The 114,029-nt window shown below is 71.3% G+C and carries 95 protein-coding genes, 2 pseudogenes and 1 riboswitch (2 of these 98 cut by a window edge); of the genes and pseudogenes, 28 read left to right on the top strand and 69 right to left on the bottom strand.

Going from position 1 to position 114,029, the window contains the following annotated elements:
* The 4 genes from ACIGYR_RS17745 to dxr all read right to left on the bottom strand — a co-directional run.
* On the bottom strand, nt 1-466 hold the 5' portion of the coding sequence (locus tag ACIGYR_RS17745) for a GNAT family N-acetyltransferase (protein ID WP_399598479.1). 383 nt of this gene lie to the left of the window's left edge; 466 of the gene's 849 nt are visible here — the first part of the coding sequence; its start codon is at nt 464-466; its stop codon lies beyond the left edge, outside the window.
* Between the two features lie 174 nt (nt 467-640).
* The gene (ispG, locus tag ACIGYR_RS17750; RefSeq protein WP_391847356.1) at nt 641-1,798 is read right to left on the bottom strand and encodes a flavodoxin-dependent (E)-4-hydroxy-3-methylbut-2-enyl-diphosphate synthase; all 1,158 of its coding nucleotides are present in this window, start codon (nt 1,796-1,798) and stop codon (nt 641-643) included.
* Between the two features lie 170 nt (nt 1,799-1,968).
* A complete protein-coding gene (locus ACIGYR_RS17755; protein ID WP_399598476.1) occupies nt 1,969-3,270 on the bottom strand; it encodes a M50 family metallopeptidase in 1,302 nt (433 codons plus the stop codon).
* Nucleotides 3,267-4,538: a 1-deoxy-D-xylulose-5-phosphate reductoisomerase gene (gene dxr, locus ACIGYR_RS17760; RefSeq protein WP_399598473.1), complete on the bottom strand. Its 1,272-nt coding sequence runs from the start codon at nt 4,536-4,538 to the stop codon at nt 3,267-3,269. Before dxr ends, ACIGYR_RS17755 begins: the two co-directional genes overlap by 4 nt.
* A 187-nt stretch (nt 4,539-4,725) precedes the next feature.
* Between dxr and ACIGYR_RS17765 the strand changes: the two genes are divergently transcribed.
* Nucleotides 4,726-5,184, top strand: a complete 459-nt coding sequence (locus tag ACIGYR_RS17765) for a lamin tail domain-containing protein (protein ID WP_399598470.1) — start codon at nt 4,726-4,728, stop codon at nt 5,182-5,184.
* Here the strand turns inward: ACIGYR_RS17765 and ACIGYR_RS17770 are convergent.
* On the bottom strand, nt 5,181-7,118 hold the full coding sequence (locus ACIGYR_RS17770; protein ID WP_399598467.1) for an acyl-CoA dehydrogenase family protein: 1,938 nt from the start codon (nt 7,116-7,118) through the stop codon (nt 5,181-5,183). The two genes, ACIGYR_RS17765 and ACIGYR_RS17770, sit on opposite strands and share 4 nt — an antisense overlap.
* 408 nt (nt 7,119-7,526) lie before the next feature.
* Here ACIGYR_RS17770 and ACIGYR_RS17775 point away from each other — a divergent pair, with 408 nt between their 5' ends.
* Nucleotides 7,527-8,540 carry a LacI family DNA-binding transcriptional regulator gene (locus ACIGYR_RS17775; RefSeq protein ID WP_399598465.1) on the top strand — a complete coding sequence of 338 codons (1,014 nt, stop codon included), beginning with the start codon at nt 7,527-7,529 and terminating at the stop codon, nt 8,538-8,540.
* Between the two features lie 27 nt (nt 8,541-8,567).
* On the opposite strand, the gene ACIGYR_RS17780 is transcribed toward ACIGYR_RS17775, so the two are convergent.
* The 4 genes from ACIGYR_RS17780 to ACIGYR_RS17795 all read right to left on the bottom strand — a co-directional run bounded on the left by ACIGYR_RS17780 (nt 8,568) and on the right by ACIGYR_RS17795 (nt 17,330).
* The gene (locus ACIGYR_RS17780; protein ID WP_399598463.1) at nt 8,568-11,327 is read right to left on the bottom strand and encodes a restriction endonuclease; all 2,760 of its coding nucleotides are present in this window, start codon (nt 11,325-11,327) and stop codon (nt 8,568-8,570) included.
* 190 nt (nt 11,328-11,517) lie between these two features.
* On the bottom strand, nt 11,518-12,963 hold the full coding sequence (locus tag ACIGYR_RS17785) for an aldehyde dehydrogenase family protein (RefSeq protein ID WP_399598461.1): 1,446 nt from the start codon (nt 12,961-12,963) through the stop codon (nt 11,518-11,520).
* A gap of 534 nt (nt 12,964-13,497) precedes the next feature.
* Nucleotides 13,498-15,075: a PucR family transcriptional regulator gene (locus ACIGYR_RS17790; RefSeq protein ID WP_399598458.1), complete on the bottom strand. Its 1,578-nt coding sequence runs from the start codon at nt 15,073-15,075 to the stop codon at nt 13,498-13,500.
* Between the two features lie 107 nt (nt 15,076-15,182).
* Nucleotides 15,183-17,330 carry an ATP-binding protein gene (locus ACIGYR_RS17795; RefSeq protein WP_399598456.1) on the bottom strand — a complete coding sequence of 716 codons (2,148 nt, stop codon included), beginning with the start codon at nt 17,328-17,330 and terminating at the stop codon, nt 15,183-15,185.
* 303 nt (nt 17,331-17,633) lie between these two features.
* Between ACIGYR_RS17795 and gabT the strand changes: the two genes are divergently transcribed.
* On the top strand, nt 17,634-18,968 hold the full coding sequence (gabT, locus tag ACIGYR_RS17800; protein WP_391847346.1) for a 4-aminobutyrate--2-oxoglutarate transaminase: 1,335 nt from the start codon (nt 17,634-17,636) through the stop codon (nt 18,966-18,968).
* 661 nt (nt 18,969-19,629) lie between these two features.
* Nucleotides 19,630-19,884 (top strand): annotated as a pseudogene (locus ACIGYR_RS17805) (phosphatase PAP2 family protein); the annotation flags it as partial.
* 67 nt (nt 19,885-19,951) lie between these two features.
* On the opposite strand, the gene ACIGYR_RS17810 reads toward ACIGYR_RS17805, so the two are convergent.
* The 8 genes from ACIGYR_RS17810 to ACIGYR_RS17845 form a co-directional block, all read right to left on the bottom strand.
* Nucleotides 19,952-21,757 (bottom strand): chitinase, encoded by a 1,806-nt coding sequence (locus tag ACIGYR_RS17810; protein WP_399598453.1) that lies wholly within the window; start codon nt 21,755-21,757, stop codon nt 19,952-19,954.
* An 84-nt stretch (nt 21,758-21,841) separates the two neighbouring features.
* Nucleotides 21,842-22,300 (bottom strand): hypothetical protein, encoded by a 459-nt coding sequence (locus ACIGYR_RS17815; RefSeq protein WP_391847344.1) that lies wholly within the window; start codon nt 22,298-22,300, stop codon nt 21,842-21,844.
* Between the two features lie 182 nt (nt 22,301-22,482).
* Nucleotides 22,483-23,913 carry an NAD(P)/FAD-dependent oxidoreductase gene (locus ACIGYR_RS17820; protein WP_399598450.1) on the bottom strand — a complete coding sequence of 477 codons (1,431 nt, stop codon included), beginning with the start codon at nt 23,911-23,913 and terminating at the stop codon, nt 22,483-22,485.
* A 36-nt stretch (nt 23,914-23,949) separates the two neighbouring features.
* Complete coding sequence (locus ACIGYR_RS17825) at nt 23,950-24,750, bottom strand: ABC transporter permease (protein ID WP_399598446.1); 801 nt, start codon at nt 24,748-24,750, stop codon at nt 23,950-23,952.
* Nucleotides 24,751-25,680 carry an ABC transporter permease gene (locus ACIGYR_RS17830; protein WP_399598444.1) on the bottom strand — a complete coding sequence of 310 codons (930 nt, stop codon included), beginning with the start codon at nt 25,678-25,680 and terminating at the stop codon, nt 24,751-24,753.
* Complete coding sequence (locus ACIGYR_RS17835) at nt 25,680-26,843, bottom strand: ABC transporter ATP-binding protein (protein WP_399598441.1); 1,164 nt, start codon at nt 26,841-26,843, stop codon at nt 25,680-25,682. Before ACIGYR_RS17835 ends, ACIGYR_RS17830 begins: the two co-directional genes overlap by 1 nt.
* The gene (locus tag ACIGYR_RS17840) at nt 26,840-28,087 is read right to left on the bottom strand and encodes a spermidine/putrescine ABC transporter substrate-binding protein (RefSeq protein WP_399598439.1); all 1,248 of its coding nucleotides are present in this window, start codon (nt 28,085-28,087) and stop codon (nt 26,840-26,842) included. The genes ACIGYR_RS17835 and ACIGYR_RS17840 overlap by 4 nt, the downstream gene beginning before the upstream one ends.
* A 53-nt stretch (nt 28,088-28,140) precedes the next feature.
* Nucleotides 28,141-29,676 (bottom strand): gamma-aminobutyraldehyde dehydrogenase, encoded by a 1,536-nt coding sequence (locus ACIGYR_RS17845; RefSeq protein WP_391847338.1) that lies wholly within the window; start codon nt 29,674-29,676, stop codon nt 28,141-28,143.
* A gap of 208 nt (nt 29,677-29,884) precedes the next feature.
* Here ACIGYR_RS17845 and ACIGYR_RS17850 point away from each other — a divergent pair, with 208 nt between their 5' ends.
* The gene (locus ACIGYR_RS17850) at nt 29,885-30,448 is read left to right on the top strand and encodes an NADAR family protein (RefSeq protein WP_391847337.1); all 564 of its coding nucleotides are present in this window, start codon (nt 29,885-29,887) and stop codon (nt 30,446-30,448) included.
* Nucleotides 30,449-30,852: 404 nt separating this feature from the next.
* On the opposite strand, the gene ACIGYR_RS17855 is transcribed toward ACIGYR_RS17850, so the two are convergent.
* On the bottom strand, nt 30,853-31,827 hold the full coding sequence (locus ACIGYR_RS17855) for a DUF4190 domain-containing protein (RefSeq protein ID WP_399598434.1): 975 nt from the start codon (nt 31,825-31,827) through the stop codon (nt 30,853-30,855).
* A 15-nt stretch (nt 31,828-31,842) separates the two neighbouring features.
* On the opposite strand from ACIGYR_RS17855, the pseudogene ACIGYR_RS17860 reads away from it, so the two are divergent.
* Together ACIGYR_RS17860 and ACIGYR_RS17865 are read left to right on the top strand one after the other, a co-directional pair.
* A pseudogene (locus ACIGYR_RS17860) lies at nt 31,843-33,050 on the top strand (adenosine deaminase).
* Nucleotides 33,051-33,187: 137 nt separating this feature from the next.
* The gene (locus tag ACIGYR_RS17865; RefSeq protein ID WP_399598431.1) at nt 33,188-33,874 is read left to right on the top strand and encodes a glycerophosphodiester phosphodiesterase; all 687 of its coding nucleotides are present in this window, start codon (nt 33,188-33,190) and stop codon (nt 33,872-33,874) included.
* 200 nt (nt 33,875-34,074) lie between these two features.
* On the opposite strand, the gene ACIGYR_RS17870 is transcribed toward ACIGYR_RS17865, so the two are convergent.
* A complete protein-coding gene (locus ACIGYR_RS17870) occupies nt 34,075-34,671 on the bottom strand; it encodes an NADPH-dependent F420 reductase (protein WP_399598428.1) in 597 nt (198 codons plus the stop codon).
* Nucleotides 34,672-34,742: 71 nt separating this feature from the next.
* Between ACIGYR_RS17870 and ACIGYR_RS17875 the strand changes: the two genes are divergently transcribed.
* The gene (locus ACIGYR_RS17875; RefSeq protein WP_391847333.1) at nt 34,743-35,102 is read left to right on the top strand and encodes a winged helix-turn-helix transcriptional regulator; all 360 of its coding nucleotides are present in this window, start codon (nt 34,743-34,745) and stop codon (nt 35,100-35,102) included.
* 176 nt (nt 35,103-35,278) lie between these two features.
* Entirely contained in the window at nt 35,279-36,439 is a 1,161-nt protein-coding gene (locus ACIGYR_RS17880) for a serine hydrolase domain-containing protein (RefSeq protein WP_399598424.1), read from the top strand.
* Here the strand turns inward: ACIGYR_RS17880 and ACIGYR_RS17885 are convergent.
* Nucleotides 36,429-36,941, bottom strand: coding sequence for a hypothetical protein (locus tag ACIGYR_RS17885; RefSeq protein WP_391847331.1), 513 nt, complete (start codon nt 36,939-36,941; stop codon nt 36,429-36,431). The genes ACIGYR_RS17880 and ACIGYR_RS17885 overlap by 11 nt on opposite strands.
* Before the next feature lie 295 nt (nt 36,942-37,236).
* Between ACIGYR_RS17885 and ACIGYR_RS17890 the strand changes: the two genes are divergently transcribed.
* From ACIGYR_RS17890 to ACIGYR_RS17910, 5 genes are all read left to right on the top strand, one after another.
* Nucleotides 37,237-38,040 (top strand): helix-turn-helix transcriptional regulator, encoded by an 804-nt coding sequence (locus ACIGYR_RS17890; protein ID WP_399598420.1) that lies wholly within the window; start codon nt 37,237-37,239, stop codon nt 38,038-38,040.
* A 311-nt stretch (nt 38,041-38,351) separates the two neighbouring features.
* A complete protein-coding gene (locus tag ACIGYR_RS17895; RefSeq protein WP_399598417.1) occupies nt 38,352-39,551 on the top strand; it encodes an aminotransferase class I/II-fold pyridoxal phosphate-dependent enzyme in 1,200 nt (399 codons plus the stop codon).
* Nucleotides 39,544-40,794, top strand: a complete 1,251-nt coding sequence (locus ACIGYR_RS17900) for an MFS transporter (protein ID WP_399598415.1) — start codon at nt 39,544-39,546, stop codon at nt 40,792-40,794. The genes ACIGYR_RS17895 and ACIGYR_RS17900 overlap by 8 nt, the downstream gene beginning before the upstream one ends.
* A gap of 1 nt (nt 40,795) precedes the next feature.
* Nucleotides 40,796-42,400, top strand: a complete 1,605-nt coding sequence (locus ACIGYR_RS17905) for a carboxyl transferase domain-containing protein (RefSeq protein ID WP_399598412.1) — start codon at nt 40,796-40,798, stop codon at nt 42,398-42,400.
* 9 nt (nt 42,401-42,409) lie between these two features.
* Nucleotides 42,410-44,395, top strand: coding sequence for a biotin carboxylase N-terminal domain-containing protein (locus ACIGYR_RS17910; RefSeq protein ID WP_399598410.1), 1,986 nt, complete (start codon nt 42,410-42,412; stop codon nt 44,393-44,395).
* 19 nt (nt 44,396-44,414) lie between these two features.
* On the opposite strand, the gene ACIGYR_RS17915 is transcribed toward ACIGYR_RS17910, so the two are convergent.
* Nucleotides 44,415-45,581 carry a PotD/PotF family extracellular solute-binding protein gene (locus ACIGYR_RS17915; RefSeq protein ID WP_399598407.1) on the bottom strand — a complete coding sequence of 389 codons (1,167 nt, stop codon included), beginning with the start codon at nt 45,579-45,581 and terminating at the stop codon, nt 44,415-44,417.
* Between the two features lie 396 nt (nt 45,582-45,977).
* On the bottom strand, nt 45,978-47,417 hold the full coding sequence (locus tag ACIGYR_RS17920) for a gamma-aminobutyraldehyde dehydrogenase (RefSeq protein WP_391847324.1): 1,440 nt from the start codon (nt 47,415-47,417) through the stop codon (nt 45,978-45,980).
* 205 nt (nt 47,418-47,622) lie between these two features.
* On the opposite strand from ACIGYR_RS17920, the gene ACIGYR_RS17925 reads away from it, so the two are divergent.
* From ACIGYR_RS17925 to ACIGYR_RS17955, 7 genes are all read left to right on the top strand, one after another.
* The gene (locus ACIGYR_RS17925) at nt 47,623-48,144 is read left to right on the top strand and encodes an Lrp/AsnC family transcriptional regulator (RefSeq protein ID WP_391847322.1); all 522 of its coding nucleotides are present in this window, start codon (nt 47,623-47,625) and stop codon (nt 48,142-48,144) included.
* 2 nt (nt 48,145-48,146) lie between these two features.
* Complete coding sequence (locus tag ACIGYR_RS17930) at nt 48,147-49,511, top strand: aspartate aminotransferase family protein (protein ID WP_391847320.1); 1,365 nt, start codon at nt 48,147-48,149, stop codon at nt 49,509-49,511.
* A 211-nt stretch (nt 49,512-49,722) separates the two neighbouring features.
* A complete protein-coding gene (locus ACIGYR_RS17935; protein WP_399598404.1) occupies nt 49,723-50,463 on the top strand; it encodes an ABC transporter ATP-binding protein in 741 nt (246 codons plus the stop codon).
* Entirely contained in the window at nt 50,445-52,076 is a 1,632-nt protein-coding gene (locus ACIGYR_RS17940; RefSeq protein WP_399598402.1) for a hypothetical protein, read from the top strand. Before ACIGYR_RS17935 ends, ACIGYR_RS17940 begins: the two co-directional genes overlap by 19 nt.
* A 137-nt stretch (nt 52,077-52,213) precedes the next feature.
* Nucleotides 52,214-52,621: a VOC family protein gene (locus ACIGYR_RS17945; protein ID WP_399598399.1), complete on the top strand. Its 408-nt coding sequence runs from the start codon at nt 52,214-52,216 to the stop codon at nt 52,619-52,621.
* 36 nt (nt 52,622-52,657) lie between these two features.
* Nucleotides 52,658-53,782 (top strand): LOG family protein, encoded by a 1,125-nt coding sequence (locus tag ACIGYR_RS17950; RefSeq protein ID WP_399598396.1) that lies wholly within the window; start codon nt 52,658-52,660, stop codon nt 53,780-53,782.
* Between the two features lie 166 nt (nt 53,783-53,948).
* Nucleotides 53,949-54,647, top strand: coding sequence for an LAETG motif-containing sortase-dependent surface protein (locus ACIGYR_RS17955; RefSeq protein WP_399598394.1), 699 nt, complete (start codon nt 53,949-53,951; stop codon nt 54,645-54,647).
* Between the two features lie 312 nt (nt 54,648-54,959).
* On the opposite strand, the gene ACIGYR_RS17960 is transcribed toward ACIGYR_RS17955, so the two are convergent.
* The 10 genes from ACIGYR_RS17960 to rpsB form a co-directional block, all read right to left on the bottom strand.
* Nucleotides 54,960-55,979: an ABC transporter ATP-binding protein gene (locus ACIGYR_RS17960; RefSeq protein ID WP_399598392.1), complete on the bottom strand. Its 1,020-nt coding sequence runs from the start codon at nt 55,977-55,979 to the stop codon at nt 54,960-54,962.
* Complete coding sequence (locus ACIGYR_RS17965; RefSeq protein ID WP_399598669.1) at nt 55,979-57,580, bottom strand: ABC transporter permease; 1,602 nt, start codon at nt 57,578-57,580, stop codon at nt 55,979-55,981. The genes ACIGYR_RS17960 and ACIGYR_RS17965 overlap by 1 nt, the downstream gene beginning before the upstream one ends.
* 47 nt (nt 57,581-57,627) lie before the next feature.
* A complete protein-coding gene (locus tag ACIGYR_RS17970; protein ID WP_399598390.1) occupies nt 57,628-58,710 on the bottom strand; it encodes a thiamine ABC transporter substrate binding subunit in 1,083 nt (360 codons plus the stop codon).
* 80 nt (nt 58,711-58,790) lie between these two features.
* A riboswitch (TPP riboswitch) is annotated at nt 58,791-58,898 on the bottom strand.
* A 23-nt stretch (nt 58,899-58,921) separates the two neighbouring features.
* Nucleotides 58,922-60,028 (bottom strand): 23S rRNA (adenine(2503)-C(2))-methyltransferase RlmN, encoded by a 1,107-nt coding sequence (gene rlmN, locus ACIGYR_RS17975; protein ID WP_391847305.1) that lies wholly within the window; start codon nt 60,026-60,028, stop codon nt 58,922-58,924.
* 96 nt (nt 60,029-60,124) lie between these two features.
* Nucleotides 60,125-61,393 (bottom strand): cytochrome P450, encoded by a 1,269-nt coding sequence (locus ACIGYR_RS17980; RefSeq protein ID WP_399598386.1) that lies wholly within the window; start codon nt 61,391-61,393, stop codon nt 60,125-60,127.
* A 451-nt stretch (nt 61,394-61,844) separates the two neighbouring features.
* Nucleotides 61,845-62,993, bottom strand: a complete 1,149-nt coding sequence (locus ACIGYR_RS17985; protein WP_399598383.1) for a phosphatidate cytidylyltransferase — start codon at nt 62,991-62,993, stop codon at nt 61,845-61,847.
* The gene (frr, locus tag ACIGYR_RS17990) at nt 62,993-63,550 is read right to left on the bottom strand and encodes a ribosome recycling factor (protein WP_391847290.1); all 558 of its coding nucleotides are present in this window, start codon (nt 63,548-63,550) and stop codon (nt 62,993-62,995) included. Before frr ends, ACIGYR_RS17985 begins: the two co-directional genes overlap by 1 nt.
* A gap of 185 nt (nt 63,551-63,735) precedes the next feature.
* Nucleotides 63,736-64,494, bottom strand: coding sequence for a UMP kinase (gene pyrH / locus ACIGYR_RS17995; RefSeq protein ID WP_391847289.1), 759 nt, complete (start codon nt 64,492-64,494; stop codon nt 63,736-63,738).
* A 215-nt stretch (nt 64,495-64,709) separates the two neighbouring features.
* On the bottom strand, nt 64,710-65,546 hold the full coding sequence (tsf, locus tag ACIGYR_RS18000) for a translation elongation factor Ts (RefSeq protein ID WP_391847287.1): 837 nt from the start codon (nt 65,544-65,546) through the stop codon (nt 64,710-64,712).
* Nucleotides 65,547-65,720: 174 nt separating this feature from the next.
* The gene (gene rpsB / locus ACIGYR_RS18005) at nt 65,721-66,638 is read right to left on the bottom strand and encodes a 30S ribosomal protein S2 (RefSeq protein WP_399598378.1); all 918 of its coding nucleotides are present in this window, start codon (nt 66,636-66,638) and stop codon (nt 65,721-65,723) included.
* 343 nt (nt 66,639-66,981) lie between these two features.
* Here rpsB and ACIGYR_RS18010 point away from each other — a divergent pair, with 343 nt between their 5' ends.
* Nucleotides 66,982-67,515, top strand: coding sequence for a murein hydrolase activator EnvC family protein (locus tag ACIGYR_RS18010; RefSeq protein WP_399598667.1), 534 nt, complete (start codon nt 66,982-66,984; stop codon nt 67,513-67,515).
* A 224-nt stretch (nt 67,516-67,739) separates the two neighbouring features.
* Here ACIGYR_RS18010 and ACIGYR_RS18015 read toward each other — a convergent pair whose 3' ends face one another.
* The 17 genes from ACIGYR_RS18015 to ACIGYR_RS18095 form a co-directional block, all read right to left on the bottom strand.
* Nucleotides 67,740-68,297 (bottom strand): TetR/AcrR family transcriptional regulator, encoded by a 558-nt coding sequence (locus ACIGYR_RS18015; RefSeq protein ID WP_399598664.1) that lies wholly within the window; start codon nt 68,295-68,297, stop codon nt 67,740-67,742.
* Between the two features lie 64 nt (nt 68,298-68,361).
* Complete coding sequence (whiG, locus tag ACIGYR_RS18020) at nt 68,362-69,204, bottom strand: RNA polymerase sigma factor WhiG (protein ID WP_399598376.1); 843 nt, start codon at nt 69,202-69,204, stop codon at nt 68,362-68,364.
* Nucleotides 69,205-69,526: 322 nt separating this feature from the next.
* Entirely contained in the window at nt 69,527-70,756 is a 1,230-nt protein-coding gene (dprA, locus tag ACIGYR_RS18025; RefSeq protein ID WP_399598374.1) for a DNA-processing protein DprA, read from the bottom strand.
* Between the two features lie 232 nt (nt 70,757-70,988).
* Nucleotides 70,989-72,599: a YifB family Mg chelatase-like AAA ATPase gene (locus tag ACIGYR_RS18030; protein ID WP_399598371.1), complete on the bottom strand. Its 1,611-nt coding sequence runs from the start codon at nt 72,597-72,599 to the stop codon at nt 70,989-70,991.
* Nucleotides 72,600-72,992 carry a YraN family protein gene (locus ACIGYR_RS18035; protein ID WP_391847277.1) on the bottom strand — a complete coding sequence of 131 codons (393 nt, stop codon included), beginning with the start codon at nt 72,990-72,992 and terminating at the stop codon, nt 72,600-72,602.
* 96 nt (nt 72,993-73,088) lie between these two features.
* Nucleotides 73,089-73,397 (bottom strand): DUF2469 domain-containing protein, encoded by a 309-nt coding sequence (locus tag ACIGYR_RS18040; RefSeq protein WP_014675276.1) that lies wholly within the window; start codon nt 73,395-73,397, stop codon nt 73,089-73,091.
* 56 nt (nt 73,398-73,453) lie between these two features.
* Complete coding sequence (locus ACIGYR_RS18045; RefSeq protein WP_391847275.1) at nt 73,454-73,984, bottom strand: NUDIX hydrolase; 531 nt, start codon at nt 73,982-73,984, stop codon at nt 73,454-73,456.
* Complete coding sequence (gene lepB, locus ACIGYR_RS18050; protein ID WP_399598367.1) at nt 73,974-74,759, bottom strand: signal peptidase I; 786 nt, start codon at nt 74,757-74,759, stop codon at nt 73,974-73,976. Before lepB (ACIGYR_RS18050) ends, ACIGYR_RS18045 begins: the two co-directional genes overlap by 11 nt.
* A gap of 81 nt (nt 74,760-74,840) precedes the next feature.
* Nucleotides 74,841-75,806, bottom strand: a complete 966-nt coding sequence (lepB, locus tag ACIGYR_RS18055; RefSeq protein WP_399598364.1) for a signal peptidase I — start codon at nt 75,804-75,806, stop codon at nt 74,841-74,843.
* Nucleotides 75,694-76,785: a signal peptidase I gene (gene lepB, locus ACIGYR_RS18060; RefSeq protein WP_399598361.1), complete on the bottom strand. Its 1,092-nt coding sequence runs from the start codon at nt 76,783-76,785 to the stop codon at nt 75,694-75,696. Before lepB (ACIGYR_RS18060) ends, lepB (ACIGYR_RS18055) begins: the two co-directional genes overlap by 113 nt.
* A complete protein-coding gene (gene lepB / locus ACIGYR_RS18065; RefSeq protein WP_399598359.1) occupies nt 76,778-77,479 on the bottom strand; it encodes a signal peptidase I in 702 nt (233 codons plus the stop codon). Before lepB (ACIGYR_RS18065) ends, lepB (ACIGYR_RS18060) begins: the two co-directional genes overlap by 8 nt.
* A 46-nt stretch (nt 77,480-77,525) precedes the next feature.
* Nucleotides 77,526-77,876 carry a 50S ribosomal protein L19 gene (gene rplS, locus ACIGYR_RS18070; protein ID WP_391847265.1) on the bottom strand — a complete coding sequence of 117 codons (351 nt, stop codon included), beginning with the start codon at nt 77,874-77,876 and terminating at the stop codon, nt 77,526-77,528.
* A 134-nt stretch (nt 77,877-78,010) separates the two neighbouring features.
* Nucleotides 78,011-78,844, bottom strand: coding sequence for a tRNA (guanosine(37)-N1)-methyltransferase TrmD (gene trmD / locus ACIGYR_RS18075; protein WP_399598356.1), 834 nt, complete (start codon nt 78,842-78,844; stop codon nt 78,011-78,013).
* Entirely contained in the window at nt 78,844-79,404 is a 561-nt protein-coding gene (rimM, locus tag ACIGYR_RS18080; RefSeq protein WP_399598354.1) for a ribosome maturation factor RimM, read from the bottom strand. Before rimM ends, trmD begins: the two co-directional genes overlap by 1 nt.
* 128 nt (nt 79,405-79,532) lie before the next feature.
* Entirely contained in the window at nt 79,533-79,772 is a 240-nt protein-coding gene (locus ACIGYR_RS18085; RefSeq protein ID WP_005479813.1) for an RNA-binding protein, read from the bottom strand.
* A gap of 5 nt (nt 79,773-79,777) precedes the next feature.
* Entirely contained in the window at nt 79,778-80,197 is a 420-nt protein-coding gene (gene rpsP / locus ACIGYR_RS18090) for a 30S ribosomal protein S16 (RefSeq protein ID WP_391847259.1), read from the bottom strand.
* 332 nt (nt 80,198-80,529) lie between these two features.
* A complete protein-coding gene (locus ACIGYR_RS18095) occupies nt 80,530-81,126 on the bottom strand; it encodes a hypothetical protein (RefSeq protein WP_391847257.1) in 597 nt (198 codons plus the stop codon).
* A 519-nt stretch (nt 81,127-81,645) separates the two neighbouring features.
* Here ACIGYR_RS18095 and ACIGYR_RS18100 point away from each other — a divergent pair.
* Complete coding sequence (locus tag ACIGYR_RS18100) at nt 81,646-82,530, top strand: SAM-dependent methyltransferase (RefSeq protein ID WP_399598350.1); 885 nt, start codon at nt 81,646-81,648, stop codon at nt 82,528-82,530.
* 51 nt (nt 82,531-82,581) lie between these two features.
* Here the strand turns inward: ACIGYR_RS18100 and ftsH are convergent, their stop codons facing one another.
* From ftsH to ACIGYR_RS18130, 6 genes are all read right to left on the bottom strand, one after another.
* A complete protein-coding gene (gene ftsH / locus ACIGYR_RS18105; RefSeq protein WP_399598347.1) occupies nt 82,582-84,525 on the bottom strand; it encodes an ATP-dependent zinc metalloprotease FtsH in 1,944 nt (647 codons plus the stop codon).
* Nucleotides 84,526-84,612: 87 nt separating this feature from the next.
* Nucleotides 84,613-86,163 (bottom strand): signal recognition particle protein, encoded by a 1,551-nt coding sequence (ffh, locus tag ACIGYR_RS18110; RefSeq protein WP_399598346.1) that lies wholly within the window; start codon nt 86,161-86,163, stop codon nt 84,613-84,615.
* An 84-nt stretch (nt 86,164-86,247) separates the two neighbouring features.
* Nucleotides 86,248-88,737: a [protein-PII] uridylyltransferase gene (locus ACIGYR_RS18115; RefSeq protein ID WP_399598345.1), complete on the bottom strand. Its 2,490-nt coding sequence runs from the start codon at nt 88,735-88,737 to the stop codon at nt 86,248-86,250.
* 29 nt (nt 88,738-88,766) lie between these two features.
* A complete protein-coding gene (locus ACIGYR_RS18120; protein WP_039656487.1) occupies nt 88,767-89,105 on the bottom strand; it encodes a P-II family nitrogen regulator in 339 nt (112 codons plus the stop codon).
* Nucleotides 89,102-90,448 carry an ammonium transporter gene (gene amt / locus ACIGYR_RS18125; protein ID WP_391847246.1) on the bottom strand — a complete coding sequence of 449 codons (1,347 nt, stop codon included), beginning with the start codon at nt 90,446-90,448 and terminating at the stop codon, nt 89,102-89,104. The genes ACIGYR_RS18120 and amt overlap by 4 nt, the downstream gene beginning before the upstream one ends.
* Before the next feature lie 456 nt (nt 90,449-90,904).
* Nucleotides 90,905-92,383 (bottom strand): hypothetical protein, encoded by a 1,479-nt coding sequence (locus ACIGYR_RS18130; protein ID WP_399598340.1) that lies wholly within the window; start codon nt 92,381-92,383, stop codon nt 90,905-90,907.
* A 457-nt stretch (nt 92,384-92,840) separates the two neighbouring features.
* Between ACIGYR_RS18130 and ACIGYR_RS18135 the strand changes: the two genes are divergently transcribed.
* Nucleotides 92,841-93,497 carry a bifunctional DNA primase/polymerase gene (locus ACIGYR_RS18135; RefSeq protein WP_399598338.1) on the top strand — a complete coding sequence of 219 codons (657 nt, stop codon included), beginning with the start codon at nt 92,841-92,843 and terminating at the stop codon, nt 93,495-93,497.
* Between the two features lie 117 nt (nt 93,498-93,614).
* Here the strand turns inward: ACIGYR_RS18135 and ftsY are convergent, their stop codons facing one another.
* On the bottom strand, nt 93,615-94,826 hold the full coding sequence (gene ftsY / locus ACIGYR_RS18140; RefSeq protein ID WP_391847240.1) for a signal recognition particle-docking protein FtsY: 1,212 nt from the start codon (nt 94,824-94,826) through the stop codon (nt 93,615-93,617).
* A 170-nt stretch (nt 94,827-94,996) separates the two neighbouring features.
* On the opposite strand from ftsY, the gene ACIGYR_RS18145 reads away from it, so the two are divergent.
* Together ACIGYR_RS18145 and ACIGYR_RS18150 are read left to right on the top strand one after the other, a co-directional pair.
* Complete coding sequence (locus tag ACIGYR_RS18145) at nt 94,997-96,451, top strand: cytosine permease (RefSeq protein WP_399598334.1); 1,455 nt, start codon at nt 94,997-94,999, stop codon at nt 96,449-96,451.
* 120 nt (nt 96,452-96,571) lie between these two features.
* Complete coding sequence (locus tag ACIGYR_RS18150; RefSeq protein WP_399598331.1) at nt 96,572-97,543, top strand: LLM class flavin-dependent oxidoreductase; 972 nt, start codon at nt 96,572-96,574, stop codon at nt 97,541-97,543.
* Nucleotides 97,544-97,767: 224 nt separating this feature from the next.
* On the opposite strand, the gene ACIGYR_RS18155 is transcribed toward ACIGYR_RS18150, so the two are convergent.
* The 4 genes from ACIGYR_RS18155 to ACIGYR_RS18170 all read right to left on the bottom strand — a co-directional run bounded on the left by ACIGYR_RS18155 (nt 97,768) and on the right by ACIGYR_RS18170 (nt 104,402).
* Nucleotides 97,768-99,186: a sugar porter family MFS transporter gene (locus ACIGYR_RS18155; protein ID WP_399598328.1), complete on the bottom strand. Its 1,419-nt coding sequence runs from the start codon at nt 99,184-99,186 to the stop codon at nt 97,768-97,770.
* 227 nt (nt 99,187-99,413) lie between these two features.
* On the bottom strand, nt 99,414-103,292 hold the full coding sequence (locus ACIGYR_RS18160; protein WP_399598325.1) for an AAA family ATPase: 3,879 nt from the start codon (nt 103,290-103,292) through the stop codon (nt 99,414-99,416).
* A 244-nt stretch (nt 103,293-103,536) separates the two neighbouring features.
* The gene (locus ACIGYR_RS18165) at nt 103,537-103,740 is read right to left on the bottom strand and encodes a hypothetical protein (protein WP_391847230.1); all 204 of its coding nucleotides are present in this window, start codon (nt 103,738-103,740) and stop codon (nt 103,537-103,539) included.
* Nucleotides 103,741-104,120: 380 nt separating this feature from the next.
* On the bottom strand, nt 104,121-104,402 hold the full coding sequence (locus ACIGYR_RS18170) for an acylphosphatase (RefSeq protein ID WP_391847228.1): 282 nt from the start codon (nt 104,400-104,402) through the stop codon (nt 104,121-104,123).
* 199 nt (nt 104,403-104,601) lie between these two features.
* Here ACIGYR_RS18170 and ACIGYR_RS18175 point away from each other — a divergent pair, with 199 nt between their 5' ends.
* Nucleotides 104,602-106,002, top strand: a complete 1,401-nt coding sequence (locus ACIGYR_RS18175) for a CAP domain-containing protein (RefSeq protein ID WP_399598321.1) — start codon at nt 104,602-104,604, stop codon at nt 106,000-106,002.
* A 274-nt stretch (nt 106,003-106,276) separates the two neighbouring features.
* Here the strand turns inward: ACIGYR_RS18175 and ACIGYR_RS18180 are convergent, their stop codons facing one another.
* On the bottom strand, nt 106,277-106,861 hold the full coding sequence (locus tag ACIGYR_RS18180; protein ID WP_391847220.1) for a flavodoxin family protein: 585 nt from the start codon (nt 106,859-106,861) through the stop codon (nt 106,277-106,279).
* Between the two features lie 137 nt (nt 106,862-106,998).
* Here ACIGYR_RS18180 and ACIGYR_RS18185 point away from each other — a divergent pair, with 137 nt between their 5' ends.
* Nucleotides 106,999-107,394: a winged helix-turn-helix transcriptional regulator gene (locus ACIGYR_RS18185; RefSeq protein ID WP_399598317.1), complete on the top strand. Its 396-nt coding sequence runs from the start codon at nt 106,999-107,001 to the stop codon at nt 107,392-107,394.
* Here the strand turns inward: ACIGYR_RS18185 and mutM are convergent.
* The 8 genes from mutM to recG all read right to left on the bottom strand — a co-directional run.
* Nucleotides 107,367-108,227: a bifunctional DNA-formamidopyrimidine glycosylase/DNA-(apurinic or apyrimidinic site) lyase gene (gene mutM / locus ACIGYR_RS18190; RefSeq protein ID WP_399598315.1), complete on the bottom strand. Its 861-nt coding sequence runs from the start codon at nt 108,225-108,227 to the stop codon at nt 107,367-107,369. The genes ACIGYR_RS18185 and mutM overlap by 28 nt on opposite strands.
* A gap of 93 nt (nt 108,228-108,320) precedes the next feature.
* Nucleotides 108,321-109,133, bottom strand: a complete 813-nt coding sequence (rnc, locus tag ACIGYR_RS18195) for a ribonuclease III (RefSeq protein ID WP_391847214.1) — start codon at nt 109,131-109,133, stop codon at nt 108,321-108,323.
* Between the two features lie 19 nt (nt 109,134-109,152).
* A complete protein-coding gene (gene rpmF / locus ACIGYR_RS18200; RefSeq protein WP_003951102.1) occupies nt 109,153-109,326 on the bottom strand; it encodes a 50S ribosomal protein L32 in 174 nt (57 codons plus the stop codon).
* Nucleotides 109,327-109,328: 2 nt separating this feature from the next.
* Nucleotides 109,329-109,973, bottom strand: coding sequence for a YceD family protein (locus ACIGYR_RS18205; RefSeq protein WP_399598312.1), 645 nt, complete (start codon nt 109,971-109,973; stop codon nt 109,329-109,331).
* 133 nt (nt 109,974-110,106) lie between these two features.
* A complete protein-coding gene (locus ACIGYR_RS18210) occupies nt 110,107-111,237 on the bottom strand; it encodes an ATP synthase F0 subunit B (RefSeq protein ID WP_399598311.1) in 1,131 nt (376 codons plus the stop codon).
* A gap of 57 nt (nt 111,238-111,294) precedes the next feature.
* Complete coding sequence (coaD, locus tag ACIGYR_RS18215) at nt 111,295-111,774, bottom strand: pantetheine-phosphate adenylyltransferase (RefSeq protein ID WP_345942796.1); 480 nt, start codon at nt 111,772-111,774, stop codon at nt 111,295-111,297.
* Between the two features lie 26 nt (nt 111,775-111,800).
* The gene (rsmD, locus tag ACIGYR_RS18220) at nt 111,801-112,388 is read right to left on the bottom strand and encodes a 16S rRNA (guanine(966)-N(2))-methyltransferase RsmD (protein ID WP_399598308.1); all 588 of its coding nucleotides are present in this window, start codon (nt 112,386-112,388) and stop codon (nt 111,801-111,803) included.
* Nucleotides 112,389-112,469: 81 nt separating this feature from the next.
* Nucleotides 112,470-114,029 carry the 3' portion of an ATP-dependent DNA helicase RecG gene (recG, locus tag ACIGYR_RS18225; protein WP_391847206.1) on the bottom strand. 660 nt of this gene lie beyond the right edge of the window, so the window shows 1,560 of its 2,220 coding nt (coding positions 661-2,220); the start codon falls outside the window, past its right edge — the gene reads right to left on this strand; it ends in the stop codon at nt 112,470-112,472.

Consider the following 114,029-nt stretch of genomic DNA (forward strand, 5'->3'; position numbering starts at 1 on the left):
CCGGCATGATCGTCTCCATCTCGTCCTTGCGGACGCGGCGGACGTACGGGTCGGGGGCGATGTCGGCCGGCATGCGGTCGGTGACCATCAGCGGCTGGTGGGCGCGGACCTCTCGGGCCGGGCCCCAGTGCGGCTCCAGCAGCCGCCACAGCTGGGTGGTGGCTTCGGCGGAGCCGACGATGGAGGAGCAGCGGCGGCCGGCCCGGCGGGCGCGGTCGGCGAAGGCGCGTACGGCGCGCGGGGTGGCGCAGATGGGGACGAGGTTGGCGCCCGCGTAGCACAGGGACGTGAGCATGCCGTCCTCGTACCAGCCCCACATCTCGCCGCCGAGGCGCCACGGGTCGAGGCCCGCGACCTGGACCCGGGAGGACACGAAGGCGTTCGCCACCGGCTCGCGGTCGAGGACGGCGAGCGCGGCGTCAAGGTCGCTCGGTTCGAGCACCCGGGAGGTGGTCTGGGTCAACACGTGCGGGGCCTCACCCTGGGGTTCTGCTGGTCCCGGCACTATAACTGCGCTGCCTCGGCCGTGCGCCTCGGAGTCCGTGGGCTCCGGTCTTCCGGCGGGTGCGGGTCGCGCGTGGCCGGCCGCGCCGTCCCCCGCGCCCCTTGCGGGGCGCTGACCCGCCCGGAGCCGGATCGTTCAGCCCGCCACCGACACCGACGGTTCGCCCGAGGTCACGCCGTCGGCCTCCATCTGTTCGGCCAGCTTCATGGCCTCCTCGATGAGCGTTTCCACGATCTTGGACTCGGGGACGGTCTTGATGACCTCGCCCTTGACGAAGATCTGGCCCTTGCCGTTGCCGGAGGCGACACCGAGATCGGCTTCGCGGGCCTCGCCGGGGCCGTTGACGACGCAGCCCATGACGGCGACGCGGAGCGGGACCTCCATGCCGGTGAGGCCCGCGGTGACCTCTTCGGCGAGCTTGTAGACGTCGACCTGGGCGCGCCCGCAGGACGGGCAGGAGACGATCTCCAGGCCGCGCTGCTTGAGGTTCAGCGACTCCAGGATCTGGATGCCGACCTTGACCTCCTCCGCCGGCGGGGCCGACAGGGAGACGCGGATGGTGTCGCCGATGCCCTGGGAGAGCAGCGCGCCGAAGGCGACCGCCGACTTGATCGTGCCCTGGAAGGCCGGGCCGGCCTCCGTCACGCCGAGGTGGAGGGGGTACTCGCACTGCGCGGCGAGCTGGCGGTACGCCTCGATCATGACGACCGGGTCGTTGTGCTTGACGGAGATCTTGATGTCGCGGAAGTCGTGCTCCTCGAAGAGGGACGCCTCCCACAGGGCGGACTCGACCAGGGCCTCAGGGGTGGCCTTGCCGTACTTCTGGAGCAGGCGCCGGTCCAGGGAGCCGGCGTTGACACCGATGCGGATCGGGGTGCCGTGGTCCTTGGCGGCCCTGGCGATCTCCTTGACCTTGTCGTCGAACTGCTTGATGTTGCCGGGATTGACGCGGACCGCGGCGCAGCCGGCCTCGATGGCGGCGAAGACGTACTTGGGCTGGAAGTGGATGTCCGCGATGACCGGGATCTGGGACTTCTTCGCGATGGTGGCGAGGGCGTCGGCGTCGTCCTGGGTGGGGCAGGCCACGCGGACGATCTGGCAGCCGGAGGCGGTCAGCTCGGCGATCTGCTGGAGGGTGGCGCCGATGTCGGACGTACGGGTCGTGGTCATGGACTGGACCGAGACAGGCGCGTCTCCGCCGACCGCCACGCTTCCGACCTGGATCTGCCGGCTCTTCCGGCGCTCGGCGAGCTTGGTCGGAACGGACGGCATGCCGAGAGAAATCGCAGTCATCTGCTGTGCAACCCCATGTCGTGGATCAAGATCCGGTCCCGTGAACGGCGGGCTCCAGACTCCGAGATTACGGCACAGGGACGGACGCCAGCACATCCCTCCCGTAAAACCCACTCGATGGAAGGCGGCCCGGAACCACGGGGTTCCGGGCCGCCTGGAACGTCGGACGGCTAGGAGATTTTGACCGGGTTCACCACGTCGGCGATCAGCACCAGGATGGTGAAGCAGACGAAGATCCCGGCCACCACGTACGCCACCGGCATCAGCTTGGCGACGTCGAACGGACCGGGGTCGGGCCGGCGCAGCACGCGGGCCACGTTCCGCCGCAGCGCCTCCCACAGCGCGCCCGCGATGTGGCCGCCGTCGAGCGGGAGCAGCGGCAGCATGTTGAACAGGAACAGGGACAGGTTGAACCCGGCGAGCAGCATCACGAACATCGCCACCTGCTGGGAGGCGGGGATGTCGAGCGTGGCGATGTCACCGGTGATGCGGGCCGCGCCGACGATGCCCACCGGCGAGTCCGGCTCACGCGGGCCGTCGCCGAAGGCGGCGTCCCACAGGGCGGGGATCTTGGCGGGCAGGGCGGCGAGGGAGTCGACGGCGTCGCCGACCCGGTCGGTCATCCAGGACACGGACCCGCCGAAGTCCTCCCTGACCACCCCGGTGGCGGCGCTGAAGCCGAGGAAGCCGGCCTCGACGTAGCCGTCGGTGTACTGGCCGCTGGAGTCCTTCCTGGCGACCTTGTTCGTCGTGATCGTCGTGTGCAGGGTCATCTCCTGGCCCTTGCGGTCGACGACGATCGCGACGTTCTTGCCCGCGCTGTCCCGGATGAGGTCCGAGAGCGTGTTCCAGTTCCCGGTCGGCACGCCGTCGAAGGAGACGATCTTGTCGCCCGCCTTCAGGCCGCCCTTGGCGGCCGGGGAGACCGGGTCGGACTTCTTGCAGGTGTCGCGGTGTTCGCTCTGCTCGATGGAGCAGGGTGAGACGGAGGCGACGGTGGTGGTCTGCTGCTGGATGCCGAAGCCCATGAGCACGGTGAAGAAGAGGCCGATCGCGAGCACCAGGTTCATGAACGGGCCCGCGAACATGACGATGACCCGCTTCCACGGCTTGCGGGTGTAGAACATGCGCGTCTCGTCACCCGGCTTGAGCTCCTCGAAGGCCGCCGAGCGGGCGTCCTCGATCATGCCGCGCCACGGGGAGGTGGAGCGGGCGGAGACCCGGCCCTGGTCGTCGGGCGGGAACATGCCGATCATGCGGATGTAGCCGCCCAGCGGGATGGCCTTGATGCCGTACTCGGTCTCGCCCTTGTTGCGCGACCAGACGGTCGGGCCGAAGCCGACCATGTACTGCGGGACGCGGATGCCGAAGAGCTTGGCCGTGGACAGGTGCCCCAGCTCGTGCCACGCGATCGAGACGAGCAGGCCCACCGCGAAGACCACTATGCCGAGGATGAACATCAAGGTCGTCATGCACGCGCCTCCGCGGTCGCCGTCTTGGCTGTGAGTTCCCGGGCCCGGGCTCTCGCCCAGGTCTCCGCTTCGAGGACGTCCGACACGGTGAGTGAGGTTCCCGTGACCGGGGTGCCGTGTTCCTCGACCACCCGGGTGACGGTCTCCATGATCCCGTTGAAGGGCAGTGCGCCGCCCAGGAAGGCCTCGACGCACTCCTCGTTGGCCGCATTGAACACCGCCGGAGCCGTCCCCGCGAGCTGCCCCACGTGCCGGGCGAGGTCCACCGACGGGAACGCCTCGGTGTCCAGTGGGAAGAACTCCCAGGTGGATGCCTTGCTCCAGTCGAAGGCGGGCGCCGCGTCGGGAATGCGTTCGGGCCAGCCCAGACCGACGGCGATGGGCCCGCGCATGTCGGGGGGCGTCGCCTGGGCGATCGTGGATCCATCGGTGAACTCGACCATCGAGTGGACATACGACTGGGGATGCACGACCACCTCAATGCGGTCGAAGGGAATGTCGTAGAGGAGGTGGGCCTCGATGACTTCCAGTCCCTTGTTGACCAGCGTCGCGGAGTTGACGGTGATCACCGGGCCCATCGCCCAGGTGGGGTGGGCGAGGGCGTCCTGGACGGTGACGTGCGCCAGCTCGGCCCTGGTCCGGCCGCGGAAGGGGCCGCCGGAGGCGGTGACGACGAGCTTGCGGACGTCGGCACGGGTGCCGGCGGCGAGCGCCTGGAAGAGGGCCGCGTGCTCGGAGTCCACCGGGATGATCTGACCGGGCTTGGCGAGCGCGGTGACCAGCGGGCCGCCGACGATCAGCGACTCCTTGTTGGCGAGCGCGAGGGTGCGGCCCGCCTCCAGGGCGGCCAGGGTCGGCGCGAGGCCGATGGAGCCGGTGATGCCGTTGAGCACGGTGTGGCACCGGGAGGCGGCGACCTGGGTGGCCGCGTCGGGCCCGGCGAGGATCTCGGGCAGCGGCTCCCCGCTGCCGTACTCGGCGGAGAGCGCCTCGCGCAGCGCGGGTACGACGTCCTCGCGGGCGACCGCCACGGTCCGCACCCGCAGCCGGTGCGCCTGCTCGGCGAGGAGGGCCACCCGGCCGCCGTTGGCGGACAGGGCGGTGACCCGGAAGCGGTCGGGGTTGCGCAGCACGAGGTCGATGGCCTGGGTGCCGATGGATCCGGTGGAGCCGAGGATCACCACGTCCTTGGGTCCGTCACCGGGGACGGGGTCGTAGACGAGGTGCGGGTCGGCGAGGGGCGCCGGACTGGCGGGACTGTCGGTCATCCCCCCATTGTTGCCGCAAGCGGTGACGGCCTGGACAGTGCGTCCCTCGGGCGGGTGCATCGGTGGCCTTCCTCGCCGGACCGAGCGGTTCTCCGCTACTTCCTCCGATGTGAAGTCAACGTGAAGATCATGTGATAACACTTCCTTCCACATGCTTTCGCGGACGACATCCTGGGGGGATCTCTCCATGCGTACTGTGCGGCTGCGCGCAGCCCTGCCCGCCCTCGCCGGCGCGGCCCTGCTCACCGGCACCCTGCTCAGCACTCCGGCCGAGGCCGCCGGGGGCGTGAAGATCCACCATGTGTGGTTCGACAGCCCCGGCTCGGACAACCGTTCCAACAAGAGCCTGAACGGCGAGTGGGTGCAGCTGAAGAACACCGGCGGTTCGGCGGTCTCGCTCAAGGGCTGGGTACTGAAGGACGCCTCCAACCACAGGTACGTCTTCCCGAACGTCAAGATCGGCGCCGGGAAGTACCTCAAGATCCACACCGGCAGTGGCTCGGACACCGCGTCGGACAAGTACCAGGACCGGCGTGCCTACGTCTGGAACAACGACAAGGACACGGCCACGCTGACCAAGGCGAGCGGCACCAAGGCCGCGTCCTGCTCCTGGACGACGCGGGACCCGAGCGACAAGTACTGCTAGCCGCCGAAGGGACGGCGGGCGTTGTCGTGAGCCGAGGGTCCGGGGGTCGCGTCGGCGATCCACGGGCCCTCCCCCGAGGGGTCGAGGATGCCCTCCTCCAGCCAGGTGTAGGCCCCGCCGAGGACGCCCTTGACCACCTTGCGGTCCAGGTCGTCGGTGTTGGTCCACAGGCGCGCGAAGAGTTCGTCCACCCGGATGCGGGCCTGCCGGCAGAAGGCGTCGGCCAGCTGGTACGCCTCGCGGCCGTGCTCGCCCTCGCCGCGCAGCCGCTCGGCGCGGACACAGGCCGCGCTCATCGCGAACAGCTCGGCGCCGATGTCCACGATCCGGCCGAGGAAGCCCTGCTTGGTCTCCATCCGGCCCTGCCAGCGGGACATGGCGTAGAAGGTGGACCGGGCCAGCTTGCGGGCGGTGCGCTCGACGTAGCGCAGATGGCCGGAGAGGTCGACCACCTGCCTGAACTGACCGTACGACGTGGGCAGTTGACCGGGGCCGGCGATCAGCTTCGGCAGCCACTTGGCGTAGAAGACACCCGCGCCCGCGCCCGCCTTCGCCTTGTCCGACAGGGACTTGTCGGGGTCGATCAGATCACCGGCGACCGAGAGATGGGCGTCCACGGCCTCCCGCGCGATCAGCAGGTGCATGATCTCCGTGGAGCCCTCGAAGATGCGGTTGATGCGCAGGTCGCGCAGGATCTGCTCGGCCGGAACCGGGCGTTCGCCGCGCGCCTTGAGGGACTCGGCCGTCTCGTAGCCGCGTCCGCCGCGGATCTGGACCAGTTCGTCGGCCATCTTCCAGGCCATCTCGGAGCCGTAGAGCTTGGCGAGGGCGGCCTCGATGCGGATGTCGTTGCGGTCCTCGTCGGCCATCTGGGAGGACAGGTCGAGCACGGCCTCCAGCGCGAACGTGGTGGCCGCGATGAAACTGATCTTGGAGCCGACGGCCTCGTGCAGCGCGACCGGCTTGCCCCACTGCTCGCGCTCCGCCGCCCACTCACGGGCGATCTTCAGGCACCACTTGCCGGCGCCCGCGCACATGGCGGGCAGCGACAGCCGGCCCGTGTTCAGGGTGGTGAGCGCGACCTTCAGGCCCGCGCCCTCGGGTCCGATCCGGTTGGCGGCCGGTACCCGGACCTGGTGGAAGCGGGTGACGCCGTTCTCGATGCCGCGCAGACCCATGAAGGCGTTGCGGTTCTCGACGGTGATGCCCTCCGCGGCCGCCTCCACCACGAACGCGGTGATGCCGCCCTTGTGTCCGTCGGACTTCGGCACCCGGGCCATGACGACGAGCAGGTCGGCGACCACCCCGTTGGTGGTCCACAGTTTCACCCCGTCGAGGACGTAGTCGTCGCCGTCGGGCACGGCCGTGGTGGCGAGACGGGCCGGGTCGGAGCCCACGTCCGGCTCGGTGAGCAGGAAGGCGGAGATGTCGGTGCGGGCGCAGCGCGGCAGGAAGGCGTCCTTCTGCTCCTGGGTGCCGAACATCTTCAGCGGCTGCGGTACGCCGATCGACTGATGGGCGGAGAGCAGCGCGCCGACGGCCGGGCTGACGGAACCGACCAGGGCGAGGGCCTTGTTGTAGTAGAGCTGGGTGAGGCCGAGGCCGCCGTACTTCGGCTCGATCTTCATGCCGAGGGCGCCGAGCTCCTTCAGGCCCACCACGACCTCGTCGGGGATGCGGGCCTCCCGCTCGATGCGGGCGGGGTCGATCGTCGTCTCGCAGAACGCGCGCAGCTTCGCCAGGAACTCCTCGCCCCGCCGTACGGATTCGGCGTCGGGGAGCGGATGGGGGTGGATGAGGTCGAGCCGGAAGCGCCCGAGGAAGAGTTCCTTGGCGAAGCTGGGTTTGTGCCAGTCCTGCTGCCGGGCGGCCTCCGCCACCTGACGGGCCTCGCGTTCGGAGACGGTGGAGCGTTGGGTGGTGGGGGCGGACATGAGGCTCACCTCGCCGCGAAGAGGGATGATTACGGACCGTTCGTTACCGACCAGTGCTACTGGATCGTTGGTACCCGAAACGGGCCGACCCCACCACCCCTCGCGCGTCCGATCGGCCGAAAGCCCGACCGAGAACCGGGGCCGCCGGCGTCTCCTGCTCTTCTCCGCCACACCGGCCGGGGCCGGGTATGGCTTCCGCCGTACCGACCGGGGCCGGGGATCGCTTCCGCCGTAGCGACCGGGGCCGGGAATCGCTTCCGCCGTAGCGACCGGGGCCGGGAATCGCTGTCGAAGCGCTTCGATGACCTATGGACACTCTGGGTGCCCGGAGTTAGTGTCGAGCTCACCCTCATTCATTCTACTTGCAGCGCCTGGTGTCGAAGCGCTTCACAAAGCTTGGAGAGCTGGATGGTCACCCTCGCCGAGGTCGCCCAGCACGCCGGAGTCTCGGCGAGCACGGTGAGCTATGTCCTCAGCGGCAAGCGGTCCATCTCCCTCACCACCCGGCAGCGGGTCGAGCAGAGCATCCGGGAGCTCGGCTACCACCCGAACGCGGGCGCCCGCGCCCTGGCCGGCAGACGGTCGAACATCATCGCGCTGATGATCCCGCTGCGCACCGACCTGTATGTGCCGGTGATGATGGAGATCGCCATCGCGGTGGCCACCACGGCCCGGACCCACGGCTACGACGTCCTGCTGCTCACCGGCGAGGAGGGCCCCGACGCGGTGCGCCGGGTCACCGGCAGCGGTCTGGCCGACGCGATGATCCTGATGGACGTCGAGCTGCAGGACGAGCGGCTGCCGCTGCTGCGGGCGACCGACCAGCCCTCCGTGCTGATCGGCCTGCCCGCCGAGACCGCCGGCCTGACCTGCGTGGACCTGGACTGGAACGCGACCGGCGCGCTGTGCGTGGAACACCTGGCGAAACTCGGCCACCGCGACATCGCTGTCATCGGCGAGGCCCCGGCGGTCTACGAGCGGCACACCGGTTTCGCCGAGCGCACCCTCGACGGACTGCGCTCCCGGGCTCGCGAGTCGGGCCTGAGGGTGCTGCACCGGCCGTGCGAGGGCGGGTACGACGCGATGGCCCGCACCCTGGCCCGGATCTTCGACGAGCGGCCGGCGACGACCGGCTTCGTGGTGCAGAACGAGTCGGCGGTGGAGCCGCTGCTCGCACTGCTGCGCCAGCAGGGCCGGGCCGTGCCCGAGGACGTCTCCGTGGTCGCGATCTGCCCGGACGAGGTCGCCGTCCAGGCGTCGGTGCGACTGACCTCGGTCGCCGTCCCCGCCCAGGAGATGGGCCGGCACGCCGTGGAAAACCTGGTGGCCAAGCTCGACGGCCGGGGCGGCGACGAGGTCGTACTGCTCGCCCCCGAGCTGACGGTCCGGACGAGTTCGGGACCGGCGCCGGCCGCGTCGTGACACACCCGCGTGCCGTGCGTCCGGCTGTCAGACCGGCTTGTCTCCCTGCAGCTTCGCCAGCTGTTCCGCGGCCGAGGACACACCGGCGTCCAGCGCCTCGCGCAGGGCGCGTTCCGCTCCCGTCAGGTCCCCCCGGCGCTGCCGGAGTCGGGCGACGGTCACCAGCAGTTCCACCTCACCGCGGATGATGAGCCCGGTCAGCAGGTCTTCCGCCGCCTCCGGCTCACCCCGATCCGCGCGCGCCCGTGCGAGTGCTCGCAGAAGGTCCGGGGAGCCACCGGCCAGTTCCTCGGCTTGCCGGGTCCGCCCGCTGGTCTCCAGGATGCGCACCAGGTGATGCGCCGCGTAATCCTGTCCTTCCCGGAGAGCACGCCGGTAGAGACGTTCCGCTTGCCTGTGGTTGTCTTCCTTCTCCCTCAGAGCGGCCAACTCCAGCAAGGCGTCGTCGAGACCGAGGTTGTACGCCCTCCAGAACAACGCGGCGGCCGAACGGTGGTCGCCCTTGCTGCGACGGATCATTCCCAGCCCGCGCAGGGCGTTCGTCTCGCCGAGAGAGACGGCGACCTCGCAGAAGTGATCAGCTCGGACGGAGTCGCCCTCCTCCTCGTGGATCCAGGCCAGTTCGCGAGGAGCATGGGTGTCACCCGCTGCCATCGCGTACAGGAGCACGTCGACCGCCCGCTGCGTGTCCTCGTACCGATACCTCCAAGCCAGCCCGGTGAAGGCTTCCGTGTTGCCGGCTTCGAACGACCACCTGGTGAGGAGCAGAGCGAGCTCATGCCGGCCGCGGCCGGCCAGCCAACGAGCCTGGTACTCGACAGCCCGGGCGCCGAAGAAGCCACGCTTGAGCACGCTCGCGTAGAGTTCGGCCGCGGCCTTGCCCTGTCCCCGTTCGCTCAGGACGGAGGCGATTCCCACGACCGCGTCGAATCCTTCGCCGGCCTGTGCGGCCTTGCGGTACCACGCCTCCGCGTCGTCGAGTCGCCCCGCCCCCTCGTGGCGCCAGGCAAGGAAGATCTGAGCGTGGGCATCGCCGGCTTCGGCCGCCAGCTCGTGGTAGGGCAGCGCATCCTCACCCTTGCCATGCTTCGCGAGCCATTCGGCAAACGCGAAGAGGGCCGCACCGTCCCCTTCCGCTGCCGCCGCCATGGCCAAGGACTCGGCTTCCGTGGTCCGGCCACGGGCCAGAGCCGCGCGTGACAAAGCGGCCTTGTCCTTCGCGCCGACGGAGTGCTGTTCGCCCGCGGCCCAGAACTCCCCGGCCGGGCACACCGTCCGTCGGTGGCGCCACGCATACATTTCGATGAAATCCGACAGTCGGAAATGACTCGGATTCTGTGCGTCCGTCGCCGAGAAGCCGGGAACCGGTGCCAAGGGGCCACGGACGCCACGACACGGGGCCGACAGATACTCCACTGCCTGTCGGAACCAGTGGCGAGGCGCCACGTCGCGCTGCAACGGCGTGAGGTACGCCGCTGCAGCGGCCTCGAGAAAGGCAGCGGGCAGATCGAGGCCGTGGCCGAACCGGCGGGCGTCCATCGCCGCCTGCAGCACCGCGCGGGCTGTCGGAGACCCCATCTCGTAACGCTCGAGCTGGGCGGGGCCACCGGCCAGATACTGGATCACATGTCCGCTCTCGGCCAAGCGTGCGGCCTGCAGCATTCTGTCGTCGGTCCGGCCAGGCTCCGCCGCGAGGGTGCGGAGTTCGTCCTCGCTGAAGGTCTCCGGCACCCGGATGCAGTCCCTGGCCAGCAGGGACCTTGCACGGATGCGTTCATTTCGTGGCGCCATGGTCATCGCGGCCCAGTGCTCGTACCAGGCCGTGCCGAGAATGAGTACCGGCGCCCGCTCAGAATCGTGCAACAGCTGGGCGAGCCTCCCGGCGACCTGCTCGTCCCGCACGGGGCTGTCGGAGAGGAGGTACCGGTTGATCTCGTTGAGCCACAGGACCGTGCGAGGCGCCACCGAGTCGAGCGAGCGCAGCAGGTCGTCCTGGCCGGCCGGATGCCACAGCCGCCAGTCCTCCGGCAGACGCTTGACGGCCTCATAGGCCGCACGGGACTTTCCCGTGGACGAGTCACCGACAAGTACCTTGATCACGCTGCGCCCACCACGTGCCCGGTCCACGGCGGTGTCGAGCAGGTCGTCGAACGACCGGTGGAAGTACCTGGGGAGCGGGCTGTCCTGTGTGTCGTCGTCGCCGACGGAGATCGCCTCATGGATCTCCAACCCGAACGGGTCCGCAGCGACGAGCGGAATCCCCGGCTCGGCGGGGCCCGCCGTGGCGAAGAACGCTGACAGCGCGTCGCTGTCACAGAACCGGCGGACCACCCCGTCTCCGAAGTAACGGGCGACGATGCGCGGCTGACCCCGCAGAAGGTGACCCAGATGTTCGGCGTCCCAGATCTCGCCCAAGGTCAGGTCCGGGTACCGGTCCTGGTAATGGTGAGCTACGTCGCGTACCTGGGTTCGCGTCCCCCGGCAGGAGGTCACGACAACCAGACGCGTGGCACCGTGGGGGCGCAGCCCTCGAACAAACGCGTCCAGGGCCTTTCTCGCACTCGCCTCGGTGAACTGTGCCACCTGCTTCACCTGGAAGGCGGACCAACTCCCGTCCGGTGCGCGTCCGGCGATGTCGATGCCGCCCTGTGCCTGCCCCGGCGTTCCGTAACGATGGCATGGGGACAGGTGCTCCACCGCCTGGACGAGTTCCCACACCAGCTTCTCGAAGTCGTCCCAGGGCATGTCGTGGAACGGAAGTGAGCTGATCTTCCCGTCGATGACCACGGGCTGCCGTGCGGGTCGGGCCACGCTGCCTCCGTGGTGGGTCGGACTGCCGCACAAAGACTAGACAGGCCGACTGACAACGGGGAAAGAGTCCGTCCCCCGTGGAGGACCGTGGCGAGATCAAGAAGAACGGCCGCAGCCCCCGCACAGTGGGCTGCGGCCGTTCTGTTGCTGACCTGTCCGTGGCAGGTCAGAGCGCGAGACCGGTGAGGACCAGCACGCGCTCGTAGGTGTAGTCCTCCATCGCGAACCGGACGCCTTCGCGGCCGACGCCGGACTGCTTGGCGCCGCCGTACGGCATCTGGTCGGCGCGGTAGGACGGGACGTCGCCGATCACCACACCGCCGACCTCGAGGGCGCGGTGGGCACGGAAGGCGACCTGGAGGTCGTGGGTGAACACGCCCGCCTGGAGACCGTACTTGGAGTCGTTGACCGCGGCGAACGCCTCGGCCTCGCCGTCCACCTTCGTCACGGTGAGGACGGGACCGAAGACCTCCTCGCAGGCGATCGTCGCGGTCGCCGGTACGTCGGTGAGGACGGTCGGCGCGTAGGAGGCGCCGTCGCGGTCGCCACCGGTGAGGAGCGTGGCACCGGCCTCGACGGCCTCCTTCACCCACGACTCGACGCGCTTGGCGGCGTCCTCGCTGACCAGCGGGCCGACATCGGTCTTGTCGTCGGTGGGGTCACCGGTGACCTGGGCCTCGACGGCGGCGACGATCCGCGGCAGCAGCCGGTCGTACACGGACGCGTCGGCGATCACCCGCTGCACCGAGATGCAGGACTGGCCACCCTGGTAGTTGGAGAAGGTCGCGATGCGGGTCGCGGCCCAGTCCAGGTCGGCGTCGGAGGCGTAGTCGCCGAGGACGACCGCGGCTCCGTTGCCGCCCAGCTCCAGCGTGCAGTGCTTGCGCGGCACCGAGTCCATGATCGCGTAGCCGACCTTCTCGGAGCCCGTGAAGGAGATGACCGGCAGGCGCTCGTCCTGGACGAGGGCGGGCATCTTGTCGTTGGCGACCGGGAGGATGCTCCAGGAGCCGGCCGGCAGCTCGGTCTCGGCGAGCAGGTCACCGAGGATCAGGCCGGAGAGCGGGGTGGCCGGGGCCGGCTTCAGGATGATCGGGGCGCCGGCGGCGATCGCCGGGGCGACCTTGTGGGCGCACAGGTTCAGCGGGAAGTTGAACGGCGCGATGCCGAGCACGACCCCCTTCGGGAAACGCCGGGTGAGGCCCAGGCGGCCCTGACCGCCGGCGTCGGTGTCGAGGCGCTGGGCCTCGCCGCCGTTGAACCGGCGGGCCTCCTCGGCGGCGAACCGGAACACGGAGACGGCACGGCCGACCTCACCCCGGGCCCACTTGATCGGCTTGCCGTTCTCGGCGGAGATCAGCTGGGCGATCTCCTCCGTGCGCTCGGCCAGACGCTTGCTGACGTGGTCGAGAGCGGCGGCACGCGCATGCGCCGGGGTGGCGGCGAACTCGTCCCGCACGGCGTACGCGGCGGCCACGGCCTCCTCGACCTGGGCGTCGGTCGGCACGCTGACCTTGCCGACGAGCCGGCCGTCCCACGGGGAGGTGACGTCGAAGGTGTCCTCGCCGGTGACCTGGCGGCCGGCGAGCCAGAAGGCATGGGTGGAAGTCATGTACGAGTCCCGGCCCTTCCGCGTTGGGGGGTGTGCTTGGTTTGCGTGCTCCACGGTAGGGCGGGGGCGGCCGGGGGTCGTTTGTCCGAGTCGTAGCAGTCGCGGTGGGGTCCACGCCGCTTTGGCGCGATGGGCCGGCTTCCGGCCGCCCGCGAGAGCGCGTGGGGACGGCCCGGCCGGCCGTCCCTCTCCCCCGGCCGGAGAAGTCGACGGGGCGGGCCGGAGCCGGGCGGTGTCACCCGCACCTCACGCCCCCACTGAACAGGCCACCCACCGACACCACACAGGCCCCTCCGAACCCGCCGACCTCGGCAGGAGCACTCAACCGAAGGGGCCTGCTCGGCTGGGGGGCACCCAGAGCCGGAGGGCACCCACGACCCGGGGCACCCTCAGCCCGAGGCGACCCCGGAGGCACGCCCAGCCGGAGGCCGCCCCGACCGGAGACCCGCTCAGCCAGGACCACGCTCACGCACCCGGCGCCCGCCTCACGCGCCCGGCGCTCACGCTCACGCGCCCGGCGCCCGGCGCTCACGCTCACTCGCCTGACGTCGCTTTCAACGCGAGCCAGAGCTCCATCCGGACGTCGGGATCGTCCAGGCTCCGACCGAGGATCTCCTCGACCCTGCGCATCCGGTACCGCAGCGTGTGCCGGTGGACCCCCAGGTCGGCCGCTGCCGCGTCCCACTGCCCGTGCCGCGACAGCCACGCCCGCAGCGAGGCGACCAGATCCCCCCGCCCGGTCGCGTCGTGCTCGTGCAGCGCCCGCAGCAGCCCGTCGGCGAACGCCTTCACCGCGTCGTCGGCCAGCAGCGGCAGCACCGACCCCGCGGCCAGTTGCTCGTGCTCCACGAACACCCGTCCCCGCCGTCGCGCCACCGACAGCGCCTGCTGGGCCTGCTTGTACGCCGCTGCCGCCGCGATCGGCCCGGCGGGCGCCGAGAGACCGACGACGAGTTCGTCCTCGTCCGCACGCCCCTGCTCGGGCACCGCCCGCTCGGCCTCCCGCGCCGCCGCGTACGCGGCACACGCCGCCACCGCCGTGCCCTCGTCGGCGGCCAGCACCACCAGCCGCTCCCCCTCCGGCACGACCAGCACGGCCTCCCCGGACCGTGCCGCGGCGGACTCCACGGCCTCCGCGAGTTCGCTGAGCGGTTCGCCCGCCGTACCGGACCCGGACTCGGCGACGATCATCCGGAACGGGGCGTCCAGCAGGCCGCCGTACAGGTCCCCGGCGACGGCGCGCGCGTGGTCGGGTTCGCCGGCGAGGAGCATGCGCAGCACCGCCGTACCGACACGCTGCTCGGCCGCGTGCAGGGAGCGGGAGCGTTCGGTGGTGAGGGTGAGCAGGGCGATGGCGGAGTGGACGGCGTACCGCTCGGCGGTGCCGAGCGTGGCGGCCGTACCCACGGCGAGGGCCGCCCGCGGCCGTCGGCCGGTTCCGAGGGAGTGGAGCTCGACCCGGTCCTCGTGCTCGGGGCCGCCGACCACGGCGGACGCCGGGGCGGGCCGCTCCCGCAGCCGTTCGACCTCAGCGGTGAGGCGGGCGGCGCGGCGGCCGGCCCACTCCGGCGCGGCGGCGACGACGGCGCCCGAGGCGTCGTACAGCGCCGCCCAGCCGTCGACCTGCGCGGCGAGCGCGGTGAGGACTCCCTCGGGGCCGGTGGTGAGCGCCTGTCGCGTCAGCTCGCGCTGGGCGGCGAAGCCGGCCGTGACCGCGCGGTACTGATCGGCGGCGATCGCCGCGGAGACGGCCTTGCTGATGGCGAGGAAGGGGGTGCGGCGGGGCACCTCCAGCAGGGGCAGCCCCTCCTGCGCGCAGGCGTCGACGAGGGGCTTGGGGGTCTCCTCGTAATTGACGCCGACGGCGAAGCCGAGCCCGACGACTCCCGCGCCGACCAGTCGGCGTACGTACCGCCGCATCGCCTCGGGATCCTCCGCGTCCAGCTTCAGCGCGGTGATCAGCAGCAGCTCGCCGCCCTCCATGTAGGGCACGGGGTCGGCCAGCTCGCTGACATGCGCCCAGCGGACGGGCACGTCCAGGCGGTCCTCGCCCGCGCGCACGGTCAGCTTGAGCGCGGAGTGGTGGACGAGCGAGGCGAGAGTCGGGGGCATGGGGCCTTCACGGTGAGGGAGATCCGGCGATCGCGGTGATCTTTTGGCCGCCGCGTATGAACGGCCTACGCCGATTCTGCCTCACCGTACGACGGGCCGTCGGCGGCTCACCCCCGCAGATCCACCAGCAATGGCGGCGCGTGCTCGCCCTGCACGGTGGTCAGCGACAACACCGCATGCCCGGGCGGCACCCCATGAGCCAACTCGGAAGCCGACCACCGCTCCCGCTCGACCTGCCGAACGGTGACGGCGCGGGCGGTGGGCGCCTGGCCGGTGATGACCCGGCGCAGCATGTGCACGGCCTTGCCGGCCTGGGTCTCGGCGATGATCTGCCGGTCGGTGACGTCCCGGGTCTCGGTCCACTCCTTGCCCCACACCTCGGCGAAGTCCTGTCCGTCCCAGGGGGTGAGCCCGGACAGCGCCACCCTGCAGCCCGTCGCACCGAGCAGCGGGCCGCGCAGCGGTCGGGGCGCGTCGTCCAGGGTGCGCAACGTGAGCACCACTCCGGCGTTGGCGCTGCGCAGTCGCTGGATGCCGCGCACGGATTCCGGCGTGACGACTCCGCTGGCATCGTCCAGCAGCAGGCAGGCGAAGAGCGACCGGTCCTCCCGCACCGTCACGGAGGCCGTGAACTGGGCGAGCACCAGCCGGGCCAGGATCCGGGAGGCGTCGGCGTGGCCGCGTTGGGGCAGGTCGATGCGGACCCGGACGGGGTGGTCGAGCGCCCTGAGCGAGAACGGCCGGCCCTGACCGGAGGTGTCGAAGAAGGCGGCGAAGGCGGGCCGGTCGAGCAGGGCGATCCGGTCGGCGAGGACGGTGCCGACATCGCCCGGGTGGGCCATCTGACGCTCTCGGGCATCGAGTTCCCTGAGCAGTGACGCGTGTCCGGTGTCGGTCAGTCCCTTGCGCAGCGCGGCCAGCGGGCCGGGGGCGCCGTCGAGCAGCTGACGCAGCTCCGGCACCGAGGGGAAGCGGTCGTGGACGGCGCGGAAGGGTCCGAGCAGCTGGGCGAGGACGGTGGTGGAGCGGCGGCTGTCGCTGCCCGGGTGCGGGTCGGCGAGGTCACCGACGAGGGCCTCGGCGAGTATGGCGGCGGCCTCGTCGGGGTCGGTGGTGCCGCCGTAGAGGTCGAGGTCGTACACGGAGTCGGGCTGGCCGACGCGTACGACGACGTCGTAGTACTCGGCCGGGCCGAGCCCGGCGCCCGCCGCGCCGACCACCACGACGGTGGCCCTGCCGGCCAGGGCGTGCAGGCACAGGGACTCCGCGAGCGGTCGCACCAGGGCACCGGTCTTCCCGGAGCCGGCCGGGCCGACGGCGAGCAGGGAGGTGCCGAGCAGGTCGGGCCCGAGGGCGAGTCCGGCGCCGCGGTAGTGGTAGGGATTGCGGGGATCGTCGGCGGTGGTGCCGAGCCGGACCTGGCCGGTGAGCAGGTCGTGCCGGGCGTAGCGGGCGGGCAGGTCGCGTTCGCCGGAGGGGTGCAGGCAGGCGGCGGCGCCGTCCTTCAGTACGGCGCCGGTGAAGGTGGCGAGGCTGTGCCGGCCGGACCGTACGCCCTGCCAGGCCCGGCTGATCCGCGCGTGGTCCACATCCCGCATGAGCCCGGCCCGCGTCTCGGCGGCAAGCCGCTCGGCAGCCTCGTAGGCCCCGGCCTGCCGCAGCTGGGGCCACCCGGCGGGGTCGTCCTCGGGGGAGGGCGGGTGCTCGGTCGTGGGCGCGGCGCGGCGCCAGGCGCCTGGTCCGTAACGGCGCCAGACCTCGCCCCAGCGGCCGAGGCGGCCGACGACCAGCAGGATGGCGATGGCGATGACGGTGTAGTACGAGTACCAGAGGATCGCGTTGCCGACGCGGTCGTTGCCCTGGCGCCAGGAGTCGGGGGTGAACAGGTCCAGCGGCAGCACCCACCAGGTGCCGAGGTAGCCGTTCCACAACAGGGACCACACCAGCCAGCCCACCAGGAAGGCGATCACCGCGCCGCTGAGAAGCTGCCGGGAGGGAATCCGCTCGGGCTCCTGCTCGGGCCGCGGCCGGTGGCCGAAGCGCCAGACGCCCGGTGCTGCCTCCGGGCGGGGGGTCCGCAGCCAGGTGAGGAAGGGAGAGCCGTCCGGTTTCGGCGGCGCGCCGGGTGGCATGGAGGGCGCCGGTGGCATGCCCGGCGGCATGGGCGGCACCCCCGCCCCCTCGGGTGGCGCCGTCGGGCGCGGTACAGGGTGTGGGTGCGTGCCGCGGGTGTCCCGCGTTCCGTCGCTTTCCATCGACCTTGCCCCCTGACCAGCCGTTCCGTCCGCCGTTGCGTCCGCCGTTGCGTCCGCCGTCAGCGAGTCAATCTAACGCCCCGGCAAGGGGAGTTCACCGCTTACGTGGCCGAGAGGGGCCGGGCCCGCCCGGGCGGCCTATGTCCACCGCGGACAACGGCAGGCACCGACAACGCCCACATGGAGCATGCCCACCCTCCGGAACCGGTCTTAGCCTGCGAGAAAAGAAGGTATGCGTCCGTAAACGCACCGCCCGGAACCGCCCGGGACCGCCCGGTACGCAAGATCATCAGGGAGCCCCCCATGACCGCACTTCCGCAGGAGCGCCGCGTCGTCACCGCCATCCCCGGCCCGAAGTCGCAGGAGCTTCAGGCCCGCCGTACCGCCGTGGTCGCGCAGGGCGTGGGCTCCGTACTGCCCGTGTTCACCGCGCGCGCGGGCGGCGGCATCATCGAGGACGTCGACGGCAACCGCCTGATCGACTTCGGCTCGGGCATCGCCGTGACCTCCGTCGGCGCGTCCGCCGAGGCCGTGGTGCGGCGCGCGAGCGCCCAGCTCGCCGACTTCACCCACACCTGTTTCATGGTCACCCCGTACGAGGGATACGTGGAGGTCGCGGAGGCGCTGGCCGAGCTGACCCCGGGTGACCACGCCAAGAAGTCCGCGCTGTTCAACTCCGGCGCCGAGGCCGTCGAGAACGCCGTGAAGATCGCGCGTGCGTACACCAAGCGCCAGGCCGTCGTGGTGTTCGACCACGGGTACCACGGGCGGACCAACCTGACCATGGCGCTGACGGCGAAGAACATGCCGTACAAGCACGGGTTCGGGCCGTTCGCGCCCGAGGTGTACCGCGTGCCGGTCGCCTACGGCTACCGCTGGCCGACCGGGCCGGAGAACGCCGGCCCCGAGGCCGCCAAGCAGGCCATCGACCAGATCACCAAGCAGGTCGGCCCGGACAACGTCGCCGCGATCATCATCGAGCCGGTCCTCGGCGAGGGTGGCTTCATCGAGCCGGCCAAGGGCTTCCTGCCGGAGATCGTGAAGTTCGCCAACGACAACGGCATCGTCTTCGTCGCCGACGAGATCCAGTCCGGCTTCTGCCGCACCGGCCAGTGGTTCGCCTGTGAGGACGAGGGCATCGTGCCCGACCTGATCACCACCGCCAAGGGCATCGCCGGCGGTCTGCCGCTCGCGGCCGTCACCGGGCGCGCGGAGATCATGGACGCCGCGCACGCCGGTGGCCTCGGTGGTACGTACGGCGGCAACCCCGTCGCCTGCGCCGGTGCGCTCGGCGCCATCGAGACCATGAAGGAGCTGGACCTCAACGGCAAGGCCAAGCGCATCGAGGAGATCATGAAGGGTCGCCTCACCGCCATGGCCGAGAAGTTCGACATCATCGGTGACGTGCGTGGCCGCGGTGCCATGATCGCCATCGAGCTGGTCAAGGACCGCGGCACCAAGGAGCCCAACCCGGAGGCCACCGCGGCTCTGGCCAAGGCATGCCACGCCGAGGGCCTGCTGGTCCTGACCTGTGGCACCTACGGCAACGTGCTGCGCTTCCTGCCGCCGCTGGTCATCGGCGAGGACCTGCTGAACGAGGGCCTGGACATCATCGAGCAGGGCTTCGCGCGCATCTGAGCGATAGGTCTGCACCTCTGAAGGGCGCCTGCGGCAGGTGTGTGAAGAAGGTGTGCGGGGTGGATGACGGGAGCGGATTGCGTCTGCCCAAGCGGCCCGGCCTGCCGTAGGTTCATCCCAGATGAGAGATACACCCCGCCCACAGGGGACTGTGGGCGACTCCAGGCCGGGGCCTCCCCAGCTTCGACCTGGTCGTGCCCTCGCGCACACAACCGGCGCCTGACGCCGGGATCTCCTCACCGATCGGACGGTCGCCGCCCCAAACCCCCCGGGGCGAGCGACGTTCCGGTCCGGTCGGCCGCCCCGGAACCACCCCCCCTGTTCCGGGGCGGCCGACCTCCTCCCCGCACGCGGGGGTTCGTCTGCGAAGCTGGGCGCCGTGTCGACCGTAGTCCGCCGCGTCCTGCTCCTGGTCCTTCCGGCCGTCCTGCTCGCCCTGATCACCTGGCAGGTCGTGGCCGACGGTCCGCTGCTCGGCCCGGACGCGCGTCTCAGCCGGGCCCTCGTCCATCCGGACCGGTTCTCCGAGCTGCTGTCCGACCTCGGCGGCATCCAGGTCGCCGTCCCGGTGCTGGCGCTCGCCCTGGCCCTCGCCCTGTGGCGGGGCCGGGCGGCCGGCACGGACCGGTGGTGGCTGCCGCCGCTCGCCGCGGCCGTCCTGATGGCGCTGGTCCCGGTGATCGTCGTACCGCTGAAGGACTGGACCGCGCGGCCGGGGACCCCCGTGGTGCCCCCGGCGGTCGGCTACTTCCCCTCCGGGCACACGGCCACGGCGGCCGTCGCCTACGGCTCCGCGACCCTGCTCCTGCTCCCCTGGCTGCGCTCGCCGGCCGCCCGCCGCTCGCTGGTGGCCTGCTGTGCGGTGCTGGTGCTCGGGGTGTCGTACGGCCTGGTCCGCCGGGGCTGGCACTGGCCGCTGGACGTGGTGGCCAGCTGGTGTCTGGGCACCGTGCTGCTGACCACCCTGTCCCTCGTCTTCGGCCTCAGCCGAAGTAGGCGTCGAAGTTCTTCTGGAACTCCCAGTTCGCGTACCGGTCCCAGTTCACCGACCAGGTCATCAGACCGCGCAGGGCGGGCCAGGTCCCATGGATCTGGTACGAGCCGCAGTTCGTCTTCTTCGTCAGGCAGTCCAGGGCCTTGGTGACCTCGGACGGGGAGACGTAGCCGTTGCCCGCGTTCGTCGACGCCGGCATGCCGATGGCGACCTGGTCGGGGCGCAGCGGCGGGAAGACGTTGTTCTGGTCGCCGGCGACCGGGAAGCCGGTCAGGAGCATGTCGGTCATGGCGATGTGGAAGTCGGCGCCGCCCATGGAGTGGTACTGGTTGTCCAGGCCCATGATCGGGCCCGAGTTGTAGTCCTGGACGTGCAGCAGGGTGAGGTCGTCGCGCAGGGCGTGGATGACCGGGAGGTAGGCGCCGCAGCGCGGGTCCTGGCCGCCCCACTTGCCGGTGCCGTAGTACTGGTAGCCGTTCTGCACGAAGAAGGTCTCGGGGGCCATGGTCAGCACGAACGAGGAGCCGTACTTGGCCTTCAGGGTCTTCAGGGCCGAGATGAGGTTCACGATCACGGGGGTGGTCGGGTTCTTGAAGTCCGTGTCGTTCGCGTTCAGCGACAACGAGTGGCCCTCGAAGTCGATGTCGAGGCCGTCGAGACCGTAGGTGTCGATGATCTTCGAGACGGAGGAGACGAAGGTGTCGCGGGCCGCGGCCGTGGTCAGCTGGACCTGCCCGTTCTGACCGCCGATCGAGATCAGCACCTTCTTGCCGGCCGCCTGCTTGGCCTTGACGGCCGCCTTGAAGTCGGCGTCGCTCTCCACGTTCGGGCACTCGGTGACCGGGCAGCGGTTGAAGCGGATGTCGCCGGAGGTGACCGAGGTGGGCTCGCCGAAGGCCAGGTCGATGACGTCCCAGCTGTCGGGGACGTCGGCGAGGCGGGTGTAGCCGGCGCCGTTGGCGAAGCTCGCGTGCAGGTAGCCGACGAGCGCGTGGGCGGGCAGGCCGCCCGATCCGCCGCCGCCGGCGCTGGTCGTCGCGGTCACGGCCGTGGACTTCGCGGACTCGCCGGCGTCGTTGGCCGCGGTGACCTGGAAGCTGTACGCGGTCGAGGCCGTGAGCCCGGACACGGTCGCCGAAGTCCCGGAAACCGTCTGCGCCTTGACCCCGTCGCGGTAGACCGCGTAGCTCGTCGCACCGGTCGCCGCCGACCAGGACAGGCCGACGGAGGACGAGGTCACGGAGGTGGCCCTGAGGCCGGCCGGCGCGGCGGGCGGCTGTCCGGTGCCGCTGCCGCCGGGGCCGATCAGGGTGATGTCGTCGGCCTGGTAGACGCCGGTGCCGTACCAGCCGTGGGTGTAGATCGTGACCTTGGTGGTGGCGGCGCCGGTGCGGAAGGTGGTGCTCAGCTTCTGCCAGTCGGGTGCGGACTGGGTCCAGGTGGAGACATCGGTGGTGCCGGTGCCGCTCGCGCCGAGGTAGACGTAGGAGCCGCGGACGTAACCGGACAGGGTGTACTGCGCGTTCGGCTGGACGGTCACCGTCTGGGCGCACTGGGCGTCGTCGCTGCCCGCGGGCGTCGCCTGAAGGGCCGAACTCCCGCTGTGGACGGGCGTGTTCACCGTCGTACCGGCGGTGCAGGTCCAGCCGGTCAGGCCGGACTCGAAGCCGCCGTTGGTCGCGACGTCCGCGTCGGCCGCACGGGCGGCCGACGAGAGCGCGGTGATGCCGGGCACGGCCAGCAGTGCGGCCGTGAGCACGGCGAGGACGGATCTGGGACGTCTGGCGCGGTCCACAAGGGCCTCCGTGGTCGGGGAGTTGGGGGAGCGGAGCGCACACAACTTGGTCCAGACCAATCCTCTTGTCAAGGTGTCCGGACGCTACCCGCCCTCGCCCCTCTCCCGGGCCGGCCCCGCCGCCGCCTCGTGCATCGCCAGTTCCAGCAGCGCCGGGTCGGTCAGCATGCCCGAGCCGTCCGGCGGCACCAGCCAGCGCACACCGCGGGTCGCCCGGCCGGGATACGGCACGACGATCCAGGTCCCCGCTCCGGCGGTACGGATGCCGGTGCCCAGCCAGCGGGCCGCGGTGCCCGGGGGCACGAAGAACCCGACCCGGTTGTCGCCGAAGTCGACGAGCACCGGGCCGGGTCGGTCCAGGATCCGGGTGAGTACGTCCAGGGTCGGATAGCCGAGGTCACCCGGCAGGATCAGGACGTCCCACGCCTTGCCGGCGGGCAGCAGGGCGACCCCGAGGGGGTTGCGTTCCCACTTCCAGCGGCAGGTCTCGGGGTCCGGTGCGACGGATGCCAGCCATTCGACCGCCGTCTTCGCCCCAGTCATCAGAAAGCCTCCCTCTCTCGCGCGCTTGCACGTGCGACGCGGTCGCGCCAGGAGAAGAGAGGGAGGCCGCCGGGGGGCATTACGCGGGTTCGGTCAACTTGTTGTGGTGAACCGGCTCGCGCCCCGCCGCGCGTGGGGCGGCTCGCGCCCGCCGCGCGTGGGCCGGCTCGCGCCCGGCCGCGTCAGCTGTCGAAGCCCAGCCCCAGCCGGTCCATCGTGCGCAGCCATAGGTTCCGCCGGCCGCCGTGCGCGTCCGCGCGGGCCAGGGACCACTTGGTGAGGGCGATCCCGGTCCAGGCGAAGGGCTCCGGCGGGAACGGCAGCGGCTTCTTGCGGACCATCTCCAGCCCGGTCCGCTCGGTGCGCTCCCCGTCCAGCAGGTCCAGCATCACGTCCGCGCCGAACCGGGTCGCGCCGACACCGAGGCCCGTGTAGCCCGCGGCGTACGCCACGCGGCCGTCGTGGGCGGTGCCGAAGAACGCCGAGAAGCGGGAGCAGGTGTCGATGGCGCCGCCCCAGGCGTGGGTGAACCGGACGCCCTCCAACTGCGGGAAGCAGGTGAAGAAGTGACCCGCGAGCTTGGCGTACGTCTCGGGCCGGTCGTCGTACTCGGCGCGCACCCGGCCGCCGTACGGGTAGATCGCGTCGTAGCCGCCCCACAGGATGCGGTTGTCCGCGGACAGCCGGAAGTAGTGGAACTGGTTGGCGCTGTCCCCCAGCCCCTGCCGGTTCTTCCAGCCGATCTCCGCCAGCTGGCCGGGCTTGAGCGGCTCGGTCATCAGCGCGTAGTCGTAGACCGGGACGGTGTACGACCGCACGCGCCGCAGCAGGCTCGGGAAGATGTTCGTGCCGAGCGCGACCCTGCGCGCGCGGACGGCGCCGTACGGCGTGCGTACGGCCATCCCGGCGCCGTAGCTCTTCAGGGTCAGGGCGGGCGTGTGCTCGTACACCCGCACCCCGAGCCTGATGCACGCCTCCTTCAGGCCCCAGGCCAGCTTCGCCGGGTGGAGCATGGCCACGCCCCGGCGGTCCCACAGGCCCGCCTCGAAGGTGGGCGAATTCACCTGCTCGCGCACGGCGTCGGCGTCCAGGAACTCGATGCCGTCGGCGAGCCCCTGCTCCGCCAGCTCCCGATGCCAGTCACGCAGTTCCCACGCCTGGTAGGTCTCGGTGGCGACGTCGATCTCGCCGGTGCGCTCGAAGTCGCAGTCGATGCCGTGCCGGGCTACCGCGGCCTCGATCTCGTCGAGGTTGCGCCGGCCCAGCTCCTCCAGCTTGTGGATCTCGTCCGGCCAGCGGCTGAGGCCGTTGGGCAGGCCGTGGGTGAGGGAGGCGGCGCAGAAGCCGCCGTTGCGGCCGGAGGCGGCCCAGCCCACCTCGCGGCCTTCCAGGAGCACCACATCGCGCTGCGGGTCGCGCTCCTTGGCGTTCAGCGCGGTCCACAGCCCGCTGTAGCCGCCGCCGACGACCAGCAGGTCGCAGGTCTCGGTGCCGGTGAGGGCGGGCTCGGCGGGTGGCTTTCCGGGGTCTTCCAGCCAGTACGGAACCGGCTGGGCTTCGGAGAGTGAGGCGATCCAGTTGTCTTGGCCACGGCTCATGGCGCTTGGGGCCATGATTTCAACTCCCTACAGAGGACTTGCCGAAAAGGGCTATGCCTTTTGCTTGTTCCGGCGATTGCCGGCGACCATCGAGGTCAGGACGAGGAGAACGGCGATGAGGAACATGGCCGTGCCGATCACGTTGATCTGCACGGGTGTTCCGCGCTGCGCCGACCCCCATACGAACATCGGGAAGGTGACGGTCGAACCGGCGTTGAAATTGGTGATGATGAAATCGTCGAAGGAGAGCGCGAAGGACAGCAGCGCGCCCGCGGCGATTCCCGGTGCCGCGATGGGCAGGGTGACCCGCAGGAAGGTCTGCACGGGGCCGGCGTACAGGTCCCGGGCGGCCTCCTCCAGACGCGGGTCCATCGACATCACGCGCGCCTTGACCGCGGTGACGACGAAGCTGAGGCAGAACATGATGTGGGCGATCAGGATCGTCCAGAAGCCGAGCTGCGCGCCCATGTTGAGGAACAGGGTGAGCAGCGAGGCGGCCATGACGACCTCGGGCATCGCCATCGGCAGGAAGATCAGCGAGTTGACGGCGCCGCGCGCGCGGAAGCGGTAGCGGACCAGCGCGAAGGAGATCATCGTGCCGAGGATCGTGGCGCCGACCGTCGCCCAGACGGCGATCTGGAGACTGAGGGACAGCGAGCCGCACATGTCGGCGACGCCGCACGGGTCCTTCCAGGCGTCCGTGGAGAACTGCTGCCACTCGTAGTTGAAGCGCCCCTTCGGTTTGTTGAAGGAGAACACCGTGACGATGACGTTCGGCAGCAGCAGGTAGGCGAGCGTCAGGAGCCCCGCGATGACGACGAGACGGCGCTTGAGCCAGTTGACGAAGGGCATTTAGACCAGGTCCTCCGTCCCGGACCGGCGGATGTAGATCGTGACCATGGCGAGGATCCCGGCCATGAGGATGAACGAGAGGGCGGCGGCCGTCGGATAGTCCAGGATGCGCAGGAACTGCGTCTGGATGACGTTTCCGATCATGCGGGTGTCGGTGGAGCCGAGGAGTTCGGCGTTGACGTAGTCACCGGCCGCCGGGATGGAGGTCAGCAGCGTCCCGGAGACCACGCCCGGCATGGACAGCGGGAAGGTGACCTTGCGGAAGGTGGTCCACGGCTTGGCGTACAGGTCGCCGGCCGCCTCGTGCAGCCGGCCGTCGATCCGCTCCAGCGAGGTGTACAGCGGCAGGATCATGAACGGCAGGAAGTTGTACGTCAGGCCGCAGACGACCGCGAGCGGGGTGGCCAGGACCCGGTCACCGGCCGTCCAGCCGAGCCAGTTGGTGAGGTCCAGCACGTGCAGCGAGTTCAGGGTGTGCACGACCGGGCCGTTGTCCGCGAGGATCGTCTTCCAGGCCAGGGTGCGGATCAGGAAGCTGGTGAAGAACGGGGCGATCACCAGGATCATGATCAGGTTCTTCCAGCGGCCCGCGCGGAAGGCGATCAGGTACGCCAGCGGGTAGCCGAGCAGCAGGCACAGCACGGTCGCGGCGGCGGCGTAGAAGACGGACCGCAGGAACTGCGGCCAGTATTCGGTGAGCGCGTGCCAGTAGGTCGCGAAGTGCCAGGTGACCTTGTAGCCCTCTTCGAGGGAGCCCTGCTGGACGGAGGTGGATGCCTGGTAGATCATCGGCAGCGCGAAGAAGATGATCAGCCACAGCATGCCGGGCAGCAGCAGCCAGTACGGCGTGAACCGGCCTCGCTTGCGCGGGGCCTTCGGCTCCGGCTCGGCGGGGGCGAGTGGTGGGGGCGCCTCGGTGAGCGTCGACATCAGGCCGCCGCCTCTTCCTCGGTGCCCGCGTCGATGTCCTGGGCCGCGTCCAGGCCGAAGGTGTGGGCCGGGCTCCAGTGCAGGACGACGTCGGCGCCGGGGACCAGCCGGCCGTCGCGCTCGACGTTCTGGACGTACACCGCGAACTCGTCGCAGACCGGGGTGTCGATCACGTACTGCGTGGAGACGCCGATGAAACTCGCGTCGGCGATCGTGCCGGTGATGCGGTTGCGGCCCTCGGGGACGGCGCCCGCGTCGTCGGCGTGCGTGAGGGCGATCTTCTCGGGGCGGATGCCGACCAGCACCTTGCCGCCGGCCGTCGTGGGGGCGGAACATCGCGCCTCGGGCAGCACCAGCTTGCCGCCGCCCGCCTTGAGCACGATGTCGTCACCGTTCTTCGTGTCGACCTCGGCCTCGATGAGGTTGGAGGTGCCGAGGAAGTTCGCGACGAACGTGGTCCGCGGGTTCTCGTACAGATCGGTCGGCGCGCCGAGCTGCTCGACCCGGCCCCCGTTCATCACGGCGACCGTGTCGGCCATGGTCATGGCCTCCTCCTGGTCGTGCGTGACATGGACGAAGGTGATGCCGACCTCGGTCTGGATGCGCTTGAGCTCCAGCTGCATCTGACGGCGCAGCTTGAGGTCGAGGGCGCCGAGCGGCTCGTCCAGCAGGAGCACCTTCGGGTGGTTGATCAGCGCTCGGGCCACGGCGACACGCTGCTGCTGGCCGCCGGAGAGCTGGTGCGGCTTCTTGCGCGCCTGCTCACCGAGCTGGACCAGCTCCAGCATGTCCTCGACCTGCTTCTTCACGCTCTTGATGCCGCGCCGGCGCAGGCCGAAGGCGACGTTCTCGAAGATGTCGAGGTGCGGGAAGAGGGCGTAGGACTGGAACACCGTGTTGACCGGCCGTTTGTACGGCGGCAGGTGGGTGACGTCCTGGTCGCCGAGGCGCACGGCTCCGGAGGAAGGTTCCTCCAGGCCGGCGATCATGCGCAGGGTGGTCGTCTTGCCGCAGCCGGAGGCGCCGAGCAGGGCGAAGAAGGAGCCCTCGGGCACGGTCAGGTCCAGCGGGTGTACGGCGGTGAAGCCGTTGTCGTAGGTCTTGGAGATACCGGAGAGGCGGACGTCGCCGCTGTTGTCTGGTGTCGTCTTCATCGTCGTCACGCCCCTGTGAGCTTCGCGAACTTCTCTTCGTAGGCCGTCTCTTCCTTCTGGCTCAGGGAGCGGAAGGCATGGGACCTCGCCTGCATGGCCTTGTCGGGAACGATCAGCGGATTGTTCGCCGCATCCTTGTCGATCTTCGCAAGGTAGGGCTTCACCCCGTCGACCGGAGTCACGTAGTTGATGTAGGCGGCGAGCGCGGCGGCCTGGTCGGGCTCGTAGTAGAAGTCGATCAGCCGCTCGGCGTTGGTCTTGTGACGCGCCCTGTTGGGGATGCACAGGTTGTCGGTCGACGTCACGTAGCCGCTGTCGGGGATGACGAAGTCCACGTCCGGGCTGTCGGACTTCAGCTGGACCACGTCACCGGCCCAGGCCACGCAGGCGGCGAGGTCGCCCTTGGTGAGGTCGGAGGTGTAGTCGTTGCCGGTGAACCGGCGGATCTGACCCTTGTCGACGGCCTTCTGGAGGCGGGCGATGGCCGCGTCGAAGTCGTCGCCGGTGAAGCGCGCGGGGTCCTTGCCCATGTCGAGCAGGGTCATGCCCATGCTGTCGCGCATCTCCGACAGGAAGCCGACGCGCCCCTTGAGCCGGGGGTTGTCGAGCAGGTCGGAGACGGACTTCACCTCGATGCCGTCGAGCGCCTTCTTGTTGTAGGCGATGACGGTGGAGATGCCCTGCCAGGGGTACGAGTACGCCCGCCCGGGATCCCAGTCGGGGTCGCGGAACTGGGGCGACAGGTTGGTGTACGCGTGCGGCAGGTTGGACGGGTCCAGTTTCTGGACCCAGCCGAGCCTGATCAGCCGGGCGGCCAGCCAGTCGGTGAGGACGATGATGTCCCGCCCGGTGTCCTGGCCCGCGGCGAGCTGCGGCTTGATCTTGCCGAAGAACTCGTTGTTGTCGTTGATGTCCTCGGTGTAGTTGACCTCGATCCCGGTCCGCTTGCGGAAGGTCTCCAGCGTCGGGTGGTGCTTGCCGCTGTCGTCGACGTCGATGTACTCGGTCCAGTTGGAGAAGTTCACGCTCTTCTCCCGGGCCGAGTGATCCTGGGCCGAGGTGCCGCCCTGCGTCTTGCCCGCCGCGGGGATGCCGCAGCCGCTCAGCGCCCCGAGGCCGCCGGCCGCGAGCGCGCCGCCCGCGGTGGCCCGCAGCAGTGAGCGCCGGGTCAGGGCGGCCCGGCCGCTTCGCATGCTGCGTCGCATGGCGGCCACTTGGGGCGGGGTCAGGCGGTCGGGCTCGTACTGCTCCATGCGCGTGGTGCCCTTTCGGGAGGAATCGGCCTGGTCACTGGCCTGGTCGTTCTCTAGCGGTCCCCGAAGATCGTGCGGTGCCAGTCCTTCTCGGCCACCGCCGTGTTGTCGAACATTACGTGCTTGACCTGCGTGTATTCCTCGAAGGAGTACACCGACATGTCCTTGCCGAAGCCCGATGCCTTGTAGCCCCCGTGCGGCATCTCGCTGATGATCGGCACATGGTCGTTCACCCAGACGCAGCCCGCCTTGATCTCACGGGTCGCCCGGTTCGCACGGTAGACATCGGTGCTCCACGCGGACGCGGCGAGGCCGTACGGGGTGTCGTTGGCCAGCCGGATTCCCTCATCATCACTGTCGAACGGGAGTACGACCAGTACCGGACCGAAGATCTCCGACTGGACGATCTCGCTGTCCTGGGCCGCGTCGGCGATCAGGGTGGGCCGGTAGTAGGCGCCGTTCTTCAGGTCGCCCTGAGGGACCTCGCCACCGGTCACCACGCGCGCGTAGGCACGCGCGCGCTCCACGAAACCGGCGACCCGGTCGCGCTGGACGTGCGAGATCAGCGGTCCGAGGTCGGTACCGGCCCTGAACGGGTCCCCGAGCCGCACGGTCTCCATCAGTGCGGCCGTCCGCTCCACGAACGCCTCGTAGAGCGGACGCTGCACGTACGCGCGCGTGGCGGCCGTGCAGTCCTGCCCGGTGTTGATGAGCGAGCCCGCAACCGCGCCGTGCGCGGCGGCCTCCAGGTCGGCGTCGTCGAAGACGACGAAGGGCGCCTTGCCGCCCAGCTCCAGGTGCAGCCGCTTGACGGTGGCGGTGGCGATCTCGGCGACGCGCTTGCCGACGGCGGTGGACCCGGTGAAGGAGGTCATGGCGACGTCGGGGTGGCCGACGAGGTGCTCGCCGGCCTCCTTCCCGGTCCCGGTGACGATGTTGATCACACCGTCCGGGATGCCGGCGTCCGTGGCGGCCTGGGCGAACAGCAGCGACGTCAGCGGAGTCAGCTCGGCGGGCTTCAGGACGATGGTGTTGCCGGCGGCGATCGCCGGGAGGATCTTCCAGGCGGCCATCTGCAAGGGGTAGTTCCAGGGCGCGATGGACCCGACGACCCCGATGGGCTCGCGCCGGATGTACGACGTGTGATCCCCGGAGTACTCGCCGGCGGACTGTCCCTGCAGATGCCGGGCGGCGCCCGCGAAGAAGGCGGTGTTGTCGATGGTCCCGGGCACGTCGAACTCGCGGGTGAGCTTGAGCGGCTTGCCGCACTGGAGCGACTCGGCGCGGGCGAGGTCCTCGGCACGGTCGGCGAGCACGGCGGCGAACCGGTGCAGGGCGTCCGAGCGCTCGCCCGGCGTGGCGGCGGCCCAGCCCGGGAACGCCTCACGCGCGGCGGCGACGGCCGCGTCGACGTCGTCGGCGCCGGCCAGCTCGTAGGTGTACACCTCCTCGCCGGTGGCCGGGTCGACCACGGCGTGGTGGCGGCCCGAGGTGCCCTTGGTCAGCCGTCCGGCGATGAACTGCGCGCCGTCCGCGAACCGGTCCTGCGCGGGGAATCGTTCCGGGGTGGCGGTGCTCGGGTTGTGCATGTCGCTCTCCTCCGCCGTTCGCCCCGTCCCGGGGGTGGGTGGCGTAGCTCCAGCTCGATTTGAGTGCCGATCCTGACAGAGCCATAGGGCTCCAACAAGTGATTCCGTTGTTGCCTTTTGGTTACGCGACGGAATCTGTCGACCAGGTGTCGAGTCACCAGGGAAAAGGACGGACGGAGTGTCCGTGGTGCGTGCCACACTCGCGTGCATGGCGAAGATCGACGGGTTGGAAGCCCTGATCAGGGAGGTCCGGGCCGGGTCCCGGATCAGGTACCTGCACTTCTGGGGGCACCGCCCGCTGCCGGACGGCCGCGTCGGCGCGAGCTGTCTGAGCCAGTGGTGGCCGTCACCGTTCGTAGTGGACGGTGTGGAGTACGCGACGGCCGAGCACTGGATGATGGCGGGCAAGGCCCGGCTGTTCGGGGACGCGGAGGCGGAACGCCGGGTGCTGGCGGCGGAGCACCCCGCCGAGGCGAAGAAGGCCGGACGGCTGGTCCGGGACTTCGACGAGGAGACATGGGAGCGGGAGCGCTTCCGGCTGGTGGTCGAGGGCAGCGTGCACAAGTTCACGGCCCATGACGACCTCGGGCTGTTCCTGCTGAACACCGGGGACCGGGTACTGGTGGAAGCGAGCCCCGTGGACCGGATCTGGGGCATCGGCCTGGCGGCGGACGACGAGGCGGCCTCGGACCCGGAGCGGTGGCGGGGGCCGAACCTGCTGGGCTTCGCGCTGATGGAGGCACGGGAGCGGTTGGCGGGGGCCGGAGCGTAGCCCTGCGGGGCTCTGGCCGGGGCGGGGCGGAGCCGTCGGCGCAGGGGGCCTGCCCGGGGGGCGGAGCCGTCGGCGCAGGGGGACCTGGCCGGGGCTGATCGGTGCCGTCGGCGCAGGGCTTGTCCGGGGTGGGGCGGAGCCGTCGGCGCAGGGAGCCTGCCCCGGGGGGCGGAGCCGTCGGCGCAGGGGGCCTGGCCGGGGCTGATCCGTGCCGTCGGCGCAGGGGGCTTGTCCGGGAGCGGAGCGGTGGCGTTGGTGTGTGGCGGGGCGGAGCGGTCCTGAGGGGAGTGGCTCGGCCGGGGCGGGGCGATCATCGGTGCGGGGGTGTGGTGCGGGGCGGCGCCGTCAGGGCGGGGAGTCGGGCGGGGCGATGAGCCGGTGCCCGGGCCGGGAGATCGTCCGTGTCAGGTGTTCACCACGATGACGAGGACGAAGAAGCCCACCGCGAGGACGAGACCCGCCGCGCCACAGATGAGGCCGGCCAGGGCCACGCCGGGGTTCGTCGCCTCGCGCCGGCTCGCCTTCCCGCGGCCGAGCGCGCCGAAGATGACGGCCAGGATGCCCAGCACCATGGCGATCGGCCAGAGCAGGAAGCCGACCGCGGACAGGATGCCCAGCACCAGCGAGGCCGTACCCATGCCGTTGCTCGGGACCGGCTGCATGCCGGGCCAGCCGTAGCCGTAACCGTGGCCAGCGGGGTAAGGGGCATGCGGCGCACCCGGGTATCCGTACGTCGGCGTGGTGCCCGGGTAGCCGTACGGCACCTGGCCGGGACCACCGGGGGCGATGGGCGGCGGGGGCACCGGCTCCGCTCCCCCGTGCGACGCGGGGGACGCCGGCGGGGCGAAGGGATTCGCCGGGGCCGCGGACGCGGGCGCGGGAGACGCGAAGGGGTTCGCCGCGGGCGTCGGCGCGGGAGGCGCGAACGGGTTCGGCTGCTGGGCGGAGGCCGGAGGCGCGAACGGGTTCGACTGCTCCACGGAGGCCGGAGGCGCGAACGGGTTCGGCTGCGGCGCGGGAGCCGGGGATGCGGTCCCCTCGGTGGGGCTCGCCCACGGTGCGGGCGCGGCGTCCGTGGGGCTCGCCCACGGTGCGGGTGCGGCGTCGGTGGGGCTCGCCCACGGTGCGGGTGCGGCGTCCGTGGGTGCGAGCGGAGCCGAGGGCGTCGGCAGCGAGGTCAGCGTCTGCTGGTCGTGGACGGGGCCGGAGCCGGGGGCCGGAGCCGCGTCCCGCACCGGTGCCTCGTTCGCCGCCGGTGCCACCGCTCCCTTGTCCGCCGCCGGTGCCACCGCTCCCTTGTCCAGGGACACCGGGGGTATCGCGGACCGGTGCCCTGCGGTCTGCTGCGCCGGCGTGGACCGCGGCTCCTTGTCGGACATGGTGAAGGGACCCCTTTGGTCGACGTCCCGTCATGCTACGGGCCGGGCGGGACGGCACGGCCCGGGGCCTACGATGAGCCCGCGCCATCGATCAGCCGATCACCGCGCCCGGACCATGGACCTGGTCCGCGGGCGCCGTTCCCGGGGAGGACCCCTTGACCGACACCTCCGTACCCGCCGTCGGCACCGCCGACCGCGACCTGCGCGCCTTCATCGCCGGGCTGCCCAAGGCCGAACTGCACGTCCACCACGTCGGCTCCGCCTCCCCGCGCATCGTCTCGGAACTGGCCGCCCGCCATCGCGACTCCAAGGTCCCCGCCGACCCCGAGGCCCTGGCCGACTACTTCACCTTCACCGACTTCGCGCACTTCATCGAGGTGTATCTGTCGGTCGTGGACCTCATCCGCACCCCGGAGGACGTCCGGCTGCTCACCTTCGAGGTGGCCCGCGACATGGCCCGGCAGCAGGTGCGGTACGCCGAACTGACCCTCACCCCCTTCTCGTCCACCCGGCGCGGCATCGACGAGCGGGCCTTCATGGACGCCATAGAGGACGCCCGGAAGGCCGCCGAGGCCGAGTTCGGGACCGTACTGCGCTGGTGCTTCGACATCCCCGGCGAGGCCGGTCTGGAGGCGGCCGAGGAGACGACGCGGCTGGCCACCGAGGACCGGCTCCGCCCGGAGGGCCTGGTGTCGTTCGGGCTCGGCGGGCCCGAGATCGGCGTGCCCCGGCCGCAGTTCAAGCCGTACTTCGACCGGGCCGTCGCCGCCGGGCTGCGCTCCGTGCCGCACGCCGGGGAGACGACCGGCCCGGAGACGGTGTGGGACGCGCTCACCGAGCTGCGTGCCGAGCGGATCGGGCACGGCACCAGCTCCGCGCGGGACCCCGAGCTGCTCGCCCACCTCGCCGAGCACCGCATCCCGCTGGAGGTCTGCCCGACCTCCAACATCGCCACTCGCGCGGTGCGCACCCTGGAGGAGCACCCGGTCAAGGAGTTCGCGCGGGCCGGGGTACTGGTGACGATCAACTCGGACGACCCGCCGATGTTCGGCACCGACCTGAACAACGAGTACGCGGTGGCCGCCCGCCTGCTGGAGCTGGACGAGCGCGGACTGGCCGGCCTCGCGAAGAACGCCGTGGAGGCGTCCTTCCTGGACCCGGCCGGCAAGGCGCGGATCGCGGAGGAGATCGACACCTACACCGCCGCCTGGCTCGCCCACTGAACTGAACCCGGGCGGGTCCGCGCGGGGCCACGCGGAGTCCACGAGGGCTCGCGCCAGCTGCCGCGGACCCGTCGCAGACCCCACACGAGTCCCGTGTCCGGCCCGCGCGGTCCCACGGGACGGTCACAATGGGGGCCATGCAGACCGTGACCGCCGTGGCCCATCGCGGCGACCCCTACCGCTTCCGTGAGAACACCCTCGGCTCACTGCGTTCCGCGCTCGACCAGGGCGCGGACGCCGTCGAGATCGACGTACGGCTCACCCGCGACGGCGTGCCCGTGCTGCTGCACGACGAGACGCTGCAGCGGCTGTGGGAAGTCGGCCGGCCGCTGGGCACGCTGTCCGCCGAGGAACTGCGCGGGCTGACGGCCGGTGGTGTGCCGACGCTGGCGGAGGCGCTGGCCGCGACCGGTGACAGCCGGGTGATGGTGGACCTGTGCGGGCGGGTCGACCGCAGGACGGTCGAGCGGACCCTGGACGTGGTCCGGCGGTGCGGGGCCCGCGACCGCGTCTACTACAGCGCGCACGCGGAGGCGATGCTCGCCGTCCGCGCCGCCGACCCGGCCGCCGAGATCGCCCTGACCTGGACGACCCTGGCCCCGCCGCGGCCCGCGCTGCTGGCCGCGGTCCGCCCGCGCTGGCTCAACTACCGCTTCTCCCTGGTGAGCCGGGAGCTGGCCGCCCGCATCCACCGCGAGGGGTATCTCCTGTCCGTGTGGACCCCGGACACCCGCCGCTCCCTGAGCCGCCTGCTCGACCTGGGCGTCGACTCGATCACGACGAACCGCATCGCCCTCCTGCACACCCTGCGCACCTCGGTCTAGGTCTTTCGTTTGGATCAGGCCGGGTCAGGCCGGATCAGGGAGCGGGGTCTGGTGGTGGGGGCACCTTCCGCGCCGTTCAGGCGGTGGGGGAGCATCGCAAGGCGGAGGAGGGTGCCATGGCGGAGCCCCGGCAACCGACGACAACGCGGCGAGGCCCGGCACCAGGGCCCGCGAGCCCGGCGTGATCCAAACGAGTGGCCCTAGCCCCCGGCGAACTCCATCGGTGGCGCGATGGCCTGGGCGTCGGCGCCCTCGCCCACCCACAGCCGGATCAGCAGTGCGGCCGTCGCCTCCAGCAGCCCGGCCCGGTCCAGCCCGCCGGCGTGCAGCGGCGCGCAGCCCAGGTCGCGCACGAGCCGTCGTACGACCGCGAGGGCGTCCTCGTCGTCCCCGCACAGCGGGACGGCGAGGGGACGGCCCGCGAAGACCGGTGGGGTCAGCCGCCAGACGCTCTCATGGCACAGGTTGAACGCCTTCACCACGCGGGCGGTGGGCGCGGCGGCGGCGATCCGCTCGGCCGCGGCCGGGCCGCCGGCCGTGCGGAGCCCGAAGTCCGGGCCGACCGGGTTGGTGCAGTCGATCAGCACCCGCCCGGCCAGGGCGTCCGCGAGTCCGGCGACCGCGTCCACGACCGCCGGGTACGGCACGGCGAGCAGCACCGCGTCGGTGCCGTGCTCGGCCGCCGCGCGGACGTCGCCCCGCGACCGGCTGGCCGCGACCACCTGGTGCCCGGCCCGTTCCCACTGCTCGCCCAGCGCCTGGGCCATGTCTCCCCTGCCGAGGATTCCGATGCGCACAACTGCCTCCCACTGCCGTCCCGTTGGATAGGGACACGACAGTAGGAAGCCGCTCGGGCACCATTCGGTGTGTGAGCCATGACCAGCCCTTCCTCGCCGACTGCCGGGCCCGCCTGGCCTTCGACCTGCTCGCCAACACCTGGAACTCGGTGGTGCTGTGGGCCCTCAGGGACGGTCCACGCCGGCCGGGCGCGCTGCGCGCGCACATCGGCGGGATCAGCCAGAAGGTACTGACCGAGACGCTGCGCCGGCTGGAGTTCAACGGACTGGTGGCGCGCCGGGCGTACGACGGATCGCCGCCTCGCGTGGAGTACGAACTCACCCCACTGGGGCGGACGTTGCTCACGCCGATCGACGCGTTCGGGATGTGGGCCTTCGAGCACGGCGACGAGGTCATGGCCGCCCAGGACCGCTACACCCGCGAGCGCTGAACCCGATGGCCCCGGCCGGACCACCCGTAGGGGCCATCCCCGACAACTCCCCTTCGGCAAGGCTGGGTTGATCGGGGTCGGGCAAGGGTCGCACGCCCTCCTTCCTGAGGATCCGGGCGGCGGCCCGGCACCGGAGGATGATCACGCACCTGCACCCGATCTCCGAGGAGCCCGTCATGCGCCGTAGCAGTCGTTCCGCTCTCCTGGCCGCCGGCCTCGTCGCCGCGCTGGCCGCCGGCCCGCTGGCCGTACCCGCGTTCGCCACGCCCGCGCCGACGGCCTCCGCCGTGTCCTCCGCCCCGGCCTCCGCCGTGACCGCGGCCGGCCCGGACGCCGAGGCCCTCTGCGCCGCGATCGCCGGCCTGCCCGACCACGACGCCACCGCGGCGCTGCTCCGTGTCGGCGGTGACGGCACCTGGCGGGGGACGGCGGGCGTGCGGGACGTCCGCACCGGCACGCCGGCCCTGGAGAACGCGCGGTTCCGGGCCGGTTCGGTGACGAAGGTGGTCACCGCCGCGATCGTGCTGCAACTGGCCGCGGAGGGCCGGATCGACCTCGACGGCACGGTGCAGCACTATCTGCCGGGCCTGCTCACCAAGGACTTCGAGCCGATCACCGTACGGCAGTTGCTGAACTACACCAGCGGCCTGCGCCCGGGTGCGTCTCTCGGCGACACCGTCGAGGACGGCTACCGGCACCGCTTCGAGACGCTGACACCCCGCCAGGTGGTGGCGGCCTCCGTCGCACTGGGACCGGCGTACACGCCCGGCGCGCGACAGGACTACGGCAACATCCACTACACCGTGCTCGGCATGCTCGTCGAGAAGGTGACCGGTGACTCGTACGCGCACCAGGCGGCGGTACGGGTGTTCCGGCCGCTGGGCATGCGCGACAGTTCGTTCCCGGTCGGCGCGGACCCCCGGATCCACAGGCCGCACAACCGGGGGTACGACTGGATCGACGGCAAGCTGGTCGACGTGACCGACTGGAACATGACCGACCGCTTCGCCGCCGGTGACCTGATCTCGACGACCGCCGACCTGGAGCGGCTGCTGGTGGGGCTGTTCCGCGGCCGGGTGGTGCCCGAGCCGCAGCTGAAGGAGATGTTCACCCTGCCCGACGTGCCCGGGGCGCGGTACGGCGCGGCGCTGGAGCGGTTCGAGCTGAACGGAAAGGTGATCTGGGGCAAGACCGGCTCGCGGCCGGGTTACGCCACGGTGATCGCCGCGACCCGGGATCTGTCCCGCACCCTGGTGTACTCGGTCGGCTCCACGGACGCCAAGGGCGACGGCCTGCCCATCGCCCAGCGCTTCGCGTACCCCGCGTTCAACCGGTGACGGCCGGCGCACCGAGCGCCTCCAGCCGCTTGATCCTCTTCCGTACGACATACAGCGGGACGACACCGAAGATCCCGAAGGACATGTCGATCAGGCTCCACCAGAAGGGGATCCCGCGGACGGGTCCGCAGACGAGGGCGAGCGGGATGATCCCGGCACAGGCGATCATCCCGAACTCGACGACCCAGATGTTGCGGACGGGGTCGCGGTAGGGGCCGTAGAACGCGACCGCGATGACGAGGTGGGCGAAGGCCAGCCAGTCGGTGCCGTACAGGACGAAGGGGTAGTCGGCGTCGACGGTGTCCAGGCCGTCCCGCACCCGGGAGATCCACGCCATCAGCCCGGGCAGGTACTCCGGCACGGACAGCGCCCGCAACGCGTCCTCGGTCCAGCGCAGTTCGTGGACCAGCGGAAAGGCGGTGGCTCCGCTGAGGACCAGGCATACGACGAAGAGGGCCAGCCAGACACGGATGCCCTTGAGCAGGGCGGCTCTGTCGCTCATGGCGGGAGCGTACGCCGATAATTGAACGTGTTCAAAATCGGTCGGCGCCGAGGACGGCGGCCGTCGGTGCGGGCGGTTCGCTCCCGGGCCGCGGATCCGGGCCGGCCACGCCCCGGGGAGGAAGGGCCGGGTGCGGCACGCCGGTTACCCTATGCAGGGGACCTGACCAGCGGTGGCCGTACCGCGCCCGCGCACCCGACCCGGTGCGGGCGACGCCGTTGCGTGGCACTCCCACGCCGGCCGCTCCCCCGGGAGCCACGGCACGAGGCAGCAGTCAGAGCAGGGGCCCAGTTTCATGCAGCGCGACAACTCCACGGACCGGACCGGCGGACAGCTGCCGGACGAGGCGGTGGGACTCGCGGTGCTGCTGCGGGCCTGGCGGGCACGAGCCGGCCGCACCATGGGCCTCGGCAAGCCGCTGCCGCAGACGGAGGTCGCCGCCGCGGTCGGCATGAGCGAGCGCTGGTACCGGGACCTGGAACGCGGCACCCTGCCCCGGCTGGACGCCCGGACCCTGACCGCGCTGGCGGACGCGCTGCGGCTGTGCGCCGACGAACGGGCCACCCTCTTCCTGTACGCGGCCGGCGGCGAGCCCTTCCCCGCCGTGTCGCCCGGCGACGGCGTCGATCTGACACCGCTGCGCCGGCTGCTCGATCTCCAGCCCGCACAGCCCGCGTACCTCACCGACAACGCCTGGAACGTGCTCGGCCACAACGCGGCGATGGCCGAGTGGTTCCCGTGGGTGCGGGTCCCCGGCGCCAACCTGGTCCGCTGGGGACTGACCGATCCCGAGGCACGGGAACAGCTGGGCGACTGGCCGTGGCACGGACGGGCGTACCTCGCCATGCTGCGCTACGCGCTGGCGCAGTACCCGGACCACCCCGAACTCCCCGGGATCCTGCGCGAGGCACTCGCCGACCCCGAGTGCCGGCGGATCTGGGACGAGGGCCCGGTCATCATCGCCAACCGGGACGGGCACACCTTCCGCCTCACCATCCCCCGGTTCGCTCCGCGCACCGTCGACGTCGTCGCGCAGGTGCTGCATCCCGTCGGCTATCCGGGGCTGCGGCTCACGTTCCTCAGCCTCCAGGACGGCTGAGCCGCAGGGCCCACCGACCGCCTCAGTCTTCCCTAGGACGACGGCGCATTTCCATGGCCGCCGACCGGCAAAGATTTTCCGGTCCGGCGGCCGGCGCTTTTCCACCGCCCGTTACCGGCACCTCTCGGCCGGTCCGGCGACCGGCAATTTTCTGCCGGTTTCTTTCCGTGAACCCTTTCGGCCACGCGTTTCCCGCCAGCCCGCCCGACCGGCAGAACATTGCCGGTTGCATCCGTTGACATTCGCTACACCCGGTTGCGAATCTCGGAACTCGACTGAGCAGCGCTTCGGGAGCGACCTTGCATGCCTTCATGAACATCAAGAAGACGATCGGGATGAGCAACGACTTCTGGAACGTCACGGCCGCTTCCGGAATGGCGGGAATCGTGGCCGGAAACCTCGGCGCCGGCCGCTACACGGCCCACACCGACGGCCATGAGTTCCTCAACATGTCGTCGTACTCGTATCTCGGTCTGGACTCCCATCCGGCGCTGATCCGCGCGGCGGCCGACGCGGTCACCGACAACGCCTCGCTGAACACCTCGGTCTCCCGGATGCGCGTGCACTTCGGGATCCTCCGGGACGCCGAGGACGCGCTCGCGGACCTGTTCCGGGCCGAGACCGTCACGCTCGCCTCCTGCGCCGCGGCTGCCTGGTCCGCGCTGCCTCTGGTGGCCTCCGGCGCCTTCACCGGCGACGTGCCGCCGCTGATGGTGTTCGACAAGCACGCGCACTTCTGCCTGAACGCGATGAAGCCGAGCGTCGCCGACGAGGCCGAGGTCAGGACCATCCCGCACAACGACCTCGACGCCCTGGAAGAGCTGTGCCGCACGCACCCGAACGTCGCCTACGTCGCCGACGGCGTGTACAGCACGGGCGGCGCGGCCCCGGTGCGCGAACTGCTGGCACTCCAGGAGAAGTACGGGCTGTTCCTCTTCTTCGACGAGGCGCACGGGGTGTCCACCTGCGGCGACCAGGGGCGCGGGCTCGTCCTCGACACCATGGGCGAGATCAACGACCGCACGCTGATCATCACCTCGCTGAACAAGGGCTTCGGGGCGTCCGGCGGCGCGATCTTCCTGGGCCCGCGGGGCTCCCGGCACCGCCGTGACCTCGCCCTGCGCTACGGCGGCCCGCTCACCTGGTCGCAGCGGATCAACACGGCCGGACTCGGAGCGGTCATCGCCTCCGCCGAACTGCACCGCTCGCCCGAGCTGAAGGAGCTCCAGCGCCGCCTGCGGGAGAACATCGACCGTTTCGACGCCCTGGTGCCCACCGCGCAGAGCGGTGACGGACTGCCCATCCGGTTCATCGACATCGGCTCGGAGGAGAAGACGGTCCACATCGGCCGCGCCCTCCTGTCCGAGGGGTACTACACGTCCGCCCTCTTCTTCCCCGTCATCGCCCGCGGAAAGGCCGGACTGCGCATCATGCTGCGCGCGGACATGACGACGACGGACATCGAGCACTTCGGCCGCCTGGTCAATGATCTGCGGAGCCGAAATGACTGAGATTACCGCGGATCCGGAAAAGCTGGAATCCGGAGAAAGCGACGCCCGCCGGCAGGTGAACCGGCGCATCATGGCGCTCTCCTGTCTGCTGGTCTTCATGGCCCAGATGGCCACCACCATCTATCTCCCGTCCCTGCCGATCGTGGCCCACGATTTCGGAATGTCCCGCAGTTTTGCGGCGCTTTCCATTTCGGTGTTCGTGGTCGGGGCCGCGGCCCCCGTCGTGCTGTGGGGCGTGGCCGCGGACCGGTACGGCCGCCGGGGCCCGCTGCTGGCCTCGCTGGCGCTGTTCGTCCTCACCAGCGCCGCGATCGCGCTGCTCCGCTCCCCGGAGGCACTGCTGGTGCTGCGGGCGCTTCAGGGCATCGGCGCCGGCGGCGCGGCGATCATCGCGCGCATCCTGGTACGGGACCGGTGGAGCGGTGACGAGCTGGCCAAGCGCCTGTCGGTGCTGTCGATCGCGTTCATCACGGCGATGGGCGGCGGCCAGTTCCTCGGCGGTCTGATCGGCCGCTACGCGCACTGGGAGACCGGCTTCGCCGTCCTCGCCACGGTCGGCACGGCCGCCGCGCTGCTCACCTTCACCGTGCCGTTCGAGTCGAGCCGTGCCGTGCAGCGGCCGTCCGAGGTGCTGCGGATCTGCCTCACCATCAGCAGGCAGCGCGCCTTCCTGCTGCCGGCCCTGGCCGGTGGCGCCGGGTTCGCCACGATCGTGGTGCTCCAGGAGGTCAGCCCGTTCGTCTTCCAGCAGCACTTCGACCTCGCCACCGACCAGTACGGCAGCCTCGGACTGCTCCTCGGCGCCGCCTACTTCGGCGGGGCGATGACCGTCAACCGGCTGGTCGCCAGGTCCGGTTCGGGGCGGCTGATGACCGCCGGGTCGGTCGTGATGACCGCGGCCGGCGTGCTGATGATCGTCCTGTGGTCGGTGCCCGGCCTGCCGGACACCGGCGCGCTGGTGGCCTTCGTCGCGCTGTACTGCGTGACCACGTTCGGCCAGTCCGTGCTGTTCCCGAACAGCATGGCCGCCGCCGTCAGCAGTCAGCAGGGCCACGGCGCCTACGCCGTCTCCCTGTGCGGCTTCCTCCAGCAGTCGATGGCGGGCGTGGCCGCGTCCAGCGCCGCGCTGCTGCACGCCGACCTCGCCTGGGCCACGGTCGCCGCCGCACTGGGCGCCGTCGCCTGGCTCATGACCCGCATCGCCGTCCCCTCGGCAGCACCCGTCGCCACGGAAGGGAAGTGACATGGCGGTTCTGCGTTCCCACATCAGCCCCTCCAGCGAGGTGTTCCGCCGCAACAGCGAGGCGTACGACGCCCTGCGCGAACGGATCGCCGAGGCCCGCGCGGCGGCCACGGCCGGCGGCGGCGCCCAGGCGCTCGCCAGGCACACGGCGCGCGGCAAGCTCACCGCCCGCGAGCGGGTGAGCCGGCTGCTCGACCCGGGCACCCCGTTCCTGGAGATCGGCCAGCTCGCCGCGCACGAGGTGTACGAGCAGGCCGTGCCGTCCGCGGGCCTGATCACCGGCGTCGGCGTGGTGGAGGGCCGCCCCACGGTCGTGTTCGCCAACGACGCGACCGTCAAGGGCGGCACCTACTACCCGCTGACCGTCCGCAAGCACCTGCGGGCCCAGCAGGTCGCCCGCGAGAACGGGCTGGCCTGCATCTACCTGGTCGACTCCGGAGGCGTGTTCCTGCCGATGCAGGAGGACATCTTCCCGGACGAGAACCACTTCGGCCGGATCTTCCGCAACATCGCGGAGATGTCCGCGATGGGTCTGCCGCAGATCGCGGCCGTGCTGGGCTCGTGCACCGCCGGCGGCGCGTACATCCCGGCCATGTGCGACGAGACGGTGATCGTGCGGGGCAACGGGTCGATCTTCCTGGGCGGCCCGCAGCTGGTGCGGGCGGCGACCGGCGTGATCGTCGACACCGAGACCCTGGGCGGGGCCGACCTGCACACCGCGACCAGCGGGGTCGCCGACCACCTCGCCCTCGACGACGAGCACGCGCTCGGCCTGGTCCGGGAGATCGCCGCCCGGCACGGCAGGGACGTCCCGGCGGCGCCGCCCGAGACGCCGGTGCCGCCGCTGTACGACCCCGCCGAGCTGCCGGGCATCATCAGCGCCAACCCGCGCGAGCCGATCCCGGCCCGGGAGATCCTCGCCCGGCTGCTGGACGGCAGCGAGTTCACCGAGTACCGCGCCCGGTTCGGGCCGACCATCGTGTGCGGCACCGGCCGGATCGGCGGCTACCCGGTGGGCGTGCTGATCAACGACGGCGTGCTGTTCTCCGAAAGCGCCCAGAAGGCGGCGAACTTCATCGAGCTGTGCTCGCAGCGCGGTATCCCGCTGCTCTTCCTGCACAACATCAACGGGTTCATGGTCGGCGCCGAGTACGAGGCGGGCGGCATCGCCAAGCACGGCGCGAAGATGGTGAACGCCGCGTCCTGCGCCGCCGTCCCGAAGTTCAGCGTGCTGATCGGCGGCAGCTACGGCGCGGGCAACCTCGCCATGTGCGGGCGTTCGATCGGCCCGCAACTGATGGCCATGTGGCCCAACGCGAGGACCTCCGTGGTCGGCGGCGAGCAGGCCGCGACCGTCATGGCGCTGATCAAGAACGAACAGCTGGCCAAGCAGGGCCGCGCGATGACCCCGGAAGAGGAAGAGTCCTTCAAGAAGCCGATCCGGGACAACTACGACCGCGAGGGCCAGCCGCTCTACGTCGCCGCCCGGCTGTGGGTGGACGCCCTGGTCGACCCCGTCGACACCCGTGAATGGCTGACGCTGAGCCTCGCCCTGGCCGCGGCAGCACCGCAACGACAGACACGCTTCGGCGTGTTCAGGATGTGATGGACCGTCATGGTGAAACGACTTCTGATCGCCAACCGGGGTGAGATCGCCCGCCGCATCGCCCGCACCTGCCGCCGCCTGGGCATCGAGTACGTCGCCGTCCACTCCGAGGCGGACCGTGCCGCGGCCCACCTCGAGGGCGCCTTCGAGCAGGTCCTGCTCGGCCCCTCCCCCGCGGCCGACAGCTACCTGCGCGTCGACGCCCTGGTCGACGCGGCACTGCGCACCGGCTGCGACGCGGTCCACCCGGGGTACGGATTCCTCTCGGAGAACCCGCGGTTCGCGGCGGCCGTGGCCGAGGCGGGCCTGGTCTTCGTCGGGCCGGGTGCGGACACCATCTCGGCCATGGGCGACAAGGCGACCGCGAAGCGGCTGATGGCCGAGGCGGGCGTGCCGGTGCTGCCGGGTTCGGTGGACGCCACCGAGTCGGCGGCCGAGATACGGGCACACGCGGCCCGCACCGGGTACCCGGTCATCCTCAAGCCGGTCGCCGGAGGCGGCGGCAAGGGAATGCGGGTCATCGAGCGCGAGGACGACCTCGCTGCCGCCGTCGAGGCCGCGGTGCGGCTGGCCCGCGCGAACTTCGGCGACGGGCGCCTGCTGGTCGAACGGTATCTGCGCCGCCCCCGGCACATCGAGGTCCAGGTCTTCGGCGACGCCCACGGCAATGTGCTGCACCTCTTCGAGCGGGAGTGCTCGCTCCAGCGCCGGCACCAGAAGATCGTGGAGGAGGCACCGGCCGTCAACCTGCCGGCGGACGTCCGCCAGGCCCTGCTGTCGGCGGCCGTACGCGGGGCGCGGGCCATCGGCTACGTCAACGCGGGCACGTTCGAGTTCGTCCTCGACCGCACCGGGGAGTTCTTCTTCCTGGAGGTCAACACCCGTCTCCAGGTCGAGCATCCGGTCACCGAGGCCATCACCGGGCTGGACCTGGTCGAGTGGCAGCTGCGGGTCGCGGCGGGCGAGGAACTCCCGCTGTCGCAGGACGAGATCACCTCCTCCGGTCACGCCGTCGAGGTCCGCGTGTACGCCGAGGACCCCGACGCGGAGTTCCGCCCCGCCCCCGGCCGGATACTGGACGCCCGATGGCCCACCGGCCTCCGGGTGGACGCGGCCTTCGACACCACGGGCGACGTCCCGGTCTTCTACGACCCGATGATCGCCAAGCTGGTCGCGCACGGCCCGGCCCGCCCGGCGGCACTCGCCCGGCTGCGGCACGCGGTACGCGACACCGCCGTCCTCGGCCTCACCACCAACCTGGGGTTCCTCGCCGACCTGCTGGACGACACCCGGGTGAGCGCCGGGCTGCTCGACACCCACCTGGTGGACGAGTTCACCGCCCGGGCCGCCGAACAGCCCCGGGACCTGGAGCCACTGGCGGCGGCCTGCGCCGCGGCGATGGCCCTGCCCGCCCGGCCCCCCGGCGCCACGGCGGAATCACCCTGGAGCGGGAGCCTCGGCGCGCTGGACCGCGAACTGCTCGACCCACGAGCCCCGTTGGGTCGCGTCGCCTGCCGCGTCGGCAGCCGCCCGCTGGAGGCGGCGCTGCTCTCCCGGCGGGCCGGCGCGCTCACGGTGGCGGTGGCCGGCGAACGGTACGGCGTCACCTGCGCGCCGGACGGGGCACTGGTGCGCGGTACGGCCGGCGAGGTGCGGTGGGCCGGTCTGCGCCGGGCCGACGGCCTCGAACTGGTCGTGGACGGCCGCCGCGTCGCCCTGACGCTCGCCGTCGCCGGCGAGGACGACGGCGCGGCCGGCACCGGCGCCGTCACCTCCCCCATGCCGGGCACGGTGGTCCAACTCCCCGTCGGAGCGGGTGACCTCGTGCGGCAGGGCGACACGGTGGCGATCGTCGAGGCGATGAAGATGGAGAACCGGGTGCTCGCCCCCGCCGCGGGTGTGGTGGAGGAGATCCGCTGCGCCGTGTCCGAGATCGTCACCGCGGACCAGATCCTGGTCGTCATCGGCCCGGAGCCGCGGGAGACTCCCGGATGAGCCGCCGGTCCCGGTGCCGCTACAGCCCCACGATCTTGTTCCACCGCCGGGCGTATTCCGTCCGTTCCGTGGACGTGATGTCCCGGGCGACGGCGAGGCGCTTACGCATCCCGGCGTCCGGGAAGATCAGGGTGTTGTCGGCGAGGGCGGCGGTGTCCGCGTCGTCGGCGTCGGCCAGGATCTCCCGGGCCGCCGGGACGGGGCAGACGTAGTTGACCCAGGCGGCGAGTTTGGCGGCGACCTCGGGGTCGTAGTAGTAGTCGATCAGGCGCTCGGCGTTGGCCTTGTGGCGGGCCCGGTTGGGGATCATCAGGGAGTCCGACCACAGTTCGGCGCCCTCCTCGGGGACGACGAAGCGGATGTCGGGGTTGTCCGCCTGGAGCTGGATGACGTCGCCCGAGTACGCCTGGCAGGCCAGGACGTCCCCGCTGACCAGGTCCTTGGTGTAGTCGTTGCCGGTGAAGCGGCGGATCTGGCCCCGGTGGACCTCCCGCTCGACCTGGTCGCAGACCTCGTGGAAGTCGTCCGCGGTCCAGCGGGTGATGTCCACGCCGTTGCCCTGCATGAGCAGCGCGAACGACTCGTCCAGGCCGGACAGCAGGGTCACGCGGCCCTTGAGGTCCTTCGCCCAGAGGTCCTTCACGGTGCGGATCTCGCGGCCGAGCTTGCGGTGGTTGTAGGCGATGCCGGTGATGCCCGACTGGTAGGGCACCGTGCAGCGGCGGCCCTTGTCGAAGGCGGGCGACCGGAGCAGCGGGTCGAGGTACTTCGCCACGTTCGGCTGCTGGGCGCGGTCCATCTCCTGGACCCACCCGAGCCGGACGTACCGGGCGCACATCCAGTCACTGATGACGATCAGGTCGCGGCCGGTGGACTGGTGGTTCATCAGCGAGGGGCTGATCTTGCCGAAGAACTCGTCGTTGTCGTTGATCTCCTCCACGTAGTCGACGGAGATCCCGGTGCGCTTCCCGAACCCCTCGAGTGTCGGCCGCCGGTTGGGGTTGTCGTCGTCGGTGTCGATGTAGAGCGGCCAGTTCGCCCAGGTCAGTCTCTTGTCGGCCGTGGACTCGTCGGCGACGGCCCGGTCGCCGGGCTGGACGTAGGCGGCGGGCACCCCGCAGCCGGCCAGGGCGCCGAGCACCGCGGTGCCACCGAGGGCGCGCAGCAGGGAACGGCGGGACGACATGGTCGTACGAGAAGATGTCTGGGCCACCCCGGAAGCATGCCGCCCCGCCGGGCAAGCGGACAATCGACGGTGCGTCGAGCGGGCCGGTGCCTGCCCGACACCTTGTCGACACCTCGTCGCACGCGGGGAGCGCGGGGAGCGCAGGGAGCGGGGGGAGCGGGGGGGGAGCGACAACGCGGCGGCCCCGGACGGGAGGTGTCCTGTCCGGGGCCGCTCTGCTGTCCTGGCGACCAGCCGCCTCGCGACCAGCCGACCTGTCGACCTGTCGACCAGCCAACCTGCCGCCCAGCCGTCGCATTGACCCGTCGTCACCTTGACCGGCCGTCATCTGACCGGCTGTCATGTCGAACGGCGGTCATGCCGAACGGCCGGCCTCGCGGTCAGCTGGTCCGGCGATCAGTGGTCCAGGGACGTCATCACGTGCTTGATGCGCGTGTAGTCCTCGAAGCCGTACGCCGACAGGTCCTTGCCGTAGCCGGACTTCTTGAAGCCACCGTGCGGCATCTCGGCGACCAGCGGGATGTGGGTGTTGATCCACACGCAGCCGAAGTCGAGCTTCTTGGACATGCGCATCGCGCGGGAGTGGTCCTTGGTCCACACCGAGGAGGCGAGGGCGTACTCGACGCCGTTGGCCCACTGCACGGCCTGGTCCTCGTCGGCGAAGGACTGGACCGTGATGACCGGGCCGAAGACCTCGTTCTGGATGATCTCGTCGTCCTGCTTCAGGCCGGAGACGACGGTCGGGGCGTAGAAGTAGCCCTTGTCGCCCACCTGCTGGCCGCCCGCCTCGACCTTGGCGTGGGCCGGCAGCCGGTCGATGAAGCCGGAGACCTGCTTGAGCTGGTTGGGGTTGTTCAGCGGGCCGAAGAGGACGTCCTCGTCGTCCGGCTGACCGGTCTTCGTCTCGGACGCCGCCTTCGCCAGCGCGGCGACGAACTCGTCGTGGATGGACTCCTGGACGAGGACGCGGGTCGCGGCCGTACAGTCCTGGCCGGCGTTGAAGAAGCCCGCGACGGAGATGTCCTCGACGGCCTTGGCGATGTCGGTGTCCTCGAAGACGACGACCGGGGCCTTGCCGCCCAGCTCCAGGTGGACCCGCTTGACGTCCTTGGAGGCGGACTCGGCGACCGAGATGCCCGCGCGGACGGAGCCGGTGATCGAGGCCATCGCGGGGGTCGGGTGCTCGACCATCGCGCGGCCGGTGTCGCGGTCGCCGCAGATGACGTTGAAGACGCCCTTGGGGAGGATCGAGCCGATGATGTCGGCGATCAGCACGGTGGAGGCGGGGGTGGTGTCCGACGGCTTGAGGACGACCGTGTTGCCCGCGGCGATGGCCGGGGCGAACTTCCACACGGCCATCATCATCGGGTAGTTCCACGGGGCGACCTGCGCGCAGACGCCGACCGGCTCACGGCGGATGATCGAGGTCAGGCCCTCCATGTACTCGCCGGCCGAGCGGCCCTCGAGCAGCCGGGCCGCACCCGCGAAGAAGCGGATCTGGTCGACCATCGGCGGGATCTCCTCGGAGCGGGTCAGCCCGACGGGCTTGCCCGTGTTCTCCACCTCGGCCGCGATCAGTTCCTCGGCGCGCTCCTCGAACGCGTCCGCGATCTTCAGCAGCGCCTTCTGCCGCTCGGCCGGCGTGGTGTCGCGCCAGGCCGGGAAGGCGCGGGCGGCGGCCTCCATGGCGGCGTCCACGTCCGCCTGGCCGGACAGTGGCGCGGTGGCGTACGCCTCGCCCGTCGCGGGGTTGACCACCTCGGTGGTCCGTCCGTCGGCGGCGTCCCGGAACTCACCGTCGATGTAGTTGCGCAGACGACGCAGCTCGGTGCTCACTGCCGGCCTCCTGATCTGGTTCGAGGGTTCGAGCGTCCAGCCTGTCCAGCCTGCTCGGGCTGTCCAATCGCTGAGACACCCCACCCTAATCGCCGTACCCGCGTTTTCAACACCCCCACCGCCATCGGTTCTGCGAAATCCGCAAGGTCTTGACCCGCAAACAACGAATTTCATCGCTCGGGCCTTGCAAAACTATCGAGACGTCGTGCAGAGTGAGGTCGTGGCCAGTCGAAGCGCAGACCAGAGGGACTCGTCCCGCGAGTCCAGGAACGGCGGCAGTCCCCAGCTGGACGCCGTCTCCCTCGCCATCATCCAGCAGCTCCAGGAGGACGGCCGCCGGCCGTACGCCGCGATCGGCAAGGCCGTCGGCCTGTCCGAGGCGGCCGTGCGCCAGCGCGTCCAGAAGCTGCTGGACCAGGGCGTGATGCAGATCGTCGCCGTCACGGACCCGCTCACCGTGGGCTTCCGCCGGCAGGCGATGGTCGGGATCAACGTCGAGGGCGATGTCGAGTCGATCGCGGACGCGCTGACTGTCATGTCGGAAGTCGAGTACGTGGTGATGACCGCGGGCTCGTTCGACATCCTCGCCGAGATCGTCTGCGAGGACGACGACCACCTGCTGGACGTCATCAACAAACGCATCCGGGCGCTGCCCGGCGTGCGCTCCACCGAAAGCTTCGTCTACCTGAAGCTGAAGAAGCAGACCTACATGTGGGGAACCCGATAACCGTGAGTTCAAAGGACCTCAGCAAGACCGCGTACGACCACCTGTGGATGCACTTCACCCGCATGTCCTCGTACGAGAACTCCCCCGTCCCGACCATCGTCCGGGGCGAGGGCACCTACATCTACGACGACAAGGGCAAGCGCTACCTGGACGGTCTCGCGGGCCTGTTCGTGGTCCAGGCCGGTCACGGCCGCACCGAGCTCGCCGAGGCCGCCGCCAAGCAGGCCCAGGAGCTCGCCTTCTTCCCGGTGTGGTCCTACGCCCACCCCAAGGCCGTCGAACTGGCCGAGCGCCTGGCCCACGAGGCCCCCGGCGACCTGAACAAGGTCTTCTTCACCACCGGCGGCGGCGAGGCCGTCGAGACCGCGTGGAAGCTCGCCAAGCAGTACTTCAAGCTCCAGGGCAAGCCCACCAAGTACAAGGTCATCTCGCGTGCGGTCGCCTACCACGGCACCCCGCAGGGCGCCCTGTCCATCACCGGCCTGCCGGCCCTGAAGGCCCCCTTCGAGCCGCTGGTGCCGGGCGCGCACAAGGTGCCGAACACCAACATCTACCGCGCCTCGATCTTCGGTGACGACCCCGAGGCCTTCGGCCGCTGGGCCGCCGACCAGATCGAGCAGCAGATCCTCTTCGAGGGCCCGGAGACCGTCGCCGCGGTCTTCCTGGAGCCCGTGCAGAACGCCGGCGGCTGCTTCCCGCCCCCGCCCGGCTACTTCCAGCGCGTGCGCGAGATCTGCGACCAGTACGACGTGCTGCTCGTGTCGGACGAGGTCATCTGCGCCTTCGGCCGCCTCGGCACGACGTTCGCCTGTGACAAGTTCGGCTACATCCCGGACATGATCACCTGCGCCAAGGGCATGACCTCGGGCTACTCCCCGATCGGCGCCTGCATCGTCTCGGACCGGCTCGCCGAGCCGTTCTACAAGGGCGACAACACCTTCCTGCACGGCTACACCTTCGGTGGCCACCCGGTGTCCGCCGCGGTGGGCCTCGCCAACCTCGACCTGTTCGAGCGCGAGGGCCTCAACCAGCACGTGCTGGACAACGAGGGCGCCTTCCTGAAGACCCTGCAGAAGCTGCACGACCTGCCGATCGTCGGCGACGTCCGCGGCAACGGCTTCTTCTACGGCATCGAGCTGGTGAAGGACAAGAACACCAAGGAGTCCTTCAACGACGAGGAGACCGAGCGCGTCCTGTACGGCTTCCTCTCCAAGGCGCTGTTCGACAACGGCCTGTACTGCCGTGCCGACGACCGTGGCGACCCGGTCATCCAGCTCGCCCCGCCGCTGATCTCCAACCAGGAGACGTTCGACGAGATCGAGCAGATCCTGCGGGCCACCCTCACCGAGGCGTGGACGAAGCTCTGAGTCGTCAGCGGCGACTGTGATCATCCGATGGGATGATCGACCCGGCCCCGGCGCCGTCCGTTCGAGTGAGAACGGCGGCCCGGGGCCGTGTGCTGTCCGGGCTCCCGTCCGGGACCTGCCTAGCGTGCCAGTGACCGATCAGCCCAGCCTTCGTTCCCCCGCACGGGGGAACAGGCACGGGGAAAACGGATCAGAACCGAGGTGTACGCCCATGGAGGCCCCGCCGGACAACGACGTGCTCTGGGCACGCTCCCTGCACTTCACGCACCGCGACGGCTCTCCCGGTCTGGCCGGGGTCTCGCTCGGCGTACGGGAGGGCGAGATCCTCGCCGTCAGCGGACCGCGCGGCAGCGGCAAGACGACTTTGCTGCGCTGCCTGTCCGGCCTGGTGCCGGTGCGCTGCGGAGAGGTCTGGTTCAACAGCTCCCCCGTGCACACCCTCGGCCCCGTGGCCCGCGAGCGGCTGCGCCGGGACCGCTTCGGCTGGATCGACCCCGAGCCGGTCCTGGTGCCCGAGCTGAACGTCTGGGAGAACGCCGCGCTCCCGCTGATGCTGCGCGGCGCCGGCCGCCGCCGTGCCAAGGTGGCCGCGCTGGAGTGGCTGGAGCGCCTGGACGTCGGCGACCGGGCCCGCAGCCGCCCGCACGAGCTGCGGCACGCCGAGCGTCAGCGCGTCGCCGTCGCCCGCGCGCTCGCCCCCGGGCCCACGATCCTCTTCGCCGACGAGCCCACGGCCCCCCTGCACCACACCGACCGCACCCATGTGCTGCGCACCCTCGCCACGGCCGCCCGCTCGCACGGCATCACGGTCGTCCTCGCCACGCACGACCCCGACACCGCCGCCCTCGCCGACCGTACGGTGGCCCTGCTGGACGGGCGGCGCGTCCACACCGTGCACCTGCCCGAGGCACCCGACGCGGAAGGCCGGGCCGCGTGCTCGCTCTCCGTCTGACCCGTGCCGCCCGGCCCGCCGTCCAGCTGCGCCGTCTGCTGGTGGCCGCGGCCTCGGCGGGGACCGGCTTCCTGCTCCTGGCCTGCCTCAGCCACGCGCTGAAACACCCGGACGCGGCGGGCGCCGCCGCGCTGCGCCTCGCCTGGTGCGCGGTGCCGCTCGCCGCCACGGTGTACCTCGCGCTCGCCGTCGCCCGTACCGACCCCGGCACCCGGCCGCGCCCCGGCCTGTCCGCCGTGGGTCTGGGGCCGGCCCGCCTCATGGCCGTCTCCGCCCTGACGACGGCCCTGTCCTGCACCCTGGGCTCGATGCTGGCCCTGCTGGTCTTCCTGCACCTGCGCGGCGACCTGACGGGCATGCCGTTCGACGGCGCGGCGCCGAACCTCCTGGCCGCGGACCGCCCCCTCCCCCTCCCGGCGACGCTGACCCTGCTGGCCCTGCTCCCGGCCACGGCGACCACGACGGTGGCCGCCGCCCTCCGCCCCCGGGACCCCCGCCCGGCCGTGCGGGGTCCCCGGGGGTTCGGCCGCTTCGGGGCGTACAGCGACGCGACGGCGAAGGAGACGTTCGGGGCGTACGGACGATTCGGCGCCCGCTTCGGCCGGCGACCGCCGGGGGGCGCCGACAAGGGGGACCAGGCCGCCCGCCGGCATACCGGGAGCACCGAGGACGGCGAGCGGCCCGGCAACCCGCACGCGACACGCACCGAGAACGCCGAACGGCCCGGCAACCCGCACGCGACACGCACCGAGAACGCCGAACGGCCCGGTGGCCCGCACGCGGCAAGCACCGAGAACGCCGAACGGCCCGGCAACCCGCACGCGACACGCACCGAGGACGGCGAGCGGCCCGGTGGCCCGCGCGCGGGCGGCGCGGACGGCGGCGAGCAGTCTCCGCGTGATCCCGCGGCCGGTCCTGCCGCCGCCGGGGCGGCTCCCGTCCCGCGGAGGGAGGGCAACCAGGCCGCAGCGGGCAGTGTGACCGGCTCCGAGGCCCCCGCGCCGGACGCCGACCGGGCCGGCCCCTCCCGGCCTCCCGGACGCGTCCCCGCCGACCTCCCCTGGGGCGTGGCCCTCGTCACCGCCGGCCTGGCCGTGCAGTCGTACGCGGGCCGCTTCGATCCCACCCCCGCCCTCGCCGTACTCTGCGGCTGGCTCCTCACCGGCACCGGCCTCGTCCTGGCCGCGCCCGGCCTCACCCACCTCTGCGGCCTGCTCCTGCAGTCCACCCGCCCGGGCGCGCTCCGGCTGCTCGCCGGCCGGGTCCTCATGACGGAGGCCGCCCGGATCGGCCGCCCCCTCGGCGTGGTCTGCGCGGTCGCGTCCGCCGGCTACGCCATGACCGCCCTGCACGACGGCTCGGCCCGCGCCTTCGGACCGCTGTCCGCCCTCGGCGCTCTCGTCGTCGCCGGCTCCACGGTCGCCACCCTCCTGACCGCGGCCGTGGAGGCCCGCCAGTGCCGCGCCGACACCACCGCCGCGCTGCTCCGCCTCGGCGCGCCCGCCACCATGCTGCGCGGGGCCGCCGCCCTCCGCACGGTCGCCCTGCTGGCCCTGTTCGGCCCGCTCACCCTGCTGATCGCCGGGTTGTCGGCACTGCCCGTGGCCCGCTGACCACCGGCCGGGTCTCCCCCGGCCCGCCGGAAAAAGTCGGGAAAAAAGATCGCCGGGCGCCGATGAGTCCGCGGCGGCCCGCCGGTCTACCCCCCGAACGTGACGCACCGCGCACCACCCCGATGGGAGAGACCCGCATGTACCAGCAGATGATCTTCGTGAACCTGCCCGTGAACGATCTCGACGCCTCGAAGAAGTTCTTCACGGAACTCGGCTACACGCTCAACCCCCAGTTCAGCGACGAGAACGCGGCTTCCGTGGTGATCAGCGACACCATCGTCGCGATGCTGCTGACCAAGCCGTTCTACGCGACCTTCACCAAGAAGGAGATCGCCGACGCGACGACCACCAGCGAGGTGCTGATCTGCCTGAGCGCCAAGAGCCGGGAGAAGGTGGATGAACTGGTCGACAGGGCGATCGCGGCCGGGGGCACGGCGAGCGGCCAGGTCCAGGACCACGGCTGCATGTACGGCCGTGCCTTCGACGACCTCGACGGCCACACCTGGGAGGTCATGTGGATGGACCCGGCGGCCGTCCAGGGCTGACCCCCACGGCCCGAAGGTCCGTGCCAGCATGGGCGGGTGCATCCGACACCCGCCCAGCCGCCCCGCGCCACCCACGACCGCGAGATAGAGTCCCTCGCCGAGTTCGACGAGGTGGTCGCCGAGCACGGCTCGCTCGCCCAGTTCCGTGTCCAGGCCGTCGATTTGACCGGCCGCACCGCCGTTCTGCTCCGTCTCGACACCACCGGTGCCGTCTTCCTCGGCTGCCCGATGGACGCCGAGGCCGCCGCCCATGTCCGATCGGCCGGGGCCCTGGTGTTCCCGCCGGTCCCGGGTCTCCCCTTCGACCCGTACCGGGGCTTCGTCTACACGCCCGACGAGTTGTTCGAGTCGCTGGACGAGGGGTACGAGGCCACACCGGACGCGCGGGCCTACGCCTGGTTCCAGCGGACGAAGGCCGACGGTGACATCTTCGCCTCCATGCTCCGCGCCGTCCACGACGACGCCGTCTCCGATGCGCTGGACGAACTCCTCGCCGACACCCCGGTGGTGGGTGTCATGGGTGGCCACGCGATGGCCCGCGGGACCGACTCCTACGCCGGTGCCGCCCGGCTCGGCCGCGAACTGACCCGTGCCGGGTTCACGGTGGCCACCGGCGGCGGCCCGGGCGCGATGGAGGCGGCCAACCTCGGCGCGTACGCCGCCCCGTTCGCCGACGGCATGCTCGACGACGCGCTCCGGCTGCTCGCCAAGGCCCCCTCGTTCCGGCCGTCCGTCACGGACTGGGCGCGGGCCGCCTTCGAGGTGCGCGAGCGCTGGCCGGGCGGCGGGACGTCGGTGGGCATCCCCACCTGGTTCTACGGCCACGAGCCGCCGAACGCCTTCGCCGCGCACCTCGCCAAGTACTTCGCCAACGCCACCCGCGAGGACGGCCTGCTGGCCCGCTCCACCGCCGGGGTGGTGTTCCTGCCGGGCGCCGCCGGGACCGTACAGGAGATCTTCGACAACGCGACGCCCAACTACTACGAGTCGCGCGGCGAGCCGACCCCGATGGTGCTCGTGGACAGCGAGCACTGGACGCGGAAGCTGCCGGCCTGGCCGTTGCTCCAGTCGCTGGCACGGGGACGGGCGATGGAGTCCCGTATCGCCCTCGTTGACCGGATCGAGCAGGCGCCGGAGGCGATCAAACGTCTGGGCGGTTAATAAGCGAGCAAAGTCAACGACCGTTGGCGGCATATGCGTTGACACTGCTGACGCGGCACTTATAAACCTGTGAGCCTCTTGGGGGTGCCGGGGCCTCACCTCATCCGTCGCTCCGACTCCCCCTCAACCCCCCGCAATTGCACTCTGTAAAGGACAAACGTTGTCCATGACTCGCCGTAGCGTACGCCGTTCCGTGCGCCTCCTGGGTGTCGCCTCCGGGTCGACGGCGCTGGTGCTGGGCCTGGCCGGCTCCGCTCTCGCCTGCAACATCAAGGACTTCTCCGCCGAAGCCAAGTGCGACGGCGACAAGGGCGTCATCGTCGTCACCGACACGGACCCCTCCGCCGTCGACGCCACCGTCAGCGTCTTCCTCAAGGGCGTCGGCGGCATAGAGACGAAGGTCGGCGAGCAGCCGGTCAAGGGGTCGAAGCAGGGCACCCGGATCACCTTCGCGGAGGACTGGAAGCCGAACGCCACCTACCGGGTCCACGTCAAGGCCGACAAGGCCGTCGACGAGGACATCCAGCCCGACCTGGTGACCCCGTCCACCGCCTGCAAGACCGAGAGCCAGACCCCGACGCCGCCGGCCAGCATGACGCCGTCGCCGTCCCCCTCCAAGTCCGCGTCCGCGTCCGCGCCGCCCGAGTCGGCGACCCCGACCCCGTCGGCCTCCGAGTCCAGCTCCGCCCCGGCGGGCACCTCGAACAACGCGCCGTCCCCGGCGGCCGGTGACTCCAACCTCGCCGAGACCGGTGCGAGCTCCAACACCGGTCTGATCGCCGGTCTCGCGGCGGCGCTGGTCGTCGTCGGCGGTGGCGCGGTCTGGTTCGGCATGCGCCGCCGTGGCGCGAGCCGCAACGGCTGACGCCCGGCGGTGTACCGCGCCCGAACCTGGAGCGCGGTACACCGGCTGACGTCTCACCCGGTACCGCGTCGCGGCCCGTCCCCCTATCCCCAGGGGACGGGCCGCGGTCGCGTCCGGCCCACCCGGGTCAGCCGAAGGTGGCCCGCTCCGGCCAGAACTCCGGCAGCGACCAGTCCGGGCAGGTCGGCACGGTGGCCGAGAGGTCGGCGCACGAGGTCACCACGGCTCTCAACTGTGCGACCTGAAGGAGGATTTCATCGCAGTGACGGTCATGCGCGAGCAAAGGCATGGCCGCACCCCAGAGGCGAGCGTTCAGTCCAGCACGACGATTTCGGCGACGTCGAACTCCACGCCGGCCGAGTCGCCGGGCTCCGGTGCGTCCCGCAGCGCGCAGGCCGCCTCCAGTCGAGGACCGTCCCCCGGCTGGAGGTGGACGGCCACATGGGTGCCCCTGAAGGTCCGCGCGGTCACCGTGCAGGGCAGACCCTGGTCGGCCGGCACGAGCCGGACCCCGGCGGGGCGCACGAGGACCGTGCGGCTGCCCTGCGCCGAGCCGTCCGGCACGGGCAGCTTGCCCCACGGGCTGTCGGCGGCCGTGCCGGCGACGGTCGCCGGGACCACGTTCTCGAAGCCGAGGAAACGGGCCACGAACGCGTCGGCGGGCCGCTGCCACACCTCGACCGGCGTCCCGGACTGCGCGATCCGCCCGTCCCGCATCACCACCACCCGGTCGGCCAGCGCGAACGCCTCGCCCTGGTCGTGGGTCACGGCGAGCACGGTCGTCCCCAACCGGCCGAACAGCTCCCGGAGCTCGACCACCAGCCGTTCGCGCAGCGAGCGGTCGAGCTGGCCGAGCGGCTCGTCCAGCATGAGCAGCCGGGGCCGGGGCGCGAGCGCCCGGGCGAGGGCCACGCGCTGCTGCTCGCCGCCGGACAGGGAGGCCACGGCCCGCCGGGCGGCTCCCGGCAGCCCGACCAGCTCCAGCAACTGACCTACTTCGCCATCCCGTTCGCTCTTGCCGACACCGTGCATGCGCAGCCCGAACGCCACGTTCGCGCCGACATCCCGCTGCGGGAACAGCTGGTGGTCCTGGAACATCAGCCCGACGCCCCGCTTGTGCGCCGGTACGCCCGTCTGGTCCCGGCCGGCGAGCAACACCCGCCCGGAGTCCAGCCGCTGCAGTCCGGCGACCGCCCGCAGCAGCGTCGACTTGCCGCTGCCGCTGGGCCCGAGCACGCACACCACCTCGTGCTCGGCGACCTCGAGGCCGACCGCGTCGAGAACGGCCCGGCCGCCGAAGCGCACGGTCGCGCCGTCCAGACTCAGCAGCATCAGAACTCCCCCGTCCGGTCCGTGCGCAGTCGCTCCAGAATGAGCAGCGCGGCGGCGCACACCACCATCAGAATGGTCGAAAGGGCCATCGCCTGGCCGTAGTTGAGGTCGCCGGGGCGGCTCAGCAACCGGGCCACGGCGACCGGGAGGGTCGGGTTGTCGGGCCGGGCGATGAACACGGTCGCCCCGAACTCGCCGAGCGACACGGCGAACGCGAACCCGGCCGCGACCAGCAGCGCCCGCCGCACCAGCGGCAGATCGACCTCCCGCCACACCCGCCAGGGCGAGGCCCCGAGCACGGCCGCCGCCTCCTTGAGCCGGGCGTCCACCGCCCGCAGCACGGGCAGCATGGTCCGTACGACGAAGGGGGCACCGACCAGCGCCTGGGCGAGCGGCACCAGGATCCAGGACTGGCGCAGGTCCAGCGGCGGCTTGTCGAGTGCGATCAGGAAGCCGAAGCCGACGGTCACGGCGGAGACGCCGAGCGGCAGCATCAGCAGCGCGTCGAAGCCCCGCACCAGCCGTCCCGCATCCCGGCGGGCCAGCGCGGCGGCGGCGAGACCTCCGATCACCACGGCGATGGCGGTGGCGGCGACGGCGTACTCCAGCGAGGTCCACACGGCGTGCACGGGCGCCACCAGGAACGTACCGCCGTCGGAGTCGGTCAGCGCCCGGTAGTAGCCGAAGCCGTCCGCGTCCAGAGAGCGCCGGACGAGGACGCCGAGCGGCAGCACCAGGAGCAGGGTGATGGTGCCGAGGACTCCGGCGAGCAGCGCCCACTGGCGGGCCCCGCGCGGGCGGCGGGCGGTCACCTTCGGGTCGACGAGCCGGAGGGCGGTCTCCCGTCGCCGTACCGTCCAGGCGTGCACGGCGAGGATGGCGCCGACGGCCACGAACTGGACGAGGGTGAGGACGGCGGCCGCGGACAGATCGAAGACATCGGATGTCTGCCGGTAGATCTCCACTTCGAGGGTGGAGAAGGTGGGGCCGCCGAGGATCTGCACGACACCGAAGGAGGTGAAGGTGAACAGGAACACCATCAGCGCGGCGGCGGCCACGGCGGGTGCGAGCGCGGGCAGGGTGACCTTGCGCCAGGCCCGCAGCGGGGAAGCGCCCAGCATCCGCGCGGCCTCCTCCTGCCGGGGATCGAGCTGGGCCCACAACCCGCCGACCGTGCGGACGACCACCGCGTAGTTGAAGAAGACGTGGGCCAGCAGGATGGCCCACACCGTGGTGTCCAGCCGTACGCCCCACAGTTCGTCGAGCAGCCCGCCATGCCCGACAAGGGCGAGGAACGCGCTGCCGGCGACGACGGTCGGCAGCACGAACGGAACCGTGACGACGGCCCTCAGCACCTGCTTGCCGGGGAAGTCGAGCCGGGCGAAGACATGGGCGGCGGGCAGCGCCAGCAGCAGGGTGAGGGCGGTGGAGGCGAGCGCCTGCCAGGTGGTGAACCACAGCACGTGCCGGATGTCCGGCTGCGTGACGACGTCCGCGATCCGCCCGAACCGCCAGGCGCCGTCCACCTTCAGCCCGCGCGCGACGATCGCGGCCACGGGCCAGGCGAAGAACAGCGCGAAGAACGCGACGGGCAGGGCCATCAGCCCGAGCCGTGCCGCGCTCCCGCGCAGGTCCCTCGTGCGGGCGGCTACTTCAGTACGAGCGAGGTCCACGACTTGACCCACTGGTCGCGGTTGGCGGCGATCTCGCCGGGCGCCATGGTCTCGGGATGCTCGGCGGCCGGACCGTACTCGGTGAACTCGGCGGGCACCTTCGCGCCCCGCACCACCGGGTAGACGTACATGTTCAGCGGCATGTCCTCCTGGAATTGCCGGGAGATCAGGAAGTCGACGAACGCCTTGGCGCCCTTGGGGTTCCCGGCGTCGCTGAGCACCCCGGCGAACTCGGTCTGCCGGAAGCAGGTGCCGGTCGCCACCCCCGTCGGGGCGGTGCCGGGCCGCTTCTTGGCGTAGATGACCTCGGCGGGCGGGGAGGAGGCGTACGACACCACGAGCGGCCGGTCGCCGCCCGCCTTCCTGCCCTCGGAGGAGCCGGAGAACTCCTGGTAGTACGCCTGGTCCCAGCCGTCGACGACCTTGACGCCGTTGGCCTTGAGCTTCTTCCAGTAGTCCTGCCAGCCTTCGTCGCCGTAACTGGCGGCGCTGCCGAGCAGGAAACCGAGCCCCGGCGAGGAGGTGGCCGCGTTCTCGGTGACGAGGAGGTTCTTGTACCGGGGCTCGGCGAGGTCGGCGAAGGTCCGCGGCGGGGTCAGCTTGTGCTCGCTGAAGTACGCCTTGTCGTAGTTGACGCAGATGTCGCCGTAGTCGACGGGCGTGACCCGGTGCTTGTCCTTGTCGAGCTGGTAGGCGGCGCCCACCGTGTCGAGGCCCTTGGCCGTGTACGGCTGGAAGAGACCGTTGTCGAGCGCCCGCGACAGCAGGGTGTTGTCGACGCCGAAGAAGACGTCGCCCTGCGGGTTGCCCTTGGTCAGGATCGCCTTGTTGACGGCCTGCCCGGCGTCGCCGTCCTCGAGGACCCTGACGTGGTAGCCGGTCCGCTTCTCGAAGTCCTTGAGCACGTTCTTGGAGACGGCCCACGAGTTGTGGCTGACCAGGGTCACGGTCCTGGGGTCCGAGGAGCCCTTGCCGTCGGACGAGCCGCACCCGGTCAGCGCGGGCACGGCGAGCAGGCCGAGCCCCGCCGCCACGGCCACGAGGGTCTTGTTGTGCACTGGATGTCCTCCTGGGGTGGGCCAGGAAGAGACGCGGCCCTGCCCGGAGTCCCCGAGGGGACCCGGGCAGGGCGCAACAGCTTGAGTGATGACCGAACTTCCTACCCAGAATGACCTGGGCGAGGTTCAGAGGGTCTGCGGCCCGGTTGCCGCACTCTCAGCGCTGTGGCGCTCCCCTGTCGGAATATGAAGATGTGTGGACGTGGCCAGATTACCGCTCGGTGGCCGCGAGCTGGCCACAGGCTCCGTCGATCTCCTGGCCACGGGTGTCGCGGACCGTGACGGGTACCCCGTGCGCGGCGATCGCCTCGACGAACGCCTTCTCGTCCTCCGGCCGCGACGCGGTCCACTTCGACCCCGGCGTGGGGTTCAGCGGGATGAGGTTGACGTGCACGGGCTTGCCCTTGAGCAGCCGGCCGAGCCGGTCGCCGCGCCACGCCTGGTCGTTGATGTCCCGGATCAGCGCGTACTCGATCGACAGCCGGCGGCCCGACTTCTCGGTGTACTCGAACCCGGCGTCCAGCACCTCGCGCACCTTCCACCGTGTGTTCACGGGGACGAGGGTGTCGCGCAGCTCGTCGTCGGGGGCGTGCAGGGAGATCGCGAGCCGGCACTTGAAGCCCTCGTCGGCGAACCGGTGGATGGCCGGCACCAGCCCGACGGTCGAGACGGTGATCCCGCGCTGCGACAGCCCGAGGCCGTCCGGGGCGGGGTCGGTGAGCGCCCGGATGGCGTTGACCACCCGGTTGTAGTTGGCGAGCGGCTCGCCCATCCCCATGAAGACGATGTTGGACAGCCGTGCCGGGCCGCCCGGCACCTCTCCGTCGCGCAGGGCCCGCATCCCGTCCACGATCTGGTGGACGATCTCGGCGGTGGACAGGTTCCGGTCCAGACCCGCCTGCCCGGTGGCACAGAACGGGCAGTTCATCCCGCATCCGGCCTGCGAGCTGATGCACATGGTCACCCGGTCCGGGTACCGCATCAGCACGGACTCGACGAGGGTCCCGTCGAACAGCCGCCACAGCGTCTTCCGGGTGGTCCCCTGGTCGGTGGACAGATGCCGGACGACGGTCATCAACTCCGGGAACAGGGCTTCCTGGAGCTTGGCTCGCGAACCGGCGGGGATGTCGGTCCACTGCTCCGGGTCGTGCGCGTACCGCGCGAAGTAGTGCTGCGCGAGCTGCTTGGCACGGAACGGCTTCTCACCGATCTCGGCCACCGCGTCCTTGCGCTCGGCGGGCGTGAGGTCGGCGAGATGCCGCGGCGGCTTCTTGGCTCCGCGCGGCGCGACGAAAGTGAGTTCTCCGGGCTTAGGCATAGCGTTACCAGTGTCGCAGATCCACTTGGGTGACCTGCGGGGCGAGTACGGGCCTCGTTCGGCGTTCGTCGTCGGTGGCGCGCCCGGGGGCTTTTCTCACCAGGTCACCGGCAGGGTCTTCGGTCCGCGGATCAGGCCCTGGCGCTGGAACTCGACCTCCTCGGGGAGCACGGCCAGCCGGATGCCGGGGAAGCGGGACAGGACGGAGGCGATCATGACCTCGGCCTCCATGCGGGCCATGGCGGCGGCCAGGCAGTGGTGCGGTCCGTGGCCGAAGGCGACGTGCGGGGCGCCCTCGCGGTCGAAGTCCAGGGCGCCGGGGTCGGGGAACGTCCCGGGATCGCGGTTGGCGGCGACATAGGCGTTGTAGACCACGTCACCGGCCCGGATCAGCCGGCCCCGGACCTCGACGTCCTCGGTGGCGACCCGGGGAATGCCGACGCCGTTGCGGTGCGGGACGTAGCGGAACAGCTCCTCCACCGCCCGGGGCAGCAGGTCCGGCTCGCGGCGCAGCCGGTCCAGGTGCTCGGGGTGGGTGAGCAGCGCGTACATCATCGAACCGCTGTTGTTGCGGACCGCGTGACCGCCGCTGACCTGGACGGCGATGGCCAGCGAGATCGCCTCGTCCTCGGTGATCTCGCCCGTGGCGGCGGCCTGCGCCAGCACTCCGGCCAGATCCTCGCGGGGGTCGTCGCGACGGCTCCGGAGCAGCTCGGCGATCCGGGCACGGGTGGCCCCGGCGGCCTCCCGGGCGCGCTCCTTGGACGCGGCGCCCGAGGACAGCAGGGCCTCGCCCGTCGTGGCCCAGTGGTGCCAGTCCTTCTCCGCCACGCCCAGGAAGTCGCGGAGCACCGCGATCGGGAAGGGACCGTGCAGGTGTTCCACAAGGTCGGCGGGGGCGCCGGCGCGTGCCATCCCGGCGAGCAGCTCGGCGGCCCTGCGCTCGGCGAGCGGTCGCAGGCGCCGCATGCTCCCGCCGGTGAACGCGCGGGCGACGACCCGGCGCAGCAAGGTGTGCCGGGGCGGGTCGACGTACTGCACCCCGGCCGTCTGCGAGGCCACCGGCACCGGCCGCATGGTGGTGACCTCGCGGCCGGCGACCTGTGCCCGGGAGAAGCGCGGATCGGAGGTGACGAAGCGGACGTCCTCGTACCGCGTGACCAGCCAGGCCCACCCCTGGCCGTGCGGCAGTGCGATCCGGGTGACGGGCTCGTCGCGCAGCAGCTCGTCCAGGAACGGATCGGGGTCGAGCGCGGGCAGGTCGTCGACGGGCCAGAACCTGACCGGCGGTACGGGCGGACCGACGGCCCTGCCCATCGGGGCCGGGTCGAGCGAGGGGCGGGCGGGTGCGGGGTCGAGGGGCATCGGGCACACTCCGTGCTGCGTCGCCGGGTGGCGGGGGCGGCGGCGGGGGCGGGGGGCGGTCGCAGTGGCGGGGGCGGTCGGGGTCGCGGTGACGGTCGCGGTGACGGGGGCGGTCGCAGTGGCGGGGGCGGTCGCGGTCGCGGGGGCGGTCGCAGTGGCGGGGGCGGTCGCGGTCGCGGTCGCGGTCGGGGTCGGGGTCGGGGTCGGGGTCGCGGTGACGGTGGGACGCCGTCCTCTGAGGGAGTCTGCCGCGAGCCGGCCCCGGCCGCCGATTCATGCTGCGGCATCCGGGTGCGGCTCACCTCGGCGCGCGACACGGCGACGGGCCCCCGCCCTGTGCTCAGGACGGGGGCCCGGAAGACATACGCCGAGCGGCTCACGCGGAGCCGGTGACGGCCCCTGTACCGCTGCCCCGGCGTGGCACCACCGGCGGCCGGACCGCGGCCCGGCCTCAGCTGCTGCCGACGAACACGACCATCAGCAGCCAGACCACCGGTGCCGTGGGCAGGAGTGAGTCCAGGCGGTCCATGATGCCTCCGTGACCGGGGAGCAAGGTGCCCATGTCCTTGATGCCCAGGTCCCGCTTGATCATGGATTCACCGAGGTCACCCAGTGTGGCGCTGGCCGCGACCGCGAGGCCCAGCAGCAGGCCCTGCCACCAGGCGCCGTCGTCGATCAGAAACTGCATGCACAGCGCGCCCGCGACCATCGCGAACAGCACCGCGCCCGCCAGGCCCTCGCGGGTCTTGCCGGGGCTGATGCGCGGGGCGAGCTTGTGCTTGCCGAAGCGCCAGCCGACCGCGTAGGCGCCGGTGTCGCTGACGACCGTCAGCAGCAGGAAGATCAGCACCCGCCAGGGACCGTCGTCGGCGGTGAGCATCAGCGCGACGAACGTGGCGAGGAACGGCACGTAGAACGCCGCGAAGACGCCGGCCGTGACGTCCTTGAGGTAGCCCTCGGGTGGTTCCGTCATACGCCACACCAGAACGGCCAGGGCGGTGAGGGCCATGGCGACCCACGCGCCCTCGGCGCCGCGCACATAGCCGGCGACGACCATCGCCGCTCCGCCGACCGCGAGCGGCACGAGCGGTGCCTTGATGCCCTGGCGCTCCTGGAGCCTGCTGGTCAGCTCCCACAGCCCGACGACGACGGCGACCGCTATGACGCCGACGAACACGGCCTTGACGATGAACAGGGACGCGACGATCAGCACACCGAGCCCGACCCCGACCCCTATGGCCGCGCTCAGGTCACGGCCCGCGCTCTTCTTCTGCGGCGCCGGCGGCGTCTGCGGGACGTCGGGCATGGGCTCCGGGTGCTCCGGGTTCTGGGTCTCGGCCGGGAGTTCCCGGACCTGGAACGTCTCATCTCGGAACAGGGGGCCGCCCGTCCGGGCGGCCCTCCGGTCGTCGTCCTGGTCTCCGCCGTACGCGGGTACGCCGGGCACGTCGGGCACGAGGGGCATGGGGCGAGTCTGCTGCGCCTCAGGCGCATCGTACGCGGGACCCGCCGGGGCAGCCCCCTGGACAGGCCCACCCTCGGTGGGCCCCCAGTAGCCGGTCCGACCCGTCGGCGGCGCTCCCCAGGAAGAGTCGCTCATCAGACTTCGAGCAGCTCCGCTTCCTTGTGCTTCAGAAGCTCGTCCACCTGAGCGACGTACTTGTGCGTGGTGTCGTCGAGCTCCTTCTCCGCACGGCGGCCCTCGTCCTCGCCGACCTCGCCGTCCTTGACGAGCTTGTCGAGGGCTTCCTTGGCCTTGCGGCGCACGGAGCGGATGGACACGCGCGCGTCCTCGGCCTTGGCCTTGGCGACCTTGATGTAGTCGCGGCGGCGCTCCTCCGTCAGCTCGGGGAACACCACACGGATGATGTTGCCGTCGTTGCTGGGGTTGACGCCCAGGTCGGAGTCGCGGATCGCCTGCTCGATGTTGCGCAGTGCGCTCTTGTCGAACGGGGTCACGACCGCCATGCGCGGCTCCGGCACGGAGAACGAGGCCAGCTGGTTGATCGGCGTCAGGGCGCCGTAGTAGTCGGCCACGATCTTGTTGAACATCGCCGGGTGCGCACGGCCGGTGCGGATCGCGGCGAAGTCCTCCTTGGCGACCACGACGGCCTTCTCCATCTTCTCCTCGGCCTCGAGGAGGGTCTCTTCGATCACCACTTGCTCCTGCGTGTCTTGAGTGAGGCCCGGCTGCGGTTCCTCTGTCGGGGCGGCGGCCGGCTGCGTCGCGTCTTCTTCCTGCACGGTTCCCGACCGGCAGGACATTGTCCATCCCCCGGCCAGGGCGCGTCCCGTCCGTCCCCCGGACAGGTGGCGTACCCCGGGCGACGGGGGCGTACCGGTCAGTCCCGGCTGCCCTGGTCACCCACCAGCGTGCCGATCTTCTCACCCTTGACGGCACGGGCGATATTGCCCTCCGCGAGGAGCTCGAAGACGAGGATCGGGAGCTTGTTGTCACGGCACAGTGTGATGGCGGTCGCGTCGGCGACCTTGAGGTCCCGGGTGATGACCTCGCCGTAGCCGAGTGCGTCGAACTTGACGGCGTCCGGGTTGGTCTTCGGGTCGGAGTCGTAGACCCCGTCCACGCCGTTCTTGCCCATCAGCAGCGCCTCGGCGTCGATCTCCAGGGCGCGCTGGGCGGCGGTGGTGTCGGTGGAGAAGTACGGCATGCCCATACCGGCGCCGAAGATGACCACGCGGCCCTTCTCCAGGTGGCGCACGGCACGCAGCGGAATGTACGGCTCCGCGACCTGGCCCATGGTGATGGCGGTCTGCACGCGGGACTGGATGCCCTCCTTCTCCAGGAAGTCCTGGAGGGCGAGGCAGTTCATCACGGTGCCGAGCATGCCCATGTAGTCCGAGCGGGCGCGGTCCATGCCGCGCTGCTGGAGTTCGGCGCCCCGGAAGAAGTTGCCGCCGCCGATGACTACCGCGACCTGGGCCCCGTCGCGCACGACGGCCGCGATCTCGCGGGCGATCTTGTGCACCACATCCGGGTCGACGCCCAGGCCCCCGCCACCGGAGAACGCCTCTCCGGACAGCTTCAGCAGAAACCGGCCGCGCACTTTGCCGTCGTCGCTCTTCTGGGCCTTGGTGGTCATGGGGGATCCCGCCTCTTTCATGTGTTGCACATACGAAGAAGGCCATTGCCGATGGGGTCGCTTTTCGCTCCCATGCGCGGCAATGGCCTCCTCGTCAGATCTGCTGCCGTCCGCACAACGCCCGGGTGTGGCGGTGTGCGCGGACGACTGCGGTCGACCCTACCGGGAATTCCTCGGGGTTTCCCCGGGGGTCACGCGTCGATCGCGGTACGGACTCAGATGCCGACCTTGATGCGCGAGAAGCGCTTCAGGGTGACACCGGCCTCGTCCAGCACCTTCTGGACCGACTTCTTGTTGTCCAGCGCGTACGGCTGGCCGAGCAGCGTGGCGTCCTTGAAGAAGCCGTTGACGCGACCCTCGACGATCTTGGCGATCGCGGCCTCGGGCTTGCCCTCGGCGCGGGTGGTCTCCTCGGCGACGCGACGCTCGGTCTCGACGACCTCGGCCGGGACGTCCTCACGGGAGAGGTACTTCGGCGCGAAGGCGGCGATGTGCTGGGCGACGCCCTTGGCGACCTCGGCGTTGGGCTTGTCGAGCTCGACCAGGACACCGATCTGCGGGGGCAGGTCGGGCATGGTGCGGTGCATGTAGGCGGTGACGTAACCGTCGGTGAACTGCGCGAAGCGGTCCAGGACGATCTTCTCACCGAGGTTGGCGTTGGCCTCGTCCACGAACGCCTGGACGGTCTTGCCGGCCTCGATCTCGGAGGCCAGCAGCGCCTCGAGGTCGGCCGGGACCGTCTTGGCGACGTGCTCGGCGATGGCGTTGGCCACGGCCTGGAACTTCTCGCCCTTGGCGACGAAGTCCGTCTCGCACTTCAGCTCGACGATGACGCCGGAGGAGTTGTCGTCGGCGATGACGGAGACCACGGCGCCGTTCTCGGCCGAGCGGCCCTCGCGCTTGGCGACGCCCTTCTGGCCCTTGATGCGCAGCGCCTCGACGGCCTTGTCGACGTTGCCCTCGGCCTCGTCCAGCGCCTTCTTGCAGTCCATCATGCCGGCGCCCGTGAGCTCACGGAGCTTCTTGACGTCGGCGGCGGTGTAGTTCGCCATGAGTCTGTGAGTCTTTCTCGAAGTCTGGGAGATCTTCTGATCCGCACGGTCTGTCGATCCACAGGTGATCGCGGATCGCGGACGGCGTGCCGACCTACGGGTGAACAGCGGGGGCGGACTTCACCGCGCCAGAGGCGCTCGGTTGCGGTACCGCCCCCGCCGTCGACGCTGACGTCAGGCCTGGTCGCCCTCGGCGGCCTTCTCCTCGGCCGGAGCGGCCTCGGTGACCTCGGTGACCTCGGCGGCCTCGGCGGCCGGAGCAGCCTCGGCGGCCGGAGCGGTCTCGGCGGCGGCCTCGGCAGCCGGAGCCTCGTCCTTCTTCTCACCCTCGAGCAGGTCGCGCTCCCACTCGGCGAGCGGCTCGGCGGCGGCCTTCTCGCCCTTGTCGCCGGTGGCGACGCGGGAGCGGGAGATGAGGCCCTCGGCGACGGCGTCGGCGATCACGCGGGTGAGCAGGGTGACGGAGCGGATCGCGTCGTCGTTGCCCGGGATCTTGTAGTCGACCTCGTCGGGGTCGCAGTTGGTGTCGAGGATCGCGACGACCGGGATGTTCAGCTTCCGGGCCTCACCGACGGCGATGTGCTCCTTCTTGGTGTCCACGATCCAGACGGCGCTGGGCACCTTCTGCATCTCGCGGATACCACCGAGGGTCTTCTCCAGCTTGGCCTTCTCGCGCGAGAGGACCAGCAGCTCCTTCTTGGTGAGGCCGGAGGCGGCCACGTCCTCGAAGTCGATCTGCTCGAGCTCCTTCAGGCGCTGCAGGCGCTTGTAGACGGTCGAGAAGTTGGTGAGCATGCCGCCCAGCCAGCGCTGGTTGACGTAGGGCATGCCGACGCGGGTGGCCTGCTCGGCGATGGCCTCCTGCGCCTGCTTCTTCGTGCCGACGAACATGACCGTGCCGCCGTGGGCGACGGTCTCCTTGACGAACTCGTAGGCGCGGTCGATGTACGACAGCGACTGGAGCAGGTCGATGATGTAGATGCCGTTGCGCTCGGTGAAGATGAAGCGCTTCATCTTCGGGTTCCAGCGACGGGTCTGGTGACCGAAGTGGACGCCGCTCTCCAGCAGCTCCCGCATCGTGACGACGGCCATGGCCGTATCTCCTTGGTGTTCTCGGTTGTGCCGCGCCCGCCGGACGGCGGTCGCGCCTGACGCCCGCGATGCGCCGTGCCGCTAAGGACCGAGAGGCGCTTGGTACGAACCGTTGCCGGCTGTCGTACCGGGGCGTGCGAAGTCGACCCGGTGACCCGGATCGCCAGAAGAAGTGTACGGGACCGACGAGGCGCCGGGTGACGCCACTGTCCACAACCGGCGAGTAGTCCACAGGCCGGGGTCGTGATCGGCCGATGTGCGGGACGGTTCCGTCATGCGACGAGTGAGGCGATGCGCGGCGCTGCGGGCGCTCCTGCTGCTGGGCCTGCCGGTGTTCACGTTCATGCCCCTGGCCCCGGCGGGCACCCTGCTCACGCCCCTGGCCCGGGCGAACACCCCGCTCCCGGCTCCGCCGCCGGCTCCGGCGGCACCGGTTCCGGCCATCGGACGCGGCTGGCCGGTCGGCCTGCGCCCACCGGTCCTGCGTGGCTGGGAACCACCGGTGACGGCGTACGGCCCCGGTCACCGGGGTGTTGACCTGTCGGCTCCGGCCGGGTCTCCGGTGCGCGCGGTGGCGCCGGGCCGGGTGCTGTTCGCGGGACGGGTGGCGGGGCGGGGCGTGGTGTCGGTGGAACTGGACGGCACGGATCTGCGGACGACGTACGAGCCGGTGCGGGCCTCGGTGCGAAAGGGTGCGGAGGTGAGGGCGGGTGACGTGGTGGGTGTGGTCGAACCGGCCGGGTCGCACTGCGGGACCGCGACGTGCGTGCACTGGGGCCTGCTGAGAGACACGACCTACCTGGACCCGCTGTCCTTGCTGCCTCCGTGGCTGCTGCGGACGGGTCCGTCGAGACTGCTCCCCGTACCGCCTCCCTGAGCTGCGGACCACCACACGGCCGGGGCCACAACCACGGCACGGCCACACCCATAGCCATGGCGCGGCTCGGCTCGGCCACACCTAGGGGAGCGGCCACGGCAGGGCTCGGCCACACCTATAGGAGCGGCCACGGCAGGGCTCGGCCACACCCATATCCGCGGCCACGGCAGGGCTCGGCCACGGCCACAGCCAGAGACACGACCACGCCACGGCCACGGCTCGGCTCAGCCCTGCACACCCCGCAGGGCCATGGCCACAGCGGCGTCGGTGATGGCCTCGGGGTCCTCGGCCGCCCCCAGCTCGATCCGGCGCACCGCCGCGTCCACCACCCCCTGCAGCAACATCGCCGCCAGCCGGGGCTGCCCGTGCCCCATCTCCCCCAGCGCCTCGACGATCATCGCGACCAGCCCCCCGTGGGCCGCCCGGATCTTCTCCCGCGCCCCGGCGTCCAGCTCACTCGCGGAGATGGCCACGACCGCCCGGTGCCGCCGGTCCCCGACCAGCGCCAGCTGCCGGCGCACATATGCCTCGACCTTTCCCCCGGCCGAGTCGGCACGCTCCATCGCCGCCGCGACCTCCGCCGCCCACACCGGGAAGTCGACCTCGCACAGCTCCTCGACCACGGCGGCCCGTGACCGGAAGTATTCGTACACGCTCGACCGCGCCAGCCCCGTCCGCTCGGCCAGCGCGGGGAAGGTCAGCGCTTCCGTCCCGCCCTCGGACAGCAGGGACCGAGCCGCGTCCAGCAGGGCGGCTCGCTGCATCGACCGGTGTTCGGCCACGGAGGCCGCTCGAATCCTTGGCACGTCGACCACTTTACGGACGCGCCATCCCGAAAGGGAGGACTCACCGTCCGAAGCTCGCCAGCTTCGCACGCAACTGGAGCACCGACTTGGTGTGGATCTGGCTGACCCGGCTCTCGGTGACACCGAGCACATTGCCGATCTCGGCGAGGGTGAGCCCCTCGTAGTAGTAGAGGGTGACCACGGTCTTCTCCCGCTCGGGCAGCGTGTTGATCGCCCGGGCCAGGAAACGGCGCAGTTCCCGGTCCTCGACCACCTCCACCGGGTTGTCGGCGGCGGTGTCCTCCAGCGTGTCCATCAGGCTGAGCCGGTCCCCGCCCTCGCCGCCGACGTGCAGCAGCTCTTCCAGGGCCACCACGTTGGCCAGCGACAACTGGCTGAACACGGCGTGGAGTTCATCGACCTCCATGCCCAGCTCGGCGGCGACCTCCCCCTCCGTCGGCGTCCGCCGCAGCCGCGCCTCCAGCGTGGCGTAGGCACGCTCGACGTTCCGCGCCTTCTGCCGGACCGAGCGGGGGATCCAGTCGAGCGCCCGCAGCTCGTCGATCATCGCGCCGCGGATCCGGGTGATCGCGTACGTCTCGAACTTGATCTCACGGTCGATGTCGAACTTCTCGATCGCGTCGATCAGCCCGAACACTCCCGAGGAGACGAAGTCGGCCTGCTCCACGTTGGGCGGCAGTCCGACGCTCACCCGGCCCGCCACGTACTTGACCAGCGGCGAGTAGTGCAGGATCAGCTGCTCCCGCAGCCGTTCGTCCCCCGTCGCCTTGTACGACCGCCACAGCTCGTCGAGCGTCGAGGGGGCGGGCGGTCGCACGCTGCCACCGTCGCGGGCGGTTGGGGGGATCGCCGCCCGGTCGGACCCGGAGGTGTGCTGGGGCATTCGTCGCCTTGTGCCGTTCTGCCGTGAAGTGCCGTGAAGTGCTGCGAAGTGGGTGGGAGTGAGGTCCGTGCGATGAAGTGGGCTGACTGGGTGAGGTGTCTGTCTGGTGCCGGGTTGACGCGGTCTGCGCCACCACCGTCGTGAGCGTAGCGTGACTGAGGAGTCGCGGTGTGCGAACAGTGCGGCACCACCCCTGCGCGGGGGGCTCGCGCGGGGCGTGTCGCCGCGCCCCGCGGCTCGCTCTCCGTGACCGGCCTCGGACGCCAACTCCGGGAAACGTCAAGGGCGTCGGGAGTTCCCCCGGACGGCCGAACACGGTCGGTCAGCATGGGCTGCGGCCGCCCCGGACCGAGATCACCGCCTGGCGTGTCAACTTCCAGCCATCGCCGTGTCGTTCGACGTAACCAAGTGCTCGGAGTTCGTACAGCCTCGCGATCGCCTCGTCCCGTGTGGTACGCGCGCCGAGCGCGATCTCCTCGGCGGGGGCCGCGCGGTTGCCCGGCAGAGCGGCGAGCACACAACGGGTGGCCGGTTCCAGCAGGTCGCGTGGGAGAACCGGGCCCCGTCGGGCCGGTGCCAGGTCACCCATGTCGCCCACGAGTTCGATGACTTCCGAGGCGTCGGTGACCAGGGTGGCCTCGTCGCGCAGCAGTTCGTGGACGCCGGCGGAGAGGGCGCTGCTGACCGGGCCCGGTACGCCCATGGTGAACCGGCCGAGGCGCTGTGCGGCCCGCGCGGTGGCCAGCGAGCCGCTGCGGCAGGCCGCCTCCACGACGACGGTGCCCCTGGTCAGGGCGGCGATCACGCGGTTGCGGAGGATGAACCGGCTGGGCGTGGGGTGGTCACCGGGCGGCAACTCGCCCACCACCAGTCCCTGTTCCGCGATGCGGGCGATCAACGCGGTGTGGCCGCGTGGATAGGGCTGGTCGACACCGCAGGCCAGAACGGCGACGGTGGCGCCGCGGGCGGCGAGCGCACCCCGGTGGGCGGCGCCGTCGATGCCGTACGCACCGCCCGACACGACGACCCACCCGCGCTCGGCGAGGCCACCGGCGAGGGTGGCCGCCGTGTGGGTGCCGTACTCGGTGCACGCGCGGGCGCCGACCACGGCCACGGAGCGGAGCGCCCACATCCGCAGGTTCGGCCGGCCGCGCACCCACAGTCCGAGGGGCCGCCCGTCTCCGAGATCGTCCAGCTGTCGGGGCCACTCGCCGTCCCCCGGGCACACGAACCGTGCCCCCGCGGCGCGGGCCTCCGCGAGATCCCGCTCCGGCTCGGCCCGCCCGGCCCGCGCGACGAGCCCCGCCCACCGGGTCCGGCTCGCACCGGGCAGCGCCTTCCCGCCGCACCGCAGTCGCCGCACCACCTCAGCCACCCCGAACTCCCGCACCCATCGCCCACCGGCTTCGTCCCCCGGCTCGATCACCCGCCCGAGAAAGACGCGCCCGAGCAGTTCGTCACCCGGCTCGGGGCCCCCGGCCGCCGCCGCGAGCGCCCCCTCGGGCTCCCGGCGGCCATCCCCCGACCGCTCCCCCGACCGCTCGCCGCTCATGTGCCGGCTCCTGCCGTGGCAGCCGCGATCGGTGCGGCCGGTGGTTCGAACGGCCGGGCGCCGGCCGGACGAGGACCACCACCACCGACCCCGCAATCACCGCCGACCCCGCAGCCACCACCGAACACGCAGCCACCACCGACCGCGCGGTCACCGCCGACGTGTGGTCCGCCGAGCGCCACGGGGATCGCGCCGGTGCCCGGGCGTGCGGCGCGGCCGGGTGGGGCGGCCCTCACCCGGGGCTCCCTTCCAGGAGGACACCGCGGCGGACGCCGGTGCGCAGTTCCAGTGCCCAGTTCACGTCGTTCGCCGAGGGCCGGTCGCGCCCGCCCAGGTCGGCGAGTGTCCAGGCGACGCGGAGGACGCGGTCCAGGCCGCGGGCGGTGAGCAGGCCCCGGTCCAGGTCTTCCTCGGCCTTGGCGAGCGCCCCGGGCCGTACGTGCCAGCGGGTGCGCAGTTCGTGTCCGGGCACCTCGCTGTTGGTTCGCCAGGGAAGTCCTTCGTAGCGCCGGGCGGCGCGTTCCCGGGCGAGCCTGACCCGGTCGGCCACGACGGCCGTCGGCTCGGCGTCGGTGTGCATCCGGAGGAGTTCGGCCCTGGCGACCGGCTCCACGGTGACACGCAGGTCCACCCGGTCCATGAGAGGGCCGGACAGCCGGGCGCGGTAGCGCTTGATCGAGGACGGCCTGCACTCGCAGATGTCGTCGCCTCGCCCGTGCCTGCCGCAGGGGCAGGGGTTGGCTGCCAGCACCATGAGGAACCTGGCCGGCATCCGCAGCATCCCCGCCGCCCGGGCGATCACGACGTGGCCGGATTCCAAGGGCTGGCGCAGGGCGTCCAGGACGCTGCTGTGGAATTCGGCGGCCTCGTCCAGGAAGAGGACCCCGTGGTGGGCCAGGGACACCGCGCCGGGCCGGGGCAGGCCGTTCCCGCCGCCGACGAGTGAGGCCATGGTCGCGGAGTGGTGGGGTGCGCAGTACGGGGGCTTGTCGACCAGGGGATGACCGGGCGGGAGCAGGCCGGCCACCGAGTGGACCGCGGTGACCTCCAGGGACTCGGCCCGGCCCAGCTCGGGCAGGAGCCCGGGGAGCCGTTCGGCGAGCATCGTCTTGCCGGCGCCGGGCGGCCCCTTGAAGAAGACGTGGTGCCGGCCGGCCGCCGCGACCTCCAGCGCCGCCCGCGCCGTGTGCTGGCCCGCGACATCGGCCAGGTCGGCGGCGTGGGCACCGTAGGCGGCGCCCGTCCCGAGCCCGGTGCCGGGGAGGGCCAGACCGGCGAGGAAGGGATCGGGGCGGACGTCTCCCGGGACGGGTTCCTCGTCGGGCACCGGCTCCTCGGTGAGGACGGCGATCAGCTGGCGCAGGCTCCGTACGCCGAGCACCGAGACGCCCGGCACCAGTGATGCCTCGGGCACCGCGGACTCGGGCACGACCACCTGTTCGTATCCCGCGTCCGCCGCGGCCAGGACCGCCGGGAGGATGCCCCGGACCGGTCGCACCCGGCCGTCCAGCCCCAGCTCTCCGATCATGACGATGTCGGCGAGCACGCGGGGGTCGATCCGCTCGGCGGCGCCGAGGACGGCGGCGGCGACGGCCAGATCGAAGCCGCTGCCGCTCTTGGGCACCGATGCGGGGCTGAGGCCGACGGTGAGTTTCTTGGACGGCCAGGCCGCACCCGAGTTCACCACCGCCGCCCGGACCCGGTCCCGGCTCTCCGTCAGGCTCTTGTCCGGGAGGCCGACCAGGGTGAAGGCGGCGACGCCGGGTTCGAGGTCGGCCTGCACCTCGACGACCACGCCCTCGACGCCGACCAGGGCCACCGAGCACGTACGGGCGAACGCCATTCAGGCCACCCCCCGCGCGTGTTCGACGGACGGGGCGCCACGGCGGGGCAGAAGAACGCCGACGAGGTCGATGCGGACGCCACCCGGCGGGGCTCCGCCATGGGCCTGGATCCAGTGCTCGGCGAGGTCCCGGAGCCTGGCCGCCTTCTCGGGGGTCACCGCGGCCATCGGGTGTTCGTAGTCGCCGCCCCTGCGGGTCTTCACCTCGCAGACGACGAGCGCGTCACCGTCCCGCGCCACGATGTCGATCTCGCCGGACCGTCCGCAGCGCCAGTTGCGCTCCAGGATCGTCATGCCCGCCTCGGCGAGCCGCCTCGCGGCCAGATCCTCGCCGTACCTGCCGATTGCTTCTCGTGCGTTCATGTCGGCACCACCTCCGGCGCCAACCGTCACGCATCCCGCGACCCGATGTTGATCTTGGTGGATCACTCGGCGGTTGTGGAAAACTCCGTCACCCGGACGGGCAACACCGCGCGAAGCCGCAGGTCATCACCCGCCCGGCAGCTCCAGGTCGCTCTTGTTCAACTCCTCGATGTTCACGTCCTTGAACGTCAGCACGCGAACCTGCTTGACGAAGCGAGCCGGCCGGTACATGTCCCAGACCCAGGCATCGGCCATGGTCACCTCGAAGAACACCTCGCCCTGGACCGAGTGCACCTGCATCTCGTAGTCGTTGGTGAGGTAGAAGCGCCGCTCGGTCTCGATCACGTATTTGAACAGACCGACGACGTCTCGGTACTCCCGGTAGAGCTTCAGCTCCATCTCGGTCTCGTACTTCTCGAGGTCCTCGGCGCTCATGGCATGTTCCCCTTCAGCCGTGCGATCCCACCATTGTGCGCCAGTCCCCGGGGTCCTCAGACGATTTCCGTGTCGAGGGTCACGGGCCTGGCCGGGGGACCTTCGACGAGCAGCGTGCGCAGCAGCTCGGCGAGTCTGGTCGGATACACCGTCTCATGTGCCCGGGTCAGTTCCTGACACGTCCACCAGCGCGCTCCGGCGACAGTACGCCGCTCCAGCTCCGTCAGCCCCGTCGCCGCGGTGGCCGTCTGGCGCGTACGGGCCAGGTAGTACCACTCGTCCTGGTCCCAGCGACGGCCCGCGAACGGGAACGAGCACCGCCGCCGCCAGAGCACGGGGCCGAGTTCGACGTCGGTGATGCCGGTCTCCTCGGCGAGTTCCCGCAGCGCGGCCTCCTCGCGCGTCTCGGCGCCCTCCAGGCCGCCGCCGGGCGTGAACCACCAGTCGTCGGCCGGGTCGTCCGGCTCGTGGCCGTGCAGGAGGAGGATGCGGTCCTCCGGGTCGAGCAGCACCACGCGGGCCACCCGGCGCGGTTCGTCTCCGCTCTCGCAGGACTCCTCCGCCGGCCGCGTGGTCTCAGCGGGCACCGGCCGCCTCCGGGCGGGCCGTACGGCCGCGGGAGCGGCTCAGCCGCCCAGCGATGGGGCCGTAGGCGCCGCCGCCGAGGACCAGGACCGCTCCGGCCAGGACCATCAGCTCGATCGTGCGCAGCGGGCCGGGCCGGGAGAGGGCGCCGAGCGACTCGAACCCGGTGGGCCGCTTGAGCGTGCCGTTCCAGGGCCAGACGACGGCCTCCACGCGGGCGGAGACGGCGTCGCGGGAGACGGTTCCCTTGGCCGCGTCCGTGAGGTGGGCGGTGGAGTCCAGGGAACCCTGGCGTTCGTCGCCGAGGAGGAACAGCCGGCCCTCGGGCACGGTCACCGTGCCGAAGTTCGTGATCTCGGCCAGGCTGCCCTTGGGCAGGTACGGCTCGTCGATCCGCTTGCCGTTGACGGTCAGCTTGCCGTCGGTGCAGCAGGAGACGGTGTCCCCGCCCACCGCGACCACACGCTTGACCACCTTGGCGTTGGTGACCCAGGTCTTGTCCTCGAAGACGACCACGTCACCACGGCGCACCTCGGCGCCGTCGACGCGCTGGGCCAGCACCCGGTCACCGGCGTCGATGGTGGGGGTCATGGAGCTGGTGGGCACGGTGTACGGCCGGTAGACCACCGCTCCCCACGCGAATCCGCCCAGGAACAGCACCAGACCCAGCGCCACGGCCAGTCCGGACAGCCGCTGCCCGAGTCGGCCGCCGCCGGCCTGTGCCGTGCCGGTGCCGCCGCCCTGCGGGGCCGTACGCGTCATGCTCTCGCCACCCATGGACCCGCACCCTACCCGGCGGTTCCGAACGGGGGCAGCCCCCTCTCCCGGCCGGGGTCACCAGGTCCGGGACGTGCACGTCTACCTGCGCCTGCGCCGCCACACCACGAGCGGCAGCACCGCGGCGACGGCCGCGCCCTGCGGGGCCACCGTCAGGGACGCGGCGGCGGCGGACTGCCGGTCGAGGCCGGGCTGGTCGAAGGTGTCCGGGATCGGCAGGGTGCCCCAGCGGTTGATCGGCCATGCCTTGACGATCGCGCGGCCCACGACGTCCTTGACCGGGACCATGCCGTGGTGCTTGTCGGACTGGTTGTAGCGCGAGTCGCGGGAGTTCTGGCGGTGGTCGCCCATCACCCAGATGTAGCCCTTGGGGACCTTCACCTTGAACTGGCCGCCCTGGTCGTCCACGCTGCACGGGGTGTTGCCCGGGTAGACGTACGGCTCGTTCAGCGCCTTGCCGTTGACCTTCAGCGGGCCGCTGTTCTTGCACTCGACCGTGTCGCCGCCGACCCCGATCACCCGCTTGATGAGGTCCTTCTCCTCCGCCGAGGGCATCAGGCCGATCCAGCTGAGGACCTTCTGCACGGGGTTCGGGTTCGGTGTCGGTTCGCCCGCCAGCCAGTTGTCCGGGTCGTGGAAGACGACGACCTCACCGCGCTCGGGCTCGGAGCCGAACCACGGGGTGAGTTTGTCGACCAGGACGCGGTCACCCTCCTGGAGGGTGTTCTGCATCGAGTCGGACGGGATCGAGAACGCCTGCACCAGGAAGGTCTTGATCAGCAGCGCCAGGACCAGCGCGATGCCGATCAGAATCGGCAGTTCCTTCCAGAAGGAGCGCGGTTTCCTCGGCCGTTGTGTCCCCGCGTCCGCGTCCGAGGTCCCGGCGCGGGGCCCTGGCTCGCCCTCCGGCGTGCCCTCGTCGCCCGCTGCCGCGTCATTCCCGGAGGTCATGGCGCCGTCCGGGACGGGACCGTCCGGTCCCACGGGGCGCCCGCGGTGCTCCTCGCCGTCGTGTCCCGACCGTGCGCCAACCGCCACATCCCCCACGCCAACTCCTCACTCTGTGCCGCCGCCTGCCCCACACACGACGCAGGCCCACCACTCCCATAACGAGCGGGAGTTCCGCAGGGGTCGGGAGCTGGGTCATTCCGTTCCGATTCTCGGGATCAACCCTATGCGACGGCTGGGGAGCAGCAGTCGCCCCCGACGCCGAGTCGGTGACGCTTGCGAAGGTTTTAGGTTCGTCCAGGCGCGTCCAGTGGCCGACCGGCCAGCCGATGACCATGGCCCGGCCGACCACCGAGTCCTCGGAGACCGTGCCGCCGTAGGGCGTGTCCTGGTGGGCCCGGGAGTCCGCCGAGTTGTCCCGGTGGTCGCCCATCACCCAGAGCCGGCCCTTGGGCACGGTGATGTCGAAGGGGGTGGAGGAGGGCGAGTTCCCCGGGTACAGGTAGTCGCCTTCGGTGAGCGGTACGCCGTTGACGGTGACGCGCCCCTGCGCGTCACAGCACTTGACGTGGTCGCCGCCGACCCCGACGACCCGTTTGATCAGGTCCTTCTCGTTGTCGGAAGGCAGCAGGCCGATGAAGGTGAGCCCTTCCTTGACCTGCTTGACCACGACGGGGTCGTTCTTCTTGGTGGTCTGCTCGTCCTGGAGCCAGCCGCCCGGGTCGTGGAAGACGACGACGTCCCCGCGCTCCGGCTTGGAGCCGAACCAGGGGGTGAACTTGTCGACGAGGACCCGGTCGCCGATCCGGATCGTCTGCTCCATGGAGCCGGAGGGGATCACGAACGCCTGGACGAGGAATGTCTTCAGGACGAGTGCGATGAGAACGGCGACACCGACCAGAAGGGGGATCTCCCGAACGGTCGAGCGCCTGCGCTTGCGCTTGACCTTGCGCTGGAGTTTGCGGCGCTCCGCGCGCGTGCGGCCGCCTCCGGGCGCGGCGGCGCGGCGGACCCCGGTGGGCAGCAGGTTGTCGGCGGGGGTGCTGGGCACCCCGCGTGGTTTGCCGCGGTTACCCATGGACGCCCTCCGCCGGGGCGGCGGGCACGCGCGCGTAGGCGGACGGCCGGGTCAGATGTGTCCAGTGGCGGTACGGCCACACGATCCAGTCGGCCCGGCCGATGACGTCGCCGACGGGGATCATGCCGCCGCCGGGCGAGCCGAGATGATCACGGGAGTCGCTGGAGTCGCTGCGGTGGTCACCGAGCACGAACAGGCGGTCCGGGGGCACGACGACGTCGAAGGGCACGCTGGAGGCGCTGTCCCCGGGATGGAGGAACGCCGTCTCGTCGACCGCCCGGCCGTTCACCTCGATCCTCCGCTTCCTGTCGCAGCAGACCACGTGGTCTCCCCCCACCCCGACCACACGCTTGATGTAGTCGGCGTCCCCGAAATACCCGGTGCCGTCGAACACGATCACGTCGCCGCGACGTGGCTGGGCACCGAGACGGTACGCCAACTTATTTACGAGAACGCGGTCGCCGATCCTCAAATTCTGCTCCATGGATCCGCTCGGGATCTCGAACGGTTGCGCCACGAAGGTGTTGAGGACCAGCAGGAACGCCAGACCGGTGAGGATCGAGAGGGTGATCCGGCCGCCAGGGAGCCAGTCGGCGACCCGTGCCACCAACGGCAAACGCGACCGGCCCTCCGCACCCGGCGTACCGGGGCGGGAGGAGCGGTCGCGTTCCGTCGGCTGTGCTTCGGTGTCCATCGGGGCGAGATGCTATCCCGACCCGCCATGGACTCCTTCAGAGCGCTCAGCTGTCGCGCTTCTCCTTGATCTTCGCGGCCTTGCCGCGCAGGTCACGGAGGTAGTACAGCTTGGCGCGGCGCACGTCACCACGGGTGACGAGCTCGATCTTCTCGACGATCGGGGTGTGCACCGGGAAGGTGCGCTCGACGCCGACGGAGAACGAGACCTTGCGGACCGTGAAGGTCTCGCGGACACCGGAGCCCTGGCGACGGATCACCACGCCCTTGAACTGCTGCACACGGGAGCGGTTGCCCTCGATGACGCGGACGTGGACGTTGACGGTGTCACCCGGACGGAAGGCCGGGATGTCGCTGCGCAGCGACGAGACGTCGACGGAGTCGAGCAGGTGAGACATTTCGTCTGCTTTCTTCGCTGATGCCACAGGTCATCAACGGAACTAGGGTTCCATGAGGACTGCCGTGCGGGTCGGGGCGGGCGTCGTGTCCCCCTGTGGCAGGGGCGCACGCCGGACGGACGCACAACAGCGGTCTATTCTTCCACGCCCTCGGCCCGGCGCCAAAATCGGCCGTACCGCTCCCCCTCCGGGTCCGGTTCCCAGCCCAGGATGGACAGCATCTCGCGGTCCTTCTTGTCGAACGCCTTGGGATCGCAGTGCTCGATCAGGTCGGGCCGGTGGGCGGTGGTCCGCCGGAGGGCTTCGTCGCGGCGCCAGCGGGCGATCTTCCCGTGGTGGCCGCTGAGCAGCACCTCGGGGATGTCCCGGCCGCGCCAGACGGGCGGCTTGGTGTAGACGGGGCCTTCGAGGAGGCTGGCCATCGCGCCGGGGGCGAAGGAGTCGTCCCGGTGGGACTCCGCGTTGCCGAGGACGCCGGGCAGCAGCCTGGCGACGGCCTCCGTGATGACCAGTACGGCCGCCTCGCCACCGGCGAGGACGTAGTCGCCGATGGAGACCTCGTAGACCGGCACGCGGGTGGTGTACTCGTCCATCACGCGCCGGTCGATGCCCTCGTAGCGGGCCGGCGTGAAGATCAGCCAGGGGCGTTCGGACAGCTCGACGGCCAGTTCCTGGGTGAAGGGGCGGCCGCTGGGCGTGGGGACGATCAGCGCGGGGGCCCGGGCGCCGGTCTCGTATCCGTCGGCGAGGACCGTGTCCAGGGCGTCGCCCCAGGGGTCGGTCTTCATGACCATGCCGGGGCCGCCGCCGTACGGGGTGTCGTCCACCGTGTTGTGGCGGTCGTACGTCCACGCGCGCAGGTCGTGCACCTGGACGTCGAGCTGCCCGCGCGCGCGGGCCTTGCCCACGAGGGAGACGTTCAGGGGGTCGAGGTACTCGGGGAAGATCGTGACGACGTCGAGACGCATTACGCCTCTTCCCCGAAGCCCTCGGAATCCCGGGCGGACGCGATCTCGGCACGGTCGTCGATCAGGCCCGGCGGGGGCGTGATGACCGCCTTCTGCTCGGCCAGGTCGATCTCTGCGACGATCTCCTCCACGAAGGGGATCATCACCTCGCTGCCGTCCGGGCGCTCCACGATGAACAGGTCCTGGGAGGGCAGGTGCGAGATCTCGGTGATCCGGCCGACCTCCGTGCCGTCCGCGGTGACCACGTCCAGGTCGATGAGCTGGTGGTCGTAGTACTCGTCCTCATCCTCGGGGAGTACCTCGGGGTCGATCTCGGCGATCAGCAGGGTGTTGCGCAGGGCCTCGGCGGCGTTGCGGTCGGTGACGCCCTCGAAGCGCAGGAGCAGCCGGCCGCTGTGGACGCGGCCGGTGGCGATGGTGAGGGGTCCGGTGGAGGCCGGGTCGGTGGCCAGGACGGCGCCCGGGGCGAGCCGCAGCTCGGGCTCGTCGGTACGTACCTCGACGGTGACCTCGCCCTTGATGCCGTGGGCGCGGCCGATCCGTGCGACTACCAGCTGCACGTGTCCAATTCTCCTGTCATCTGCTGCTCGCGCATCCTGCTCGTACGGCCTCATGCGGCCTGCTCATACGACTGCGGGCCGGGGACGGCCAGTGGCCCTCCCCGGCCCGAGCCGGTTGCGATGAAGCGTCAGCGGACGTGGTCCACGTCGACGAGGTCGACGCGGACACCGCGGCCGCCGATGGCGCCCACGACGGTACGCAGAGCACGCGCGGTACGGCCGTTGCGGCCGATCACCTTGCCGAGGTCGTCGGGGTGCACCCGGACCTCCAGCACGCGCCCGCGGCGCAGGTCACGCGAGGCGACCTGCACATCGTCAGGGTTGTCGACGATGCCCTTCACGAGGTGCTCAAGCGCCTCTTCGAGCATGGTGCTCAGGCCTCGGTCGACTCGGACTCAGCCGCGGCCTCGTCCTTCTTCTCAGCCTTCTTCTTCTGGGTGATGGCCTCACCCTTACCGTCGTCGTCACCACCGAGAGCCTCGAACGACGGGCGGGTCGACTTCGGCTCGGCCACCAGCAGCGGCGCCGGGGCGGGCTCGCCCTTGAACTTCTGCCAGTCGCCGGTCTTCTTCAGGATGGCGAGAACCGGCTCGGTCGGCTGCGCGCCGACACCCAGCCAGTACGCCACGCGCTCGGCGTCAACCTCCATGACCGACGGGTTGTAGGTCGGGTGGTACTTGCCGATCTCCTCGATGGCCCGGCCGTCACGGCGGGTACGGGAGTCGGCGACGACGATGCGGTAGTGAGGCGAACGGATCTTGCCCAGACGCTTCAGCTTGATCTTGACTGCCACTGGAGTGAATTCTCCTGGATCTGACGTGGGTGGGCACGGCGAGTTGCCGCGTGGGGTTGCGGTACCCGAGTGCCCGATGGACGCGTCAGCCGGAGGAGAGAGGGGTCCTGTGCGGCTGTCGAGTACAGCTAGCCATTCTGCCACACCCTGCGAGTCGCTTTTGGCGGAGGGTGCGTGCACCGCATTACGGCATGCCGGTGCGGCACCCGGCGTGGAGGTGAGGTCACGTCGGGTGCGCCGGCGACCGGCACGGGCAGGACGCCGCGGTGTGGCGCCCCCCGTCGTCCGCGGTCCCGGCACCCACGAGATGCCGGTACGTCCGCGGCCCGCGCCTATGCCGCCCCCACGACCTCCGGAATCCTGAACGGCTTGCCGCAGCCGCCGCAGACGATCGGGGCCTGGGCCAGGACCGAGGGCACGACCCGGACGTTGCGCCCGCAGTCGCACACCGCCTTGACCCGGACGCCGCCGCCGGAGGAGCCGTGCCGGGCGGCCGGGCCGCGGAAGGTGCGGGAGGTGTCGGCGGAGGTGGCCGCGGTGTGGGCCTTCAGCGCGCGTTGCAGCCGCTCGATGGTCGGGCGGTAGCGCCGCTTCGCCTCCGGGTTGAGCGTGACCAGCGAGAAACCGCTGCTCGGGTGGGGTTCCTCGGGGTGGTCCAGGCCCAGTTCCTCGGCGATCGCGAGGAAACGACGGTTGTGGTAGCGGCCGGCCCGGGAGGTGTCACGGATGCCGCGTGCGGCGGCGATGCCGTGGACGGCCTCGTGGAGCAGTCGCTCGAAGGAGAGTTCGTGACCGCACGCGGACGACGACTCTCCGATCAGGGACTCCGGCGCGGCGAGGTCCGGCAACTCGGGGTGGTGCCGCTGAATGTCGGCCCACGCCTGCGCCAGCTCCGCGGCGAGGACAGGTGGTGTCTGTGTCGTGCTCACGTAATGACAACGAGCGGGGGTGCCGCTGTGTTCCTATTCCGGGCCATCCCAAATAATTTGCACGTACCCGTCAGTTTGCCGCTGATGCGTCCTGACGAGGGCGGGTGCGCTGATCTGCGGAGAAGCGGCACAGCTCATACCAAGCTGGTGCGTAGTCCGCGCTACGCCCCGCCCGTGAGCGCTGATGCGGCGGTGGCCGTCTGCTGCGCAAGGGGTGTTTCGGCCGCTCTCGGCGCGTGCTCTCACCCTGGTCAGCGTCTGCGGCCCTCGTGGCGTTACCGCGCACCGCCCCGCCCCCCGCCACCGGCCCGTCCCCGGGCGCGGACACCGTACGGCCACCCAGGTTGCCGGGATGTGAAATCTCGCCACACCCGCGCCGTGACCCCAAGCCGGGGCCCACGACCCCTGGACGGCACCGCGAGCCGGGAGTTACGTGGCATACGTGGGAAGTGCGCGCGCACGACACGGGGGCCGCACGACCGGGCACAGCGGCGAACTGTCGGCGATTGGGGCGCTTCCATGACACCTACGCTCGTGCGGCAGCACGTGTCTCACGCGGCCTCCGCACCCCGCGTGGACCTGAGCGCACGCGCGCGTGACTGGTCCGAGATCCAGGAGCGGATGCTCGTACCGCTCTTCGACGCCGTGTACGACCGACTCGAAGTGGGCCCCGCCACCCGGCTGCTGGGCCTGCGCTGCGGTTCCGGGCTCGCCCTGCTGATGGCGGCCTCCAGGGGCGCCGAGGTCACCGGCGCCGACTCCGCCTCCCCCGAACGGCTCGCCCTCGCCCGCGAGCGTCTGCTGCCGGACACCCAGCCCGGCAGGGACGGCGGCGCACGGCGCGGCACGCGCGCCGCTACGGCCGCGACACTCCTCGACGGCCCGCCCGCGGACGCGGCCGGCCCCAAGACGGCCCCGTACACCCTGGTCACGGTCTTCGAGCCGATCGGCAGCCTCGCGGGTGACTCCGAATGGCTCGGCGAACTGCTCGCCGGCGCGCTTCCGTCGGCCGCGCGCGGGGCGGCCGTGGTGCTGGCCGGCTGGGGTCCGCCGGAGCGCTGCGCCACCTCCTCGGTGCTGCGGGTGGCCACCAGGCTGGCCGATCCGCTGCGCAGTGCGCGCAGCTGGCGGCCCGCCCGGCGTGACGACCTGGAGGAGGTCGCCGGCCGGGCCGGGCTGAAGCCGGACGGCTCGGGCCGGGTCTCCTGCCCCTTCGGGTACGCCGATCTCGACAGTGCCGCCCGGGGGCTGCTGTCGACCGGTCTGTTCGACGCGGCGATCGGGGCGACCGACGCCAAGCAGGTCGACAAGGAGCTGACGGAAGCCCTGCACCCGCACCGCCGCCCGGACGGCACGGTGTGGATGCCGAACGTCTTCCGCTACCTGATCGCCCGGGTGCCCTAGGTCCCGCCGGAGCGGCGGGACCCGGAGCCGGCCCGGCCGGGGGCGAGCGCCCTAGGCGTCGCTGTCCTTGGTCAGGCGGGTGATCCCGGCGATCCGGTACGCGTCCGCCTCCTCCAGCGTCTCGCTCTCCAGCAGGGCCTGGGCCAGGGCGTCGAGCTGTCCGCGGTGGTCGCGGAGCTTGCGGCACGCCTCCTCGTAGCACTCGTCCACGATCCGCCGCATCTCGGAGTCGATCACGTCGAGGGTCTGCGGGGCGGCGGCGAGGCCGTACGCCTGCTGGGCGTCGTTCGGCAGCGCGGAGAGCCTGCCGACCTCCACGCTCATGCCCCAGCGCGAGACCATGCCGCGCGCGATGTTGGTGACCTGTTCCAGGTCGCTCTCGGAGCCGGTGGTGATCACGTCGTAGACGACGTGCTCGGCCGCCATGCCGCCCAGCGCGCCGATGATCCGGCCGCGCAGATACTCCTCGGTGTACGCGTACCTGTCCGCGTCCGGGGTCGACAGGGTGACCCCGAGCGCCCGGCCGCGCGGCACGATCGTGATCTTGCGGACCGGGTCGGCGCCGGGCTGGAGCATGCCCAGCAGGGCGTGCCCGCTCTCGTGGTACGCGGTGCGCCGGCGCTCCTCGGCCGGCATCACCAGCGGACGCTCCGCACCCAGCTGGACCTTCTCCAGCGCGTCGGACAGGTCGGCGCGGGTCACCCGCTGCTGCTTCCGCTTGACCGCGAGCAGCGCGGCCTCGTTGGCGAGGTTGGCCAGATCCGCACCCGTCATGCCCGGGGTCGTACGGGCCACCTGCGCGAGATCGACGTCGTCGCCGAGCGGGATGTCACGGGTGTGGATCTCCAGGATGGCCTCGCGCCCGCCGCGGTCCGGCGGCGAGACCTGGACCACCCGGTCGAAGCGGCCGGGGCGGGTCAGGGCCGGGTCGAGGATGTCGGCACGGTTGGTGGCCGCGATCACGATGACGCCCTCCGCGCCCGAGAAGCCGTCCATCTCGGTGAGGATCTGGTTCAGCGTCTGCTCGCGCTCGTCGTGCCCGCCCACCGACGCACCGCCGCCGCGCGCCCGTCCGATGGTGTCGATCTCGTCGATGAAGATGATCGACGGCGCGACCTTGCGGGCCTCCGCGAACAGCTCCCGCACCCGGGAGGCGCCCACGCCCACGATCATCTCGATGAACTCGGAGGCCGAGGCGGAGAAGAACGGCACGCCCGCCTCTCCGGCCACCGCCCGCGCCAGCAGCGTCTTTCCCGTGCCGGGCGGTCCCGCGAGCAGCACACCGCGCGGCATCTTGGCGCCCATCCGGCGATAGGCGTCGGGGTTCTTCAGGAAGTCCACGACGTCGTTCAGCTCGCCCTCGACCTCGTCGATCCCGGCGACGTCGGCGAACGTGGTGCGTTTCTCCCCCGGCACCAGCTCCACCGGCTTCGGCGGCGCCTTCCGGCCGAGCATGCCGCCCGCGCCGCCGAGTCCCGCGCTCATCCGCCGCGCGATGAACACCCACACGGCGACCAGCAGCAGCATCGGCGCCAGCGAGATGAGCAGGTTGGCGAGAAAACTCCGGTGCTGGACGACCGGCGCGGCGGTGACGTTGACCTTGTGCTTGGTCAGGTTCGCCCACAGATCGTCGTCAGCGAAGGACGGCCGCTCGGTGTTGAACTTGGTGTACTGGCCGCCGCCCTCCGGGTTCTTCCGCTCCTTCTTGAGCTGGCCCTGGATGGAGTCGCCCTTGGCGTAGATCTTGTCGACGTTGCCGTCGTTCACCTGCTTGCTGAACTCCGTGTAGGAGATCGTCGGTTCGTTCGCCTGGTCGAAGTACGACAGCACCAGGTTCGCGATCAGGTACACGATCAGCGCGGTGAGGATCAGCCGCCACCAGCCGCCCCGCATACTCCGCCCGCCGCCGGGCGACTGCTGCGGCGGCTGCTCCGGGGCGCCCTCGGTGCGCCAGGGCTGGTCCGGCGACTTGCGCGGCGGAGCGGGGTTGGTCATACCGGGACGGTACGACATCGCCCCGGCCCCGGCATGCGTAAGGGCGCCCCTCCGACGGAAGGGCGCCCCGGCGATGCACGGGCCCGGTCAGCCCATGAACTTCTTGAACTCGTCCGGCAGCTCGAAGTCCTGACCGCCCTGCTGCGGCAGCCCGAAGGCGCCCCCGCCCTGGGCGGCGGCCTCGCGGCGCTGGGCCTCCTCCAGCTCCTGCTGCCTGCGCTTCATCGGGTTGCCGGAGCGCTGCTTGCCCTTGGCCTTCTTCTGCTGCTTCTTCTGCCGGCCGGGGCCGCCGCCCATGCCCGGGATCCCCGGCATGCCCGGCATGCCGCCGCCCTGAGCCATGCGGGACATCATCTTGCGGGCGTCGAAGAACCGCTCGACCAGGTTCTTCACCGCGCTGACCTCGACGCCGGAGCCCTTGGCGATGCGGGCGCGGCGCGAGCCGTTGATGATCGTCGGGTCCTGGCGCTCGCCCGGCGTCATCGACTTGATGATCGCGGCGGTGCGGTCGACGTCCCGCTCGTCCAGGTTGGCGATCTGGTCCTTGATCTGGCCCATGCCCGGGAGCATGCCGAGCAGCTTGCTGATGCTGCCCATCTTCCTGACCTGCTCCATCTGGGACAGGAAGTCGTCCAGGGTGAAGTCCTGGCCCTTCTTGGACGCCAGCTTCGAGGCCATCTTCTGGGCCTCTTCCTGGCTGAACGTCTTCTCCGCCTGCTCGATCAGGGTGAGCAGGTCACCCATGTCGAGGATGCGGGAGGCCATCCGGTCCGGGTGGAACGCGTCGAAGTCGTCCAGCTTCTCGCCGTTCGACGCGAACATGATCGGCTTGCCGGTGATCTGCCGGATGGACAGCGCGGCACCACCGCGGGCGTCACCGTCGAGCTTGGACAGGACCACGCCGTCGAAGCCGACGCCGTCGCGGAATGCCTCGGCGGTGTTGACGGCGTCCTGACCGATCATGGCGTCGACCACGAACAGGATCTCGTCCGGGGAGACCGCGTCCCGGATGTCCGCGGCCTGCTGCATCATCTCGGCGTCGATACCGAGGCGGCCGGCGGTGTCCACGATCACGATGTCGTGGACCTTGGACTTCGCGAAGTCGATGGAGTCCTTGGCGACCTTCACCGGGTCACCGACGCCGTTGCCCGGCTCCGGGGCGTACACGGCGACGCCGGCGCGCTCGGCGACGACGCTCAGCTGGTTCACGGCGTTCGGGCGCTGGAGGTCACAGGCGACCAGCAGCGGGGAGTGGCCCTGCTCCTTCAGCCACCGGCCGAGCTTGCCCGCGAGGGTGGTCTTACCGGCACCCTGGAGACCGGCCAGCATGATCACGGTCGGCGGCTGCTTGGCGAAGCGCAGACGCCGGGTCTCGCCGCCGAGGATGGTGACCAGTTCCTCGTTGACGATCTTGAGGACCTGCTGGGCCGGGTTCAGCGCCCGGGAGACCTCGGCGCCGAGTGCGCGCTCCTTGAGGTTCTTGACGAACGTACGGACGACGGGCAGGGCGACGTCCGCCTCGAGGAGCGCGATACGGATCTCGCGGGCCGTGGCGTCGATGTCCGCCTCGGCGAGCCGTCCCTTGCCGCGCAGGTTCTTGAAAGTCGCTGACAGGCGATCGGAGAGAGTGTCGAACACGGCGCTCGCGGTCCTCGGGGTCGGTGACGGTCTTGTAGGAATCGCCCTCCAGGGTATCCCGGCGTGGCGGGGACCGGGGCAGGGTCATCCGCGGAGCGTCTCCTCCAGGGCCCGGGCCGTCGATGTCGCGTCCCCGCCGGGCAGCGGGTCGCCCGCCGGCGTCGTGACGTAGAACGCGTCCACCGCGTTGGAGCCCAGGGTGCTCACATGCATGCTGCGCACCCGCACACCCGCCTTCTCCAGGGCCGTCCCGATGCGGTGCAGCAGGCCCGGCGCGTCCTGGGCGCGGACCTCGATCACCGTGGCGTGGTGGGAGGCCGCCGGGGCCACCGTCACCCTGGGCGGCGGGGCGGTCCAGCCTCGGCGGCGCGGGTAGGCGGCGTCCCGTTCGGCCAGGCGGCCGGCGATGTCCAGGGAGCCGTCCAGGGCGCGGACGAGGTCGGCGCGCAGGCGGGTCGCCTGCGGCAGGGAGCCGTACTCGGCGGCGACCCGCCAGTTGAGGAGGAGGAGCCTGCCCTCGTCGTCCACGTCGTCCGGCAGGCGCAGGGCGCGCAGTTCCGCCGTGCGGACGGTGAGGCGGTGCACGGCGAGGACGCCGGCGACCGCGGGCAGTACGCCCGGCTGGTCGGGGACGGCGATGAGGAGTTCCACGCCCAGCGGTTCCGGATCGCCGGGCTGCTCCTCGTCCGGCACCGGTTCGGTCTGGGCGCGCAGGGCGAGGACGGGGCCGCCGGTGCGGTGGGCCTCGATGGCGAGGCGCTCCTGCTCGGCGGTGGGCGCGGCCGGCTCGGGCTCGTCGGGGGCGTCTCCGGCGAGGAGCGCGGAGACGCGCCGTACGAGGTCGGCGACGAGGGAGCCGCGCCAGGAGGACCAGGCGGCCGGGCCGGTCGCGAGGGCGTCCGCCTCCGTGAGGGCGTGCAGCAGCTCCAGAGTGCTGTGGGTGCCGACCGCCTCGGCGACGGAGCGGACGGTGGCGGGGTCGTCCAGGTCGCGGCGGGTGGCCGACTCGATCAGCAGCAGGTGGTGGCGGACGAGTGCCGACAGGACGGCCACGTCGGCGCGGTCGAAACCGATCCGCGCCGCGACGTCCTTGGCGATGATCTCGCCGGCCAGCGAGTGGTCGCCGGGCCAGCCCTTGCCGATGTCGTGCAGCAGGGCGGCGACCAGGAGCAGGTCGGGGCGGCTGACTCGGCGGGTGAGCTCGGAGGCGCGGACGGCGGTCTCGATCAGGTGCCGGTCGACCGTCCAGAGGTGGACGGCGTTGCGCTGGGGGCGGCAGCGGACCCGTTCCCAGTCCGGGAGCAGGCGGGTGATCAGGCCCTCGGCCTCCAGGGCCTCCCAGACGTCGACCGTCGGGCGGCCGGAGCCGAGCAGGGTGACCAGCTGTTCGCGGGCTTCGGCGGGCCAGGGGGTGGGCAGCGGGCGCACGGCGGCGGCCAGGCGCCGTACGGCGTGCAGCGAGAGCGGGAGGCCGGCCTGTGCGGCGGCGGCAGCGGCCCGCAGCGGGAGGACGGGGTCGCGCTCGGGACGGGCGGTGCGGGCGAGCACCACCTCGCCGTCCTGTTCGACGACGCCCTCGGCGAGCGGGGAGCGCTCGGCGACGGGCCTGCCGCCGCCCAGCATGGCGCGCAGGCGCGGACGCACGGCTCGTGAGCGCAGTACGCGCCCCACTTCGCGCCAGGTGACGTCGCTGGCGTACGCGATGACCCGCGCCGCCTCATAGACCTGCCGCAGCAGGGCGTCCGCGTCGAGCAGGCCCAGCTCGGTGGCCACCTGGTCCTGTTCCTGGAGGGCGAGCCGGTCGGTGGCGCGGCCGGTGGCCAGATGGAGGGCGTCGCGTACGTCGAGCAGGCGGCGGCGGGCCTCGGCCAGGCCCTCGCGGGGGGCGTCGGCGAGCCAGGAGGCGGCGACGGCGCGCAGGGCGGTGGCGTCGCGCAGGCCGCCGCGGGCCTCCTTGAGGTCGGGTTCCAGCAGGTACTGGAGCTCGCCCTGGCGTGCGGCGCGGTCGGCGCACAGTTCCTGGAGCTCCGGGAGGCGTTTGGGGGCCTGGTTGCGCCAGTCGGCGAGGGCGGCGGTGCGCAGGCCGGCGGTGAGTCCGGCGTCGCCGGCGAGGTGGCGGGCGTCCAGCAGGCCGAGGTGGACCTTCAGGTCCTCACCGGCCGTCCTGCGGGCCTCGGCGGGGGTGCGCACGGAGTGGTCGAGGGCGAGGCCGAGGTCCCAGACGGGGTACCAGAGCCGGTCGGCGAGGGCGGCGACCGCGCCGGGGTCGGAGCCGTCGTGCAGCAGGACGAGGTCCAGGTCGCTGCGCGGGGACAGTTCGCCACGGCCGTAGCCGCCGACGGCGACGAGCGAGACGCCGTCGAGTCCGCCCTCCCGGTGCCCACCGCCCTTCTGCGGGAGTCGCTCCGCCGCCACGGTGAACAGCCGGGCGAGCCAGCCGTCGGTCAGTTCGGCGAGGGCGGTACGGCGCGGCGGCCCGGACCGCGCCCCCTCGGTGAGGAGGCGCAGCCGGGCCGCCGCGTAGCCGCCGGGTCCCGAGTCTTCTGTCTCTTTCCGTACATCCGTACCGGTCACCCAGCGACTCCTTGTTCCGTTGCTCCCGCTCAGAGCGCGTCCGGGCCGCGCTCACCGGTGCGGACCCGTACGGCCGTCTCGACCGGAAGGGACCACACCTTGCCGTCTCCGATCTTGCCGGTACGAGCCGCCTTGACGACGACCTCGATGAGCTGTTCGGCGTCGTCGTCCTCGGCCAGCACCTCGATGCGGATCTTGGGGACGAGGTCGACGGTGTACTCGGCGCCGCGGTAGACCTCGGTGTGTCCCCGCTGCCGGCCGTATCCGCTGGCCTCGGTGACCGTCAGCCCGTGGACGCCGAAAGCCTGGAGGGCTTCCTTGATCTCGTCCAGCCGGTGGGGCTTGACGACCGCGGTGATGAGCTTCATGCGTCCACCTTCTTGTTCTTCTGCGGGGCGGCCGGGGCCGGGGCGGTGGAGGTGGAGCCGATGACACCGCCGCCGGTGCCGCTGAAGTCGTACGCGGTCTCGGCGTGCTCGGCCTGGTCGATGCCGGAGACCTCCTCCTCCTCGCTGACCCGCATGCCGATGGTCCTGTCGAGCAGGAAGGCGAGGACCGCGGAGACGACCAGGGAGTAGGCGAGGACCGCGAAGACACCCGCGCACTGCTTCCACAGCTGGTCGAAGGAGTGGTCGCCGTAGAAGACGCCGGTCGCCTCCGACTGGCCCTTGCCGGTGGCGAAGAAGCCGATGAGCAGGGAGCCGATGATGCCGCCGACCATGTGCACACCGACGACGTCGAGGGAGTCGTCGAAGCCGAACCGGAACTTCAGTCCGACGGCCGCGGCGCAGGCGACACCGGCGATGGCGCCGACGGCGATCGCCCCGAGCGGGGAGACGGCGCCGCCGGACGGGGTGATGGCGACCAGACCGGCGACCGCGCCGGAGGCGGCGCCGAGCGTGGTGAACGCGCCGTGCCGGATCTTCTCGTACGCGAGCCAGGCCAGCATGGCGGCGGCGGTGGCGACCTGCGTGTTGACGAACATCAGCGCGCCGACGCCGTCGTCGTTGCCGAGCCAGGAGCCGGCGTTGAAACCGAACCAGCCGAACCAGAGCAGACCGGCGCCGAGCATGACCAGCGGGAGGCTGTGCGGGCGCATCGGGTCCCGCTTGAAGCCGACCCGCCTGCCGATGACGAGGATGACGCCGAGGGCCGCCGCGCCGGCGTTGATGTGGACCGCCGTACCGCCCGCGAAGTCGATCACACCGAGCTTGTAGGCCCAGCCGTCGGCGCCCCAGACCCAGTGCGCGACCGGGACGTAGACGATCGTCACCCACAGGGCGACGAAGAGCGCCCAGGCGGAGAACTTGACCCGGTCGGCGAGGGCGCCGCTTATCAGGGCCGGGGTGATGATGGCGAACATCAGCTGGAAGACCATGAAGACGTAGATCGGGATGGTGTAGCCGTCCCAGAGTTCCGTCAGCCCGATGTTGCTGAGGCCGATCCAGTCGGCGTTCCAGCCGAGGAGGCTGTTGCCCGTGCCGAAGGCGAGGGAGAAGCCGTAGAGCACCCACAGGATGGTGACGATCCCGAGGCTGATGAAGCTCATCATCAGCATGTTCAGGGTGCTCTTGACCCGGACCATGCCCCCGTAGAAGAAGGCCAGACCCGGGGTCATGAGCATCACCAGGGCGGAACAGATGAGCATGAAGCCTGTGTTGGCGGACGACAGTCTGGGTGCGTCCGCCGCAAGCATGATGGCTGGTGCCATCGGCGTCTCCTCGTCGGTTGGTGCGGCCCCGTGCGGGCGGTGCCTGAGCGGTCCGGTCGGTTGAGGGGTGGGCCGGTTATGCGCCATGAGACTGGCGCAGCGCGGTTTCGGTGGAAGCCCCTCGTTGTTTCGCCGGGGTGACGAAGGCGCCCTGCGTGTTACGCGTCCATGAACTGCCGGATGCCGGGCACGCCGATCGTTATCGTGACGCAATCGCCGCGGCCGGGACCGCGACCGGACGCCGGCTCGATCGCGACCATCGGTCGAGGAACGACGACGGCGAGCAACCACGTCCGCGGGAGCAACCACGTCCGCGGGAGTGGCGCCGGCCCAGGCGCAGGAACGGACCGGCCGCGGCGGGCCTCTCGATGACCTGGCATGGGGGAGCCGAGTCGGGCAGTTCGGGAGGACCGGCCGCGGCCGGGGCATGTGGTGCTCGAGGTGACCGGGGGTGGGTCAGACCGCCTCTGCGGTCTCCGGCAGGTCGACGGCGAGTTTCTCGGAGAGGCCGACCACGGCGGCGAGGTCGCCGTGGTCGCGTACGGCCGTGTCGACCGTCTTTCGGATACGTGTGTTCACCCGCTCGGAACGGACCTTCTTGGCGATGTCCATGGCTTGCGCGGCGTACTCGGCGCTGTGCTCGGGCTCGCGCTGGAGGAGGTGCACGGTGGCCATGCCGATGAGGTTGAGCGCGTACGACCGCTGATGCTCGGCGTCCTTGGCGAACAGCTCCACGGCTCGCCCCATGAGCGGTTCGGCGAGGGAGGCGTAGGTGGGGCTGCGCCCGGCGACGTAGGCGAGGTCGCGGAAGGAGTGGGAGTTCTCGCCGTACAGCTCGGCTTCGGAGAAGAAGCGGATCCAGTCGGGGTCCGGCTCGTCCCACTCGTCGGACTCGGCGAAGGTGTCCTCGGCCATGCGGACCGCGCGTTTGGTCTTGCCGGGCTGGCCCATGTTGGCGTAGGCGCGGGCCTCCATCGCATACAGCATGGACTGGGTGCGCGGGCTCGCGCAGTCACGGCTGCCGTACTGGGCGAGGTGGATCAGCTCCAGTGCGTCATCGGGCCGGCCCAGGTGGATCATCTGGCGGCTCATGCTGGACAGGACGTACGAGCCGAGGGGCTTGTCACCGGCTTCCTTGGCCGCGTGCAGGGCGAGCACGAAGTACTTCTGGGCGGTGGGCTGGAGGCCGACGTCGTACGACATCCAGCCGGCCAGCTCGGCCAGTTCGGCGGCGACCCGGAACAGCGTGCGGGTGGTGGCCTCGGGCTGGGGCTCCTGGAGCAGGTCGGTGACCTCGTGCAGCTGGCCGACGACCGCCTTGCGGCGCAGGCCGCCGCCGCACTGGGCGTCCCACTGGCGGAACATGCGCGTGGTCGACTCCAGCAGGTCCAGCTCGGGCTGGGACAGCCGGCCCGGCCTGCGCGGGTCCAGCGCGGACTGGGGCTCGGCCGGGGCCGGGGAGGCCGCGGTGGGCACGAGCCAGCGCTGCATGGGCTCGATCAGGGAGGGTCCGGCGGACAGGGCGAGCGAGGTCCCGAGGAAGCCGCGCCGGGCGAGCATCAGGTCGCTGCGGGAGAACTCGCCGAGCAGGGCGACCGTCTGCGGGCCGGTCCACGGCAGGTCGACACCGGAGGCGGCGGGCGACTGGCGGACGGCGCGCAGGCCGAGGTCCTCGATGGAGACCACGCAGCCGAAGCGCTCCGAGAACAGCTCCGAGAGGATGCGCGGGATCGGTTCGCGGGGGTTCTCCCCGTCGAGCCAGCGGCGCACTCGCGAGGTGTCGGTGGAGATGTGGTTGGCACCTAACTGGCGTGCCCTGCGGTTCACCTGGCGGGCCAGCTCGCCCTTGGACCAGCCGCTGCGCACGAACCACGAGCCGAGCAGCTCGTTGGGGCGCTTGTCAGCGTTCGTCCCGCTACCGCCGTTGCCGCCCACTGGAACGCCCCCACTCCCGAGACCACTTGTCGCCCTGCTGCGCCAAGCCCTATCAGAATGCCGGTAAATACGGCTCCCCGTCCGCCGGTTCTCACTCTTCGAACGAGTCGACGACTTGCCTCCGGCATACCCACGGGTGCATGTGCCCCCAGGACTCGCACACTCACAGTAATCCCACGATCACGCGTCCAGCCACGGGGATCCCAGAAACGCCACCATTCGCCACCCCTTCGAATGAACTCACGGTCGGCTCCGCGCGATTCACTTGACACAGGACGACTGGAAGTCGGCGGAGTGATGCACGCGGGGGCGCATGGCTCCCCGGTACCACCCGGTGCGCTCCAAGGCGCCGCCTTGGCCGCTCGACCGCACGGGAAGGCGGAGCCGTAGCGTTACGTTCCGCTTACGTCTCGTTCCGCGTCGTAACCACCGGCGCGCCGGACCCGTTGGAGGGGGCATGGGCTTCACGATCGGCGGCATCCGCGAGATCCGTTCCGGCACGCGTCGGCGCGGCCGCTCCGCGGAGTGCACCGCCGTCGCCGAGTTCACCGGGCTGTGGGGCTGGGACGTGGTGCCGGGGGCGCGGGCCGCCGGGGGCGCCTGTTCGTGCGGGCGGTCCGGCTGCCCGGCGCCGGGCGCGCATCCGCTGGGCTTCGCCCCCCAGGTGCCGGCCGGGGCCACGCTGGACGAGGTGACCAAAGCCTGGTCCGAGTTCCCGGGCGCCTCGGTGATGCTGCCGGTCGGCCAGGCGTTCGACGTCATCGAGGTCTCGGAGCCGGCCGGCCGTCGTGCCCTGGTCCGCCTGGAGCGCATGGGCCTCCCCCTCGGCCCGGTGACCGCCACCCCGGACGGCCGCGCCCACTTCTTCGTCGCGCCCGGCGCCGCCGCCGACCTCCCCCGGCTGCTCTACCGCATGGGCTGGGACGCTCCGGCCGCGCTGGACCTGCGCGGTCTCGGCCCCGGCGCACACATCACCGCCCCGCCCTCCGACCGCGGCGGCCTCGGCCCGGTGCGCTGGCTGCGCCCGCCCGCGCTGGACTCGGCGACCCGGCCGCCGGCGGCGCGGCTGCTGCTCGGCACGCTGGCGTACGTCGCCCACCGGTCGCGTACGTGACCCGCCGCCGCAAGGCGAAGCGCCCGTCCCCGACTGCACCTTGGGGGCGGGCGCTTCTTCCTCGGTCCTGGGAACGTTCCCAGGATGAGCGGGACACCTCCGCGTCCGGAGGCGGGTTCACTCACCGATAAGGGCATCCACGAACGCCTCCGGCTCGAACGGCGCGAGATCGTCCGCGCCCTCGCCGAGCCCGACCAGCTTGACCGGCACACCCAGCTCGCGCTGGACCGCGACCACGATGCCGCCCTTCGCCGTGCCGTCCAGCTTGGTCAGCACGATGCCGGTGATGTCCACCACCTCGGCGAACACGCGGGCCTGGACCAGGCCGTTCTGTCCGGTGGTGGCGTCCAGGACGAGCAGTACCTCGTCCAGCGGCGCGTGCTTCTCGACGACGCGCTTGACCTTGCCCAGCTCGTCCATGAGGCCGGTCTTGGTGTGCAGACGGCCGGCGGTGTCGATGAGGACGACGTCGACCCCCATCTCCTTGCCTTCCTTGACCGCGTCGAAGGCGACGGAGGCGGGGTCGCCCGCCTCCGGGCCGCGCACGGTGTAGGCGCCGACGCGCTCGCCCCAGGTCTGGAGCTGGTCGGCGGCGGCGGCCCGGAAGGTGTCGGCGGCACCGAGCACGACCGTGCGGCCGTCGGCCACGAGCACGCGGGCGAGCTTGCCGGTGGTGGTGGTCTTGCCGGTGCCGTTGACGCCGACGACCATCACGATGCCGGGCTTGCGGTCCTCGGGCTCGGTCTTCACGGTGCGGTCGACATCGGTGCCGACCAGCTTGAGGAGTTCCTCGCGCAGCAGGCCGCGCAGATCCTCCGGGGTGCGGGTGCCGAGCACCTTGACGCGTTCGCGCAGGCGCTCGACCAGTTCCTGGGTGGGTTGCACGCCGACGTCGGCGGTGAGCAGTGTGTCCTCGATCTCCTCCCAGGTGTCCTCGTCCAGGTGCTCGCGGGAGAGCAGGGTGAGCAGGCCCTGACCGAGGGCGTTCTGCGAGCGGGACAGGCGGGCACGCAGGCGGACCAGCCGGCCTGCGGTGGGCTCCGGGATCTCGAGTTCGGGAACCTCGAGAGGGGGGCCGACGGGGGGTTCTTCGACGACGACCGGTGCGGGGCCGCCGGGGAGATCCACCTCCTCGATCGTCCGGCGCGGTTCGTCGCGCGGTTTCTCGGCCTCGTCGCCGACGTGCGGCTCGGCCGGGGGCGCGGTGATGTCGGGCGTCTTCGGGGGTGGCGGGGGCAGCGACTTCTTGCGTCGGCTGCCCACGATCAGCCCGCCGAGCGCGCCGAGCACGACCACGGCGATGACTACAGCAAGGATGACGATTTCCATAACCCGACCAGTATCGGCCATGGGGTACTCGGCAGCGCCGTTTGTGCCTTCATCCGAGAGACAAAGGCCACTTAGCATGAGGACTCGGAGCAAAGTACGATGGTGCGACCTCTATCCACGCGCGTAGAGTCCCCACGTCACACTGTCCCCCCACGTCTGGCACCTCTTTCATGAGCAAATCCGTCGAGACCGAAGGCGCTCTCGAAACCCGCGGTATCGAGCAGGTCCCCGACCACGAGCGCACCGCGAAGACCCGAGAGCTGTTCCCCACGTGGGTCGGCGCGAACATCAGCGTGCTGCTGCTGACGATGGGCGCGAGCCTGGTCGTGGCGTACCACCTGAACATCTGGCAGGCGCTGGTCGTCGCCGTGGCCGCGCCGATCGTGTCGTACGGCCTCGTCGGCCTGATCGGCATCGCGGGCAAGCGGGGCGGCGCGCCGGGCATGGCGCTGTCGCGCGCGGTCTTCGGTCAGCGCGGCAATCTGCTGCCCGGTTCGCTGATCTGGGTCGCCCGCTGGGGCTGGGAGACGATCAACGCGGTGACCGGCGCCTACGCCATGCTCACCATCCTGGACATCCTGTTCGGCATCAGGACGAACAGCGTGCTGGACATGGTGACCCTGGCGGTCTTCGTCGTGGCGACCTTCGCGATCTCCGGGCTCGGCATCAACGCCGTGCAGAAGTGCAACAAGTACGCGACCTACCTCTTCGCCGTCTTCTCGGTGCTGGTCCTGGGTTACCTGGTGGCGAACACCGACTGGTCGAAGGTGATGGACCACAGCGCCGGCTCCACGGCCGCGGTGATCACCGGCATCGGCATGATCGCGGCCGGCGGTGTCAGCTGGATCCCGTCCGCGCCGGACTTCACCCGCTACCTGCCGCGTACGGCGTCCTCGAAGGCGATCGTGGGTACGGCGGTGGGCGGCGCCGGTGTCGTGGTGCTCCCGATGGTCCTGATGGGCGCGGTGATGGCGGTCTCCACGCCCGACCTGGCCTCGGCGACCGACCCGGTCTCCTTCCTCGGCGAGATCCTGCCGACGTGGATCGCGGTGCCCTACCTGTGCATCGCGCTGATCGGCATGCTGCTGATCAACTCGATGTCGATGTACTCGGCGGGCTTCACCGCGCAGACCCTGGGCTTCAAGGTGCCGCGGCACTGGGCGGTCTCGGTCAACGCCGTGATCTCGCTGATCTTCGGCGGGGTGCTGATGCTGGTGGCGACGAGCTTCATGGGTTCGTTCATCGCCTTCCTGTCGCTGCTGGCGGTCGCCTTCTCCGCGTGGGTCGGCGTGTTCGGGACGGACATGCTGCGCCGCACCGAGTACGACGGCCGGGCCATGGCGGACACCACGCGCACCAGCGCCTACTGGTACCGGGGCGGCTTCTCCCCCGCGGCCGTGGCCGCCTGGGCGATCGGCCTGCTGGCCGGCCTGATGTTCACCACCTCGGACTGGTTCACCGGCCCGCTCGCGAAGAACAACGTGATCGGCGAGTACGGCCTCGGCTGGGTCGCCACGATCGTGATCTCGGGTGTGCTGTACCTGGTGCTGCCGAAGCCGGCGGTGGCGGCTCCGGCCCAGGCCGCCGACGAGCGGGCCGAGGAGCGGGCGACCGTCGACGCCTGACCGCGGGCTCGACCGGAGGGCCACGTCACCCCCCGAGCCCGTCCTCGTGTCCCCATGGCCATCTGACGCTATGTCAGTTACCGTCCCCCTCCACCGCTTCGCACCGGAGGGGGACTTCCCATGCCCGTCACGGTCGTACGCTTCAACCTCGTCGCGCCCGGCGCCCCTCCCGGCGTGCTGTCCGCCCGCTACCGGGCCGCGCTGGAGATGGCGGCGTACGCGGACGAGCACGGGATCAGCACCGTGCAGACGGAGGAGCACCACGGCGCCGACAACAACTGGCTGCCGTCACCCTTCACCTTCGCCGGCGCGGTGTTCGGGGCCACCCGCCGGATCGCGGTCACGGTGTCGGCGGTGATCGGCCCGCTGCACGACCCGCTGCGGCTGGCCGAGGACATCGCCGTGCTGGACCTGCTGAGCGGCGGCCGGCTGGTGACCGTGGCCGGAATCGGTTACCGGCCCGAGGAGTACGCCCTGTTCGGCGTCGACTGGAAGCGCCGGGGCAGGCTCCAGGACGAGCTGCTGGAGACCCTGCTGATGGCCTGGACCGGCGAGGAGTTCGCGTACCGGGGCCGCAGGGTACGGCTCACCCCGCGGCCGTACACCGATCCGCACCCCCTGCTGCTGGTGGGCGGCTCCTCGAAGGCCGCCGCCCGCCGGGCCGCCCGGCTCGGCCTGCCGTTCTTCCCGAGCGCGCATCTGCCGGAGCTGGAGGCGTATTACAAGGAGCGGCTCACCGAGTACGGCACCGAGGGCTGGACGATGATGCCGGCCGCCGAGACCCCGCTGCTGCACCTCGCCGAGGATCCGGACCGGGCGTGGGCCGAGTACGGCGGCCACTTCCTGCACGAGGCCCGGACCTACGCCTCCTGGCAGTCGGACCAGATCCGCTCGGCGGTGAAGTCGGCGGCCACGACCGTGGATCAGCTGCGCGCGGAGGGCGTGTACCGGATCCTCACCCCGGAGCAGTGCGTGGCACAGGGGCTGGACAGCCTGGTGCTGCATCCGCTGGCGGGCGGCATGCCGGTGGAGGAGGGATGGCGAAGCCTCCGGCTGCTGGCCGAGCGGGTGCTTCCGGCACTGGGTGACTGAGCCCGGCAGCCACTGGACCGCCGTGTGCTGAGCCGGTGGCCACTGGACCGCCGTGCGCTGAGCCCGGCAACCGCTGGACCGCGCGTGCTGAGCCGGTGACCGGGGGAACGACACCGCCGCCCCCGGTCCGGGCAGTGGCCGGGCCGGGGGCGGCGGACGGTACGAGGAGAGGGGCAGCGGGGACTTGGCCCTTCTCCCCGAGTTCGGGAGCCTCGCTACGCGGGTCAGCCCATCTCTTCCAGGGACTTGCCCTTGGTCTCCTTGACGAACTTCAGGACGAACGGGATGGAGAGCGCGGCGAAGATCGTGTAGATCACGTAGGTACCGGAGAGGTTCCAGTCGGCCAGCGACGGGAAGCTCGCGGTGATGGCCCAGTTGGCGATCCACTGTGCGGAGGCGGCCACACCCAGGGCGGCGGCGCGGATCCGGTTCGGGAACATCTCGCCGAGGAAGACCCAGACCACCACGCCCCAGGAGAGGGCGAAGAAGAGGACGAACACATGGGCGGCGACCAGGGCGACCCAGCCCTGGGTGGCCGGGAGCTTGCCGTCCACCAGGTCGTAGGAGAACGCCCACGCCTCCAGCGCGAGGCCGACGACCATGCCGACCGAGCCGATCAGGGCGAGCGGCTTGCGGCCGACGCGGTCCACGAAGATCATCGCGATCACGGTGCCGACGATGTTGATGATCGACGTCGTGAAGGAGTAGAGGAACGAGTCCGTCGGGTCGACGCCGACCGACTGCCACAGCGTCGAGGAGTAGTAGAACGCGACGTTGATGCCGACGAACTGCTGGAAGACCGACAGGCCGATACCGACCCAGACGATCGGCTTGAAGAAGAAGGAGCCGCCCAAAAGGTCCTTGAAGGAGGACTTGTGCTCCCGCTTCATGGCGTGCTCGATCTCGGCGACCCGGGCGTCCAGGTCGATCTTGTCGCCCTCGACCTCCTTGAGCACCTCGCGGGCGCGCTCCTTGCGGCCGACCTCGATCAGGAAGCGCGGCGACTCGGGGATCGCGAAGGAGAGCAGGCCGTAGAGGACGGCCGGGATCACCATGACGCCGAGCATGACCTGCCATGCCTCCAGGCCCAGCAGCTTGCCCCGCTGGTCACCGCCCGCGGCGTTCAGGATGGCCCAGTTCACGAGCTGGGAGACGGCGATGCCGACCACGATCGCGGCCTGCTGGAAGGAGCCGAGCCGGCCGCGGTAGGCCGGCGGGGCCACCTCGGCGATGTAGGCGGGGCCGATGACCGAGGCCATGCCGATGGCGAAGCCACCGATGATGCGCCAGAAGGCGAGGTCCCACAGCGCGAAGGGCAGTGCGGAGCCGACGGCGCTGATCGTGAAGAGGACGGCGGCGATCTGCATGCAGCGGATGCGGCCGATCCGGTCGGCTATGCGGCCGGCCGTGGCGGCGCCGATGGCACAGCCGATCAGGGCGATCGCGATGACCTGCGCGAGGGCCGCGGAGCCGATGTCGTAGCGACTGCGGATGGCCTCGACAGCGCCGTTGATGACGGAGCTGTCGTACCCGAAGAGGAATCCGCCCATGGCGGCCGCCGCCGCGATGAAGATGACATGCCCGAGATGCTCGGGATGAGCCGTCCTGGCTCCTGGCTGAGGTGCCTGCGCAGTGCTGGTCACGAAAAAACTCCTCGGGCCGCGGCAACGCTGCCGGGGTGGGGTGATCCCTTCCAGGTATCCCGTGGCGCACAGGTTCACACCACTCACACCTGAAGGTAAAGGCAACGTTGCAGAGACTATGCCTTCAAGTTTCGAAGTCAATAGTTCAATGGCTGTGAGTTTTGAGATACATCAAGGCACTCCGTGTTCAAGAAGTGAACCCAGAGTGAGTTGATCTCGGAAAGGGGTTACCGCAGCCGCTGCGAGATGACCTTCGACACGCCGTCGCCCTGCATGGAGACGCCGTACAGCGCGTCGGCGACCTCCATCGTGCGCTTCTGGTGCGTGATCACGATCAGCTGCGATGCCTCTTGGAGCTCCTGCATGATCCGGATCAGCCGCTGGAGGTTGGTGTCGTCCAGCGCGGCCTCGACCTCGTCCATGACGTAGAACGGGCTCGGCCGGGCCTTGAAGATCGACACCAGCAGCGCGACGGCCGTCAGCGAGCGCTCACCGCCCGAGAGCAGGGAGAGGCGCTTGACCTTCTTGCCCGGCGGGCGCGCCTCGACGTCCACCCCCGTGGTGAGCATGTTGTCGGGGTCGGTCAGCACCAGGCGGCCCTCGCCGCCCGGGAACAGCCGGCCGAAGACGCCCTCGAACTCGCGGGCGGTGTCCCGGTACGCCTCGGTGAACACCTGCTCGACGCGCTCGTCGACCTCCTTCACCACTTGAAGCAGGTCGGCGCGGGTCTTCTTCAGGTCCTCCAGCTGCTCGCTGAGGAATTTGTGCCGCTCCTCCAGTGCGGCGAACTCCTCCAGCGCCAGCGGGTTGACCTTGCCCAGCTGCTGGTACGCCCGCTCGGCTGCCTTGAGCCGTTTCTCCTGCTCGGCGCGTACGAAGGGGCGGGGCTGATTGCGCGGGTGCTCGGGGTCGTCCGGCAGCTGCTCGCCGTCGGCGGGGGGCGAGGGCGGCACGAGCTGGCCCGGACCGTACTCCGCCACCAGCCCCTCCGGTTCGACACCCAGCTCCTCCAGCGCCTTGGCCTCCAGCTGCTCGATACGCAGCCGCTTCTCGGCGCCGAGTACCTCGCCCCGGTGCACCGAATCCGTCAGCTTGTCGAGTTCCGCCTTCAGTTCGCGGCCGGCCGTGCGGGCGGTGGCCAGCTCCTGCTCGCCCCGGGCCTTGGCCGCCTCGGCAGCGGAACGCTCCTGCTCCGCCCGGGCCAGGGACACCTCGACGTGCGCGAGCAGCTGCCGGGCACCGGAGGCGACGGCCTCGGCCACGGCCGCCTCGTGCCGCAGCCGGGCCCGGCGCTGCTCGGCACGTGCGCGTGTCTCGCGTTCGGCGCGGGCCGCCCGGTCCAGCGAGTCGGCGCGCCCGACGAGCCCCTTGACCCGCTCCTCGTGCGTACGGGCCTGGAGGCGGGCCTCCATCTCGGTCTGCCGGGCGTTGGCCCCGTCGGCGGCGAGCCGGTCCCGCACCGAGGTGTCCGGCTCCTCCGCCACCGGCATCTCCTCGGCCACGGCCAGCCGCTCGGCCAGTTCCTCGGCCTCCTGTACGGCCTTCTCCAGCGCTTCCTGCGCGCGCGCCGCCGCCGCGGCCGACCGTTCGGCCTCGCCCGCGGCGCCCCGCGCCTGTCCGGCCAGCCGCCCGAACTGCTGGGCCACAGCCGACTTCTCCCGGTCGGCGGCCCGCCGCCGCTCGCCCAGCTCCTCGACGAGGGCCGCGGCCTGCCCGCGGCGCTCGGCCGCCGTGTGCTGTGCCTCGGCCAGCTCCGCACAGCGGACCGCCAGCTCGGCCAGCTCGGCGGCGGCCTCGTCCACTGACGCCTGCACCTCCAGCAGGCTGGGCGCGCCGGCGGAGCCGCCGTGCGCGAAGTGGGCGCCGAGGAGGTCGCCCTCGGCGGTCACGGCGGTCAGCTCCGGGCGGGCGTAGACCAGGGTCTCGGCGTCCTCCAGGGTGTCCACGACCACGATCGCGGCCAGCAGCCGGCGTACGGCGGCCATGAGTTCGGCGGGGCCGCGGACCAGGTCGGCGGCGAAGAGGGGGGTGCGGGTGAGGGGGGTGCCGGAGAGAGGGGTGCCGGAGGGAGGGGTGCCGGAGGGAGAGGTGCGGGGCGGGTCCTCGTGTGCGGGAGCGTCGGGGCTGGGCGCGCCGTTCCCCGCGCCCCTTCGGGGCGACACAGCGGCATCGTCCAGTGCCGGATCCTCGTGGTGGAGCGCGCCGTTCCCCGCGCCCCTTCGGGGCGACACAGCGGCATCGTCCAGTGCGGGATCCTCGTGGTGGAGCGCGCCGTTCCCCGCGCCCCTTCGGGGCGATGGGGCGGCGTCGTTCGGTGCGGGATCGTCGGGGGTGAGTCTGCCGCTCGGTGTGCCGTTGCTCGGGGCCCTTGGGGGGGTGTCGTCCGGGGCTCCCGTCAGGAGCAGGGCCGCTCGGCCGCCGTCCTGTTTGCGTAGGAGCTTGATCGCCTCGGCCGCCGCCGCCGGGGTCGTCACGGCGATCGCGTCCGCCGCCGCCCCGAACGCGGCGGCCAGCGGGATCTCGTAGCCGGCGGTGACCGTCAGCAGTTCGGCGGCCGGGCCGAGGATGCCGGTGAGCCGGTCCCGGGCGCCGAGCAGTATCCCGGTGCCGTCCTTGCGGCGCAGGCCCAGCGCCAGCGCCTCGTGGCGGGCCTGGGTCGCGGCGCGCCGGCGCTCCGCGGCGGTGACTGCCTCGCGGGCCGCGCTCAGGGCGCCCTCGGCCTCGGCGAGCTGTCTTTTGGCGGCCTCGTGCCGTCCGGCCAGGTCGGCGTCGCCGGCGTCCAGACCGTCGACCTCGGCCTGGAGAGCCTCGTACTCCTCCTGCGCGTGCACCGCCCGTTCCTGCGCCTCGTCGCGGGCCATGGCCAGCCGGTCGATCTCGGCCTGGGCGGAGGCGGCACGCGAGCGGGCCGCGTTGACCTGCCCGGTCAGCCGGGCCAGTCCCTCACGGCGGTCGGCGATGGCGCGGGCGGCGTCCTTCAGCCGGCGCTCCTCCGCGGCCAGCTCACGCTCCAGTTCGGCGCGGTGGGCGACGGTGTCGTCCAGGGCTCGCTGAGCCGCTTCCAGGGCGGCCTCCAGCTCGGCCTCCTGCTCACGGATGCGGGCGGCCTCCCGCTCCAGGTCCTCGGGGTCCCGGCCCCGCCGCTCCTCCAAGGGCGCGGAGGTGGCGCTCTTGACCCGGGCGTCGGCCAGCGAGACGGTGCCGCGTACGCGCTCGGCCAGCTGCGACAGCTCGTACCAGGTCTGCTGGGCGCGCTGGAGGCGCGGGGTGAGCCGGCGTACCTCGTCCTCCAGCAGGGACTCGCGGTGGAGCGCCTTCTTCAGCTCCTGCTCGGCCGTCTCCTTGCGTTCCTTCAGGGCCGCCTCGTCGGCGACCTCGGCCTGGAGGGCGTCGCGCAGGCGTACCAGGTCGTCGGCGAGGAGCCGTAGCCGGGCGTCGCGGAGGTCGGCCTGGATGACGGCGGCCCTGCGTGCCACCGCCGCCTGGCGGCCCAGGGGCTTGAGCTGGCGGCGCAGTTCGTCCGTGAGGTCCTGCACGCGCGCGAGGTTGGCCTGCATCGCGTCCAGCTTGCGGAGCGCCTTCTCCTTGCGCTTGCGGTGCTTCAGGACCCCGGCCGCCTCCTCGATGAAGGCGCGGCGGCCCATGGGGTCGGCGTGCAGGACGGAGTCGAGCTGGCCCTGACCGACGATGACGTGCATCTCGCGGCCGATGCCGGAGTCGGAGAGGAGTTCCTGGATGTCCAGCAGACGGCAGGTGTCTCCGTTGATCTGGTACTCGCTGCCGCCGTTGCGGAACATGATCCGCGTAATGGTGACCTCGGCGTACTCGATGGGCAGGGCCCCGTCGGAGTTGTCGATGGTCAGGGACACCTCGGCACGGCCCAGCGGCGGGCGGCCGGTGGTGCCGGCGAAGATGACGTCCTCCATCTTGCCGCCGCGCAGCGACTTGGCGCCCTGTTCGCCCATGACCCAGCTGAGCGCGTCCACGACGTTGGACTTGCCCGAGCCGTTCGGACCGACGACACACGTGATCCCCGGTTCGAAGCGGAGCGTGGTCGCCGAGGCGAACGACTTGAACCCGCGGAGGGTCAGGGCCTTGAGGTGCACGCCGCCGGACTCTACCCGGCGCCGCTATCTCACTCCACGAACACTCGCAACCCCTCGGTTTCGCCACTGAACACGCAGGGCAGACCAGACGTTAAAGAAGGTGAAAGGATGCGGGGGGAAGAACGAAGGGACGCCGAAGCGTCCCTTGCAACTCTGATGACTGGTTTCCAGTCGAACGGATCAACTGAGCGGTTGATACGGGCAGCCTGATCGCTGCTACTGCTGTCGTGGAGCGATACGGCGATCAGGTCAGCGCAGGCTCCGCCTGGCGTGCGTCGATGCTCTCCATGATCCTGTCCTGAGACGCGGCAGCCGTCAGTGCGTCGTTCTCAGCCTGGATCCGTACGAGCTCGGACTCCAGGTCCTGTACGCGCTGTTGCAGCCGTCGCATCTCGGCGAGGAGTCGAGGGTCGGAGCCGCCGACGTAACCGAGAAGCGCCTTTGCCATGATGGATGGTCCTCCACAATGAGTGACCGACCGATGCGGTGTGGGTCGTGAGGGATTCGCACCCGCGGTGCTTGGCACATCCGGGTGTTGCTCTGGTGTTGCTCCATGCCAAACAGCTAAGGTGCGCGGGGCTTTCAGCGTCTCACCAAAAAGTTTGACGGTCAACACGATCACACCCTGTATTGGCGGGCGAACCGGGATGCACGGCCGGGAAAACGGCGGTGCTACGACTTCTCCGGGCCCTCAGGGCGTGGCGACCAGCAGTACCAGCGGAGCCTGCCATGCCACGCCCCTCTTGGCAACCACCAGGGCGTTTCCGCTTTCCGCACGTGCCTCTGGCAGATTGCCGCGCTCCGGCCCGCGGGCTCGGCGGACCCGGCTCAGCGGATGGCGAAGCCGTCGTAGCCGCCCCGCGGTGTGTCCCAGATCTCGGTGACGCCGGCCACGTGTCCGGGCGTGTCGCTGCCCTGGAGCCAGTCCAGCAGCCCCTCGCACCCCTCGCGCGACCCCTCCGCGACCACCTGGACCCGGCCGTCGGCCAAATTGAGAGCAAAACCACTCAGCCCGCCGATCTCCAGCGCCTTGGCGCGCGTGAACCAGCGAAAACCCACACCCTGCACGCGTCCACGTACCCAGGCGACCAGTCGTACATCCTCACTCATGGGTGCAACCTAACCAGCCGGTGTCGTCCGGGACACGTCGTCCCCCGTGCGGCATGAGGTACCGTCCGGACCCAGTGCATCGCATATGAAAACTCACTCGATCGAGTGGGTCGGGTCGGCCAGAGGGAGCGACTCGCCGGCGAGTCGCTCGCCGTGCGGGCACCAGGTCGACCGCGCGTACGAGGAAGAGGGCAAGGACATGGGACGCCACCGACGCTCCGCCGCCGGCCGCGCCGCCACCGGCCGCTCCACGGGAGCTACGCACACGCAAAGCTCCGGCAGCGGGAGCGAGGACGCCCAGCACTCGTCCACGTGGCAGCGCCCGCTCCCCATGGGCACAGCGCCCTACCTGAACCCCGAGGCGTACGCCGAGGCCACGGCCAAGGCCAGCGCCTACTTGTTCGCGACGGACGCCGACGCGGCGTCGGCCACACCCGGCTCCGGCTCCGGCTCCGGCTCCGGCTCATGGGGCGACGGCTCCCCGGGCGGCGGTTTCACCCCGGACGGCGGGCCGTCCGGTGACCGTCGGCGGCGGAACAAGACCATGCGACCGGTGCGCGCGGGTCTGCTCGGCGTGTCCGTCGCCGTCGCCCTTGGCACGGTCGCGGTGGCCGCGGGTGTGATGCCGGGCCTGGACAACTACCGCCTCGGCGGTGGCTCGCACACCGCCGGCGGGGACCGGGTGCAGAGTGCGGCGGCTCCCCGCAACACGGAGAGCGCGCAGGGCGGTGCGTCGGGCAGCGCCGGCGGCGGTGGCCGCGCGGACGGCCGTTCGTACGGCTCCGCCACCAGCGGCACGAGGCCGACCGCCTCTCCGAGCCCGTCCGCCTCCGCCTCCCCCTCCAAGCCGGCGTCCCCCACGCCGGCCCCGCCGAAGAAGGCCACGGAGAAGCAGGCCGCGAAGAAGCCGGCGCCGAAGGCCAGGCCCGCCCAGCCGGCCAAGCCCGCCGCGCCCCCGGTGCCGGCGAAGCCCGAGGCCGAGCCGAAACCGTCGAGGCCGGCCACCCCCTCGACGCCGCCCAAGCCCTCCGCGCCCGCCACGTCGGCACCGCCCAAGGCCTCCGCGCCCGCCACGTCGGCACCGCCCAAGCCCTCCGCGCCCGCCACGCCGGCGCCACCCACGCCGTCCGCGTCCGCCACCTCGGCCGACCCGAAGCCCACCCCGTCCCGTACGGCCACGAAGGAGCCGTCGCCGGCCTCCACGCCGGTGACGGTGCCCCTGGAGGCCACCATCGGGGCCGAGGTGCTGAACCTGGTCAACGACGAGCGGGCCAAGGCCGGCTGCAGTCCGCTGGCGGCGAACTCCGCGCTGACCGGGCTGGCCGAGACGTTCAGCGACGACATGGCCGCGCGGGACTTCTTCGCCCATACGGATCCCGAGGGCAGGACGCCCTGGGACCGGGCCGCGAAGGCCGGGGTCACCGGTCTCGGCGGCGAGAACATCGCCCGCGGCCAGGCCGACGCGGCGGCCGTGATGACGGTCTGGATGAACAGTGCCGGCCACCGCGCCAACATCCTGAACTGCGGCTTCAAGACGCTCGGTGTCGGCGTCCACTTCGGCGCGGGCGGCCCCTGGTGGACGCAGGAATTCGGCTACTGAGCCGCCGAGGGGACTGCCACGGCGGCCTGAGCGGTTTCCCGCCGGCGGTGGGGTGAGGGCGGATCAGGCTGCCGTCGTACCCGAGGCGGGGTGCCGTCGTCGGCCGCCCCGCCGCCGGCCCCGTTGACCGCCCTGTTGCCGATGACGCTCGACGGCCGACGGCAGGGAGCCGGGCAACCGGCAGGTGGAGCACGGCCGCCCACGGGGGTACGGCGGCGGCCCCGGGCCCCCTTGGAGCGGGGGCCCGGGGCCATGGGCGGGGTGCCGGCCGGCCTTACGCGGCGACGCGCCCGCGGGCGAACACCTTCGCCGTCTCCGTCACCCGGTGGCCCAGGTGCTCGGCGGTGGCCAGGTCGGCCTTGTGGACGCCCTCGGGGCCCTGGTCGGTGTTGGTCTGGGCGGCGGCGCCGGCGAAGAAGCCGAGGCGGTTGAGGTCGTTCTCGGAGGCGGTGGTGCTGTTCCAGCCGGGGAGCAGACCGAGGTTGACCCAGTGCATGCCGTGCTGGGCGGCCAGCGTCTGGAAGAACTGGAGGGTGTGCAGCTTGTCGCCGCTCTTGGAACCGGAGTTGGTGAAGCCGGCGGCCAGCTTGTCCTTCCAGTCCTGGCCGAACCAGCGCTTCGAGGTTGCCTCGGCGAACGCGTGGAAGGCGCCCGACGCGGTGCCCATGTAGGTGGGCGAGCCGAAGACGATCGCATCGGAGCGGTCCAGCGTCTCCCACTGCTCGTCGGTGATCTCGTCCACCTTGATCAGGTGCACCTCGGCACCCGCTTCGGCGGCGCCGGCGCGGACGGCCTCGGCGAGGACGGCGGTGTGGCCGTAGCCGGAGTGGTAGGCGATGGAAACGACGGGCGTGGTCATGCGAACTCCTCGGAAAAGGCAGCGGAGAGCGGCGGCTCGACGGGGAGCGCTGCTCCGAAGCGGTAACCCCAGGAAAGCACTAACTTGTAGTTAGTGCAACCTGGTGGCTAGCGCTGCGTGGGCGTACCCTTGACGCCATGAGCGCGCCCACCCAGGACCACGACGACCTCGCGTACGACGTCTTCGCCAAGGCGTGTCCGTCACGCGGCACGCTGGAGCACGTCACGGGCCGCTGGGGCGGTCTGACGCTCGGCGCGCTGTACGAGGGGTCGCTGCGCTTCAACGAGCTGCGCCGCCGCGTGGACGGGGTGAGCGAGAAGATGCTGTCCCAGACGCTGCACGCGCTGGAGCGCGACGGCCTGGTGCACCGCGAGGCGCAGCCGACGAACCCGCCCCGCGTGGACTACGAGCTGACCCAGCTGGGCCGCCAGGTCGCCGAGCGGCTGCTGTCCCTCATCCACTGTGTGGAGGGCGCGATGGACGACGTCCTCGCGGCCCGCGCGCGTTACGACGAGACGCGCGGCGCCCTCTGACACTTGGGGCAGAAGTAGCTGGAGCGGTTCATCCAGGGCCGCCGCCGCATCGGGGTACCGCACCGCTTGCACGGCAGGCCCTCGCGGCCGTAGGCGTCCAGGGACCGGTCGAAGTAGCCCGACTCGCCGTTGACGTTGACGTACAGGCTGTCGAAGCTGGTGCCGCCGACGGAGAGTGCCGCGTTCATCACGTCCCGGACATGGCCGAGGAGTTCCGCCGTGACCGGGCGGGTGAAGTTCGCCGTCGGGCGCTCGTAGTGGATGCGGGCGCGCCACAGGGCCTCGTCCGCGTAGATGTTGCCGACCCCGCTGATCAGCGACTGGTCCAGCAGGGCCCGCTTGATGGTGGTGCGCTTGCGGCGCAGCGCCTGGTGGAACGCCTCGTCGTCGAAGAGCGGGTCCAGCGGGTCCCGGGCGATGTGCGCGATGACGTCGGGCAGGCCGTCGGGGGTGTTGTCGTGCAACGACAGCCCGCCGAACGTGCGCTGGTCGACGAAACGGAGCTCCGTGCCGAGTGAGTCGGCGAACCGGACCCGGATGCGCAGGTGTTTCTCGTCCGGCGCGTCGTGCGGCTGGACCAGCAGCTGGCCACTCATGCCGAGGTGGGCGAGGACGGACTGGTTCGTCTCCTCCAACGGCAGCCACAGGTACTTGCCGCGCCGGGAGGGCATGCCGATGTGGTGGCCCTTGAGCCGGTGCGCGAAGTCGTCGGGCCCGGCGAGGTGCCGGCGTACGGCACGCGGGTGCAGCACCTCGGTCTCGGCGACGGTCCGGTGGGCGACCCAGCGCTCCAGGCCACGCCGGACGACCTCGACCTCGGGCAACTCGGGCATCGGACCCCCGTCAGAACCGTACGGACCGGTGGATGAACCGAGCGCCCGCACCGGCGTGGACGGCCGGGCGGGCGCTCGCGTGCTGCTTCTTGCTCAGGCGGTGGCGGACGACGGGTCGCCGTCCTTGGCCGCGGCTTCCGCGGCCTCCACGGTCGCCGTGGCTTCCGCGGCTGCCTTGGCTCGCTCGTCCGCCGCGGCCCGGATGGACCGCCAGGCGGACTCGGCGGCCTGCTGCTCCGCCTCCTTCTTGCTGCGGCCGGTGCCGGTGCCGTACGAGACGCCTCCGACGCGGGCGGCAGCAGTGAAGATCTTCTCGTGGTCGGGGCCGGTCTCCGTGACCAGGTACTCGGGTACGCCGAGTCCCTCGATCGCGGTCAGCTCCTGCAGGGACGTCTTCCAGTCCAGGCCGGCGCCGAGATTGGAGGACTTCTCGATCAGCGGGTCGAACAGGCGGTGCACCAGTTCGGAGGCCGCGTCGAGGCCCTGGTCGAGATAGACCGCGCCGATCACCGCTTCAAGGGTGTCGGCGAGGATGGATGCCTTGTCCCGGCCGCCCGTGCCCTCTTCACCCCGGCCGAGCCGGATGAAGGAGCCCAGGTCGAGGCCGCGGCCGACCTCCGCCAGCGCACGTGAGTTGACCACCGCGGCCCGCAGCTTGGCCAGCTGGCCTTCGGGCAGGTCGGGGTGGGTGCGGTACAGCGTGTCCGTGACGACGAGGCCGAGCACGGAGTCCCCGAGGAACTCCAGCCGCTCGTTCGTCGGCAGACCGCCGTTCTCGTACGCGTAGGAACGGTGGGTCAGCGCTCGCACCAGAAGGGCGGACTCGACCTGGTAGCCGAGCCGCCCTTCCAGAAGCGTGTGGGACGAGGCCTGATTGTCCGCAGAGTTCTTCTTCGGCGTGGACACAGTGCCTCTCACCAGCCGCTCAGACCTCGAGGACCTGGCGCTTGTTGTAGGTGCCGCAAGACGGGCACGCGATGTGCTGCTGCTTGGGCTCGTGGCAGCGCTCGCACGCAACCAGGGTGGGGACCGCAGCCTTCCACTGCGACCGGCGGTGGCGCGTGTTGCTGCGCGACATCTTCCGCTTCGGAACAGCCACGGCTACTTCTCCTGCTTCTCGTCGACGCCCGCTTCGGCGCCGCTCATCTCGTCCTTCTCGCCGTCCGTCATCGAACCGGCGAGTCCCTGCAAAGCCGCCCAACGGATGTCGACGGCGTCGTGGTGGTGGTCCGGGTCGTCCGCGAGCCGCGCTCCGCACTCGGAGCACAGTCCAGGGCAGTCGTCCTGGCACACCGGCTGCATCGGCAGTGCGAGCACCACCGCATCGCGCAGCACGGGTTCGAGGTCGATCAGACCGTCCTCGACATGGAGCCTGTCCTCGTCGTCCTCGGCGTCGTCGCCCGGTTCCGCGATCACGCGGCCCCGGTCGTCGGCGTCAGGGTACGAGAACATCTCCTGGAAGTCCGCTTCGAGCTCCAGCTCGACCGGCTCCAGACACCTTACGCACTCCCCCTCGGCCACCGCACGGGCGGTGCCTGTGACAAGCACCCCTTCCATGACCGACTCGAGGCGGAGTCCGAGCTCCATCGGGGCGCCTTCCGGCACTCCGATGACCCCCGGGATGCCGAGATCCCTGGGAGCGTCGATCTCGCGGGTCAGGCGCTTCAGCGCACCAGGACGCCGACCCAACTCGTGCGTGTCGATCACGAGGGGGTTGCGGTGGTCGAGGCGGGCGTTGGAAGCCATTCCTGCTTTCGATCTACTAACTCGAAGGGACGCCACCCGTCGGATTCCCGGGCAGCGTTGATCGCGGGGCATACGCGCGACCGAACAGCCAGGATACTGGACCTTTCGCTCAGCGCCCAATCCGGTGTCCCGGCTACAGGCCCCTGCCCTGCTCGTACGCCCTCAGCTGCTCCGCACTGATCATGCCCGTGTCGAAGAGGCTGGTCTCGTCCAGGGCGTAGCCCTGCTGGGCCTGGGTCTGGTCCTGCGGCTGATGCTGGGGCTGTTGCGGCTGATGGGCCTGCTGGGGGTCGTAGGCGGTGTGCTGGACGTCGTAGCCCTGGTAGCCGTAGGGATCGGCCTGCTGGTAGCCGTACGGGTCCTGCTGCGGCACGTACTCCGACTGCCGCGGGAAGCCCGCGTACGGGTCAGGCTGCTGCTGGACGGGGGCGCCTTCCGCCGGAGCGTAGCCGGAGGCGGGGGTGTAGGCGGGCTGCGGCTCGTACGAGTGCTCCCGCTGCTCCGTCCGCTCCGGCTGCGGCTGCGACTGGGCCGCGCGGTCGCTGTCCGCGAGGGCAGCCAGGTCGGCGAGGTAGTCGGCGTCGCTGGAGTGCTGGAAGGTCGTGGTGTCGTCGGCGAGGGCGCCGAGGTCGTCGGTGGCGATCCGGCCGTGCAGCTTCTGCCGGCCGCGGCCGACGGCCTCCAGGGTCTTGGCGAGGACCGCCTCGAAGGCGCCCAGCTTGACGTCGACGTACTGGTCGGCGTTGTGGCGCAGGGTCTCCGGGTCGTGGCTGCGCTCGGGGGCGTCCTCGTCCTCGTAGCCGTTCTCGTCCAGGCCGGGGCCGGTGCCGAGGAGCTTCTCGCGGCCGCGGCCGACCGAGCCCAGGGTCTTGGTGAGGACGACCTCGAAGTTGGCGAGCTTGGAGTCGACGTAGTCGTCGGCCTCGGCGCGGATCTCCTCGGCCTCCCGGCGGGCCTCGTCGAGGATCCGGTCCGCCTCGGCCTGGGAGCGGCGGGCGATCTCGGTGTCGGAGATCAGCGAGCCGCGCTGGGCATGGGCGTTCTCGATGATCCGCTCGGCCTCGAGCCGGGCCTGCTCGACCATCTGCTCACGGCCGCCGATCAGCTCCTGCGCCTGGGCGAGGGAGCCGGGCAGCGCCTGGCGTACCTCTTCGAGCATCGCGAGCAGGTCGGCGCGGTTGACCACACATGACGCCGACATGGGCATGGCCCGGGCACCGGAGACCGTGGAGACGATCTCGTCGAGCTTCTTCTGCACGTCCACCTGTGCTCGCCACTCTCTACAGCCGGGTTGGAGACGGACGGGACGACTGTAGCCCCATCAGTCCTTGCGCAGCCGCCCGTTCAGGGCCTCCAGGACCTGCGGCGGCACCAGGTGGGAGACGTCTCCGCCCCAGGCGGCGACCTCCTTGACGAGGGAGGACGACAGGAAGCTGTAGGTGGGGTTGGTGGGTACGAACAGCGTCTCGACGCCGGTGAGGCCGATGTTCATCTGGGCCATCTGCAGCTCGTAGTCGAAGTCGCTGACGGCGCGCAGCCCCTTGACGATGGCGGGGATGTCGCGCTGCTTGCAGAAGTCGACGAGGAGGCCGTGGAACGCCTCCACACGGACGTTGGCGTATTCGGAGGTGACCTCGCGGATCAGCTCGATCCGCTCCTCGATCTCGAACAGGCCCTTCTTGGACTTGTTGATCATCACCGCGACGTAGACCTCGTCATACAGACGGGAGGCTCGGGCGATGATGTCGAGATGTCCGTTGGTGATCGGGTCGAAAGACCCGGGACAGACGGCGCGGCGCACTAGTGATCCCTCGCTCTCCGGTCCGGTCATCGTGCGTCTTCGCACGTAGAGGCGGCGCGACCGTACCAAAACGTTCCCTCGCCGTAACGACGGGACCGGATCGCCTCGAAGCCGTCCGGCCAATGGAATTCGCCGCCTCTGGTGCTGCGCTCCACGGTGACGAGGGCGTCGTCCGCGAGCCAGCCTCCTGAGCGGAGTGTGAGGAGAATCTCGCGAAGATCGTCGTCCGTGACGGCGTACGGAGGGTCGAGGAAGACGAGGTCGTACGGCTCTTCCGGTGCCGGTGTCCGGATGACCTGTTCCGCTTTGCCCGCTCTGACCTCGGCGCCCGGCAGGCCCAGGTTCTTCACGTTCTCGCGGACGATCCTCGCCGCGCGGGCGTCGGCCTCGACGAGGAGGATGTGGCTCGCGCCCCGGGAGAGCGCCTCCAGCCCTACGGCGCCGGAGCCGGCGTAGAGGTCGAGGACCCGTTCGCCGTCCAGGGGGCCGCCCAACAGCGACTGCCAGGTGGAGAAGAGGCCCTCGCGTGCGCGGTCGGAGGTGGGGCGGGTTCCGGTGCCGGGAGGTACTGCGAGGCGCCGTCCGCCGGCCCGGCCGGCGATCACGCGGGTCATGTGTGGTCCTTCTGCTGGGCGACTTTACGTTCATTGTGGCTGGTCGCGCAGTTCCCCGCGCCCCCCTGGGGGCGCTGCTCGTCAGCCCTTTTCCAAGTACTGCTCCCTTTCTTCGTCCAGGAGGGCGTCCAGGGCCGTGCGGAGCCCCGGCAGCCGCTCCAGCTCCGGGTCCGCCGCCACGACCGCCGCCGCCTCCTGTCTCGCCTCCGCGATGACCTCCTCGTCCTCGATGACGGCCAGGACCCGGAGGCTGGAGCGGGCGCCGGACTGGGCCTGGCCGAGGACGTCGCCCTCGCGGCGCTGTTCGAGGTCGATGCGGGAGAGTTCGAAGCCGTCGAGCGTGGCGGCGACCGCGTTCAGGCGCTGACGGGCCGCGCTGGCCTCGGGCATCTCGCTGACCAGGAGGCACAGGCCGGGCGCGGAGCCCCGGCCGACCCGGCCGCGCAGCTGGTGCAGCTGGGAGACGCCGAAGCGGTCGGCGTCCATGATGACCATGGCCGTGGCGTTGGGGACGTTGACGCCGACCTCGATGACGGTGGTGGCGACCAGGACGTCGGTCTCGCCGGCCGCGAAGCGGCGCATCACGGCGTCCTTGTCGTCGGGGTGCATACGGCCGTGCAGGACCTCCACCCGGAGGCCCTGGAGGGGGCCCTTGGCCAGTTGGCCGGCCACGTCGAGGACCGCGAGCGGGGGGCGCTTGTCGGCTTCTTCCTCGGGGGACTTCTTCTTGCCGGCCTTCTTCGGGTCGTCCTCGTCGTCACCGATCCTCGGGCAGACCACGTACGCCTGGTGACCGGCCGCCACCTCCTCGCGCACCCGTTCCCAGGCGCGGGCGAGGAAGTGGGGCTTGTCGGCGGCCGGGACGACATGACTGGCGATCGGCGAGCGGCCGGCCGGGAGCTGGTCCAGGACCGAGGTCTCCAGGTCGCCGAAGACCGTCATGGCGACCGTGCGCGGGATGGGGGTGGCCGTCATGACGAGGAGGTGCGGAGGCTGCTTGCCCTTGCCGCGCAGGGCGTCGCGCTGTTCCACGCCGAAGCGGTGCTGTTCGTCCACCACGACCAGGCCGAGGTCGTGGAACTGGACCTTGTCCTCGATCAGGGCATGGGTGCCGATGACGAGGCCGGCCTCGCCGGTGGCCAGGTCGAGCAGGGCCTGGCGGCGGGCGGCCATGCCCATCGAGCCGGTCAGCAGCACCACCTTGGTGGCGTGTTCGGCGCCGCCCAGCATGCCGCCTTCGGCCAGTTCACCCATCATCTCGGTGACCGAGCGGTGGTGCTGCTGGGCGAGGACCTCGGTGGGGGCGAGCATGGCGGCCTGACCGCCCGCGTCGACCACGGCGAGCATGGCGCGCAGGGCCACCATGGTCTTGCCCGAACCGACCTCGCCCTGCAGCAGGCGGTGCATCGGGTGTGCGGTGGCGAGGTCGTCGAAGATCTCCCGGGAGACCTTCTGCTGGCCCTCGGTGAGGGTGAAGGGGAGGCGGTCGTCGAAGGCCGCGAGGATGCCGTCCGGCTTGGCGGTGCGGGGCACGGCGGCGAGTTGGGTGTCGGCGTGCCGGCGACGGGCCAGGGCGACCTGGAGGACGAACGCCTCGTCCCACTTCAGGCGGGCGCGGGCGTCGGCGATGTCGGCCTTGGT

The sequence above is a fragment of the Streptomyces sp. NPDC053076 genome (assembly GCF_044546845.1).
Lineage (GTDB): Bacteria > Actinomycetota > Actinomycetes > Streptomycetales > Streptomycetaceae > Streptomyces.

What these genes read in the sequence shown, in the direction of transcription:
- ACIGYR_RS18135 (WP_399598338.1), top strand. Translation starts at nt 92,841, where the DNA reads ATGGGCTTCACGATCGGCGGCATCCGCGAGATCCGTTCCGGCACGCGT.
- ACIGYR_RS17905 (WP_399598412.1), top strand. Translation starts at nt 40,796, where the DNA reads ATGGCGGTTCTGCGTTCCCACATCAGCCCCTCCAGCGAGGTGTTCCGC.
- ACIGYR_RS18170 (WP_391847228.1), bottom strand. Translation starts at nt 104,402, where the DNA reads ATGAGTGAGGATGTACGACTGGTCGCCTGGGTACGTGGACGCGTGCAG.
- ACIGYR_RS18150 (WP_399598331.1), top strand. Translation starts at nt 96,572, where the DNA reads ATGCCCGTCACGGTCGTACGCTTCAACCTCGTCGCGCCCGGCGCCCCT.
- ACIGYR_RS18145 (WP_399598334.1), top strand. Translation starts at nt 94,997, where the DNA reads ATGAGCAAATCCGTCGAGACCGAAGGCGCTCTCGAAACCCGCGGTATC.
- ACIGYR_RS17855 (WP_399598434.1), bottom strand. Translation starts at nt 31,827, where the DNA reads ATGTCCGACAAGGAGCCGCGGTCCACGCCGGCGCAGCAGACCGCAGGG.
- trmD (WP_399598356.1), bottom strand. Translation starts at nt 78,844, where the DNA reads ATGCGTCTCGACGTCGTCACGATCTTCCCCGAGTACCTCGACCCCCTG.
- ACIGYR_RS17795 (WP_399598456.1), bottom strand. Translation starts at nt 17,330, where the DNA reads ATGGAAAGCGACGGAACGCGGGACACCCGCGGCACGCACCCACACCCT.
- ACIGYR_RS18010 (WP_399598667.1), top strand. Translation starts at nt 66,982, where the DNA reads ATGCCCCTGGCCCCGGCGGGCACCCTGCTCACGCCCCTGGCCCGGGCG.
- ACIGYR_RS18185 (WP_399598317.1), top strand. Translation starts at nt 106,999, where the DNA reads ATGAGCGCGCCCACCCAGGACCACGACGACCTCGCGTACGACGTCTTC.
- ACIGYR_RS18120 (WP_039656487.1), bottom strand. Translation starts at nt 89,105, where the DNA reads ATGAAGCTCATCACCGCGGTCGTCAAGCCCCACCGGCTGGACGAGATC.
- ACIGYR_RS17895 (WP_399598417.1), top strand. Translation starts at nt 38,352, where the DNA reads ATGAACATCAAGAAGACGATCGGGATGAGCAACGACTTCTGGAACGTC.
- ACIGYR_RS17955 (WP_399598394.1), top strand. Translation starts at nt 53,949, where the DNA reads ATGACTCGCCGTAGCGTACGCCGTTCCGTGCGCCTCCTGGGTGTCGCC.
- ACIGYR_RS18030 (WP_399598371.1), bottom strand. Translation starts at nt 72,599, where the DNA reads ATGGCGTTCGCCCGTACGTGCTCGGTGGCCCTGGTCGGCGTCGAGGGC.
- dprA (WP_399598374.1), bottom strand. Translation starts at nt 70,756, where the DNA reads ATGAGCGGCGAGCGGTCGGGGGAGCGGTCGGGGGATGGCCGCCGGGAG.
- ACIGYR_RS17945 (WP_399598399.1), top strand. Translation starts at nt 52,214, where the DNA reads ATGTACCAGCAGATGATCTTCGTGAACCTGCCCGTGAACGATCTCGAC.
- ACIGYR_RS18085 (WP_005479813.1), bottom strand. Translation starts at nt 79,772, where the DNA reads ATGCTCGAAGAGGCGCTTGAGCACCTCGTGAAGGGCATCGTCGACAAC.
- ACIGYR_RS18100 (WP_399598350.1), top strand. Translation starts at nt 81,646, where the DNA reads ATGACACCTACGCTCGTGCGGCAGCACGTGTCTCACGCGGCCTCCGCA.
- ispG (WP_391847356.1), bottom strand. Translation starts at nt 1,798, where the DNA reads ATGACTGCGATTTCTCTCGGCATGCCGTCCGTTCCGACCAAGCTCGCC.
- tsf (WP_391847287.1), bottom strand. Translation starts at nt 65,546, where the DNA reads ATGGCGAACTACACCGCCGCCGACGTCAAGAAGCTCCGTGAGCTCACG.
- ftsH (WP_399598347.1), bottom strand. Translation starts at nt 84,525, where the DNA reads ATGACCAACCCCGCTCCGCCGCGCAAGTCGCCGGACCAGCCCTGGCGC.
- ACIGYR_RS17965 (WP_399598669.1), bottom strand. Translation starts at nt 57,580, where the DNA reads ATGGCCCTGCCCGTCGCGTTCTTCGCGCTGTTCTTCGCCTGGCCCGTG.
- rlmN (WP_391847305.1), bottom strand. Translation starts at nt 60,028, where the DNA reads ATGCCTAAGCCCGGAGAACTCACTTTCGTCGCGCCGCGCGGAGCCAAG.
- ACIGYR_RS18040 (WP_014675276.1), bottom strand. Translation starts at nt 73,397, where the DNA reads ATGAGCGCCGAGGACCTCGAGAAGTACGAGACCGAGATGGAGCTGAAG.
- ACIGYR_RS17850 (WP_391847337.1), top strand. Translation starts at nt 29,885, where the DNA reads ATGGCGAAGATCGACGGGTTGGAAGCCCTGATCAGGGAGGTCCGGGCC.
- lepB (WP_399598361.1), bottom strand. Translation starts at nt 76,785, where the DNA reads ATGGGTAACCGCGGCAAACCACGCGGGGTGCCCAGCACCCCCGCCGAC.
- ACIGYR_RS17865 (WP_399598431.1), top strand. Translation starts at nt 33,188, where the DNA reads ATGCAGACCGTGACCGCCGTGGCCCATCGCGGCGACCCCTACCGCTTC.
- ACIGYR_RS17910 (WP_399598410.1), top strand. Translation starts at nt 42,410, where the DNA reads ATGGTGAAACGACTTCTGATCGCCAACCGGGGTGAGATCGCCCGCCGC.
- ACIGYR_RS17785 (WP_399598461.1), bottom strand. Translation starts at nt 12,963, where the DNA reads ATGACTTCCACCCATGCCTTCTGGCTCGCCGGCCGCCAGGTCACCGGC.
- ACIGYR_RS17840 (WP_399598439.1), bottom strand. Translation starts at nt 28,087, where the DNA reads ATGGAGCAGTACGAGCCCGACCGCCTGACCCCGCCCCAAGTGGCCGCC.
- ACIGYR_RS17915 (WP_399598407.1), bottom strand. Translation starts at nt 45,581, where the DNA reads ATGTCGTCCCGCCGTTCCCTGCTGCGCGCCCTCGGTGGCACCGCGGTG.
- ACIGYR_RS17960 (WP_399598392.1), bottom strand. Translation starts at nt 55,979, where the DNA reads ATGCTGCTGAGTCTGGACGGCGCGACCGTGCGCTTCGGCGGCCGGGCC.
- ACIGYR_RS18180 (WP_391847220.1), bottom strand. Translation starts at nt 106,861, where the DNA reads ATGACCACGCCCGTCGTTTCCATCGCCTACCACTCCGGCTACGGCCAC.
- whiG (WP_399598376.1), bottom strand. Translation starts at nt 69,204, where the DNA reads ATGCCCCAGCACACCTCCGGGTCCGACCGGGCGGCGATCCCCCCAACC.
- ACIGYR_RS17775 (WP_399598465.1), top strand. Translation starts at nt 7,527, where the DNA reads ATGGTCACCCTCGCCGAGGTCGCCCAGCACGCCGGAGTCTCGGCGAGC.
- ACIGYR_RS17815 (WP_391847344.1), bottom strand. Translation starts at nt 22,300, where the DNA reads ATGACTGGGGCGAAGACGGCGGTCGAATGGCTGGCATCCGTCGCACCG.
- lepB (WP_399598367.1), bottom strand. Translation starts at nt 74,759, where the DNA reads ATGGGTGGCGAGAGCATGACGCGTACGGCCCCGCAGGGCGGCGGCACC.
- mutM (WP_399598315.1), bottom strand. Translation starts at nt 108,227, where the DNA reads ATGCCCGAGTTGCCCGAGGTCGAGGTCGTCCGGCGTGGCCTGGAGCGC.
- rsmD (WP_399598308.1), bottom strand. Translation starts at nt 112,388, where the DNA reads ATGACCCGCGTGATCGCCGGCCGGGCCGGCGGACGGCGCCTCGCAGTA.
- lepB (WP_399598359.1), bottom strand. Translation starts at nt 77,479, where the DNA reads ATGGACACCGAAGCACAGCCGACGGAACGCGACCGCTCCTCCCGCCCC.
- ACIGYR_RS17900 (WP_399598415.1), top strand. Translation starts at nt 39,544, where the DNA reads ATGACTGAGATTACCGCGGATCCGGAAAAGCTGGAATCCGGAGAAAGC.
- rpsB (WP_399598378.1), bottom strand. Translation starts at nt 66,638, where the DNA reads ATGGCCGTCGTCACGATGCGGGAGCTGCTGGAGAGCGGCGTCCACTTC.
- gabT (WP_391847346.1), top strand. Translation starts at nt 17,634, where the DNA reads ATGACCGCACTTCCGCAGGAGCGCCGCGTCGTCACCGCCATCCCCGGC.
- ACIGYR_RS17890 (WP_399598420.1), top strand. Translation starts at nt 37,237, where the DNA reads ATGCAGCGCGACAACTCCACGGACCGGACCGGCGGACAGCTGCCGGAC.
- ACIGYR_RS18165 (WP_391847230.1), bottom strand. Translation starts at nt 103,740, where the DNA reads ATGGCAAAGGCGCTTCTCGGTTACGTCGGCGGCTCCGACCCTCGACTC.
- ACIGYR_RS17755 (WP_399598476.1), bottom strand. Translation starts at nt 3,270, where the DNA reads ATGACGACCTTGATGTTCATCCTCGGCATAGTGGTCTTCGCGGTGGGC.
- ACIGYR_RS17820 (WP_399598450.1), bottom strand. Translation starts at nt 23,913, where the DNA reads ATGGCCCCAAGCGCCATGAGCCGTGGCCAAGACAACTGGATCGCCTCA.
- ACIGYR_RS17770 (WP_399598467.1), bottom strand. Translation starts at nt 7,118, where the DNA reads ATGTCCGCCCCCACCACCCAACGCTCCACCGTCTCCGAACGCGAGGCC.
- ACIGYR_RS17830 (WP_399598444.1), bottom strand. Translation starts at nt 25,680, where the DNA reads ATGTCGACGCTCACCGAGGCGCCCCCACCACTCGCCCCCGCCGAGCCG.
- amt (WP_391847246.1), bottom strand. Translation starts at nt 90,448, where the DNA reads ATGGCACCAGCCATCATGCTTGCGGCGGACGCACCCAGACTGTCGTCC.
- ACIGYR_RS17935 (WP_399598404.1), top strand. Translation starts at nt 49,723, where the DNA reads ATGGAGGCCCCGCCGGACAACGACGTGCTCTGGGCACGCTCCCTGCAC.
- ACIGYR_RS18205 (WP_399598312.1), bottom strand. Translation starts at nt 109,973, where the DNA reads ATGGCTTCCAACGCCCGCCTCGACCACCGCAACCCCCTCGTGATCGAC.
- ftsY (WP_391847240.1), bottom strand. Translation starts at nt 94,826, where the DNA reads ATGGAAATCGTCATCCTTGCTGTAGTCATCGCCGTGGTCGTGCTCGGC.
- ACIGYR_RS17880 (WP_399598424.1), top strand. Translation starts at nt 35,279, where the DNA reads ATGCGCCGTAGCAGTCGTTCCGCTCTCCTGGCCGCCGGCCTCGTCGCC.
- ACIGYR_RS18175 (WP_399598321.1), top strand. Translation starts at nt 104,602, where the DNA reads ATGGGACGCCACCGACGCTCCGCCGCCGGCCGCGCCGCCACCGGCCGC.
- pyrH (WP_391847289.1), bottom strand. Translation starts at nt 64,494, where the DNA reads ATGACCACCAAGGCCCAGAAGAGCGACGACGGCAAAGTGCGCGGCCGG.
- ACIGYR_RS17885 (WP_391847331.1), bottom strand. Translation starts at nt 36,941, where the DNA reads ATGAGCGACAGAGCCGCCCTGCTCAAGGGCATCCGTGTCTGGCTGGCC.
- rplS (WP_391847265.1), bottom strand. Translation starts at nt 77,876, where the DNA reads ATGTCTCACCTGCTCGACTCCGTCGACGTCTCGTCGCTGCGCAGCGAC.
- ACIGYR_RS17825 (WP_399598446.1), bottom strand. Translation starts at nt 24,750, where the DNA reads ATGCCCTTCGTCAACTGGCTCAAGCGCCGTCTCGTCGTCATCGCGGGG.
- ACIGYR_RS17980 (WP_399598386.1), bottom strand. Translation starts at nt 61,393, where the DNA reads ATGCCCCTCGACCCCGCACCCGCCCGCCCCTCGCTCGACCCGGCCCCG.
- ACIGYR_RS17985 (WP_399598383.1), bottom strand. Translation starts at nt 62,993, where the DNA reads ATGAGCGACTCTTCCTGGGGAGCGCCGCCGACGGGTCGGACCGGCTAC.
- dxr (WP_399598473.1), bottom strand. Translation starts at nt 4,538, where the DNA reads ATGACCGACAGTCCCGCCAGTCCGGCGCCCCTCGCCGACCCGCACCTC.
- ACIGYR_RS17845 (WP_391847338.1), bottom strand. Translation starts at nt 29,676, where the DNA reads ATGCACAACCCGAGCACCGCCACCCCGGAACGATTCCCCGCGCAGGAC.
- ACIGYR_RS17765 (WP_399598470.1), top strand. Translation starts at nt 4,726, where the DNA reads ATGCGTACTGTGCGGCTGCGCGCAGCCCTGCCCGCCCTCGCCGGCGCG.
- ACIGYR_RS17790 (WP_399598458.1), bottom strand. Translation starts at nt 15,075, where the DNA reads ATGCCCCCGACTCTCGCCTCGCTCGTCCACCACTCCGCGCTCAAGCTG.